98 protein-coding genes, 1 tRNA gene and 7 pseudogenes (2 of these 106 running past the window's edge) are annotated in these 114,137 nt (G+C 67.6%); 44 read left to right on the top strand and 62 right to left on the bottom strand.

The features are described 5' to 3' along the window. On the bottom strand, window positions 1–922 hold the 5' portion of the coding sequence (locus tag ACGFSB_RS21920) for a YhgE/Pip domain-containing protein (protein WP_393402002.1). The gene continues 359 nt to the left of window position 1, outside the view; only the first 922 of its 1,281 coding nucleotides appear in the window; the start codon lies at window positions 920–922; its stop codon lies beyond the left edge, outside the window. A gap of 240 nt (window positions 923–1,162) precedes the next feature. Between ACGFSB_RS21920 and ACGFSB_RS21915 the strand changes: the two genes are divergently transcribed. Continuing rightward, the gene (locus ACGFSB_RS21915; RefSeq protein WP_393401717.1) at window positions 1,163–2,032 is read left to right on the top strand and encodes a 3-hydroxyacyl-CoA dehydrogenase family protein; all 870 of its coding nucleotides are present in this window, start codon (window positions 1,163–1,165) and stop codon (window positions 2,030–2,032) included. Window positions 2,033–2,962: 930 nt separating this feature from the next. Here the strand turns inward: ACGFSB_RS21915 and ACGFSB_RS21910 are convergent. Next, window positions 2,963–3,574, bottom strand: a complete 612-nt coding sequence (locus ACGFSB_RS21910) for a DUF1269 domain-containing protein (RefSeq protein ID WP_393401715.1) — start codon at window positions 3,572–3,574, stop codon at window positions 2,963–2,965. A gap of 505 nt (window positions 3,575–4,079) precedes the next feature. Here ACGFSB_RS21910 and ACGFSB_RS21905 point away from each other — a divergent pair. Together ACGFSB_RS21905 and ACGFSB_RS21900 are read left to right on the top strand one after the other, a co-directional pair. Then, window positions 4,080–4,514: a hypothetical protein gene (locus ACGFSB_RS21905; RefSeq protein WP_393401713.1), complete on the top strand. Its 435-nt coding sequence runs from the start codon at window positions 4,080–4,082 to the stop codon at window positions 4,512–4,514. Window positions 4,515–4,581: 67 nt separating this feature from the next. After that, window positions 4,582–6,351 (top strand): FUSC family protein, encoded by a 1,770-nt coding sequence (locus ACGFSB_RS21900; protein ID WP_393401710.1) that lies wholly within the window; start codon window positions 4,582–4,584, stop codon window positions 6,349–6,351. Window positions 6,352–6,463: 112 nt separating this feature from the next. Here the strand turns inward: ACGFSB_RS21900 and ACGFSB_RS21895 are convergent, their stop codons facing one another. Then, complete coding sequence (locus tag ACGFSB_RS21895; protein ID WP_393402000.1) at window positions 6,464–6,838, bottom strand: thioesterase family protein; 375 nt, start codon at window positions 6,836–6,838, stop codon at window positions 6,464–6,466. A 286-nt stretch (window positions 6,839–7,124) separates the two neighbouring features. Between ACGFSB_RS21895 and ACGFSB_RS21890 the strand changes: the two genes are divergently transcribed. The 3 genes from ACGFSB_RS21890 to ACGFSB_RS21880 all read left to right on the top strand — a co-directional run bounded on the left by ACGFSB_RS21890 (window position 7,125) and on the right by ACGFSB_RS21880 (window position 10,438). Then, entirely contained in the window at window positions 7,125–8,117 is a 993-nt protein-coding gene (locus ACGFSB_RS21890) for a Dyp-type peroxidase (RefSeq protein WP_393401707.1), read from the top strand. 14 nt (window positions 8,118–8,131) lie between these two features. After that, window positions 8,132–8,929 (top strand): family 1 encapsulin nanocompartment shell protein, encoded by a 798-nt coding sequence (locus ACGFSB_RS21885; RefSeq protein ID WP_393401998.1) that lies wholly within the window; start codon window positions 8,132–8,134, stop codon window positions 8,927–8,929. A 78-nt stretch (window positions 8,930–9,007) separates the two neighbouring features. Further along, window positions 9,008–10,438 carry a glutamate decarboxylase gene (locus ACGFSB_RS21880; RefSeq protein WP_393401704.1) on the top strand — a complete coding sequence of 477 codons (1,431 nt, stop codon included), beginning with the start codon at window positions 9,008–9,010 and terminating at the stop codon, window positions 10,436–10,438. Between the two features lie 55 nt (window positions 10,439–10,493). Here ACGFSB_RS21880 and ACGFSB_RS21875 read toward each other — a convergent pair whose 3' ends face one another. After that, the gene (locus ACGFSB_RS21875; protein WP_393401701.1) at window positions 10,494–11,303 is read right to left on the bottom strand and encodes an IS5 family transposase; all 810 of its coding nucleotides are present in this window, start codon (window positions 11,301–11,303) and stop codon (window positions 10,494–10,496) included. Between the two features lie 184 nt (window positions 11,304–11,487). After that, window positions 11,488–11,922, bottom strand: coding sequence for an Rrf2 family transcriptional regulator (locus ACGFSB_RS21870; protein WP_385516905.1), 435 nt, complete (start codon window positions 11,920–11,922; stop codon window positions 11,488–11,490). A gap of 124 nt (window positions 11,923–12,046) precedes the next feature. Between ACGFSB_RS21870 and ACGFSB_RS21865 the strand changes: the two genes are divergently transcribed. The 4 genes from ACGFSB_RS21865 (at window position 12,047) to ACGFSB_RS21850 (ending at window position 14,782) form a co-directional block, all read left to right on the top strand. Beyond that, on the top strand, window positions 12,047–12,802 hold the full coding sequence (locus ACGFSB_RS21865; protein WP_393401697.1) for an SDR family NAD(P)-dependent oxidoreductase: 756 nt from the start codon (window positions 12,047–12,049) through the stop codon (window positions 12,800–12,802). A 588-nt stretch (window positions 12,803–13,390) separates the two neighbouring features. Further along, entirely contained in the window at window positions 13,391–13,693 is a 303-nt protein-coding gene (locus tag ACGFSB_RS21860) for a hypothetical protein (RefSeq protein WP_393401695.1), read from the top strand. A 42-nt stretch (window positions 13,694–13,735) separates the two neighbouring features. Further along, the gene (locus tag ACGFSB_RS21855) at window positions 13,736–14,260 is read left to right on the top strand and encodes an FABP family protein (protein ID WP_393401692.1); all 525 of its coding nucleotides are present in this window, start codon (window positions 13,736–13,738) and stop codon (window positions 14,258–14,260) included. 57 nt (window positions 14,261–14,317) lie between these two features. Beyond that, window positions 14,318–14,782, top strand: coding sequence for a GreA/GreB family elongation factor (locus ACGFSB_RS21850; protein ID WP_393401689.1), 465 nt, complete (start codon window positions 14,318–14,320; stop codon window positions 14,780–14,782). A gap of 138 nt (window positions 14,783–14,920) precedes the next feature. Here ACGFSB_RS21850 and ACGFSB_RS21845 read toward each other — a convergent pair whose 3' ends face one another. Then, window positions 14,921–15,532 carry a DUF1269 domain-containing protein gene (locus ACGFSB_RS21845; protein WP_393401686.1) on the bottom strand — a complete coding sequence of 204 codons (612 nt, stop codon included), beginning with the start codon at window positions 15,530–15,532 and terminating at the stop codon, window positions 14,921–14,923. A gap of 273 nt (window positions 15,533–15,805) precedes the next feature. Between ACGFSB_RS21845 and ACGFSB_RS21840 the strand changes: the two genes are divergently transcribed. Beyond that, complete coding sequence (locus ACGFSB_RS21840) at window positions 15,806–16,054, top strand: hypothetical protein (RefSeq protein WP_393401683.1); 249 nt, start codon at window positions 15,806–15,808, stop codon at window positions 16,052–16,054. Window positions 16,055–16,140: 86 nt separating this feature from the next. Here the strand turns inward: ACGFSB_RS21840 and ACGFSB_RS21835 are convergent, their stop codons facing one another. The 5 genes from ACGFSB_RS21835 to ACGFSB_RS21815 all read right to left on the bottom strand — a co-directional run bounded on the left by ACGFSB_RS21835 (window position 16,141) and on the right by ACGFSB_RS21815 (window position 21,336). Then, window positions 16,141–17,577, bottom strand: a complete 1,437-nt coding sequence (locus ACGFSB_RS21835; protein WP_393401681.1) for a helix-turn-helix domain-containing protein — start codon at window positions 17,575–17,577, stop codon at window positions 16,141–16,143. Between the two features lie 123 nt (window positions 17,578–17,700). Further along, window positions 17,701–18,297 carry a DsbA family protein gene (locus tag ACGFSB_RS21830; RefSeq protein WP_393401679.1) on the bottom strand — a complete coding sequence of 199 codons (597 nt, stop codon included), beginning with the start codon at window positions 18,295–18,297 and terminating at the stop codon, window positions 17,701–17,703. Window positions 18,298–18,560: 263 nt separating this feature from the next. Continuing rightward, on the bottom strand, window positions 18,561–19,490 hold the full coding sequence (locus ACGFSB_RS21825) for a LysR family transcriptional regulator (protein WP_393401677.1): 930 nt from the start codon (window positions 19,488–19,490) through the stop codon (window positions 18,561–18,563). 81 nt (window positions 19,491–19,571) lie between these two features. Then, complete coding sequence (fdhD, locus tag ACGFSB_RS21820; protein ID WP_393401674.1) at window positions 19,572–20,408, bottom strand: formate dehydrogenase accessory sulfurtransferase FdhD; 837 nt, start codon at window positions 20,406–20,408, stop codon at window positions 19,572–19,574. A 73-nt stretch (window positions 20,409–20,481) separates the two neighbouring features. After that, window positions 20,482–21,336 (bottom strand): MFS transporter, encoded by an 855-nt coding sequence (locus tag ACGFSB_RS21815; protein WP_393401996.1) that lies wholly within the window; start codon window positions 21,334–21,336, stop codon window positions 20,482–20,484. A gap of 23 nt (window positions 21,337–21,359) precedes the next feature. On the opposite strand from ACGFSB_RS21815, the gene ACGFSB_RS21810 reads away from it, so the two are divergent. Further along, window positions 21,360–21,824 (top strand): hypothetical protein, encoded by a 465-nt coding sequence (locus ACGFSB_RS21810; protein WP_393401672.1) that lies wholly within the window; start codon window positions 21,360–21,362, stop codon window positions 21,822–21,824. 147 nt (window positions 21,825–21,971) lie between these two features. Here ACGFSB_RS21810 and ACGFSB_RS21805 read toward each other — a convergent pair. Then, window positions 21,972–22,151: pseudogene (locus ACGFSB_RS21805) on the bottom strand (DUF4158 domain-containing protein); the annotation flags it as partial. A gap of 129 nt (window positions 22,152–22,280) precedes the next feature. On the opposite strand from ACGFSB_RS21805, the pseudogene ACGFSB_RS21800 reads away from it, so the two are divergent. Then, a pseudogene (locus ACGFSB_RS21800) lies at window positions 22,281–22,466 on the top strand (molybdenum cofactor biosynthesis protein MoaE); the annotation flags it as partial. Between the two features lie 28 nt (window positions 22,467–22,494). Here the strand turns inward: ACGFSB_RS21800 and cydB are convergent. From cydB to ACGFSB_RS21785, 3 genes are all read right to left on the bottom strand, one after another. Beyond that, complete coding sequence (cydB, locus tag ACGFSB_RS21795) at window positions 22,495–23,496, bottom strand: cytochrome d ubiquinol oxidase subunit II (protein ID WP_393401669.1); 1,002 nt, start codon at window positions 23,494–23,496, stop codon at window positions 22,495–22,497. A 12-nt stretch (window positions 23,497–23,508) separates the two neighbouring features. Then, on the bottom strand, window positions 23,509–25,047 hold the full coding sequence (locus ACGFSB_RS21790; protein ID WP_393401666.1) for a cytochrome ubiquinol oxidase subunit I: 1,539 nt from the start codon (window positions 25,045–25,047) through the stop codon (window positions 23,509–23,511). A 212-nt stretch (window positions 25,048–25,259) separates the two neighbouring features. Next, window positions 25,260–25,436, bottom strand: a complete 177-nt coding sequence (locus ACGFSB_RS21785) for a hypothetical protein (RefSeq protein WP_393401664.1) — start codon at window positions 25,434–25,436, stop codon at window positions 25,260–25,262. A gap of 3 nt (window positions 25,437–25,439) precedes the next feature. Between ACGFSB_RS21785 and ACGFSB_RS21780 the strand changes: the two genes are divergently transcribed. Continuing rightward, window positions 25,440–26,174, top strand: a complete 735-nt coding sequence (locus ACGFSB_RS21780; protein WP_393401661.1) for a DUF389 domain-containing protein — start codon at window positions 25,440–25,442, stop codon at window positions 26,172–26,174. 179 nt (window positions 26,175–26,353) lie between these two features. Next, window positions 26,354–27,112: a L,D-transpeptidase gene (locus ACGFSB_RS21775; RefSeq protein ID WP_393401994.1), complete on the top strand. Its 759-nt coding sequence runs from the start codon at window positions 26,354–26,356 to the stop codon at window positions 27,110–27,112. A 64-nt stretch (window positions 27,113–27,176) separates the two neighbouring features. On the opposite strand, the gene ACGFSB_RS21770 is transcribed toward ACGFSB_RS21775, so the two are convergent. Further along, window positions 27,177–28,157 carry a choice-of-anchor P family protein gene (locus ACGFSB_RS21770; RefSeq protein WP_393401659.1) on the bottom strand — a complete coding sequence of 327 codons (981 nt, stop codon included), beginning with the start codon at window positions 28,155–28,157 and terminating at the stop codon, window positions 27,177–27,179. Between the two features lie 464 nt (window positions 28,158–28,621). Between ACGFSB_RS21770 and ACGFSB_RS21765 the strand changes: the two genes are divergently transcribed. Continuing rightward, complete coding sequence (locus ACGFSB_RS21765; RefSeq protein ID WP_393401656.1) at window positions 28,622–29,251, top strand: HdeD family acid-resistance protein; 630 nt, start codon at window positions 28,622–28,624, stop codon at window positions 29,249–29,251. A 44-nt stretch (window positions 29,252–29,295) separates the two neighbouring features. Here ACGFSB_RS21765 and ACGFSB_RS21760 read toward each other — a convergent pair whose 3' ends face one another. Next, window positions 29,296–30,432, bottom strand: coding sequence for an aromatic acid exporter family protein (locus tag ACGFSB_RS21760; RefSeq protein WP_393401654.1), 1,137 nt, complete (start codon window positions 30,430–30,432; stop codon window positions 29,296–29,298). Between the two features lie 152 nt (window positions 30,433–30,584). Between ACGFSB_RS21760 and ACGFSB_RS21755 the strand changes: the two genes are divergently transcribed. Further along, window positions 30,585–31,508 (top strand): aldose 1-epimerase family protein, encoded by a 924-nt coding sequence (locus ACGFSB_RS21755; RefSeq protein ID WP_393401652.1) that lies wholly within the window; start codon window positions 30,585–30,587, stop codon window positions 31,506–31,508. A gap of 22 nt (window positions 31,509–31,530) precedes the next feature. On the opposite strand, the gene zwf is transcribed toward ACGFSB_RS21755, so the two are convergent. The 5 genes from zwf to ACGFSB_RS21730 all read right to left on the bottom strand — a co-directional run bounded on the left by zwf (window position 31,531) and on the right by ACGFSB_RS21730 (window position 40,151). Further along, window positions 31,531–32,958 (bottom strand): glucose-6-phosphate dehydrogenase, encoded by a 1,428-nt coding sequence (zwf, locus tag ACGFSB_RS21750; protein WP_393401649.1) that lies wholly within the window; start codon window positions 32,956–32,958, stop codon window positions 31,531–31,533. Window positions 32,959–32,981: 23 nt separating this feature from the next. Further along, window positions 32,982–34,439, bottom strand: coding sequence for a sugar porter family MFS transporter (locus ACGFSB_RS21745; RefSeq protein WP_393401646.1), 1,458 nt, complete (start codon window positions 34,437–34,439; stop codon window positions 32,982–32,984). A gap of 113 nt (window positions 34,440–34,552) precedes the next feature. After that, the gene (locus tag ACGFSB_RS21740) at window positions 34,553–36,859 is read right to left on the bottom strand and encodes an ATP-binding protein (RefSeq protein WP_393401644.1); all 2,307 of its coding nucleotides are present in this window, start codon (window positions 36,857–36,859) and stop codon (window positions 34,553–34,555) included. A 168-nt stretch (window positions 36,860–37,027) separates the two neighbouring features. Further along, entirely contained in the window at window positions 37,028–38,461 is a 1,434-nt protein-coding gene (locus ACGFSB_RS21735) for a threonine/serine exporter family protein (RefSeq protein ID WP_393401642.1), read from the bottom strand. 280 nt (window positions 38,462–38,741) lie between these two features. After that, entirely contained in the window at window positions 38,742–40,151 is a 1,410-nt protein-coding gene (locus ACGFSB_RS21730; RefSeq protein ID WP_393401639.1) for an IS701 family transposase, read from the bottom strand. A gap of 900 nt (window positions 40,152–41,051) precedes the next feature. Between ACGFSB_RS21730 and ACGFSB_RS21725 the strand changes: the two genes are divergently transcribed. The 3 genes from ACGFSB_RS21725 to ACGFSB_RS21715 all read left to right on the top strand — a co-directional run bounded on the left by ACGFSB_RS21725 (window position 41,052) and on the right by ACGFSB_RS21715 (window position 43,543). Further along, a complete protein-coding gene (locus tag ACGFSB_RS21725; RefSeq protein ID WP_393401638.1) occupies window positions 41,052–41,843 on the top strand; it encodes a DUF2637 domain-containing protein in 792 nt (263 codons plus the stop codon). Between the two features lie 487 nt (window positions 41,844–42,330). Then, window positions 42,331–43,257, top strand: coding sequence for a hypothetical protein (locus ACGFSB_RS21720; protein WP_393401635.1), 927 nt, complete (start codon window positions 42,331–42,333; stop codon window positions 43,255–43,257). 206 nt (window positions 43,258–43,463) lie between these two features. Then, window positions 43,464–43,543 (top strand) — tRNA-Pro (locus ACGFSB_RS21715). A 439-nt stretch (window positions 43,544–43,982) separates the two neighbouring features. On the opposite strand, the gene ACGFSB_RS21710 is transcribed toward ACGFSB_RS21715, so the two are convergent. From ACGFSB_RS21710 to ACGFSB_RS21695, 4 genes are all read right to left on the bottom strand, one after another. Next, a complete protein-coding gene (locus ACGFSB_RS21710; protein WP_393401632.1) occupies window positions 43,983–44,534 on the bottom strand; it encodes a tyrosine-type recombinase/integrase in 552 nt (183 codons plus the stop codon). A 946-nt stretch (window positions 44,535–45,480) separates the two neighbouring features. Next, entirely contained in the window at window positions 45,481–45,909 is a 429-nt protein-coding gene (locus ACGFSB_RS21705; protein WP_393401629.1) for an integrase core domain-containing protein, read from the bottom strand. A 92-nt stretch (window positions 45,910–46,001) separates the two neighbouring features. After that, window positions 46,002–46,559 (bottom strand): transposase, encoded by a 558-nt coding sequence (locus ACGFSB_RS21700; protein ID WP_393401992.1) that lies wholly within the window; start codon window positions 46,557–46,559, stop codon window positions 46,002–46,004. A gap of 53 nt (window positions 46,560–46,612) precedes the next feature. Further along, on the bottom strand, window positions 46,613–47,095 hold the full coding sequence (locus tag ACGFSB_RS21695) for a winged helix-turn-helix domain-containing protein (protein ID WP_393401627.1): 483 nt from the start codon (window positions 47,093–47,095) through the stop codon (window positions 46,613–46,615). Window positions 47,096–47,302: 207 nt separating this feature from the next. Here ACGFSB_RS21695 and ACGFSB_RS21690 point away from each other — a divergent pair, with 207 nt between their 5' ends. Then, complete coding sequence (locus ACGFSB_RS21690; protein WP_393401624.1) at window positions 47,303–47,608, top strand: putative quinol monooxygenase; 306 nt, start codon at window positions 47,303–47,305, stop codon at window positions 47,606–47,608. A gap of 4 nt (window positions 47,609–47,612) precedes the next feature. Here the strand turns inward: ACGFSB_RS21690 and ACGFSB_RS21685 are convergent. Together ACGFSB_RS21685 and ACGFSB_RS21680 are read right to left on the bottom strand one after the other, a co-directional pair. Then, window positions 47,613–48,103: pseudogene (locus tag ACGFSB_RS21685) on the bottom strand (IS5 family transposase); the annotation flags it as partial. 303 nt (window positions 48,104–48,406) lie between these two features. Then, entirely contained in the window at window positions 48,407–50,005 is a 1,599-nt protein-coding gene (locus ACGFSB_RS21680) for an MFS transporter (protein ID WP_393401622.1), read from the bottom strand. A 673-nt stretch (window positions 50,006–50,678) separates the two neighbouring features. Here ACGFSB_RS21680 and ACGFSB_RS21675 point away from each other — a divergent pair. Beyond that, on the top strand, window positions 50,679–53,945 hold the full coding sequence (locus ACGFSB_RS21675) for a BTAD domain-containing putative transcriptional regulator (RefSeq protein WP_393401619.1): 3,267 nt from the start codon (window positions 50,679–50,681) through the stop codon (window positions 53,943–53,945). A gap of 242 nt (window positions 53,946–54,187) precedes the next feature. Next, window positions 54,188–54,679 (top strand): zinc-binding dehydrogenase, encoded by a 492-nt coding sequence (locus ACGFSB_RS21670; protein WP_393401617.1) that lies wholly within the window; start codon window positions 54,188–54,190, stop codon window positions 54,677–54,679. A gap of 566 nt (window positions 54,680–55,245) precedes the next feature. Here the strand turns inward: ACGFSB_RS21670 and ACGFSB_RS21665 are convergent. From ACGFSB_RS21665 to ACGFSB_RS21655, 3 genes are read right to left on the bottom strand one after another with little or no spacing between them, the layout of a single operon-like run. Further along, window positions 55,246–56,217: an NAD-dependent epimerase/dehydratase family protein gene (locus ACGFSB_RS21665; RefSeq protein WP_393401615.1), complete on the bottom strand. Its 972-nt coding sequence runs from the start codon at window positions 56,215–56,217 to the stop codon at window positions 55,246–55,248. Then, window positions 56,214–56,798, bottom strand: coding sequence for a hypothetical protein (locus tag ACGFSB_RS21660; RefSeq protein WP_393401613.1), 585 nt, complete (start codon window positions 56,796–56,798; stop codon window positions 56,214–56,216). Before ACGFSB_RS21660 ends, ACGFSB_RS21665 begins: the two co-directional genes overlap by 4 nt. A gap of 29 nt (window positions 56,799–56,827) precedes the next feature. Beyond that, a complete protein-coding gene (locus ACGFSB_RS21655; protein ID WP_393401611.1) occupies window positions 56,828–57,154 on the bottom strand; it encodes a hypothetical protein in 327 nt (108 codons plus the stop codon). A gap of 83 nt (window positions 57,155–57,237) precedes the next feature. On the opposite strand from ACGFSB_RS21655, the gene ACGFSB_RS21650 reads away from it, so the two are divergent. Beyond that, the gene (locus ACGFSB_RS21650; RefSeq protein WP_393401609.1) at window positions 57,238–60,306 is read left to right on the top strand and encodes a BTAD domain-containing putative transcriptional regulator; all 3,069 of its coding nucleotides are present in this window, start codon (window positions 57,238–57,240) and stop codon (window positions 60,304–60,306) included. 55 nt (window positions 60,307–60,361) lie between these two features. On the opposite strand, the pseudogene ACGFSB_RS21645 reads toward ACGFSB_RS21650, so the two are convergent. The 3 genes and pseudogenes from ACGFSB_RS21645 to ACGFSB_RS21635 all read right to left on the bottom strand — a co-directional run bounded on the left by ACGFSB_RS21645 (window position 60,362) and on the right by ACGFSB_RS21635 (window position 62,929). Next, a pseudogene (locus tag ACGFSB_RS21645) lies at window positions 60,362–61,454 on the bottom strand (integrase core domain-containing protein). Between the two features lie 82 nt (window positions 61,455–61,536). Continuing rightward, window positions 61,537–61,773 (bottom strand): hypothetical protein, encoded by a 237-nt coding sequence (locus tag ACGFSB_RS21640; RefSeq protein WP_393401606.1) that lies wholly within the window; start codon window positions 61,771–61,773, stop codon window positions 61,537–61,539. 274 nt (window positions 61,774–62,047) lie between these two features. Then, window positions 62,048–62,929 carry an NmrA/HSCARG family protein gene (locus ACGFSB_RS21635; protein ID WP_393401603.1) on the bottom strand — a complete coding sequence of 294 codons (882 nt, stop codon included), beginning with the start codon at window positions 62,927–62,929 and terminating at the stop codon, window positions 62,048–62,050. Between the two features lie 99 nt (window positions 62,930–63,028). Here ACGFSB_RS21635 and ACGFSB_RS21630 point away from each other — a divergent pair, with 99 nt between their 5' ends. Together ACGFSB_RS21630 and ACGFSB_RS21625 are read left to right on the top strand one after the other, a co-directional pair. Beyond that, window positions 63,029–63,214, top strand: coding sequence for a hypothetical protein (locus tag ACGFSB_RS21630; protein WP_393401600.1), 186 nt, complete (start codon window positions 63,029–63,031; stop codon window positions 63,212–63,214). 336 nt (window positions 63,215–63,550) lie between these two features. Continuing rightward, window positions 63,551–63,727 carry a hypothetical protein gene (locus ACGFSB_RS21625; protein ID WP_393401598.1) on the top strand — a complete coding sequence of 59 codons (177 nt, stop codon included), beginning with the start codon at window positions 63,551–63,553 and terminating at the stop codon, window positions 63,725–63,727. Window positions 63,728–64,001: 274 nt separating this feature from the next. Here the strand turns inward: ACGFSB_RS21625 and ACGFSB_RS21620 are convergent, their stop codons facing one another. From ACGFSB_RS21620 to ACGFSB_RS21570, 11 genes are all read right to left on the bottom strand, one after another. Next, complete coding sequence (locus ACGFSB_RS21620) at window positions 64,002–64,499, bottom strand: hypothetical protein (protein WP_393401595.1); 498 nt, start codon at window positions 64,497–64,499, stop codon at window positions 64,002–64,004. 365 nt (window positions 64,500–64,864) lie between these two features. Next, on the bottom strand, window positions 64,865–66,283 hold the full coding sequence (locus ACGFSB_RS21615) for a DUF6177 family protein (RefSeq protein WP_393401593.1): 1,419 nt from the start codon (window positions 66,281–66,283) through the stop codon (window positions 64,865–64,867). Beyond that, entirely contained in the window at window positions 66,280–70,296 is a 4,017-nt protein-coding gene (eccCa, locus tag ACGFSB_RS21610) for a type VII secretion protein EccCa (RefSeq protein ID WP_393401590.1), read from the bottom strand. The genes ACGFSB_RS21615 and eccCa overlap by 4 nt, the downstream gene beginning before the upstream one ends. Further along, a complete protein-coding gene (locus ACGFSB_RS21605) occupies window positions 70,293–71,216 on the bottom strand; it encodes a type VII secretion protein (protein ID WP_393401588.1) in 924 nt (307 codons plus the stop codon). The genes eccCa and ACGFSB_RS21605 overlap by 4 nt, the downstream gene beginning before the upstream one ends. Before the next feature lie 227 nt (window positions 71,217–71,443). Next, the gene (gene eccD, locus ACGFSB_RS21600; RefSeq protein ID WP_393401586.1) at window positions 71,444–72,808 is read right to left on the bottom strand and encodes a type VII secretion integral membrane protein EccD; all 1,365 of its coding nucleotides are present in this window, start codon (window positions 72,806–72,808) and stop codon (window positions 71,444–71,446) included. Window positions 72,809–72,839: 31 nt separating this feature from the next. Then, window positions 72,840–73,130 carry a hypothetical protein gene (locus ACGFSB_RS21595; RefSeq protein WP_393401584.1) on the bottom strand — a complete coding sequence of 97 codons (291 nt, stop codon included), beginning with the start codon at window positions 73,128–73,130 and terminating at the stop codon, window positions 72,840–72,842. A 640-nt stretch (window positions 73,131–73,770) separates the two neighbouring features. Next, window positions 73,771–74,001, bottom strand: a complete 231-nt coding sequence (locus ACGFSB_RS21590) for a hypothetical protein (RefSeq protein WP_393401582.1) — start codon at window positions 73,999–74,001, stop codon at window positions 73,771–73,773. A gap of 3 nt (window positions 74,002–74,004) precedes the next feature. After that, the gene (locus ACGFSB_RS21585; RefSeq protein WP_393401580.1) at window positions 74,005–76,239 is read right to left on the bottom strand and encodes a hypothetical protein; all 2,235 of its coding nucleotides are present in this window, start codon (window positions 76,237–76,239) and stop codon (window positions 74,005–74,007) included. Next, window positions 76,236–76,628: a DUF6507 family protein gene (locus ACGFSB_RS21580; RefSeq protein WP_393401578.1), complete on the bottom strand. Its 393-nt coding sequence runs from the start codon at window positions 76,626–76,628 to the stop codon at window positions 76,236–76,238. Before ACGFSB_RS21580 ends, ACGFSB_RS21585 begins: the two co-directional genes overlap by 4 nt. Before the next feature lie 84 nt (window positions 76,629–76,712). Next, window positions 76,713–77,024, bottom strand: a complete 312-nt coding sequence (locus ACGFSB_RS21575) for a pore-forming ESAT-6 family protein (RefSeq protein WP_393401575.1) — start codon at window positions 77,022–77,024, stop codon at window positions 76,713–76,715. Window positions 77,025–77,068: 44 nt separating this feature from the next. Continuing rightward, a complete protein-coding gene (locus ACGFSB_RS21570) occupies window positions 77,069–77,398 on the bottom strand; it encodes a hypothetical protein (protein WP_393401572.1) in 330 nt (109 codons plus the stop codon). A 735-nt stretch (window positions 77,399–78,133) separates the two neighbouring features. Here ACGFSB_RS21570 and ACGFSB_RS21565 point away from each other — a divergent pair. The 3 genes from ACGFSB_RS21565 to ACGFSB_RS21555 all read left to right on the top strand — a co-directional run bounded on the left by ACGFSB_RS21565 (window position 78,134) and on the right by ACGFSB_RS21555 (window position 79,787). Next, the gene (locus ACGFSB_RS21565; RefSeq protein WP_393401570.1) at window positions 78,134–78,925 is read left to right on the top strand and encodes a hypothetical protein; all 792 of its coding nucleotides are present in this window, start codon (window positions 78,134–78,136) and stop codon (window positions 78,923–78,925) included. 15 nt (window positions 78,926–78,940) lie between these two features. After that, a complete protein-coding gene (locus ACGFSB_RS21560) occupies window positions 78,941–79,078 on the top strand; it encodes a hypothetical protein (RefSeq protein WP_393401567.1) in 138 nt (45 codons plus the stop codon). An 82-nt stretch (window positions 79,079–79,160) separates the two neighbouring features. Next, window positions 79,161–79,787, top strand: a complete 627-nt coding sequence (locus ACGFSB_RS21555) for a DUF6461 domain-containing protein (protein WP_393401564.1) — start codon at window positions 79,161–79,163, stop codon at window positions 79,785–79,787. A gap of 205 nt (window positions 79,788–79,992) precedes the next feature. Here the strand turns inward: ACGFSB_RS21555 and ACGFSB_RS21550 are convergent. Continuing rightward, a pseudogene (locus tag ACGFSB_RS21550) lies at window positions 79,993–80,706 on the bottom strand (aldo/keto reductase); the annotation flags it as partial. Between the two features lie 223 nt (window positions 80,707–80,929). Here ACGFSB_RS21550 and ACGFSB_RS21545 point away from each other — a divergent pair. The 4 genes from ACGFSB_RS21545 to ACGFSB_RS21530 all read left to right on the top strand — a co-directional run bounded on the left by ACGFSB_RS21545 (window position 80,930) and on the right by ACGFSB_RS21530 (window position 84,936). Continuing rightward, the gene (locus ACGFSB_RS21545; RefSeq protein ID WP_393401561.1) at window positions 80,930–81,994 is read left to right on the top strand and encodes a hypothetical protein; all 1,065 of its coding nucleotides are present in this window, start codon (window positions 80,930–80,932) and stop codon (window positions 81,992–81,994) included. A 937-nt stretch (window positions 81,995–82,931) separates the two neighbouring features. Continuing rightward, complete coding sequence (locus tag ACGFSB_RS21540; protein WP_393401558.1) at window positions 82,932–83,264, top strand: type II toxin-antitoxin system PemK/MazF family toxin; 333 nt, start codon at window positions 82,932–82,934, stop codon at window positions 83,262–83,264. Between the two features lie 230 nt (window positions 83,265–83,494). Then, window positions 83,495–84,073, top strand: a complete 579-nt coding sequence (locus ACGFSB_RS21535; RefSeq protein ID WP_393401556.1) for a carboxymuconolactone decarboxylase family protein — start codon at window positions 83,495–83,497, stop codon at window positions 84,071–84,073. Further along, entirely contained in the window at window positions 84,070–84,936 is an 867-nt protein-coding gene (locus ACGFSB_RS21530) for an RNA polymerase sigma-70 factor (RefSeq protein ID WP_393401554.1), read from the top strand. The genes ACGFSB_RS21535 and ACGFSB_RS21530 overlap by 4 nt, the downstream gene beginning before the upstream one ends. A gap of 47 nt (window positions 84,937–84,983) precedes the next feature. Here the strand turns inward: ACGFSB_RS21530 and ACGFSB_RS21525 are convergent. The 3 genes and pseudogenes from ACGFSB_RS21525 to ACGFSB_RS21515 form a co-directional block, all read right to left on the bottom strand. Then, window positions 84,984–85,496: pseudogene (locus ACGFSB_RS21525) on the bottom strand (integrase); the annotation flags it as partial. 139 nt (window positions 85,497–85,635) lie between these two features. After that, window positions 85,636–86,343, bottom strand: a complete 708-nt coding sequence (locus tag ACGFSB_RS21520) for a hypothetical protein (protein WP_393401552.1) — start codon at window positions 86,341–86,343, stop codon at window positions 85,636–85,638. Between the two features lie 36 nt (window positions 86,344–86,379). Beyond that, window positions 86,380–86,739 carry a DUF4190 domain-containing protein gene (locus tag ACGFSB_RS21515; RefSeq protein ID WP_393401549.1) on the bottom strand — a complete coding sequence of 120 codons (360 nt, stop codon included), beginning with the start codon at window positions 86,737–86,739 and terminating at the stop codon, window positions 86,380–86,382. A gap of 596 nt (window positions 86,740–87,335) precedes the next feature. On the opposite strand from ACGFSB_RS21515, the gene ACGFSB_RS21510 reads away from it, so the two are divergent. From ACGFSB_RS21510 to ACGFSB_RS21490, 5 genes are all read left to right on the top strand, one after another. Next, the gene (locus tag ACGFSB_RS21510) at window positions 87,336–88,262 is read left to right on the top strand and encodes a zinc-binding alcohol dehydrogenase (protein ID WP_393401990.1); all 927 of its coding nucleotides are present in this window, start codon (window positions 87,336–87,338) and stop codon (window positions 88,260–88,262) included. Between the two features lie 46 nt (window positions 88,263–88,308). Further along, window positions 88,309–88,707, top strand: a complete 399-nt coding sequence (locus tag ACGFSB_RS21505) for a 6-pyruvoyl tetrahydropterin synthase family protein (protein WP_393401546.1) — start codon at window positions 88,309–88,311, stop codon at window positions 88,705–88,707. An 11-nt stretch (window positions 88,708–88,718) separates the two neighbouring features. Then, window positions 88,719–89,399: a RibD family protein gene (locus ACGFSB_RS21500; protein ID WP_393401544.1), complete on the top strand. Its 681-nt coding sequence runs from the start codon at window positions 88,719–88,721 to the stop codon at window positions 89,397–89,399. A 106-nt stretch (window positions 89,400–89,505) separates the two neighbouring features. Next, window positions 89,506–89,817 (top strand): trypco2 family protein, encoded by a 312-nt coding sequence (locus ACGFSB_RS21495; RefSeq protein WP_393401542.1) that lies wholly within the window; start codon window positions 89,506–89,508, stop codon window positions 89,815–89,817. Beyond that, complete coding sequence (locus tag ACGFSB_RS21490; RefSeq protein WP_393401539.1) at window positions 89,807–92,788, top strand: trypsin-like peptidase domain-containing protein; 2,982 nt, start codon at window positions 89,807–89,809, stop codon at window positions 92,786–92,788. The genes ACGFSB_RS21495 and ACGFSB_RS21490 overlap by 11 nt, the downstream gene beginning before the upstream one ends. 863 nt (window positions 92,789–93,651) lie before the next feature. Here ACGFSB_RS21490 and ACGFSB_RS21485 read toward each other — a convergent pair. Both ACGFSB_RS21485 and ACGFSB_RS21480 read right to left on the bottom strand, forming a co-directional pair. Continuing rightward, window positions 93,652–94,071: an FKBP-type peptidyl-prolyl cis-trans isomerase gene (locus ACGFSB_RS21485; RefSeq protein ID WP_393401536.1), complete on the bottom strand. Its 420-nt coding sequence runs from the start codon at window positions 94,069–94,071 to the stop codon at window positions 93,652–93,654. Between the two features lie 215 nt (window positions 94,072–94,286). After that, window positions 94,287–94,493, bottom strand: a complete 207-nt coding sequence (locus tag ACGFSB_RS21480) for a hypothetical protein (RefSeq protein WP_393401533.1) — start codon at window positions 94,491–94,493, stop codon at window positions 94,287–94,289. A gap of 84 nt (window positions 94,494–94,577) precedes the next feature. Here ACGFSB_RS21480 and ACGFSB_RS21475 point away from each other — a divergent pair, with 84 nt between their 5' ends. Further along, window positions 94,578–95,129: a GNAT family N-acetyltransferase gene (locus ACGFSB_RS21475; RefSeq protein WP_393401530.1), complete on the top strand. Its 552-nt coding sequence runs from the start codon at window positions 94,578–94,580 to the stop codon at window positions 95,127–95,129. A gap of 583 nt (window positions 95,130–95,712) precedes the next feature. On the opposite strand, the gene ACGFSB_RS21470 is transcribed toward ACGFSB_RS21475, so the two are convergent. Further along, window positions 95,713–96,285, bottom strand: coding sequence for a TetR/AcrR family transcriptional regulator (locus ACGFSB_RS21470; protein WP_393401527.1), 573 nt, complete (start codon window positions 96,283–96,285; stop codon window positions 95,713–95,715). A gap of 63 nt (window positions 96,286–96,348) precedes the next feature. On the opposite strand from ACGFSB_RS21470, the gene ACGFSB_RS21465 reads away from it, so the two are divergent. Then, a complete protein-coding gene (locus tag ACGFSB_RS21465; RefSeq protein ID WP_393401525.1) occupies window positions 96,349–97,320 on the top strand; it encodes an SDR family NAD(P)-dependent oxidoreductase in 972 nt (323 codons plus the stop codon). Window positions 97,321–97,770: 450 nt separating this feature from the next. Then, a pseudogene (locus ACGFSB_RS21460) lies at window positions 97,771–98,367 on the top strand (ISAs1 family transposase); the annotation flags it as partial. Window positions 98,368–98,457: 90 nt separating this feature from the next. Here ACGFSB_RS21460 and ACGFSB_RS21455 read toward each other — a convergent pair. Together ACGFSB_RS21455 and ACGFSB_RS21450 are read right to left on the bottom strand one after the other, a co-directional pair. Further along, window positions 98,458–99,723: an APC family permease gene (locus tag ACGFSB_RS21455; RefSeq protein ID WP_393401522.1), complete on the bottom strand. Its 1,266-nt coding sequence runs from the start codon at window positions 99,721–99,723 to the stop codon at window positions 98,458–98,460. 81 nt (window positions 99,724–99,804) lie between these two features. Then, entirely contained in the window at window positions 99,805–100,704 is a 900-nt protein-coding gene (locus ACGFSB_RS21450; protein ID WP_393401519.1) for a hypothetical protein, read from the bottom strand. Window positions 100,705–100,964: 260 nt separating this feature from the next. On the opposite strand from ACGFSB_RS21450, the gene ACGFSB_RS21445 reads away from it, so the two are divergent. Together ACGFSB_RS21445 and ACGFSB_RS21440 are read left to right on the top strand one after the other, a co-directional pair. Continuing rightward, window positions 100,965–102,062, top strand: a complete 1,098-nt coding sequence (locus tag ACGFSB_RS21445; RefSeq protein WP_393401517.1) for a DegT/DnrJ/EryC1/StrS family aminotransferase — start codon at window positions 100,965–100,967, stop codon at window positions 102,060–102,062. Between the two features lie 41 nt (window positions 102,063–102,103). Beyond that, entirely contained in the window at window positions 102,104–103,096 is a 993-nt protein-coding gene (locus ACGFSB_RS21440; protein ID WP_393401988.1) for a Gfo/Idh/MocA family oxidoreductase, read from the top strand. A gap of 93 nt (window positions 103,097–103,189) precedes the next feature. Here the strand turns inward: ACGFSB_RS21440 and ACGFSB_RS21435 are convergent, their stop codons facing one another. After that, complete coding sequence (locus ACGFSB_RS21435) at window positions 103,190–103,636, bottom strand: GtrA family protein (RefSeq protein WP_393401515.1); 447 nt, start codon at window positions 103,634–103,636, stop codon at window positions 103,190–103,192. Between the two features lie 103 nt (window positions 103,637–103,739). Between ACGFSB_RS21435 and ACGFSB_RS21430 the strand changes: the two genes are divergently transcribed. Then, window positions 103,740–104,696: a glycosyltransferase family 2 protein gene (locus tag ACGFSB_RS21430; protein ID WP_393401513.1), complete on the top strand. Its 957-nt coding sequence runs from the start codon at window positions 103,740–103,742 to the stop codon at window positions 104,694–104,696. A gap of 37 nt (window positions 104,697–104,733) precedes the next feature. On the opposite strand, the gene ACGFSB_RS21425 is transcribed toward ACGFSB_RS21430, so the two are convergent. The 7 genes from ACGFSB_RS21425 to ACGFSB_RS21395 form a co-directional block, all read right to left on the bottom strand. Next, on the bottom strand, window positions 104,734–105,357 hold the full coding sequence (locus tag ACGFSB_RS21425; RefSeq protein WP_393401511.1) for an acyltransferase: 624 nt from the start codon (window positions 105,355–105,357) through the stop codon (window positions 104,734–104,736). Window positions 105,358–105,412: 55 nt separating this feature from the next. Then, on the bottom strand, window positions 105,413–105,865 hold the full coding sequence (locus ACGFSB_RS21420; RefSeq protein ID WP_393401508.1) for a hypothetical protein: 453 nt from the start codon (window positions 105,863–105,865) through the stop codon (window positions 105,413–105,415). Between the two features lie 48 nt (window positions 105,866–105,913). After that, window positions 105,914–107,965 (bottom strand): N,N-dimethylformamidase beta subunit family domain-containing protein, encoded by a 2,052-nt coding sequence (locus tag ACGFSB_RS21415; RefSeq protein WP_393401505.1) that lies wholly within the window; start codon window positions 107,963–107,965, stop codon window positions 105,914–105,916. Window positions 107,966–108,043: 78 nt separating this feature from the next. Then, window positions 108,044–109,450 (bottom strand): hypothetical protein, encoded by a 1,407-nt coding sequence (locus tag ACGFSB_RS21410; RefSeq protein ID WP_393401503.1) that lies wholly within the window; start codon window positions 109,448–109,450, stop codon window positions 108,044–108,046. Between the two features lie 131 nt (window positions 109,451–109,581). Then, on the bottom strand, window positions 109,582–111,132 hold the full coding sequence (locus ACGFSB_RS21405; RefSeq protein ID WP_393401500.1) for a hypothetical protein: 1,551 nt from the start codon (window positions 111,130–111,132) through the stop codon (window positions 109,582–109,584). 86 nt (window positions 111,133–111,218) lie between these two features. After that, entirely contained in the window at window positions 111,219–113,462 is a 2,244-nt protein-coding gene (locus ACGFSB_RS21400; protein WP_393401497.1) for a CDP-glycerol glycerophosphotransferase family protein, read from the bottom strand. A gap of 51 nt (window positions 113,463–113,513) precedes the next feature. Next, window positions 113,514–114,137 carry the 3' portion of a CDP-glycerol glycerophosphotransferase family protein gene (locus tag ACGFSB_RS21395; RefSeq protein ID WP_393401495.1) on the bottom strand. The gene runs 1,605 nt beyond the window's last position, so only the last 624 of its 2,229 coding nucleotides appear in the window; its start codon lies off the right edge, out of view; the stop codon is at window positions 113,514–113,516.

The following is a 114,137-nucleotide window of genomic DNA, read 5'->3' as shown; positions in this document are numbered from 1 at the left end:
ACGAGAACAGCGCCAGCGTGAGCAGATGAGACGCGTCCATACCCAGAATGCTGATGCACGCGAGCATTACCAGCGCGGTGACCGGCACGGACAGTGCTGCGGTCATGACCATTTTGAGCAGCAAGGTCTGTGTGCGGCTGATCGGGACAGTGGGTCGGCGCGAGTGCCAGGGGCCGATCTCCGCGTCTGAGTATCCGAGTGCGGTGTCGACGGTGTTGTGGATGATGTTGCCGCCAAGGAAGCCCGCCAGTACGAGCAGCAACACGTAATAGAAAGCGCTGAGCCCCATTCCGCTGTGCTTGCCGATCGGGTGGCCGGGCTCGGTGCTCACGGCGATGGGATCGGCGAACAGGAGGCGGGCGGCGGAGCTCGCGTCGGCGATCTCCGGCGAGGCCGTGAGCTGCTTGCCGATGCCCAACGATGCCTCGTGGGCTGCCTGTTGGCTGATCCGGGCGGCCATGGACGATCCGAGGCTTCCCAGTCCTGGGTTGGTGAGCACGGTCAAGGCCGGCCGATCGGCGCTGGTGCCGTTCAGCGACTCCACCGTGGTGGTGAAGTTGGTGGGAATGACCAGAGCGCCGTAGATCCTCCCAGAGGCCATTTGGTCCTTGGCGGCATCGATGTCGAGGCGGCGCCATTGCACGTCCTTGTCCGGTGTCGAGGAGATGACTTGGGCGCTGACCTGCGCGCCCAAGTTCTGCTGCGTTCCGGGCAGAGGCTTACCGGAGTCTTGGTTCACGAGGGCGATCGGCAGCCGGTGAAGGCTGTTCTCCGGTGTGAGGATTCCGCCCATGTACAGCAGCGAGAGGACTAGAGCGACGAGCCCGCTGAGTGCACTTGGGGCGATCCACAGCCTGCCGTGACGCAGCAGAGACCTGGCACTCGCCGCGGACATCGGGGGCAGTGTGCGGTCGGAAACCATGGAGCTCCATGAGGTGTCGAGGGCGGATGGTCTGCCCCAGGTAGTGGCGATAACCGCTGGTGAGCCTAAGTGCCGGGCCAGCAAGGGAGTGCCCGTGACACCGGCCGGCTTCTCGTATCTGCCCGAATGGGCCACCCAGGTCGTTCGGCGGCGGGATTGACCGGATGGTGAGAGAAGCGATTACGTCTCGCTCCGACGGCTTTGACCGGCCTCACCACCACAGGAAGCACGGGAACTGACATGGCTTTCACCCTCCCAACAGACATTCAGAATCGGCCGGTTGCTGTCATCGGCGCCGGTACCCTCGGTCGACGGATCGCCCTGATGTTCGCCACGCGAGGAGGTCTCGTACGGATCTACGACAAGTCGCGGCAGGCCGACGAGGCGGCGCTGACTTATGTCGAGAAGCACGTGGCTGAGGTCGCGGCACGGATCGAGGGCGGAAGACCAGGTCAGGTAACAGTTACCCATGACTTGACCGAGGCGTTGCTCGACGCCTGGCTGGTCGTGGAGGCGGTCCCGGAGCGACTGGACCTCAAGAAGGAGATCTTCGAGGAACTGGACCAAGCGGCCATGCCGGACGCCATCCTGGGCAGCAACTCCTCCTCGTACGCCTCAAGTGAGTTCATCGGCCAGGTCAAACACCCCGAGCGTGTGCTGAACATGCACTTCTACATGCCACCGCAGCAGAACGCGATCGACCTCATGTCCGACGGGCAAACCGACCCGGGCATTTTTGACCTGCTCACGCGTGAACTGCCACGCTTTGGCATTGTGCCCTTCGTGGCGCACAAGGAGTCGACGGGCTTCATTTTCAACCGCATCTGGGCCGCGATCAAGCGCGAGGCGCTGGAGGTCGTAGCCGAGGGAGTTTCCACGCCCGAGGACGTGGACGAGATGTGGAAGATCAACATGGGGCTCGAGGCCGGGCCTTTCCGGATGATGGATCAGGTGGGCCTCGACGTCGTCCTGGACATCGAGAACCACTACGCACAGGAGCGTCCCTATCTGCCCTCGGGCCCGAGGGAACTGCTGAAGAGGTACGTCGACGCCGGGCACCTGGGTGTGAAGACCGGAGAGGGCTTCTACACGTACGACACGCCGAGCTGACGCGGACGACGAAGTGGGCTGCTCGCGCAGGGCCCTCTGAGGAGGGCGGCCCGAAGGGTTCCGGCCCGGCGCACGGCGCTCGGGGGCGACGTTATGCCCCCATCGAGGAGGAGAAGCGGCCGTAGATGCCGTCGAGCCGTTACGGCACCGGTTGGGCGAGCTGCCCCCGCCCAACCGATCTCCAGGAGGTGTGCATGAGGGTGAGGTTCGATCCGCTCGGCCGGCCGGCATCCCCGAACCTGCATGGTCACGAACGGCGTCCCGGAGAACCGGCACCCTTCATCGGATCCACCACTGCCGTCAACCCAGGCCGTTTGAGGGAACCTTCGGGGCGCCACCCGCTGCTCAGGCAAGGGATCCTGATCCCGGTCGCCTTGGAACAGGAGGGCTGGCACGAGGACCTGGTGCCCCGCACCGAGGCCGTGCCTCGCGCGGCGCGTACCAACGGCGCGCGCGTGGTGCGCGCGGACCTGGTCCTGCCATGCGCCGCCCAGGAGAGCGGGGCGGCCGCGCCGGCGTCGGACGGGGTCCACCCGTCGTCGGCCGGCCATGGTCTGATCGCTGATGCCTGGCTCACCGCAGTCGACATGAAGGCATCTTCTACTCGACCCAGATCGTGTGGCGATGCTTGACGCCAGAGCGCCACGGCGACGATGAGAGCGCCCAGGGCCGAGGCGCAGCCTTCCCCACCGGTCGACAGGGCAGACCGTGAAGTCCCTCCCGGAGCCGATCACGAGCTGAAAGGTCCAGTACGTCGTGAAGGCTTCGGGAGGTAGTCCTGCGGACGACCGCTGAACTTCATAGCGCCGCCTCGGCCCTGTGCATGATGCCGAGAACGGGATCGGAGAACCACGGCGGGCACACCCGTTTCGGGCCGGTTTCAGCCGAGCGTGACTGAACGGCCTCAGCTTCCTTTAGCCTCAGCTTCCTTTACACGTGAAGCTTGTCCTTGATGCGCTCCCAGCGCTCGTGGAACTCCTCATGATGCGTGGGGCGCTTCTCGGCGTGCAGCTTCGACGCTGCGGCGGACTGGGCCGCCTTTGACGCATCGGCGGTTGCCTCAACCTCGTCTAGTACCTCGTGAGTCGGCCGCCGAACCACCGTGCCGCCGTCGGCTGCGACATCATCTTCGATGGCGCCTTCCCGCGTCTCGGTGACGTCGGCTATAAGCGCGCTCTGTCCCGGCGGTACGGTCCGCGTCAACGTGCCGATTGCGGTACTGGCGTCGGAGGCCTTGTGCGCGTCGAGTGCGCCACCGATCAGGGCGCCCGCACCCCAGCCCAGCAGAATGCCGAGTGGCCCGCCCAGGAGACCGACGAGTACTCCGATGAGGCTGCCGTCGATGGCGCCCGATCCGACCTTGTGGTCATCGCCGTCCGCGACATTGAGGGAGCCATCCGCCTTCCGTTCGATTACAGCCGCTGCATGGACGTCGACAAGCTCTTCGGCGTCGGCCCGCTTCAGGCGCGACAGGGCACGGTACGTTTTGGCGCTGTCGTCGAACCGGATCACTACGACATTGCGGGGGTGCGTCGTATGCATGGTTCCCTCTCTGGGATGTTGACTTGGCATGTAGCGAGCAGGCAGCTAAACCACCCGAAGCCCAAAGGACTGAGTCTGCATCGGACAGAGGCGGGGTGCCCAGTGCCGACGTCAACCTTGGGTGGTTCGACAACTTCTTCTGTGTGAGCTGCCAGAACTGATCCGTGCGCCAGGCGTGATGTGGCGCGCGGAAATAGCCTGAGAGGGTGAGCCGGTGGCAAGCGTCCCTTGCAGCGGCGGGTGGTGGGACCCTCGGGAACCGAAGCCGTTCTCTCGGTAGATCCAACCCGCTATAGGTTGCGTAAGTGATGGGCGCCCAGCCAGACGGAATTCGGGACGGATCCGTCTGAGGGCATCAGGTGTGTCGCTTCCAAGACCGACCAGTGTCGGACGGCATTTTGGGAGCAATGCCAAATTTCTATGTCCCCACCCAAGAGTTCGAGACGTGGGCAACGCGATCGCACATTCGATGACGAGAACCAGGGGCTGAGAGAAGGTGCGTGAGATGCGCCGCTGGTTCGCTGGGGCCAAGGACGAACTGGATGCCGAGCCCGATGTCGCCATCGCCGAGCTGCTCGACATGCCACGGAAGGTCGCCCGCCAAGTGACTTGCTCTGCCTCCCCGCTGACGGCAGACAGCCTCGTCGGCGACCGTCGCCAGAGGTTGACGATTCTGCCCATTCGCGCCTACAGCATCCGTTCCTCGCTTCCTCGAACAAGCCGTTTCATGACGCATCTCCCCAGCGCGCACAGCCAGGCCCAAGGCGAGGCCGTGCACCCGATCTGCCTGCTCGGATCGTGTGGCGCCACGCTCCGACTCGACGAAGTGCATGAGACGTCGGGCGACGCCGTAGTCTTCGTCGGCATTGCGTGTGGCCACGATGCTGGAATGGCAGTGGCCCTCTCGGACAGCGGCGAGGGGTGGGTCGGAGCGTGCTGACGACCCACCTGAAACAGAAGAGGGCTGGTCGACACCGCTCATGTCACGTCTGCGCCCACTCGTCCGTATGACGACCAGGAGCGGCCGAAGCCGCCAGGTGGTCCACATGCGGCGGGTGTTCTCACCTCGTGGCGCACTCGCGTTGCACAACGTGGACGGAGCCCTCTCATTCGCGGTGCGCGCGTCGCTGGCCATGGCGTTGCCCGCGGTGCCGATAGCGCTCGCCGGGTGGGCCGACCAGGCCGTATACGCCATGCTGGGTTCCTTCACCACGACGTTCGGCCGCAACCTGCCTTACGCGCGCCGTGCCCGCGTGCTCGCTCTGGTCGCGCTGGCGATGACGGCGTGTGTGGGGTGTGGCTCGGCGCTCTCCGCGTGGGTGCAGCCGCAGAGTGGGGGAGCGGGTGCCGCCGTAGTAGTTGCCGCCACAGCAGTGGTGGCCGGGCTCGCAAAACTCGCCTGCGACGCGGCGCGGTTGAGTGGGCTCGGCGCGGTCCTGCTGCTGTTCTCCTTCGCGGTGTCCGCCAACGGCGCACCGACCCCGGCCGACGTGCTTCCGGAGACCGTACTGGCGGCATCGGGTGCGGTCGTGGCCTGGGTCCTGTCTGTGCTCGGCTGGTTCGTACATCCGGACCGGCCCCAGCGCCTCGCCGTGGCAGCAGCCCTGCGCGAACTCGCAGGGCTGCTCGACGCCACCGTCACCTCGGAGGACATGACCAGGCCCTTGCGCCACCGGGCCACTGCCGCCGTGCTTGAGGCGCACTGGACTCTCGGTCTCCTGCCCGCGGCCGCCGCTGAACGCGGGCGGCGGGGTGGCATCTGCGTGCGCTTGACCGACCTGTCTTGGTCCCTGCTGATCAGTTCCGCCCGTCGTCCACCCGAACTGCCTGCGGACCTCGCGGTACACCTGCGCGACCAGGCGGGCATGCTCGTACGCCGTCGCCGACACGAACCCCGGATCCTGGCGGAGCTGACTCTGACTTGGCCGATGACTGTCACACAGGCCGGTGCGCTCTTCTCCGAGCACACCGAGCTGGCTGGAACCCGCCCCGGCACCGAGCAGCGCGCCGCGGAACTGGTTATCGGGCGGCGCCGCGACGGCTCCGCTCACGCGTCCGGCTCCGTGGTTCCGCTCGTTCCCGCTCTGCGCATGGTCGTCGGCACCGGCCTCGCGGGCGGCGCTGCCCTGCTGCTGGGCCTCGGCCACGGCTACTGGGCGGCGATCTCCGCCGCCGCCGTGCTGCACTCGATCAACGTGCGTACGGCGGCACAGCGCGCCGTCCAGCGCACGTTGGGCACCGCCGCCGGTCTGGGACTAGCTCTTGGCGTGCTCGCCCTGAGTCCCGCCCCCCTCACGCTCGTCCTGGTGATCGTGTTCCTGGAGTTCCTGCTGGAGTACTGCGTGGCCCGCAACTACGGCCTCGGTGTGGTCTTCCTGACGCCCCTGGCCCTGCTGTTGAGCGAACTCGCCGCTCCCATTCCGCCTGAGGACCTCGTCCAGGACCGAGCGCTGAGCAGTATGGTGGGCATCGTCGTCGCCCTGGCTTGTGCGCTCGTGATGATCCACGGCCATGCGGCGGCCCGCGTAGAGCGCGCGCTCGCGGCATGCACGGCCGCCGCTGAGTGCGCGGAACAGGCTCTGGAAGCGAGCGCCGAGGCATCATTCCCGCAGCTGCAGTCACACTTGGCGGCGGCCGTAGTCGAGCTGCGTGAGGCCGATGATGCCGCGACCGGCGAACTCTGGCCCTCGGAGATCGACCCCACCGAACTCGCCGTCGCGGAACAACGTGCCTACCGTCTCCTGGAGCGTCTTGAAGGTGGTCATCCCGGCTGGTGAGGGCTCACGTCTACCCGGACCGTCGGCTGTGACGCCGAACGTGCGCTAGCGGTGCGCGACTACGTTGAGGCGCATAAGCCTGTGTGAGGGGGAGACGGGGAAACGACTCAGGTCACTGCTCGGCGCGCTGCGAGGCGAGGGCCATAGCGAGGAATTGGTTCCGGTCGACGATCGCGCGGTCGATCTCGCCTGTCGCGACCAGTTCGCCCGACCCGTCGATGGCCTTCACGAGGAAGGTGAGCCGCTTGCCGACGGACGAGGCCGGTGGCTCGGCGGTGACATCCACCCGGTCGCCCCGTCGGCTGGGCCTGAGGTACTGGACACGGATCGCGGTACCGACGGTGGTCTGGCCCCCGCTGATGAAGGGCGCAGAGGCCTGCAGCGTTGCGGCTTCCAGCCAGGCGATCAGCCGAGGGGCGGTGAGGACGGGCACATCACCACTACCCACACTCACTGCTGTGTCGGCGTCCGTGACCTCGTAGCGGATGACACCACGCTACGGCGCCTCCGGCACGGCCGCCTGCTGGAAGCCGCACACGGATGCCTGCGATCCGGATCGTTTGTGGGGCGCCACACCGGTTCTTGTCGACGCTGCCAAGGGATGGCAGCACGCGAGTGGATCCCGAGCGAACATCGCCGGAATGCAGCAGGATTGATGGCGACGTACCGCCGGGCGTGCGACCTGGGTAGCTGTTGTCTCGCACCCGTGCAGCGCCCGCCCGTGCGCCCATCCCACTTGCCACCTACACGAAGGACAGGGAGGACTGACTCCTGTGGTCGAGTCTCAGCCCGTGATCGTCCCGCCGGCCAAAGCCACCGTCTTCCTTGTGGCCACCCTCTTGCCTGGTGGCGAGGACACGGTCCGTGGGCTCCTCGAAGACGTCGCGAGTCTGCGGCGTTCCGTTGCGTTCCGTGCCCCGAGCGATGAACTCACCTGCGTCGTAGGCATCGGTTCAGTGGCTTGGGATCAGCTTTTCGACGGCCCGCGGCCTCAAGGCCTGCATCCGTTCGTGGAGTTGAATGGCGAGCGGCACCGCGCCCCCTCCACTCCTGGCGACTTGCTTTTCCACGTGCGGGCCCGTCGTATGGACCTCTGTTTCGAGTTGTCCCGGCTGATTGCGGAGCGACTGCGCGGAGCCGCCACCGTGGTCGACGAAGTACACGCCTTCAAGTACTTCGACGAGCGGGATCTGCTCGGCTTCGTGGACGGCAGTGAGAACCCCGAGGGGCAGACTGCGGCCGACTCTGTCTTCATCGGAGATGAGGACCCCGAGTTCGCGCGGGGCAGTTACGTGACGATCCAGAAGTATCTGCATGACCTGGTGGCCTGGAACGCTCTGTCGACAGACGAACAGGACAAAGCTATCGGGCGGCATAAGCTGGACAATGTTGAGTTGCCCGACGATGTCAAACCTGAGAACTCCCACGTCGCTCTGAACACCATCACCGACGAAGAGGGCAACGAATGCAAGATCGTGCGCGAGAACATGCCTTTCGGTAGCGTGGGGCAGGGGGAGTTCGGCACGTACTTCATCGGATATTCGCGCACCCCCGACGTGACCGAGCAAATGCTGAGGAACATGTTCATCGGCCCCCGCCCGGGATTGCACGACAGGATCCTCGATTTCTCGACCGCCGTAACCGGGTGCCTGTTCTACGTTCCAACTGCCGACTTCCTGGACGACCTGCCTGCCGCACCCGGCGCCGCTGCGGCAACGGGTGACGGTTCGTTGCGGATCGGCAGCCTCAAAGGAGTCCGAGCATGACCACGCCCCATGACATGAGCAACCTGCACCGCGATCTCGCCCCGATCACGTCCGGGGCGTGGGCCGAGGTCGAGGACGAGGCACGCCGCACCTTCCGACGCAACCTCGCGGGCCGACGCGTCGTGGACGTTACCGGCCCCGATGGCCCGGAACTAGCGGCGGTGGGGACGGGACATCAGTCCGGCATCGCAGCCCCCGCGGCGGGCGTTACCGCACAACTGCGTGATGTGCAGCCCCTGGTGGAGCTGCGTGTGCCGTTCAATGTGAGCCGCTCGGCCGTCGACGGTGTCGAGCGCGGCGCGAAGGACTCCGACTGGCAGCCGGTCAAGGACGCGGCACGCGCCATGGCCTTCGCCGAGGACCGGGCCATCTTCGAGGGGTACGCCGCGGCGCGCATCGACGGACTGCGTGGCCGAACCTCCAACCCGGTCGCCACATTGCCAGCCGAGCCCCGCGATACACCGGATGCCATCAGCCGGGCCCTGACAGCACTGCGACTGGCGGGCGTGGCAGGTCCGTACGCGCTGCTGCTCGGTGCCGATGCTTATACGGCGGTCAGCGAGACCTCCGATCACGGCTATCCCATCGCCGCGCACCTCAGCCGCATGCTGGACGGCCATCCGATCTGGGCTCCCGCGCTCGACGGGGGCTTGCTCGTGTCGACCAGAGGCGGAGACTTCGAGCTGAGGCTCGGCGAAGATCTGGCCATCGGCTACATGGCGCACGACGCGACCGAAATCGAGCTGTACTTCCGCCAGACGCTGACGTTCCTCACCTACACGGACGAGGCCGTGGTGGCCCTCAACGCCTGAATTGGCGGCCGCTGCGCCGCTCGCTCGGGAGTGCACGCCGCGCAAGTGTGGCGCGCCAACCCGCAAGGAGGACGGCATATGTCACCTCAGTCGCACGGCAGTTCCAAGAAGCAGGATGGACCTTCGCTGGCCGTCAACCCCTTCTACGGCGCAGCGAATCCCGCGGCCGGGATGAGCGAGGCGCCGCCCCGGTACCGGCTGCCCGAGCGGCCCCTCGCGCCAGAGACGGCATACCAACTCGTCCACGACGAACTCATGCTGGACGGGAACGCGCGGCTGAACCTCGCTACCTTCGTCACCACCTGGATGGAGCCGCAGGCTGGGGCGCTGATGGCGGAGTGCCGGGACAAGAACATGATCGACAAGGACGAGTACCCCATGACTGCCGAGCTGGAGCGGCGCTGCGTGGGCATGCTCGCCGACCTCTGGCACGCGCCCGACCCGCGGTCGGCAGTGGGCTGCTCGACGACCGGGTCCAGCGAGGCGTGCATGCTCGCCGGCATGGCCCTCAAACACCGTTGGGCCAGGCGCAACGCCGACCGTTATCCATCGCGCGAGGCCCGCCCCAACCTCGTGATGGGCGTCAACGTCCAGGTCTGCTGGGAGAAGTTCTGCACCTACTGGGAGGTCGAAGCCCGCCAAGTGCCCATGGAGGGCAACCGATTCCACCTCGACCCGGTGGCCGCGGCCGAGTTGTGTGACGAGAACACCATTGGGGTCGTCGGTATCCTCGGATCGACCTTCGATGGGTCGTACGAGCCCATCGCGGACCTATGTGTCGCCCTCGATAACCTGTGCGAGTGGACCGGCCTAGACATACCCGTCCACGTCGACGGGGCATCGGGCGCGATGGTCGCCCCCTTCCTCGACCCCGACCTGGTCTGGGACTTCCGCCTGCCACGTGTCGCGTCCATCAACACCTCGGGCCACAAATACGGGCTCGTGTATCCGGGTGTCGGGTGGGCTCTGTGGCGCGACCAGGCCGCACTCCCAGAAGAGTTGGTCTTTCGGGTGAACTACCTGGGCGGTGACATGCCGACCTTCGCCCTGAACTTCTCGCGGCCCGGGGCGCAGGTGGCAGCTCAGTACTACACGTTCCTGCGGCTCGGCCGGGAGGGGTACCGGGACGTTCAGCAGGCCACCCGTGATGTGGCTCGTGGCCTCGCGAAAAGGGTCGAGTCGCTGGGCGACTTCCAATTGCTGACGCGAGGTGATGACTTGCCGGTGTTCACCTTCACAACCACACCGGAGGTGACGGCGTACGACGTGTTCGACGTGTCCCGCCGGCTCCGCGAGCGCGGCTGGCTGGTCCCGGCGTACACATTCCCTCCCCACCGTCAGGATCTCGCGGTGTGCCGGGTGGTGTGCCGCAACGGCTTCTCCACGGACCTCGCGGACCTGCTCCACGACGACCTGGTCCGGTTGCTTCCGGAACTGCGGCGCCAGCCCCGTCCCATGGTCGATGACCGACAGGCCGAAACCGCCTTTCACCACTCCGAGCACCGCTGACGACAGCTGGGTCGACGTCACCCGGAATGCGAATCCCGTAGAGCTCGTAACACGATCATGGGCGGGCCTTCTTGGGGCGTCTCCAGCAGATGAAACTGCAGGCCAACGAGACGAAGGCATCGTGGAGTTCGGTTCGGCGTTCCCAACGGACGGCAAGGCGTTTGAACTGGTGGAGCAGGGCGAAGGTCTGCTCCACGACGTAGCGGAGTTTGCCCAGGCCCTTGATGTTCGGGGCGCCCTTGCGGGAAATGACCGACAGGATCCGTCGCTTGCGCAGCTTCCGCCGTTTGGGATGGGAGTCGTAGCCCTTGTCACCGAGGAGTGAGTTGGGGCGACGGCGCGGGCGGCCGGGTCGTCCGGCCACGGGCGGGATGCCATCGACCAGGGCGAGGGTCTGGGTGACGTCGTTGACGTTGGCTGCGGTGGTGACGACCTTGAACGGGGTGCCGCGTCCGTCGCAGATCAGGTGGTGTTTGCTGCCCGTCTTCCGTCGGTCGACCGGCGACGGACCAGTGTCGGCGCCCCCTTTTTTCGCGCGGATGTGGGAGCCGTCCACGCACGCACGGGACCAGTCGAGTTCGCCGGCCGCGTTCAGCTCAGCGAGCAGGATGCGGTGCAGTTGGCCGAAGACCCCAGCCTGCTGCCACCGCTCCAGGCGCCGCCAGCAGGTCTGTCCGGAGCCGAACCCAAGCTCCAGCGGCAGGAGTTGCCAGGCTATGTCGTTGTGCAGGACGTACAGGATGCCCTGCAGACACAGCCGGTCCGCCACCGGCCGCGGACCCGGCGACTTCTCCGGCCAGGGCGGCAGCAGCGGCTCGATCAGCGCCCACAAGTCGTCGTCCACGATCCACGGCCGGGTGCTCACATCCTCCCGAACGGCGGAATCGTCACCTCGGTCACGCCGGACCAGGGCCCTTCACCAAGATCAAGTTACGAGCTCGCAGGGCACGGTCTAATACTGGAACCGTCTTTGGCGTGACTGGTTGCCAGGCTGTTCGCCGACCTGGGCATGGATGGGGATCTTGGTGATGTCAGGGCGTAACAGGGAGCTAGCGAGGTGCCGCGAGTACGTCCCGGAGTACGTTCTCGAGCGTGACGCGGGCCAGCTCGTGTCTCAGGGTCTCCTCGATGCCCTCGTAGATGCCCTGCATCGCCGGCTGGATGCCGTAACCCACCACACATCCCTGGTCCGGGGTGGTGCGGTGCATCGCGAACAGCGGGCCGGGTTCCACTGCCTCGTACACGTCGAGCAGGGTCATCGACCCCAGCTCGCGCGCCAGCGACCAGCCCGCGCCCACACCCCGCCGGGACTCCACGAGCCCGGCCCTGCGCAGCTCGCCGAGCAGCCGCCTGATCACCACGGGGTTGGTGTTCGCGCTGGTCGCGATCTGCTCGGATGTGGCGACCTCGTGGCCCTGGCGCTGGTAGAGACCGATCCAGGCCAGCGCGTGGGCGGCAAGGGTCAGCCTGCTGTTGGCACTCATGAACCCCTCCTCTCGGCCACAACGCTTCATGTTACGGCAGTCGTAACGGTGAAGGTTGCAACAAACTGTCGTAACAATTAACGTTGCGACTGCCGGAAATGGATCAATCAGCGAGGTGAGAAGAATGAGCAAGCCACTCACGGGCAAGGTCGCCCTGGTCACCGGGGGATCGCGCGGACTGGGAGCCGCGACCGTACGGCTGCTGGCCGAGCAGGGCGCCGACGTCGCCTTCACCTACGTCAGCTCCGAGAAGCAGGCGCAGGCCGTCGTCGACGAGGTGCACGGCAAGAGAGCCAAGGCCGTCGCCTTCCAGTCCGACCAGGCGGACACGAGCCGGGCGCCGACGCTGATCGACGACGTGGTCGCGCACTTCGGCGGCCTGGACATCCTCGTCAACAACGCGGCGATCTCGGTGGAGCAGGGCCGCACAGTGGACGACCCGGACGCTGACACCGCCGCACTGGACCGGATGCACGCCACCAACTACCTCGGCGTGATCGCTGTCATCCGGGCCGCCTCCCGAGTGCTGCGCACGGGCGGCCGCATCATCACGGTGAGTTCCGGACTGGGCTCCCGGGTCGGCGTCCCGGGCGTTGCCGACTACTCGGCGACCAAGTCAGGCATCGAGAGGTACACCATGGGGGTCGCACGGGACCTCGGGCCCCGCGACATCACGGCCAACGTGGTGGAAGCCGGTCTGATGGACAGCGACATGCAACCGCCGGACCCCGACACCCTCAAGGCCCTGCTCAGCTCGCTGTCCCTGCAACGCATGGGGCACCCCGACGAAATCGCCGCGGCGATCGCCTTCCTGGCGAGCCCCGCCGCATCGTACGTCACGGGCGCGGTGCTGGACGCCCACGGCGGCTACAACGCCTGAACCCGAACCCCTGCCGCGCGCCCCGAAGGGCATCGCGTCTTCGGGGCGCGCACTGCCAACGATCAGCGTGTGCGTGGACACGCCTCAAGAAGCCCGGATCGTGATCGTGTTACGAGCTCGTAGGAGAAAGATTCCGTGCGTCGATGCGGCGCGGTGTTGTCCGCCGCTTCCTCGATGTAGCCGTGAATGCGCATTTCGCGGCCGTCGCTTCCCTCCGATCGATTGTACAGGTACACGAAAGCTCTTGTGATAAATGCCAGAGTTGGGGTCCGGAATCGCTTTCCAACGTCGCTTTGTGGGGGTGCGGTTGCGGGGGGAGGGGTGTCGCGATTGAGTGGGGGGAAGGCTGCGTTCCAGGAGTTGCCATGTCGATGTCGTCGTTCGGCGCGAACGACACCCTTCACTTCTTCAGGGTGACCAGGGACAACCCGGCACAACCGATGGCGAGAACTCCACAGAGACCATCGAGGTCACGGCAACGCCTTACGCAGGCAGTCGTCTGCACCTACCTCCCTCGGGAGCAAGTGCGCTGCCGGTCAGCGCACCCGGGCGAAACAGCGTCCGGGTGCTCACCTCAAGGAGGAATCGATGGCGCATCACCACAAGTCCAACGAGCGGGTCGAGGAGTCCACGGGACAGGTCGAGAAGGACTCGGACAACCGACATGGCCGAGGCATGCCCCGACGGCCTGACGAAGGAGAACTCGAGCGACGGACTGAGGAAGACCGGCTCGACGTCGGACTGCCCGCGGACGCGCCGGAGGCGCCCGCCAAGCAGGGCGAGGACGTCGAAGCGGAGGTCGACCAGCAGGTAGAGCGAGGCGAGATGCCGACGGGCACCGCCTCGAAGAAGGAGCGGGACCCGTTCCCACCGACCAACTACGAGAGTTGATGCCTGCCGCTCACTCGGCCGCCCCAGCTACAGGAGCTATTCGTGATCGAGATTCCTTCCGACCTCGAGCCCGCACTTGTCCCTCTCGCCTTCCTCCTGGGTGCCTGGGAGGGGGCAGGGGTGCATGAGTTCCCCGGCTCCGAGAAATGCAACTTCGGGCAGGAGATTCACTTCACGCACGACAGCCGTGACGTGCTCCAGTACGTGTCGCGTACGTGGGTTCTCGACGGCGATGGCGCGCTGGTTCGCCCGCTGGAGACGGAGTCCGGCTTCTGGCGCATCGACGAGGACCGCAAGGTGGAAGCCGTGATGGTCCGTGACGACGGTGTCGCAGAGGTCTGGTACGGCGAACTCGCGGACAAGAAGCCCCAGATCGACCTCGTCACCGACACCGTCGCGCGTACCGCGATGTCTGCCCCGTACACGGGCGGAAAGCGGCTGTACGGCCTTGTCGGCGGAGACCTGATGTGGGTCGGCGAGAAGCAGACTCCCGAGGTGGAGTTGAAGCCCTACATGTCAGCGCAGCTGAAACGAGTCGTTGCTGCTCAGGAGCCGGCCACTCCTTGAGTCAGGTACAGGCGACGCTCACGCAAGAGGCCACCGGATCCGATACGGAGGGACCCTATGACGGGTCAGCCCGAGCCAATCAGCGCCACCGCTCGTCGAGCTCTGGAGGAAGAGCTGAACGGGCTGCGCGAAGAACGCGCCAAGGTCGCGTCGACTCTACGGGACGTCGACTACCAGGGTGACCGCGGTGACCAGGCCGACGAGTTGGAGCGTTCCAATGACCTCGGGCACCTGGACGCCCGTATCAGCGAGATCACGCTGAGGCTCCGCCAGGCAGACGGGGCGGGCCCGCCCGCCAGCGATGTGGTGGGCGTGGGCAGTACGGTCACCGTGCGCTTCTCCGACGGCACCACTCAGACCATCCAGATTGGTGAGGTCGCCGAATACCTGGACCGGGCCGAGGTCACGGAGGACAGCCCACTGGGACGTGCGCTGCTCGGCCGTGGTGTCGGCGACTCGGTGACCTACGAAACGCCCGATGGCCAGGCAGGTGTGACCGTCGTGTCTCTCGGGGAGGGCTGATTCAGTTCGGCTGAGCTCGGCCCCATCCAGCCCATCGCTGACAACGGGTTGGATGGGGCCGAGGGGCTGGGCTCTGGGGCGCGGACGTCGCATTTGACCGGGGGAGCGGCGTCCGGCTGAGCCAGCCGATCATGGAGGTTACGGGAGGAACTTGTCCTTGATCCGTTCCCAACGCTCGTGGAATTCCTCGCGGCGGTCGGCCTGCTTTTCGGCGCGAAGCTTCGCGGACGCGACGTCCTGAGCCTCCCTTGCGGCGTCGGCGGCGGCCTCGACCTCGTCCAGCACCTCGTGGGCCGGCCTCCTGACCACCGTCCCGCCGTCGGCTGCGACATCTGTGTCAATGATGCTCTCGCGCGCCTCGGTGACATCGGCGATCAGCGCGTTCTGTCCCGGAAGTACCGTCTTGGCGAACGCTCCGATGGCGGCGTCGGTTTCAGACACCTTGTTCGCGTCGATCGCACCGCCGATCAGTGCACCGGCACCCCAGCCCAGCAGGACCCCGAACGGACCGCCCAGGATGCCGACCATCAGACCGATCAGGCTGCCACTGGTCATCCCCGCCCCGAGCCGGTGCTCCGTCCCGTCCGCGACGTCGAGAGAGCCGTCTGCTTTCCTCTCGAAGATGACAGCCGCGTGTACATCGACAAGCCCGTCAGCGTCGGCCTTCTTCAGCAGTGAAAGGGCGCGGTAGGTCTTGTCGCTGTCGTCGAATTGAACGACAACCACGTTCCGGGATCGCGTCGTGCTCATGGCTGCCTCTCAGGTGCGGACTCGGCATGAAACGCGCGGGAGCAAACTGGAAGCCCGCTGCGCACCCCAGACGCTAGATCAATCCGTGGTCGCTCACGGCCTGGCGGTGCGAGCTTTGGGAGATTCAACAACACGTCTTATGCCGGGCACCAGATCTGATCGCTCCGGCTGCCCACCGTGGTGCCCGACGCTAACGTGGTGACGCAGGCCGAGCGGCGGGCAACTCCGCGCTCATGCGGGCAGCGGACACCGCTCGCGAACGGAGTCCAGATCATGAACAATAAGGACCTCCAAATGCTGGCCGTCGACCCATTCACCTGGGTCTCTGAAACGGGCGCCGGCGGTGGCGTGCAGGAGCCGGCGATAAGGGCTCGCGCCCGACTGCAGGAGTTGGTCGTGCAATTGCGCGACGACCTGCCCTCGGTGGCCGACCCACGCGCGAGGAATCTGTTCGAGACCACCGCGAACCTGCTCGTCGCCCTGGACGAGGCATTCGCCGACGCACAAGCCCGAGCCCGCTGAAGCTCGTACTACGGCTCTCGTGCGACGAGCACGAATCCAGGTGAGCTGCGTGGCATCACTGTCGGATGTGAACGGCCGTTCTGGGGTCAGGACCAATCGCTGGGCCTGAGGCGGACCGCGTCCGCTGCCGTGACCAGTTCAGCCAGGGCCCGCGGATCGCTGAGGGAGCGGCCTGTGAGTTCGCGGAGGCGGTTCAAGCGGTACCGCACCGTGTTGGGGTGGCAGTGGAGGATGCGTCCGGCACGCTCGGCTGATCCGGCGTGGTCGACGAATGCTTGCAGGGTGTGTAGGAGTGCGTCGCGGTCTTCCGGCGATAGGTCGAGCACCGGACCGAGCACATGCTTGGCCAGGCGACGCCCTTCGTCGGGGTCGTAGGCGATCAGCGCGGCGAGCGGGCTGGTGCTGAACACACTGACCGCGGTCTTGCCGGGCGGGATTTCGGCGAGCGCGCTACGAGCGAGGTGCAGGGCACGTGGCGTCTCGGAGAGCGAGGAGTACAGCGGGCTCACGCCCGTGCGGGCGGCAGCCGTGGCGTTCAGTACGGCCAGGATCGCGTCGTGTTGCTCCTCGCGCAGGGCGATCACGCCGGTCTGCAGAGTGGGGGTGAGCTGCCAGGCCGACACGACACCGACCTCTGCGAGGCTGCGCTCCACGCCGGGCAAGCTTTCCTCGGCCAGGCCGGCGGTTTCCGCGGCCACCACCATCAGCTTCGCATCGAGGGGCAGACCGAGCAGTTTCCCCACTTCCCAGGCACCGGACTCGAGCGCCAGTTGCCCCGTGAACAGCGCCTCGACCAAGGCCGACCGCCGTCGCTGCTGAGCGGTCAGTATCTCCGCCGTCGCTGCGCGATACGCCTCGGTGAGGGCAAGCGCGTGCTCATCGGAGAGCCGCCACAGCGTGCTCGATGCGTCGACGAGCGCGTCCATGACCTCCGGCCTGGTCTGGCTGCGGGCGTGGTCGAGCAGCAGGTCCCAGAGCATGGCGCAGGCGACGCGGTAGCAGCGCAACACCTCAGGGAGCGGGGCACGCTGATGTGCGCGGCGTCGTCCGGTCTCGGAGGGCGCTCCCAGATCGGGTGTGTGATCCGGGTCAGCGAGACCGTTGACGATGAACTGCAAGTTGAGCGCGATGGAGCGGCGCAGATCGTCGTACGAAACGACGTTGTCGTCGTGATACAAGCCGATGCGATTGTGCGCGGCCGCGCACACGTCGTCGATCAACGTGGGCAGCTGCCGCTCGACCCACCTGGCAAGTTCGGTGAGCGCGGTGCTCTGTCCTCGTCCGCTTCCATCGTCAGCAATTGGATCAACCATTAGCGCTCCCCGTCCGACCTCGGCAGATGCTACCGGTCCCTGTGGAGCGATATGGCCTTGCGACGCCTCAGCCCACGACGAGTCCCACGACAAGTTGATGGCAGTCGCAAGAACTCCCGTGCCGAAGAGGTAGGACGGCAGGCAGTGCCGCAGCACGATCGCGCTGATCACCGCGCTGGAGACATTGGTGTCGGACACCTGGTAGGTCATGGACCGCTCGATGACCCGTTGAGCCGGCGCACGCGAAAACCGCCCCTGGCCGACCCAACACCCGGGACCAGCTCACCGTTTCTGCCTCTTGCCCTCCCCAACCGAGACGGCCCCGCTCGACGCCTATTTCGGGAGTTGAGCCAGGAACTCCTGGGGTGTGATGGCAGGGCCTCTTTCGAATCCGCCCTCCATCTTCACGATGAGAATCGGCGCGCCGTCGTAACGAACGACCGGCGTCCCCGCCAGGTTGAAGGAGGCGAAAGCGCCGACTGCATCACCGGCCCAGGAACGATACGTGTCGGAAGTGACTTTGCGGTCGAATTCCGGTGATCTCAGCTCGTCGACGTCGCTCGCATGCGTTAGCAGGAACGAGGAATCAGAGAAGCTGTCGATACCGGGAGGGAAGGGCTGCGCGGCGAACAGCGCCGCCAAGTACTCGATGAATTGGCCCTGTCCCACGTCGCTCGCCGCGGCAAGAGCGCTCAGTCCGCGCACCGAACCAATGCCGCCGACCACGTCGTCCATCAGCGCCGCGAAGTGGAACTTGACGACGAACCGGCCTTCGTCGGCGGCCTGGCGCATCGTGCCGAGAAGGCTCTTCGCCATATGACCGCTCGCTTGGTCGCGCAGTTCGAGGAACACATCCAGCGAATGAGCGTTGTCCAAGCTTCCGTAGTAGACCGTGGCGCCGTCGGTACCAGTCGAGTTTCCCGGAGTCATACAGCGAGCCTGACATAGGCGGACGAATGGCACGACCGGAGCCTGTTCTCGCGTGGGTATCCGGTCAGTTCATGGCGGTCGAGCATGCTGGCAAGGCGCGGTGCACACCGTCTACGAGCCGATCGGATATCTCTTCGACGGCTCGTCCGCACTGCGATCGCGGGCCTACGTCCGGTCGGCCGTGGTGTGCCAACTGGTGAGTGCGCAACCTCGGAGACCGAATGAGGTGATGTAGCGCCACGCTCGTTGCTGAAAGCGGGTGCTCACTGAGTGAGTGGATCTCCTGGAATGTGTTCCAAGGCGGCGGCGAGGTCAGTGTGCCTGGCGGATTCCGTGAGGGCTCGGGCCATGACCGACCCCGGTTCCCGTGCGGTGACCACAAGGCCCACCGGCACTGTCTGGGCGGGCTCGACCATCGGCACCGCCCGCATGCCGTGCGGTACACCGAAGACGTGCAGCCAGGTGTACGGCACGATGCTGGCCCACTGCCCCATCCGGACATGGGCGAACAGGGCGGCCACCGAATCGGTCTCGACCTGGGGCTTCGGCTGCAGGCCCGCCTCGGCGAACAACTCGTCGAGCACCTGACGCCCTTGCATTGCCCCGGTCAACAGGCACAGCGGCAGCCGTGAGGGCTCTGCCCAGGTCGCCGTCGTCCTCTGGGTGAGACCCTCGGTGATCTTGGTGAGCAGTACGTACCGTTCTTGATAGAGGGGGACCGATTGGAAGTTCTCTGAAAGGGCCTTGTGCAGAAAGGTGATTCCGGCGTCGATCTCGAAATTCTGAAGCTGTCGCAGAATCTCCTCGGACTGAAGGTCCGCTATCACCTCTACGGTGACCAGCGGGTGTGCCGCACAGAACGGACCGGTCAGCAACGACACGGCGCCGGACGCGGTCGGTACCGAGCCGATCCGCAATCGGCCGCTGAGGCCAGTTCGCAGAGCGCCGACCTCGTCCTTGAGCGCGTCGCGGTCGGCCAGGATCCGTTGCGCCCGCACCACGATGCGCTCACCTTCGGGTGTTAGCCCTTCGTACTTCCGGCCGCGGCGTACCAGCGGTACGTCCAGCTCCTCCTCCAGTTTCCGGATTGCCTCCGACAGGGTGGGCTGCGAGACATAACAGGCCTGGGCGGCACGGGCGAAGTGGTGCTCCCGGGAGAGGGCCACCAGGTATTCGAGTTGGCGAAAGAGCACGTCGAGGCCCTCCGGAACGGGAGTTGGAATGCCGGTTGTTCGGTCGTCACTGGCGGCGCGCCCACCGCATGGCCTCTCGCCTCAGGCGACGGGCAGAGGTTGCAGGCGCTCCGCGCCGGCGTAGACGTTCATCGAGGCGCCGCGAAGGAAGCCGACCAGGGTCAGTCCGTTGTCCTCGGCGAGGTCCACAGCGAGTGAGGAAGGGGCGGAGACGGCCGCCAGCATCGGGATTCCGGCCATCAGTGCTTTCTGTACCAGCTCGAAGGATGCCCGGCCGCTCACCATCAGGACCGTCTCGCGCAGCGGAAGGAGCCCCGACCGGAGGGCGTGTCCGATCACCTTGTCCACGGCGTTGTGCCGGCCGACGTCCTCGCGCAGGCACAGCATTTCACCGTCGGCGCTGAACAGCGCGGCGGCATGCAGGCCACCGGTGCTGTCGAACACCCGCTGGGCAGCCCGCAGCTGGTCGGGGAGGACCGTCAGAGCCTGCGGTTCGATGCGCAGTGGGTCTTCGGCGACGGACCACGCAGTCGAGGTACGCACCGCGTCCAGGCTGGCCTTGCCGCACAGCCCGCAGGAGGAGGTGGTGTAGAAGTTCCGCTCGAGGGACGCGTCGGGGGCGGCGACGCCGGGGGCCAGCGACACGTCCACCACGTTGTAGGTGTTGCCGCCGTCGGCCGTGGCGCCCGCGCAGTAGCGGATGCCCGCTACTTCGTCGGCGGCGTGCAGCACTCCTTCGCTCACCAGGAATCCGGCCGCGAGGTCGAAGTCGTGGCCAGGGGTGCGCATGGTCACGGTGAGCGCACGCCCGCCGACCCGGATCTCCATCGGTTCCTCGACGGCCAGCGTGTCCGGCCGCTCTGTGGATACCCCGTCGCGCATGCGCAGCACCCTTCGCCGTGCGGTCACGCGTCCCATGATGTTTCTCCTCTTCTCGGAGCCCTGCTCCGACGGTATGACTTGGCGCCGCACTCACCGTGTTCCCACGCCATCAGGGCAGATTCCGACGGCTGTAGCGTGCTGTGATCAAGAGACAGAGCAGGCCCACAGCGGCCATGCCCGCCAGCAGGTGGTGGTAGGGAGCGGCACCGGCTGCCAGGGCGAGCAGGAGTGGCGTAAGGAAGCCGCTGTAGGTGGCGCCTTGGTAGAGAAACGCGGTCGAGGGCCGGGCCTTCGCCGGTGTCAGCCGGTCCATTTCCATCAGCCCCGAGGCGAGGGTGAGGCCGTACCCGGCTCCCAGCAGCACCGCCGCGGTCAGCACGAGCCGTGCGGAGTTCCAGTGCACGGCGCAGGCCCCCACTGCCAGTCCTCCGACCACCGTGACCATGGCGGCAAGGGTGGCACGCGCACTGTGAGCATGGTCCAGCCAGGTGGCCAGGGGTTGTACGGCGATGCCCGTCACGAGCGTCAGCGCCGCCACCAGGCCGCTGAAGACAGGTGCGTATCCCGGTACCCGATTGGCGACCAGGGGCGGCAGCACGACGTACGCCACTGTGGCGGCGCCGAAGACCGCCGGAGCGGCCGGAAGCACCACGCACATGAAGCGGGGGTTCTTGAAAGTCGTGCGATGACGAGCCGTCAGAGGTGGCTTCATCGGGGCGGCCTCGCGTGTCGGGGCCCTCTCAGGTGCGGCGGCGGTTGTGCCGAGTACCAGCAGGGCCAGTACAGCGTGGACGAGGCAGGGCAGCACCATCGGTTGCGGCAGCCATTCGGCCAGAGCACCTGCCGCCAGCGCACCGGTGGCGAATCCGCCACCAGTGGCGTACGTCGCGCGGCGAGCGCCTGTGTCCGGACGTCGGGCCCCGGCGGACAGTTCCTGAAGCCACTTGGTTCCGGCGGTAAGGATGACGCCTGCAGGATCACGCCGAGATGCGGTTGAGGCGCAGTCTGGCCGACACCCGGGCCGCCTTTGTGGTGTTCGACTTCCCCAACCGGCAAGGCGGCGTCCTCACCCAAAACGGGCTCACCGCGTGCACGCACATTCTCTACGCGGCCAAGCCTGACGAGGACGGGTTGGACGGGTTGGACGGGTTGGACGGAGCCAAGGACACCGTCCGCAAGTTCCACGCCTACCGCGAGGAGACGGGCTCTCACAAGACTCCGCACGAGCTAGGAATCGTGCTCGGCTCCGCCTACCAAGGAGCCGTCACTACCCGGGACGCCCGGCGGGCTATTGAGGAGTTCGAGAGGACGTCTCCCGGGATGCTGCTAACGCCCTTCATCGAGACGCGGACCATCGTCCGGGAAGCTCGCTCCGCCAAGGTTTGGTACGGCCAGTGCGCCGGCACCGCGGGGGCGACAAGGTCGCCAAGGCCTACCGAGACCTCACCCTGAACAGGATTGCCGTATGAATAACGACCGGCCTACGCCCGAGCCCCGTCCGGCCCCCCGGTGGACGACCCCGCGAGGCCCAGTGGCTCCCAGACGAGCGACACGCCCCGGTCCGAACCGGAGCAAGCACAGCCCGTCAGGAGGCCGCGGGCGGACCGTGCACATCTGGAGGGCGAAGCCCAGCTGATGATGCTTCGTACGCCTCAGCGCGATCAGATCCCGGTCGACATCGTCCAGGAAGAAGAACCGCTCCAGCTCGGGTCTCGTCGGCTCCTCGGCGAACTTCCCGTACGCCTCGGCCTGATCATCAGTTAAGAACTCCACCGGCATGACGCGGACCGTAGCCAGGGCCCACCCGTGATCGACGATCTTTCAGCGAACCCCAGTTCTGGGGATGATCGCTGTGCTAGCCGACCATGATCGTTCTCAGCGCCAACGGCTGTACTGATGTTCCCCAAGGCCGTACACAGAACGGGCCACCTCGCCATCGGCGACATCGCGGTGATCGCCGCCGTCTCCTGCACGCACCGCGCGGAGGCCTTCGCCGCCTGCAGCCGGCTGGTCGAGGACCTCAAGCACCAGGTGCCGATCTGGAAGCGCCAGATCTTTGCGGACGGTGAAGAGGAGTGGGTCGGCGCGTGCTGAACATGGAGTGAACGACAAAGGTGAGGAGTCAGTGGGCCGACGGGATGTGCTGGACGCCGATCCGTTTGCGGAAAACCCAGTACGTCCAGCTCTGGTAGAGCAGCACGATCGGCATGAACACCAACGCGACAACGGTCATGACCTTCAGCGTGTAGTTCGCGGACGAGGCGTTGGCGACCGTCAGCGACCAATGTGCGTCGAGGGTCGACGGCATGACGTCCGGGAACAGAGACACGAACAACATCGCCACCGAGGCCGCGATGGTCGCGCCCGACAGGATGAACGCCCAGCCCTCGCGCCCCAACTGGGTGGCGACCAGAGCGCCGACCAGCGCCACGAACGACACGATCATGACACCCAGGCTCCAGCCGTCGCCGGAGTCCACTTGAGTCCAGACCAGGAAGGCCGCTGCCAGTACGCCCGCCACCGCACCTAGCGTGGTGGCAAGCGCCCGGGCGCGGGCACGGATGTCACCGACCGTCTTCAGTGACGCGAAGACCGCGCCATGGAAGGTGAAGAGCATCAGCGTCGTCAGTCCGCCGAGGACCGGGTACAGGTGGAACAGATCCCAGAAGCCCCCCACGTACGACTGGTTCCTGTCGATGGCGATGCCGTGGACCATGTTGGCGAAGATGACACCCCAGAGGAACGCGGGCAGCAGAGACGTCCAGAAGATGGCATGTTCCCAGCCGCGCTGCCAGAGTTCGCCCGTTCGCTTGGCCCGGTACTCGAAGGCCACGCCCCGCACGATCAGGCAGACCAGAAGGATGAGCAGTGGGATGTAGAAGCTGCTGAACATGGTGGCGTACCAGTCGGGGAAGGCCGCGAAGGTCGCACCGGCGGCGGTGATCAGCCAGACTTCGTTGCCGTCCCACACCGGTCCGATGGTGTTGATCAGGACCCGTCGTTCCATGGTGTCGCGGGCCATGACGCGAGTGAGGATACCGATGCCGAAGTCGAAGCCCTCGAGGAAGAAGTATCCGACCCAGAGGACGGCGATCAGGATGAACCAGAGATCGGGGAGATGCATGACGGTCCGTCCTCAGTACGCGAAGGTGAGGGGTTTGTCGGCGTCCTCGTCGGACGGGCCGCGCAAGGTCGGCTCCTTGGTCGGTGGACGCTCGCTGGTGTCCGGGCCGGCCGCCGCATACTTGGCCAGGAGCCTTACCTCGATCACCGCAAGCACCGCGTAGAGCACGGTGAAGGTGGTCAGGGAGCCGATCTGGGTACCGACGCCGACGTTGGGGGAGACCCCGTCGGCTGTACGCATCAGACGGAAGACGACCCAGGGCTGACGGCCCATCTCGGTGAAGATCCAGCCGAAGCTGTTGGCGATGAGCGGGAAGCCCATGGTGAGAATGCCGATCCGCCAGCTCCACCGGGTGAAGAAGACGTTCATCTCCATGGTCTTGGTGAGCATGAGCCGTGGCGGCTCGTCCTCGCCGGTGCGGTACTTGTGGGCGAGCCAGAATTTCCGTCGTGTTGTCCACAAGCCGATCAGGCCGACCAGGAAGCTGGTCATCCCGAACCCGATCATGAGGCGGAAGCCCCAATACGTCAGGAAGATGTTCGGCAGATAGTCCTCCGGCCGACCGCCGAACTCGGCCGCCTCCTCGCGGGCCCTGTCGTTGATGCCGGGGACCTCGGCGGTGAAGTTGTCCTTGGCGAGAAAAGACAGGAGCCCGGGGATTTCCAGCTCGACGTCGTTGCGCCCCTTGGAGACGTCACCGACGGAAAACACCGAGAAGGGAGCGGGCGCCTCGGTGTCCCAGAGCGCCTCGGCGGCGGCCATCTTCATCGGCTGCTGCTCGAACATGACCTTGGCCAAGCGGTCGCCGCTGATCGCCGTGCCGAGACCTGCGACCGCGACGATGACCAAGCCGAGCCGCAGCGAGGTGCTCATGGCGGTGATCCGTCTGCGGTCGGTCTCCTTGCCGCGTTTGGCCCGCCACAGGTGGTACGAGGCGATGCCGATCACGAAGGCCGCGCCGGTGAGGAAGGCGGCAGTCAGCGTGTGGAAGGCCTGCACAATGGCGGTGTTCTGGAAGAGCACCCGACCGATGTCGGTGAGCTGGGCCTTTCCGGTGACCGGATCAATCTTGTAGCCGACCGGGTGCTGCATAAAGGAGTTGGCCGCCAGGATGAAGTACGCCGAGAGAAGTGTGCCGATGGCGACCAGCCAGATACAGGCGCAGTGCAGCTTCTTCGGCAGCCGGTCCCAGCCGAAGATCCACAGCCCGATGAAGGTCGACTCGAAGAAGAATGCGATCAGCGCCTCCATCGCCAGTGGGCCGCCGAAGACGTCACCCACGAAGCGGGAGTAGGACGACCAGTTCATGCCGAACTGGAACTCCTGCATGATGCCGGTGACGACACCCATCGCGATGTTGATCAGGAAGAGCTTTCCCCAGAACTTCGTGGCGTGAAAGTACTTGTCCTTGCCCGTCCGTACCCAGGCGGTTTCCAGCCCCGCCACGATGGAGGCGAGGCTGATGGTGAGAGGAACAAAGAGGAAGTGGTAGACGGTGGTGACGCCGAACTGCCACCGCGCGATGGTCTCGTGAGCGACTGCTAGCTCCACTGCTCCCTGCTCTCACTCGGTTACACCGCGTTTCGGATAGAAGCTATCTCTAGTGCATGAATCCGGCGATTCGGGTGAAGTGCAAGGGAGTGGCGCCATCATGCAAGAAGTTTCTTATATCTGGCGATCTGGGGCTTTCCATCTGAATACTGGCAGGCATGATGCAGCTCAGAGTGGTGTGCGAGGCGCACCATAGCGCCGCCGTGATGGACCTACTCGACGCCGAGCGAGGAGTTGCTCACCTCACGGTTGCCCATGGCATCGGCATGCGCCCCATTGGTGACGTCATCGAGGCGGTAGTCGCGCGCGAGGTCGCCGAAGACATCCTCGACCGGCTGGCGCAGCACGGTGTACCGCGTCGCGGCGAGGTGAGTCTCCAGCCGATCCACACGATGTTGTCCGACACGGCTGAGGCCGCCGAACGCGCCGCACCAGGGGACAGTTCCAACGCCATCATCTGGGACGAACTGGTCGCCACCACTGGTGAGGAGAGTCGGCTGAACCCTGTCTTCCTTGCGTTCTTGACCATCGCCTGTCTTCTCGCCGCGGTCGGTGTCGTCACCGATTCCGCGATCACCCTCGTGGGCGCGATGGTGGTGAGCCCCGATTTCGGACCCCTGGCCGCTCTCGCGGTCGCCATCGTCGTCAGGAGGCGCGACCTCGCTGCTCGGGCGGGGCTTGCCATCGGCGCCGGGTTCCCTTTGGCGATGCTGGTTACCGCCGCGTTCACGTCCCTTGCCCGGCTCAGCGGCCTGTTCGACCCCAGTGAACTATCCAACCTCCGGCAGGTGTCCTTCATCTACGAGGTGGGCCCGTACTCCATCATCGTTGCCCTGCTCGCCGGTACTGCCGGCATGATCGCGCTCACCTCGGAGAAGCCGGGAGCCCTTGTCGGGGTCTTCATCTCCGTCACCACCGTGCCCGCTGCCGGGTTCGCGGTGCTCGCAGCGGTCGCGGGGGAGTGGCTGCGTTGCGGCGAGGCCGTCCTCCAACTTCTCATCAATCTCGCGGGCGTCACCGTTGCCGGAGTCCTCACCCTGTTCGTGCGGCGACGGCACATCATCCCGGGCGGGGGCGCCGCTCCTCGCCGACAGGCAGCGAACGACCGGCGCATCGCACCGAATTGATGACGTTCTCACCGATGCGTCGGCCATGCGGAGCAGCTGGCGCGCGCGGCCGTTGAAGCCGTCGCATAGGACTGGGGCCGAATGTCCGTCTACCCCCGGGTGATCGGGAGGAAGGATTGGTGCGCGTCGTGACGTCGCGTATTTCCGCCGCGGCAGGTCTTTTGGTCTGTTCCGCGGTCATGGCCGGTCAGTTGATGGGCTCACCCGCTGCCGCGCGGGGGAGTCGCCCGACGGGCCCGGAGAAGCCTTGTACGGCACCCTCCGGGCCCTATCAGTGGCAGTTGGAGAAGAAGCTCAAGCTGCCCGAGGACGGGCTACAGTCCACCGCTGACTGTGTCGCCTTCCGCAGGCTCCAGCAGAGCCTTCGCATCACTCCCGCCGACGGTCGGGCCGACCTCAAGACGTACCGGATGCTCTTGGTCCGCGAGGTCAGGAACAACCCCAACGCACAAGGAAAGTGCCCCGTCCGCTCCTACCGTGTGACCTGCGTCGATCTGTCCCGGCAGATCCTGTGGGTGCAGACCGGCCGGAAGGTGGAGTTCTCGCCCATTCCCGTCCGTAGCGGCAAGGTCGGCTACGAGACCCGGCGCGGCTGGCACAAGGTCTACCTCAAGCGTGCCCGGCACTTCTCCACGCTCTACAACAACGCCCCTATGCCGCACTCGCAGTTCTTCGATGGCGGGCAGGCGCTGCACGGCACCTACTCAGACCTCTTCAAGTCGGGCTCCCACGGGTGCGTGAACATGTACGCCTCCGACGCCAATCGGCTGTTCGCGCTGCTGCGCGTCGGGGACCGGGTGTATGTGTGGGGCACGAAGCCCGGCACTGGCAAGCGGTCCATGCCCGCGGACGGCGTGCTGCCGGACGACGTGCTGATCGCGCAGGGCTTCGGCTCGGATCGCATCGCCGAGGATCCGGAAGCCGCCGCCTCCAAGTAGCTGAGAGCGCACGAAACGCGGGCCCGTCCAGGAGCGGGCCCGCGTTCCTTCGTGTGTAGGGATGCTAGCCCTTCTTGCCGCTCTCCGGCGGGATGCGGAAGCTGACGTTCACGTTCTTGCCGTCGACCTTGATCGGGCCCTTGCACTTCTGCTTGGGCATGCTGTAGCCGTCAGGGACGGCGATCACGCACATGCGGTATGTGCCCGGATTCAGCGCGGGGACGGTGCAGTTGCCCTTGGTGTGGGTCGTGCAGGTCGGGCCGACCGGTCGCCCGGCCTGGTTCCGCACCTGGTAGACCACGCCGCCGACCGGCTCGCCGAACTGGTCGAGCGCGGCGCCGGTGATCGAACCCTTGGCGACCGGCTTCGAGTCCTGCGTTCCGGCATCGCACGTGGCCGATGCCGCCCGGAAGGAGCCGTTCAGACCCGCGGCCGTCACGGTCACCCGCAGGGCGTTCACGGTGAGCGAGCCGTCCGGGTTCTTGACCTGCTCGTTCAGCACCGCCTCGCCGAGGCCGCCGGGCAGCGTCAGCGTGGTGTTGGGCGCGGGCGAGACGGGCAGGTCGAGCGAGGCGAGGGCGGTCTTGACACTGCCGTCCACGATCTTGACGGTGCCGGTCGGTGCGCCTCCCGGCCCCGCCTTGCAACTGGCGGTGACGGCTTCGGTGCTGAACGAGCCGATGCCCAGGTCCAGTTTCGCCTGGGCGATCTTCCCGTTCGCGGCGGTGGTGCCCGCGGCCGCGTTGCCTGACGACCAGCTGGCGATGCCCTTGACCGAACCGAGGGCGCCGACAGTCAACGAGGCGGCCGAGGCGGAGGCCGGGCCGCCGGGATAGGCGGAAAACGCCGTGTGGCCGATGCTGACCGGGCCAAGGCTCGCCTTGAATCCGTACGCCCAGCTGGAGCCAGCGGCAGCGTGTGCCGTACCGGATACCGGGGCCGGCCCGGACGCCTGTGCTGTACCGGACGCCTGTGCGACCAGCGCTGCGGCTATGGCGAACCCGACCGTGCCACGACCCGACACGCCCATCTTGACTGAGGTCATCGTCTTCCTTTCGGATGCCGCGTGGACGTGCCGAGCCCGGGGTCGTGACAACCCTGGTGAATGCTCTGACATATCCCCGCGTATCGGGCTTAGTGCCCAACGTCGGCAACTAGTACCCGCTGGACGATCGCGCTGTAACGCCCGGTTGGGGATTGGTGTGTTGATTCGTTCGTGTGGCGCAGGGGGACGGGGTGTCGACTTGCGATCGATGGTGCGGTGGCCTGCGGGAAGGGCGCGTCATGCATAAGTGACGCCTGAAGCGCAGAAGTTCGCCGTCCTGCTCCGCGGACCGTGAACAACCGCCCTGCTCGCGGACGCAGATGACGAACCTGGGGCCGGCTCTCGATATATGGAGCGTGGCGCTGTGCCAACGGGCCAGGCGTGGGAGAGGACAAGCGAGGGTGCCGTAAGCCGTTCGGGCCAGTGCTGTGGCGGGCGCGGGGGAACCGGGCGGACAGTCGAGCATGACCCAAGCGCCGTACGACCCCCGGACACCGCACCCGACGCCCCAGGGCGGCGACCACGACCGTCCGCCGGGCCCGCTCAGCAGCCTCGCGAAGTCCGCCTGGCAGGTGGTGCTGCTCGCCGGGACCGCATCGCTGGTCCTCGGGGTGCTCGTCCTGGTCTGGCCCGGAGCGTCACTGTGGGCGGCCGGTGTCCTCTTCGGCCTCTATCTCCTGGTGAGCGGCATCTTCCAGCTGGTGGCCGCGTTCGGCACGCATGTGGCGGCGGCGATGCGGGTGATGGCGTTCATCAGCGGCGCGCTCTCCGTCCTGCTCGGCCTGTTCTGCTTCCGTGGGGCGATGCAGTCGATCCTGCTGCTCGCGCTGTGGATCGGCATCGGCTGGCTGTTCCGTGGGATCACCCAGACCGTGGCGGCGGCGTCGGACCCGGGGATGCCGGCCCGCGGCTGGCAGGCCTGCCTGGGTGTGATCAGCGCGCTGGCAGGCATCGTCCTGATCGTGTCGCCCTTCGAGTCGGTGGCGGTGCTGACCCTGGTCGGCGGCTGCTGGCTGCTGGCGGTCGGCGTCGTCGAGATCATCACGGCGTTCCAGGTCCGCGCGAGGGCACGCCGCATCCCGCCGGGCGCGTAGGCGCGTTCACGACGGACCGCCCACGTAGGAGCACCAGGAGTGGATCACCGCATCCTCCTGGATGCCCCACCCAGGCTGGGTGGAACGCCGATCGATACGTCTGCCGCCCGCTCGTTCACCGCCCGGTCGGCGTCGTCTTCAGTAGCGCCGATGAAGATCAGGATGTCGCGGATCACCGACCGCATTTCTGGCCACGGGGCCACCAGCATGGCGGAATGCCCCTCGGGGCTTTCGCGCACGACACCGAGGGAGCTGCGGGCCGTGCTGCGGCGAACGCTCCGGTTGCCCGGGGCCGCGGACAAGGTATGCAGGGTGTTGGAGAGCTGCTGCAGCGGCGCGGTGAGTGCCTGCCCCTGGGTGGTATCCCGGGTATGGGCCGCGCGGATGAGCGTGAGGCAGCTATGGGCCAGGAGATCCAAGTAGGCTGCGGACGTGATCTCTTGGCGGATGGGGTCCTGGCGGCGGCGCCACTGCGGGGTGCGGCGGGCCGCGGTGATGGTGTCGTCGCGTACCTTCGCGAGATCATTGAGCAAGGGGTAGAGGGGGCGCACCGCTTCGCCGAGCTCGCTCTGGGAGACCCGCTCCGGCTGCTGTATACGTTGAGCGGTCAGGGCGAGCAGGGCAGACAGACCGTCGAGCACTGAGCTCTCGGCCCGACGCAGCAGGGCGAGTGGATGCGCTGGGAAGAGGAGCTGGCTGAAGCAGAGCGCGACCCCGCCGCCGAGGAGAGCGTCGAGTGCGCGATCGATGCCGGCCTGCCGGCCGGCGGCGACGGAGATGACCGCACCGACAGCGGCTTGGGCCATGGTGATGCGCTCTCCGTCGAGGGCGAGGGCCACGAGCAGGGCGCACAGGACGGCCACACCCACGGACACTGCATCGGTGCCGAGAAGCATGAAGCCGAGTTGCCCGATGAGGACTCCCACGATGGCGCCGAACACCACCCGCACCGTGTTGGAGCCACGACCTCCGAGTGGCGTGTTGAGGGCGACGAGGGTCGCGATCGGCGCGAAAAGCGGCACATGGTGGTCGAAGGCGATCCTTGCGATCCACCAGGAGAGGGTGGCCGCAGCAGCCTGTTGCAGGACGGGCCACCAGTGTCCGCGCAGGCGCTTGTGAACCTTGCGCATCGCGCCCTTGGCCCCTAGCTGAGTCACAAGCGGATCCTGTCTGGCTGCCATGTCTGCCCGTCCGCGCGCCGGTTCGCGAAGCCTTCCGCGCGAGAGACCCACGCCGCCCAGTCGCTCTCCGGATGGCCTAAGTTGTTCGCCTGCTCCGGTGACGGTCGGCCCGCTGCGGCCTCAGGGAATTTCGGAGCGGCAAGGCATGGTGCATGGTCCATGAGATTACTGGCGAACAATTCAGCATCGCGGCGGGCGAGTACCGCGCGACGGTGACGGAGCTCGGTGCAGGACTGCGAGAGTTGACGCTCGGCGGTGAACCCTTGGTGCTGTCCTACGGCGCGGACGAGCCGGCACCGGCGGCATTCGGGCAACTGCTGATCCCCTGGCCGAACCGCATCGATGGCGGCCGATACACGTTCGACGGCCTGGCGTGCCAGCTTGATCTGTCCGAGCCCGAACTCGGCAACGCCATCCACGGATTGGTCCGCTGGGCAAACTGGACGGTCCTGGAGCAGGGGCCCGACCGGCTGAGCATGGAATACAAGCTCCTGGGGTCGCCCGGCTACCCCTTCCGGCTGAACCTCACGGTCACGTACGTGCTCGATGCCCGCCAGGGTCTTGATGTCGAGGTCACCGCGGTCAACGCCGGCTCGCGCCCGGCGCCCTACGCGCACGGCATGCATCCCTATCTGACGGTCGGTGAACCCATCGATGCCTGCACGGTGAGGGTCCCGGGCAGTGAATTCCTGCCCGTGGACGACCGGATGATCCCGGCGGGGCCGCCCCGGAGCGTCGAGGGGACTCCCTACGACCTGCGCGGTGGCCAACACCTGGGGGAGCGAACCATCGACGTCGCCTACACCGGCCTCGAACGCGACGCGGCGGGACGGGCCTGGGTCCATCTCACCGGCGCCACGCGCGCCACCTCGTTCTGGCTGGACGCGGCCCAGCTGTGGCTGGAGATCTACACCGCCGATCAGGTTCCCGTCGACCAGCGGCGTCGAGGCCTGGGCGTAGAGCCGATGACCTGCCCGCCCAACGCCTTCGTCGGCGGCGCCGACCTCGTACACCTGGAGCCCGGCGCCCAGTACGCCGGTGCCTGGGGCATCACAGGGACGACGGGCGACGCCTGACGCACTGCCTCCCGGGCCGCCTCTAGTCGTCACTGAAGAGACGGCGCCCGGGCTGGTGCCAGGCCTTCAGGCCGGGGAGCCGGTCCGCCGCCTCCGGGCCCCAACTGCCGGGCGCGTAGGGCAGAGGGGGCTCGCCCGGGTCGAGCACAGGCTGCGCGATGCGCCAGCACTCAAGGATGGTGGGGTAGAAGGCGAAGCACCCGGGGTCGCCTTCGAGGGCGCTGCGGAGGATGTTCTCGTACGGGAGCTCCTGGCGCCCCAGCACGTGTGTGAAGTCGACCCCGATGGGCACCTGGACGGGTTTGGTCGCACCCTCCGGCGCGCGCACCATCAAGTCCGCCCTGATACCTGTGTCGCCGTCGAGACGGAAGCGGATGACGTTGGGAGGGACCTCTGTGTCCGCGCCGGCGAACAGCTCCAGCGGCGGTTTGCGCAGCTCGACGACCACCTCCGTGGCGGAGACGGCGAGCGCTTTGCCGCTGCGGACGAAGAAGGGGACACCCGCCCACCGCCAGTTGTCGACGAACAGCCGGGTGGCGAAGTACGTCTCGGTTGTGGAGTCGGGTGCGACACCGGCGACCTGCCGATAACCCTCGTACTGTCCTCGCACCGTGTCAGCGGGATCCATGGCGCGGATCGCGTGCAGAACCCGCCACTTCTCCAGGGCCTGCGCCCGGGAGTTGGTGACGCTGGGAGGCTCCATGGCGAGGAAGGCCAGGACTTGCAGCATGTGGTTCTGGACCACGTCGCGCAGGCATCCCACCGAGTCGTAGAAGGAGCCGCGGTCCGCGACATCGAAGTCCTCGGCGAGGGAGATTTGCACGTTGTCCACGTAGGAGCGGTGCCAGACCGGCGCCAGCAGGGTGTTGGCGAACCGAGTCACCATGAGGTTTTCGACGGCGGTGTTGCCCAGGAAGTGGTCGACCCGCAGCAGGTGATCATCATCGAAGTAGGCGTTGAGTTCGTCCTGGAGGTGCTCGGCCGATGCGAGGTCGTGGCCGAAGGGCTTCTCCACGACCAGCCGGGCGTCGCGGTTCAGTCCGGCCCGTGCCAAGGCGGCGGCCACCGGAGTGAAGAGCGACGGCGGGATGGCCAGGTAGTGCGTGATGAACCCGAGCCCGTCCACCGCTTTGCGGAGCCGGGCGAAGGTGGCGTCGTCGGTGAAGTCCCCAGTGACAATGGTCAACTGGGCGGCGAGGCGGTCGAAGACCGACTCGTCGATCACCGTTCCGTCGGCGGTGATCGCTTCCCGTGTGTGTTTGCGCAGCGTGTCGTTGTCCCAGTCGGTGCGGGCGACGCCGATCACGGGGACGGTCAGCTTCCCGGCCTCGGTCAGGCGGTAGAGCGCCGGCAGCAGCATCTTCTTGGCGAGGTCGCCGGTGATGCCGAAGAGGACCAGGGCGTCGGAGCGTTCGAGTTCGGGGGGCGGGAAGGGGGTGGTGGGGCTCATGGGAGAGGTGTCCTTTCGAGTTGTCAGTGGGTCCTGGCGGCCTGTCGCCGTCGGGTGCGCCCGAAACGCTGTTGCAGGGCCGCTTCGATCTGTTCGGGATCGCGGCCGCGTGTCTCGGGCAGGTAGCGGCTGACGAAGAAGAAGGCCAACGCGCAGATCAGCGCGAAGATCCAGAAGGTCTCGCCCTGGCCGATGGCACCGGCCAGCGGTAGGAAGGCGAGGCTGACGATGAAGTTGGAGACCCAGTTCACGGCGGTGGAGACGCTCGAACCATCGGCCCGCGCGGAAGGCGGGAAGATCTCACCGATCAGCGTCCAGAACACGGGACCCAGGCCGCCCGCGAAGGCGGCGATGTAGATCACCATGAAGAGCAGGGTCAGGACCGAACTCATGCCCACCACGAACGCCAGCCCGAGCATGAACACGGAGACGGCCATCAGGGCGAGCGACACAAGGACCATAGGGCGGCGACCGGCCCGGTCCACCAGGCGGATCGCCACGAGTGTCATGACCAAGTTGATGGCGCCGATGCACACCGAATAGAAGATGGAGTTCGAGGCGCTGAGTCCGGTCTGCTGAATGATGGTCGGCGCGTAATAGATGATCGTGTTGATGCCGCCGAACTGCTGTACAGCGGCGAGCGTGAGGCCGACGATCAGGGCCGGCCTGACGTCGGGAGCCAGCAGCCGCTTGGGTCCTTCGGCGGCTGAACCGGCAGCCTTCCGCGCGGCCTGCTGCGTCCGGTCTTCCTCGATGCGCTGTTGAGCGCGCTTGACGAGTTGATCGGCGGTGACTTCATTGGTGACGGACGCGATGCCGCGGCGCGCCTGCTCGACCCTTCCGCGGGCGATCAGCCATTGCGGGGACTCGGGCAGCAGCCACAGCGTCGCCGCCACCAGGAGTACGGCTGGGATGGCACCCACGGCGAACATCGCTCGCCACATCTCGCTGCTCGCGAAGATGAGGTTGACGAAGTAGGCGATCAGGATTCCCAGGGTGATCATCAACTGGTTCATGGTGAGCAACCGGCCGCGGATCGCCGTGGGGGAGATCTCCGAGAGATAGACGGGCACCGTCGCCGACGCCGCGCCGACCGAAAGGCCGAGTACGATCCGGCCGAGCATCAGGATCGCGTAGCCGTTCGCGGACGTCACGATCACTGTGCCGACGAGAAACACGACGCCGACCAGGCAGAGACTCCGGCGCCGGCCCAGCCGCTCTGCCAGCGCGCCTGCCGAGGTCGAGCCGACGACCGCCCCGATGAGCAGGACGCTGACCACGCTGCCCTGCTCGAACGCGTTGAGATCGAAGTCCTCTCGGATGTAGAGCAGGGCGCCCGAGACCACCCCGGTGTCGAAGCCGAACAAGAACCCGCCCAGGGCGATCGCGACGGCCCAGAGCGTGATCTTGCGGATGCCCTGCGGCGGGACCTCCGTCAGCGGTCCCTGTACACCCGGTTCTCGTGAGAAGCCCTGAACCATGCCACGTCCTCACTGCTCGACAATCCCAGGTCATCGTTGCCATGCCGGGATCTGTGCGGACAGCGAGGTGAGCCGAACGGGTGATGTCGGGCGTGCTGGGACAGCAGGGGGAGCTAGCCCGTTTGATTGGTGTCGCGGCAGTGTTCCGTCGAGACCAATGCTGCGATCTGGGAGCGGGAGGAGAACCCCAGCTTCGCCAGGATGTGCTCCACATGCGCGTCCGCCGTCCGCTTCGAGATCACCAGCTGCTCGGCGATCTCCCGGTTCGTCATGCCTCGGGCGACCAGCGCGGCGACCTCGCGCTCCCGCTGCGTAAGGTCGTTGGTACGGACGGACTTGGGCTGGGCGGGGATGCTGGGCAGCGTGTCGTCGGGTGACACGGCGAACGCCACCAGCTGTTCACGCGGCAGCCGGGCGCCCTGTCGGCGCAGCCGCTCCAGCTCGGCGCCGCCCAGTGCTTCCTCGGCGGCCTTGAGCGCCTGGGTGTGCAGTCGCAGCAGCAGCGGATTGCCCAGCACGCGCCGCCGGTCGAGCAGGTCGAACGGCGCGTCCACGCCACCGAAGATCAAGGCGGCGCGGTGGTGGCGTCCCTGGGCGACGGCCGTCCAGGCGACCGCGTCCAGCGTGATGCCCAGGTTCAGCACACCGTCGCGCAGGTCGTGCAGTTCCACCGCCCGGCGGCCGGTCTGCTCGGCTGCTTCGATGTCCCCTGCGTCCAGGTGGGCGGCTGTCATGTAGCCGTATGCGCACCCCTGGACATAGCTCTCCCGGCTGTTCACGCCCGCCAGCCGCATTACGTCGCGCAGGACGGCGATCTCCGCCGCTGCCCGGCCGCCGAGCGCGTGCACCATGCCCAGACGCATGGTCGCCAGGGCGATGTCCAAGTCGGTGCCGACCCGGCGCAGTTCGTCCAGGGCCACGGTCAGCTCGGCCACCGCCTCCGTGCACTCGCCGAGGAAGCCCGACGCCTGACCGGAGCACAGCAGGGCAAGCGCCGTCCAGCGCGGATCGTCGAGATGCTCGGCCTGCTCCCGCATCTCCAGGGCCAGCCGCTTCGCGGTGTTCTGGTCGCCCTGCAGGGCCGCGAACGTGGAGGCCCATTGCAGGGTGCCGACGCGCTCGGGTGACACCTCTGGCTGCTGGGTCAGCGCCAGGCCCAGCCAGTGGCCGGCCTCGGCGGGCTGTCCGCCGCACAGCCAGTACGGCCACATGGCGGCGGCCATGGGCAGCAGTTCGCCGTCGGCATGGGAATACTCCAGTGCCGCGCGCAGGTTCTCGCGCTCGGGCAGCAGCGCCTTGTACAGGGGCGCTTGGTCCGAGCTGAAGAAGCGCTCCGCGAAGTGGCGCATTCGGCTCTGATAGTAAGCGGTCAGGCGGCGCCTGACCGCGGAGGTCTCCTCGAGCTTGTCCAGCCATTCGGTGCCGAACTCGCGGATGGTGTCTAGGAGTTGGTAGCTGCTGCCGTGCCGGATCACCACCGACTTGTCGACCAGTCCGATCAGAGAGCCCACTACGGCGCCGGTGGGCAGCTGATGGTCTGTGCACACGGCCTCGACTGCGGCGATGTCGAAGCCGTCGGCGAAGGCCGAGAGGCGGGCCCACAGCAGCCGCTCCGTCGGTGAGCACAGTTCGTGACTCCACCCGATGGTCGTACGCAGTGTCTGGTGCCGCGGCAGCGCCGCCTTCCGCCCACTGTCGAGCAGTGCGAAGCTGTCGGTGAGCTGGGCGGCCAGATGTTCCAGGGGCAGTGCCCGAAGGCGTACGGCTGTCAGCTCGATGGCCAGCGGGATGCCGTCCAGGCGGCGGCACAGGGCGGCGGCGATCTCGTGCCCGCCGTCGGTGAGCCGGAGGCCGAGCACGGCCACCGCCGCACGCTGCTCGAAAAGTTCGAGTGCGTCACCGGCCGCTTCCCCCTCGGAGAGGCCCAGGGGTGCCACCGGCAGGACGTACTCGCCGGGGATATCGAGGGCTTGTCGACTGGCGGCCAGGACCTTCAGTCGCGGCGCCTGCGACAGCAGGAGATCCGCCAGCAGGGCACAGGCGTCGACGACGTGCTCGCAGGTGTCCAGGATGAGCAGCAGCTCGCGATCGGCTACGTACTCGACGACCTCGTCGATCCGCGACTTTCCCGCCTGGGTCGGCAGGCCCAGCGCCTCGGCGACCACACCCGGCAGCAGCTCGGGGCCCTTGAGGCCGGACAGCTCGGCAAGCCGTACGCCGTCGGGGAACTCTGCGGAGGCCTCGGTGGCGGCCCGCAGCGCGAGCCGGCTCTTGCCGACCCCGCCCGGACCGACCAGGGTCAGCAGCCGGGCCTGACCAAGGAGCCGGCGAACCTCGGCCAGTTCATCGACCCGCCCGACAAAGCTGGTCAGTTCAGCCGGCAGCTGTCCCGGCCGCCGCCATGAGGTCCCCAACTCCATACACCCCCCCGGATTTCACCCTCTGTGCGTGCACTGTGTCTGAGCGTATTGCCCCGGTGGGGTCGTCTGTGACGCAACGGTGGGCTGCATGCCCAAGCAGACGAATCGCGTCAAAGTCCGGACCGGCTGGCCGTGACGGCAGCGTCTGAGCCCTGGGACGCGCTGACCCTACGCATCGTGGGCGAGGAACGCGGAAGCCCTCGTGTGGGCCGAGCGCCTGCCCCATTTGCGTTCGCTGCCCGCCCCCAGCAGGGAGCCCAGCACGGCGCCGACACCGATGGCCGCTACGGACGCCAAGGTCGTCACCACGTACTGGTGCGCGCCAGGGATGCCGAGGACGAGCTGGAGCATGCTGCGATACAGGTCGGGGCCAGGCAGCACACTGCCTGCGATGCCCGGGATCAGCACGGCTCTCGCGGGGACCCCGGCGCGTGGTCCGATCGCGGCGGACACCGCACCCATGACGGTGGTGGCCAGCCCCGTCGCGAGCGGAACCGACCAGTCCAATTGAGCCATGCCGAACACCTTCACGCCCGCCCCGATCAGCGCCGCCACCATCGCGTAGGGCACCAGGTGCGGGCCGCCGCCCATGAACACGGCATTGCCCAGGGCGCCGATGACGCTGGTGACCAGAGTGAGCCAGACGGGCAGCGAGGCGAGCGTTGTGTTGCGCGCGTCTGTGTCGAGGCCGCGCAGGAGGAAAGTGACGACGAGGATGCCACCCGCCAGCGCGGCGAAGAACATCAGCAGGCTCACCGCACGAGCCGCCGCCATCGGCCGGAAACCGTCGATCGCGTCCTCGGTGAGAGAGACCACGGTCAAGATCGGCAGCATCAGGATCACGTTGGCGGCGACGGTGCTCGCCCCCTCGCGTCCGCTGAGCACTCCCACGTCGATCAACGCCATGGTGCCCGCCATCAGCAGGGCGGTCTGCACGGCCGTGACGTAGAAGGAGGGCAGACCTGTGCGGCTCAGGGCCCACGCGGCGCGGTTGGTGACCAGAAACACCAGGGGCGAAAGCAGCGCCGCGCGCGTTGTGCCGGACGCGAGCACGCACAGCATGGCAGCCAGCACCGCGCCGCCGCTCAGGGTGAACCACCAAGGCCACTGGGTCGGCGCCGACAGCAACCGGTCGAGTGCCGCCGTCGCGTTCGCCGGTGAGAGCCGGGTGCCGACGATGCGCACGGTCAGTCGTTCCAGCGCGGTCAGGCGGCTGAGATCGCGGGTGTCCTCCGACGCCAGGACGACCAGCATCACGACCGGCGCGCGCTCCGGTGGCGCGTACTGCACTTGTAACGAGCGCCCGGAGATGTCCACCTCCAGGTTCTGTATGCCCCACGCGGCCGTCACCGCGACAACGGCCGTCTGGATGTCACGGGTCGACGCGCCGGCCAGGAACAGTTCCCGGCCGAGCCGCAGGACGAAGCGCAGTACCTCGGCCGACTCCCGGTCATCGAAGTCGCGTGACGGCGGAAAGGAGACGCCCTCGTACACGGTCCCGTACAGCCGGTCGAGCAAGGTGCCCTCGTTCTGCCGCAGCCGGTCCAGCCTCGCCTGCCGAGCGTGCGCTCGGGACCGCCACCGGGATAGCGTCCGCCACATCTGCTCTCCACCTGCTCGAAGCGCTACTCTTCGCGCCCCAGCCTCTCCCGGCTCAGCCGTCCGCGCTCCTCGGCCGGCGCGCGGGGACAGCACCGACACAGGAGGCCCCAGAGTCCGGTCGCTCGGTCCTTCCGGTGCGATACGAGGGTCGGAATGGCCGTGTTCGAGCCAATTCATGAGATGCGGGAGTCGACCCCGGAGGTTGAGCAACCTCCGCCTGGCTCGGCCTGATCGTTGTTGCGCGGCTCTACCGGTAGTTCGTTAAATCCGGCGGTAGAGGTCAATACCGTGTCCGGTGGTGACGGCGTCGATCAGGGCTTGGAGCTCGGCGGGTGGGTCCTGGTCCGTCCAGGCTCGCCACCATTGGTTGAGGGCGATGGCGGGAGTCAGCCAGGAACGGATGGCTCGTAAGGCCCTGGGCCAGCAGGGTGGTCGGGGCTGGTGGGGCATGGCCGGCCCCCCTCTCTGGCCCCTCGCTGGGGCACGGGTCCGGCGCGGTGGCATCCGTGGGCCCGGGTGGGGCGAACCACTGGTCCCAGCAGAACGAGAACGCGCAGTTGACCAGGGTTTGGTGGCGACGGATGGCGCGGGCGGAGCGGACCTGGAAGTCGGCCCAGCCGAGTTCGTCCTTGATCTGCTTGTAGCTCTGCTCGATCCACGGCCGCAGTCCATAAAGGCGGACGATCTCAGCGAGGTCGGCCGGCGGGTGCGAACTGGTAGCGGCGCAGGGCGCGTTGGGGTGAGGCAGGTTGGTGGCCAGGTACCAGGTGGCCTTCTCCGGCAAGGTTGCGGGGTCGGTGGTGGCCACGACCAGGCGGCAGGGTGAGTGGGGGCCGTAACCGCTCAGGCGGGCATCGGCGGCCCACCAGGTTTCGGTGTGCCCGTCGCGGAAGTGACGCTCCACCGGTGTCCAGTCGCCAGAGTGTTTGGCATCTTGCCAGGTCAGGGCTTGGGCCGCGTCGATGGGGGTGTGTGGCTGGTCGGCCGGGGCCCAGGTGCCGCGGTGCCGTTTGAGTGCGACCACGTAGGCCAGGCCGGCCTCGCGCAGTGCGAGGTACCAGTCGTCGCTGACGGAGTAGGCGCAGTCGGCGACCACTGCCCGGCAGCCGAAGCCCGCCTCCGTCCCGCGGACTGCGAGAGTGGCGGCCAGCTGGAGTTTCGTGCGGAAGGCAGGATCGCTCCGGCCGCGGGCGAAGTGGTGGGCGGGGGTGTAGGGAGTGGCATGCAGCGGGTAGTGCACGCGGCCGTCGGTCCACACCGTGGTGACCGTGACGATGCCGTTGTCCGTCTTGCCCAGCCGGCCCAGCCACTGCCGGCCCACGTGCGCGGTAGCTGTGCCGTCCTTGCGGTCCCCGGAGTCGTCGATCACAATGACACCCTCGTCGTGCGGAGCCGTCGCCGGCTGCTCGCGCAGCAGCTCAAGGCGCCGGTCGTTGACCAGTTCGGCCTCCCAGGGCGACTCGGACAGGAAGAACTGCAGACGCTGCACCCCCGGCATTGGCGCACCTGCCACAGGTTCCGCTCCTGCCAGGCAAGTGATCGTCTTGTTCCGCTCCCGCGGCGCCAGCAGCCCGGTCAGATACTCGCGAAACCCCCGTCGCTGAGCCAGGCTGAAGAAGAGGTCATCGAACCGGGCCGCGTAGTCCTCCAACGGCCCCGGCGCGGGCGGACACGGACGGCGAGCGGTCATCTTCAGCTCCCAGCAGGGAAGTTGACACCTACCACCGGCCAACGGCCAACCCAGCCCGCCGTCAACCCACACCACCACCGGATTTAACGAACTACCGTTACAGCTGATGCCAGGGCGCTGCCCACTCTGCCCCATTCGACAGCTGGGAGGTTGAGCGGTCGACCGCGCCGGAGCGTGCTTGTTCATGCCGCACATCCACACCGACGCTCCGGCGACGGTGGTCGGGGTCGACGATGAGGCGACGGCACATCCCTTCACCCCCGCGCACGGGACCAGGTGCTGATGTTGTGGCGGCAGGTCTTGGCGGCACCCGATAGCGACCCCCTGAAAGAGGAGCAGCCTCTGACCACGGTGGCCCGCGGAGCCGCACCGATCGCCGCTCATCACCTCCCCTAAGGGCAACGGCCCACATCCGACCAGGTCATGAAAGTGGCTGGAGGAGTTCGCGATCGTGATCGATGCCGCCCAGGCGCGTGCGGCCGTTCGCGAGCAGGGGCGGGGAAGACGGTGACCTGGCGCGATGGAACCGCCGGTGCACGCCGTCGGCCGTCACGATGATCAGCCAAGCGTTCGAGGCCCCGCTCGATGTGACTCATTCGCGTGACGTAGTCACCCGAATGGCGCACATCCTGCCTTCTGACCTGGTTCGTTATGCGGAGCGAAAGGGGCAGACGATTTTGGAGAAACGATTCCTTCGTCGACCGGCGCCGTGCACGGGTTGACCGGTGACGGAAGCATCTCCGAACTGTCGGACGATTCTTTGAACGAGATCAGGACGATGAGAACCGAACCTTGGCGGGCGGCATGCGAGGGGCATGCTGGCAAAGGCCCGCACCGGCGCCACCGGCCGGGTTCCACGTTCCAGCAGAATGCTCCACGCAACGGCACGAAGGAACCCGGATGGACAACTGGTACGGCAACAGCTCTTTTGGCCCAGAATATCTCCGGGGTCCAGAGCCCGGCACACTGGACCCGTACGGCAGCGTCCCCATTCCTGTCCAGCAGTCCTGGGGCGGAGTTGGCCTGGAGGCCACGCTGAGCCGCCGGGGCCTGGAGGAGGAACTGGCTGAGATGCTGGCAGCGGCACCGGCGACCAAGCCATCTCCCCCACCGGCGGAACTGCCGCTGTCCCGAGAGGAACTGACCGAGATGCTGGCCGCAGTAGCAGGGCCCAAGCCCCCGCCGTCTGCCGAGCCCGACGAACAACCTCTGTCCCGGATCGACCGCAGGCGTATGCGGCAGAAACCACCCTTCCTCGTGGCCTGCCAACGCATCAGCCAGGTGACGGTCCTGTTCGCCGCGATCGCGGTGTGCGCGGCGTGCCTGCTGGGCTGGTCCATTGCCTATTCCTACGGCCAACTCCGCACGATCGCCGAGAATATCCTGCCGGTGCAACTGGCGCAGTGGTGGCCGCTTACCGTATACGGCCCATGGTTCGTTGCGGCTCTCTCGATTCTGCGAGCGGCCGTTCAGCACCAGCCCGCGCGCCGCTCCTGGGGCGTGCTCCTGGTGGCCTCCGCCATGGCAGTGGCCTTGTGCGTCAGTCACTCCTCGCACTCGGTTCTGGCGTTCGTGACCCTCGGAATTCCACCCATCACCGCCCTGGTGTGCTTCTGGGAACTCATCGGCCAGGTCTCCTCCAAGCGCCACGCCCGAAGAGCGCCCCATGCAAAGCAGCGCCGCAAGGCATGAGAAACCCTGCAGGACTGCTGGGAGCTGATACCTGGCTGCCGGCCCAGGAGGCAAAAGGATTCTGCGGGCCCTCCGGTTTCTGATCCGACACAGGGGCCGCTCACTAGCGAAACCTGGCGCCGCTCCCGTTGCCGCGAAGCACAGCTAAGTACCTCCAAAGCCTGGCGGGCACGGGGCGCAATATCAGCGTGTAGGTGCTGCTGCACCGCAGCAGCACCTACACGCCGACAATTTTCCCCGCCGCGCGAGGTGCGCAGGGCCGGAGTGACAACCAGACCTGAATCGCCATAGCCATGCGGATCTGGACGCGGAAGACACCCCGCCCGTAGGGCGAATGGTGGTGGGACACGCCTCGCCGGGCCTTGCCCTTACAACGACCTTTATCACGTCCGACGCCGCGCATACAGATCGGACACCTGCATACCACTGGGCCGCGGCCCGGCACGGCTATATGCGCTGCGGGAATCTGACAGAGAGACACGCCATCATGCACCGCCCCCCATCCAATCAACTGGCCGACGCCTGGGCGCCGATGTCCGGGGCGACGCTGGTAAGCGAACGTGCCACCAGCTACCTCGTTATGCCGCTGCCCCCGAAATTCACCCCGCGGTCTGCGGCCAGGGCCCTCGCAGCAGACTGGCCAGCCCTGGCTGCGCAAAAAGCCTTCGACGAGCTCTATATTTCTGCAGCACCCGGCCTCGTCCAACAGGCATATGTGCTGACCGGATGCCGCCGGCTCGCCTTTGAGTCTGCCGAGCAAGCCTTCCATCGGGCCTGGGAACGCTGGCCCGAGGTCGAACGCGATCCCGACCCGGTGGGATGGGTGCGCGCACAGACCCAGGACTATGCGCTCTCGCCCTGGCACCGACTCAGGCGATTCACACACCCCTTCACCGTCCCCGGCGCCCTGCCCACCGACCCCGTCCATCGTGCACTCCTGGCTCTTGCGCCATGGCAGCGCCGAACGGTGCTGCTGTGCGACGGGCTTGGCCTGAGCGTTACCCAAGCTGCCACCGAGACGGAGGCCACCGCCGCTGCCACGGCCAGCAGGCTGCGCCACGCCCGCGCAGTCATCAGCCAACACCTACCCGATGCCGCTGGGGACGCTCTCAGATCATGGATCAAGAACGCGTCAGCCTCCACGATCGCCCAGCCCTGGTCCGTCCGCGCCACCAGCGAACTGCGCGTACGTACCCAAACCCGTGCGGTGTTCGCCGCGACAGCAGCGCTCATCGGCCTCATCACTCTCACCATCGCCACCACCCCCGCTCATGGCGAACCCTTGGACAGATACCGTCCCCACGCCGTGCCCACCGAACCGCCGCTCACCCTTTCCACGGGACAGAGCTCCTGCACCACCTCACCATCCCCGCACTCCGGCCGCCAGATGCCCTCTTGTGAGCGACGGAACTGACACGGCCCTCGCATCCTGAGCGGACGACACGCACCACACCCCGCTAGGGCTGGATTCCTCAAAGCCCAACTGGACCTGGCCAGCGCCGTTCTCACCCGCCAACAGCCCACTCCGCCCGCACATGAGCCTGCTGCTGTGCAGGCCCCGGACAACGTCGTTCCCCTCCGCCCGTCGTACGTCCGCATACGGCGTCGTACGGACGCCAACGGAGCTTCAGAACTCTGAACCAGAATCGTGCACTTGACTGGGGGTCAAGGGGTCGCAGGTTCAAATCCTGTCGTCCCGACGGTTTTGCGGCATGAAGCCGCAGGTCACAAGCCGGTTCGAGGAGATCTCGAACCGGCTTGTTTCATGTGACCGTTGGGAGCGGATCGGGCTCCCTGGGTCGGTTCGATTCGAAAGGCGTGACACTGGAGCGCCTGAAGGCCGGTCGTTTGTGCAGGCTGTCGTGGTGGCGTGGGTAAGTCTGCTGTTCGAGTGACACCTTGTCTGCGGTGTAAGTGCGCAACTGTTGCGATGTGGGGTGCGGGTGACGTCGTTGGGCGTCTGAGACGCCTCGAGGGGCTCGAAGAGCTGCCGCCACCCTGGCGAATTGCCGCTGTTGTGGCAGTTGCCCTTCTTTGGTTGTGTAGTCAAGGGGTCGTTTTGCTCCCTGGCTGCTCCCAGGGCGCTCCCAGTGTTCGATTCTCGTGTCCGAACCGGGTGGGACTGGTGGGGTGTGTGGTTCACCAGTGTGTGGGGATGCCGGGTATGGGGTCGCAGTTGGAGTTGAGGTAGTCGGTGAGGCTCTGTCTGGCGGTCGCGAGGTGGCGGACGCTGGGATGAAGGTAGAGCTGGGTGGTGGTGATGTCGCAGTGTCCTGCGATCTGTTGGAGGACGTGGAGGGGGATGCCGGCGTCGGCCATCCAGGTCAGGGCGGTGTGGCGGAGGTCGTGGCAGCGTAGGTGGTCGTGGCCGAGGCGGCGGGTGACGTCGTCCCAGTGGGTGGCGCGGCGCTGGGTGGCCGTGGTGATGCGTCCGCCGCGGGGGCCGATGAACAGGCGGGCGTCGGGCGCGCTGTGAACTTCGGTCGTGCGGTCGGTGATCAGGGTGCGTAGGGGTTCGATGATCGGGATGAGGCGAACGCGCTTGCCCTTGGTGTGTTTGTCGGTGAGGCCGCCGGGGGCGGGGGTGGTCTGGCGGCGGGCGGTCCAGAGCCAGGTGGAGGGGTCGATGTCGCGGCAGCGGACGCCGGAGATCTCGCCGATGCGGGCTCCGGTGCAGGCGGCGAAGATCACGGCGTGGCCCCAGCCGGGATAGTGGTCGTGGGCGGCACGGGTGAGGGCTTCGGCGAGGCGGAGTAGCGCGGTGTAGTCGGGGAGGGCGAGTCCGCGGGGTTCGGCCGAGGGGTCCTCGCCGGTGTAGTAGAGGCGCTGCCATCCGTTCAGCGGCTGGGGCGGGCGGGCGGGCGAGCCAGCCGTCGCGGGCGGCCTGGCGGGTGATGCGGGCCAGGGCAGCCAGAGCGTTCTTGATGGTGGAGCGCTTGGTTCCGGTGGTTGCCCAGGTCTGGACGGCGCGGTCGATCATCCCGGAGGTAAGGCGGTCGATGGGAACCGTGCCCAAGGCAGGCAGGACGTGCTGACGCCACGCGGAGTGGTAGGCGCCGCGGGTGGTGGTCTCCAGGCCCGCCAGGGCGATGTCTATGACGCGGGCCCCGTAGCCGCCGAGCGTGGGCGCATCAGGGAGGCGGGGTGTCGGGCGGGCGGCGGCCGCGGTGAGGGCGGTCAACAGGGCGGGGGCCAAGTCGGCCACGGTGGCGTCGGATTGCTGGCGGGGAGCGATCAGTGCCTGAGGCGCGGGTGCGGACGCCGTCGAGGAGGGGCCGGGCGATGAATCGACGTGAGGTCATGATCGCAGCGTGGGCGGCGCACCGGGCTCACAGCCTCTCGGATTCCGGCCGATTGTGCGGGCGTACACAAAAGGCGCCACGCGACGGACTGCAGGTCCTCAGCAAGAGGCGTCGTTGCCGGGCGCCTGCCGCCCGAAAGCGAGGCGGGGCCAATGGGCGGATTTGGCGTGGAGGTGGGTGAGGGCCTATGGCTGATACGGGCCAGTGATCGTGTAGGGGGTACGGACGGCTTCGACGATGACGGTGGGGCCGGGGGCGTAGTAGCGGCCCGGTCGTCAAGCGGGATCGTGCTCCTGCCATGGGTGTGCGCCTGCCGGAATCTCCATCCGTGCAGTTCAAGCGGCATGTTGGTACTCGTGGAGGACTCCGCCGAGGCGGTCTCTCCGGCGCACTTTCAGTTGGGTGATCTGTGTGTGGGGGAGCGGTGCGGGAACGGCGCGTAGGGGTGCTGCCTGGTCTATCGCCTGGTGGGGCCGGTGAAGGTTGTAGTGCAGCTCGAACTGGCGAAGAGCGTGGCGTAGATGGCGCTCATTCCAGATGAGGGCGCGGTCCAGAAGTTCGTGGCGGCAGGTCTGGACCCAGCGTCCCATGATCGCGTTCATGCGGGGGATCCGGACGCCCGTGAGCACGACTTGGATTCCGGCGTTGCGCAGGATTTCGTTGAAGAAGGCGGGGTACTTCGCGTCCCTGTCCCGGATCAGGTAAGCGACGGTGGCCTGTGCTCCTGTCAGGTCCATGGCCAGGTTTCGGGCGGCCTGGGCCACCCAGACCGCGGTGGGGTGGGCTGTGGTGCCAAGGATCCGGATGCGCCGGGTGGCGTGTTCGATGGCGGCGAGGATGTACTGACGTTGGCCGGTTACTGATCCTTTCGGGGTGTTGTCGGATGGTGGTTCAGTTGGAGTCCGGTGCCGGTGAGACAGCCGTCGATCAGGTGTGGGCGGTGTTGGATGTGCCGCGGGCCGCGGCGGAGGGTTTGTTCGAGGTGGTCGTCGTCGGTGAAGGCGATGTTGGCCAGCGGGCCGCGCCGCAGCAGCGACCACACGCCCTCCACCGGATTCAGGTCCGGTGCATAGGAAGGCAACTGCACGATGGTGAGCCAGTCATGCTCGTCCGCGTACCAGCGCATCCCGATGGTCCGGTGGGTGTTGAGGTTGTCCCAGATGAGGACGATGGGGGCCTTGAGCTGGATGTGGGCGCGCACGATGAGGTCGCGGTAGTCGGTCCAGGCGAAGCTGTTGCGGCCCGTGCCGCGGTGTTTGTGGTGGCGGCGGGGCCGGTAGATCAGCCGGGAGGGCTCGCCCGGCCGGTAGCAGCACAGGGCGGCGATCGAGTAGCGGCGCCAGGACCGGCCGCGTACCCGCACCACCGGTGTCTGCCCGCGCCGTCCCCAGGTGCGGGCCCGCGACGCAGTCATCCCAAAGCCCGCCTCGTCCTCGAAGACGACGAAGGCTCCCAGCGCCGCCGCAGTCATTCCGCCTGCGGCCACACGTCCTTCTTCCACAACTGGACCGCGTGCTCGTCGCGTTCCACCGGGCGGCGGGCGGGCGACTGCCAGGACCAGCCGTGCCGGTGCAAGAGCCGCCACACCGCCGCCGGTGAAACCTCCAGGCCGAACTTCCAGAGAATGAGTGCCCGGATGCGGGCCAGTGTCCAGCGCTGGTCCTCCCAGCCGTGCACGGCCGGCCCCCGGGCCAGTTCCTCCTCGAGTTCGGCGAAGCACTCATCGCTCAGTCTGGGCAGCTTCGGCGGCCCCGCGGAGGCCAGTGCGGCGGTGCCGCCCTGGCGCCAGGCCCGCCGCCAGCGCTCCACCGACCGCTCACTCACCCGCAGTTCCTTCGCGATCGCCGCGTTCTTCTCACCCCGCGCGAACCCTTTGCCGGCCTCGAACCGGATCTGTTCCCTGAAGCTCCGCCGCTCGGCGGTCAGCCCGCCGCCCTGTGCGTACCGCATACCACCGGCCTACCGCAGGGATCACCACCCGTCACCCATCCCGACAACATCCCGAACAGATCAGTAAGTCGTGTCTGAGGGATTTCCCGGCCTCTGATAGGTCAGTGATGCGTGCGCTCCGGGGTTGCGGCGGGTGCCGGGTGCGTTGCCTGAAGGGTCGGCCATGATGGGGCCGAGTCACAGCAGCTCCGACGAAGGCGGCATGGCATGGCCTATGGCTACATCGGCACGATTAAGACCCAGCCCGGCAAGCGCGACGATGTCGTTGCGATCCTGCTTTCTGGAGCCGAGAGTCTCCGCGAGCTCGGCTGCAAAAGCTACGTTGTCAGCATGGCCGCCGATGACCCGGACACGATCGTGGTCACGGAGGTCTGGCAATCGAAGGACGAACACGACGCATCCCTGAGGTTGCCCGAGGCCAAGGAAGCGATCGCTGCCGCCATGCCCATGCTCACCGGCGAGTTCAGCAGTCGCGAGCTGGTTGTTGCGGGCGGCCTCGGCGCCGGCGATTGATACCTCACGGATTGAGCCAGAGGAAGATGGTCGCGACGTGGAGGGCGGCCTGGTAGTTCGCGGCGAGTTTGTCGGTGCGCAATGGCAATGCCGCGCCATTCTTGAGCCAGTTGATGCAGCGTTCGACAGTGTTTCGGAGGCGGTAAACGTCGCGGTCGAGCGTGACTGGACGGCCGGCGTGTGGGCCGCGGCGCTTCCGTTTGGCCTGCTGGTCGGCGGGTTCGGGGATCACCGCACGGATTCCGCGCCTGCGAAGGTGAGTGCGGATCGCCCGAGATGAGTAGGCGCGGTCGGCGAGTACGGTCTCGGGACGGACACACGAGGTCGGCCAACGCACGCGGGACATGGGTAGCGGCCATGACGCGCTCGAACTGCCGTGCGTCACCTGCTTGTCCGGCGGTGACGACGAAGGCGATCGGGCGGACCGTCGGCGGGCAGGTGGACTTTCGTGCTCATTCCGCCGCGGGATCGGCCGAGTGCGTGGTCGTCCGGCTCGCGGCCGGAGCTCCCTCCTCAGTGACTGTTTGAGAGTCTCTGGTCTTGGGGGGCGCGGTTGGAACATGGCTGTCTACGTCCTGATCGCGACGGAGTGGGTACACCGTGTCGCTGCGGCACTCGGCGGCGCAGTAGTGATGCTGGTCATCGGAGCCACTGAAGAACTCTGCCGAGGGCCTTCGGCCCGGTGCTGGAGGCTCTCGGCGACACCTCCGTCAAGTGACGGCCTCTCCGGCGGCCCGCAGGCCGGTCGAGCGTGCTGTCGGGCACACTTTGGCCCTGTCGTTGTTGTTGCCGCGGCTGTCAGGTGGTGGAGAGGGAATCCTCGGCCGTCGCTTCCCGTTTGCCTTCCTGCCGGGGCGGGATGTCGCCGGAGGGGGTGGTGCCGTGGCGCTTGCGCAGCATGGCGAGTGAGATGGCTGTGCTGATGGCGGTGATGAGGACGCAGGCGATGCCGACTGTGTTGAGGCCGTTGGTGTAGGCGGTCTTGGCGGCGGTCATCAAGGCCTCGGCCGGCTCCGCGGGCAACTGTCGGGCGGCGTTGACGGCGTCCTCCATGCTCGCCCCGGCAGCCTTGTGGACGTTGGCCGGGGTGCCGGCGGGCGGTGCGATCGTGTCGCGGTAGACGGCGGTGCCGAGGCTGCCGAGCGTGGCGACACCGAGCGCGTTGCCCAGGTCACCGCTGATGGAGGAGAGGGCTGCCGCGGAACCTCCCCGCTCGGGCGGCACGGACCCGACGACCATGTTGGTGCCGAGTGCTCCGAAGGTGCCGACACCGATGAAGATGATCACGAAGCCGGCGAGCAGTAGCGGCAGTCCGCCGACCGGATCGACGAAGATGAGCATCGCGTAGCCGACCATGCCGATGAGCAGGGAGACACCGATCACGGTGCCGAGCTGGAAGCGCCTGGCGAAGATCGGTGCCACCTGCGCGGCGAGGATCGACGCGACGGCCGATGGCACCATCCACAGACCGGCCTCCATCGGCGACATGACCTCCACCATCTGCAGGAATCCGGTGATGAACAGGTAGCCGCCGCCGGTGCCGAGCATCGACACCATGAGGATCAGGAGCGAGGCGGTGAACGCGGCCACCCTGAACAGCTTCAGGTCGAGCAGCGGGTGATCCAGCGTGCCCTGCCGCTTCACGAACACTGTGCCGACAGCCAGACCGGCCAGGATCGCGGTGATGGGTAGCGGCTCGAAGCCGTGGCGGGCGAGCTCCTTGAGGCCGTAGATGATCGCCAGGATGGAAACCAGCGACAGCAGGACGCTGATCAGGTCGATCCGGCCCGCGTTCGGGTCCTTGTACTCCGGCAGCACGAGCGGCGCCACGACCAGCAGCAGCACCATGACGGGCACACCGAGCAGGAACACCGAGCCCCACCAGAAGAACTCAAGGAGCGTGCCGCCGACGACCGGGCCGAGCGCCGTACCCCCCATGAAGCAACTGGCCCACACCGCGATGGCGCGGCCCCGCTGGTAGGGGGCCTGGAACATGTTGCTGATCAGCGCGAGCGTGGACGGCATCAGCGTCGCGGCGGCGACACCGAGTAGCGCGCGGGTGACGATCAGCGCCTCCGCGCTGGTGGAGTACGAGGCGGCCACCGAGGTGAGACCGACCGCCACAGCGCCGATCATCAGCAGCCTGCGGCGACCGATCCGGTCACCCAACGTGCCCATCGTGATGAGGAAGCCGGCGATCAGGAACCCGTAGATATCCATGATCCACAGCGTCTGCGTGCCAGTGGGATGCAGGTCCTCGGCGAGGTGGGGCAAGGCCAGGTAGAGCACGCTCTGGTCGAGGGAGATCAACAGGGTGGGCAGGGCCAGTACGGCGAGCCCCAGCCATTCCCGTCTCCCGGCCTTCCGGGCTGGCGCTTCGGGGGCGTTCGGTGACATGGGTTTCCTTCCTCTGGGTCGGCCGTGTCGTTGTGTGCGGGTGCTGTAGCTCGGATACGGGGGGTGGGTGCGGGCGTGGCGCAGCACATGGCCCCACCAGGCGAATTGGGCGAGCATGGTTGTCGCCGCGGCCGTGCAGCCCTCGGGGGCCTCTGGGCGACCGTCGCCCAACTTGTTCCGGCAGTCGGGGAAGCACGGATACCCGGACGGTGATCCAGTGCAGCCCGGCGCAGACGGCGCGCAGGTCTGAGACCTCGCGCAGGCCGCTGGCGATGCCGCTGGGCGTGCCGATCACGAACGCGTCGGCCCTGGTGAACCAGGGGGGGAGCGCACGGTCTGCGGCAGACAACCGTCGAGGCTCTTCGCCAGTACGTCCGGCAGCCACACCGCGGTCGGGGCGGTCACGTCGACGTCGTCACGCCTGGCCGCCTCGGCGGCGAACCACTGGGCGGTGTGGGGCCGAAGCGGTCGGTGCGGGCACTGCCGATGAGCACGGCCACGTTCAGTCTGAGATCCGGCACGGGTTTCCCCTTCTGGGCTGGGCTCCGTCGGACTCGCACGATGCACCCTGCCGCTCGCGGAACTCTCCCGGTCTTCTCCCGGTGCTCTCTCGGCCGGCCGATACCTCTGGGAGGAGCCGGGTCCGCCTGGGGCCGTCGGTTAGCCTGATCACATGCAGTTGGGGGTGTTGGGCTCGCTGGGGGTGTGGACGGCCGACGGGACAGAGGCCAAAGTCCCTGAGCTCAAGGTCCGTGCCCTGCTTGCCCATCTCCTGGCCCACCGCGGCCGCCCGGTCTCCGCCGACCGGCTGATCGAGGACCTGTGGGGCGACAGGCTCCCCAGCAATCCGCAGGGCGTGCTCCAGACCAAGGTGTGGCAGCTGCGGCGAGCCCTGGAGGCCGCCGACCCGGGCGGCCGGTTCCTGGTGGTCTCGCGCACACCGGGGTACGAGCTGCGGGCCGGCCCCGACGCGATCGACGCCGACCGCTTCCAGGACCTGCTCGCCCGCGCGCGCGAGGCCACCGAACCACGAGCGCGGGCTGCCCTGTTGGCGGACGCGCTCGCCCTCTGGCGCGGCCCCGCGTTCGCCGACTTCGCCGACGAGGAGTTTGTCCGCAACGCCGCCGCCCGCCTCGACGATCAGCGCCTGACCGCGCTGGAGGAGCAGGCCCATGTTCGACTGGAGCTCGGCGAACACGCCTTGGTGGCGGATGAGTTGAGCGACCTCGTGGCCGTGCATCCGCTACGCGAGCGCATGCGCGCCGCGCACGTACGCGCGCTGTACCTGGCCGGCCGTCAGGACGAGGCGCTGCGCGGATACACGGAGCTGCGCACCCGGCTGGTCGAGGAGCTGGGAGTGGACCCCGGTCCCGAGTTGACGGCCCTGTACCAGTCGATCCTTGACCAGGAGCCCGCGCTGGTAGCTCCGCCGCCCCCGGCCACCTCCGCAGCCCGCCGGGCGAGCAACGTGCCGGCCGCGCTGACCGAGCTGATCGGCCGGGGCGAGGCGGTCGAAGAACTGGGCGCGCTGCTCGACGCCCACCGCCTGGTGACGCTCACCGGACCTGGCGGAGTGGGCAAGACCAAGCTCGCCCTCGCCGCCGCGGGACAGCTCGACGCGGAGTTCCCCGGCGGCATCCACCTCGCCGAGTTCGCCGCCCTCGATCCGGCCCCCGCCACCCAGGGGGCCGGGTGGACCGAGACGCATGAGGCGCTCGGCGCACTGCTCGGGCTCAGGGACGACACAGCACGCCCCGGGAGCGAGCCGCCGCATTTTGCCGCGCGGGTCGCCCACGCCCTGGGCGACCGGCCGGCCCTGCTGATCTTCGACAACTGCGAGCACGTCGCCGAGTCCGTGGCGGAACTCACCGGGCAACTCCTCAAGGCGGCCCCGGCCCTGCGCATCCTGGCCACCAGCCAGGTGCCGCTCGGCATCACCGGCGAACGCCTCGTAGAGGTGCCACCGCTGCGGCGACCGGACTCCACCACCGGCCTGAGCGTTGCGGAAGTACGGCAGTTCAGCGCGGTCGAACTGTTCGTGGCGCGAACGACGGCCGCTGCACCCAGCTTCGCCCTCGACGAGAGCACGCTCGACGCGGTCGTGTCGATCTGCCTCCGCCTGGACGGCATCCCGCTGGCCCTGGAGATGGCCGCGACCCGTGTACGGGCGCTCGGCGTAAACGAGTTGGCCGCCCGGCTCGACGACCGTTTCCACCTCCTCGCCGTGGGCGCGCGCGACGCCCCGGCCCGTCAACGCACCCTGCGCGCGATGATCGACTGGAGCTGGGAGCTGCTCGGCGACCGGGAGCGGGCGGCGCTGCGGCGCCTGGCCGTGCACGCTGATGGCTGCACCCTGGCCGCGGCGGAGGATCTCTGCGTCGGCGACGGAGTGGACCGCGTGGAGGTGCTCGACCTGCTGGCCCGGCTGGTGGACGGCTCACTGCTCGTCATGACCGACGGCTCGAAAGGCACCGAAGTTCCCCGCTACCGGATGCTGGAGTCGGTCGCCGCGTATGCCACCGAACGGCTCACGGAGTCTGGTGAGTTGACAGCCATGCAACGCGGCCACCGCGTCTACTACGCAGCGCTGGCCGAGCGCGCCGAGTCGCACCTGCGGGGACATGGGCAGCGCCAGTGGCTGCGCCGCCTCGACGCGGAGAACGCGAATCTGCGCTCCGCGCTGGAGAGCGCCCTCGGCGCCGAGGACGGCGAGTGCGCCTTACGCCTGGTGAATGCCATGGCCTGGTACTGGTACCTGAGGGGCCGCAACGGCGAGGCTGAACGCTCCCTCACCCAGGCCCTGTCCGCCGCTGCCGATGGCCCGGCCGCCCTGGTCGCGAAGGCATCGGCCTGGCTCGGCGGCTTCCGGCTGCTGCTAGGAGGCAGCGCCGACCCCGTTAGCGAACGCTGCGTTGCGCTGCAGCCGTACGAGGACATCGACGACCCGTTGGGACAAGCACGCGCCCAGTGGTTCGTGGCCTCCAACTTGTACGGCATCGGCGATCCGGCACCGAGTCAGCGGTTGATCGAGTCCGCGCTCTCCACGTTCCGGTCGCTGGGTGACCGGTGGGGCGCGGCCGCGGCACTCGCGGGACGGTCGTTCCACGCCGAGTTGCGCGGGGATTTCAACGCGCTCCGACGCCACGGCGAGCACAGCCTGGAGCTGTTCCGCGAGCTGGGCGACCAGTGGGGGCAACTGCGGGCGATGGCGCCGCTGCACGCCCTCGCGGAGGTGACTGGCGACTACGAACGGGCTGGTCGGCTGCGCCGCGAGGGGCTGCGCATGGCCGAGGACCTGGAGCTATGGCCAGAGGTGTCCTTCCAGCTCTCGGGCTTGGGCCGAGTCGCCCTGCTCACCCGGGACTTTGCGCGGGCACGTGAGTTCCACGAGCGGGCCAGGCGACTCGCGGTCGCCCAATCGGACAAGTTCGGCGAGCAATACGCCGAGATCGGGCTCGGGATGGGCGCACGCCGTGACGGCGACCTGGACGGCGCCGAGACCCACATGCGACACGTCCTGGAGATCCACCGGCAGATGGGGTACAAGCCGGAGGCGCCCGCGCTGATCCTGGCGGAGCTCGGCTTCATCGCCGAGCTGCGGGGTGAGCCGAGCACCGCCCTGAAACTGCAGCTCGACGGCCTGACCGCGGCCTGCGGTACCGGCCTGCTGCCGCTCGCCCTGGGCCTTGAGGGCCTGGCCGGGGCGCGGGCGCTGGCCGGCGATGCCGAGCACGCCGCGCTGCTCCTCGGCGCCGCGGCTGCGGCGCGCCACTCTGTCGGCGTACCCCTGCCGGAGGGCGAGCGGGACGATGTCGCCCGGATCGAGGCGCGCACCCGCACCATCCTGGACGGCGCCGAGTTCGACGCCGCGTACGAGAGGGGTGCGACGATGAGCGTGGACGAAATCCTCCAGGCCCCGTCCCTCAGGACCCCCTCCTGACCGCCGGTGCCAGAGCGTCGCCACGGCCGAGGACGAGCCGGTGGCCTCCATCGACCTGGATTGCTAGGCCGTTGATGACCGAGGACCTGTCCCGTACCGCGCGGGTGTCCACGGATCGCCCACCGCAGGCGACCTGCGGCAGCGACAACGCACCACGTGCAGTGAGAACAAGGCGAGTCAGAGCGGCCATCGCCTGTTCTCGGCGACGAGCCGCAGCAGCCGTACAGGGCGCGGGTACCACCGTGGGTGAGGCGGTGGTGCGCTTCGCGCTGCACCGGGGTATTCGGGTGATAGCCACCGCCGGGCAGACCCGGGCAGCAGCTCTGGAAGAGATCGGCGCCCAGGTGGTCGCCTACGGCGAGGGCATGGCCGAACGCGTCAGGGCACTGTCCGGAGGCCACATCGATCGTGCCCTCGACGCGGCGCCGACCGGCGGCCGGATCGACCGCGCCGACCAGCCCAGTCCGGCCGGCGGCTCGCTGCCGACCCTGATCGAGCTGACCGGGGATCTCGACCGTGTCCTCACCGTCTCGGACTTCGCCGCCGCGGCCGAGCTGGGCGTCCGGACCACCACCGAGATCCGCTATGACCAGATGGACGAGTTCGCCCGGCTCGCCGGCGAAGGCATCTTGGTCGTACCGGTCGCCCGCACCTACACGCTCGACCAGATCCAGGAAGCGGCCGAGCTCAGCCAGTCCCGCCGGCCCGGCGGCAAGCTCATGCTCGTCCTGTGATCGCCCTGCCAGCCTGACAAAGCTAGACCACCTCGACAAGGAGCGGGGTCAGGCCTCTTTTCCAGGCCGACCTCGAAGCCGCTCCCGCGTGTTCGCCGCGAACCCACGGGTCAACCTCCGAGAAGGGCGTCCCTGGGCCCTCGGGTTCCCGCTGAAGAACCTTCAGTTTCCGCGAACTCGCGGGACCCTCGGACCCGGACTCCCAGCTCTGCCACCAGGGGCAAAGACGGTCCTCCTCCTGCGGTCCCTCCGGCCGCACCTCAGGATCGAAGAGCGGCTCGGCCCCCAAGGCCACCAGGGCCGAATAGACTTGCTCCGCACTCACCGGGTGCTCGCTGCCGATACTCACCGCCCCAGCTTCGCCGCGAGCCGACGCTGTCAGGACTGCGACCACGCCGCGTCGTGGAGGGTTCCGCCCCTCTGCGTCATGGCATGTGGATGCGTCTGCGAGGGATGACGCGTTATCCGCCGATCGACCAGTACGGACCCGACCTGCCGGGCACCGGTGTGACTAGAAGCAACCCGCGCTCAGCGCAGTAGCAACGCCGCCCGGCAGACCACCGAACCTAGACCCGCGCAGCGGCGCGAGGACCGCCAGCTGGGGGGCGCTCGGAGGCATCGCGGTACCACCGGAGGGTGGTGGCAAGCGCGTCGGTCAGGGGGGTGGCGAGGCCGCCGTAGGCCATGCGGAACTTCGAGTCGTCAACGACCCATCGGCCAGTGAACTGGTAGAGGGTGTGAAGGTACTCCCGCATCGTCGGCTTGATCAGTCCGAACAGGTGCAACGTGGTGCGTCCGGCTGCGAGGGTGCGCGGGCGATGGCCGGCGAGTCCGTAGACCTGGTCGATGATCTGTCGGGTCGTGCGAGTGGGGGCGACCGGCAGATGCCAGATCGCCCCGGTGGTGCCCGGCTGGGTGCCGAGGGTGATCAACCCAGCCGCGACATCGGGCGTGTACGAGTAGCTGTGCGGCTGGTCGGGGTTGCCCATCACCTGTGCGGTGCGACCGCTCAGCGCGGTGGCGAACACCATCTCGCCGAGTGCGGAGTGGGTGGTGCCGGGACCGAAGCAGTCCGAGGCGCGACCGATGGCGACCTCGACGCGGCCGGCGTGGTGTGCATCGAGGAGTTCGGTGGTCATAGCGGCGCGGGTCGCTGCCTTGGCGGATGTGGGGCGCGTCTGGAGGGTTTCGACGAGGTCCTGGCCGTGTGGGGGGCCGTAGGCGTAGAGGTTGTCCAAAACGACGAGGCGAGCGTCGGCGGCTTCGGCACCGGCGAGTACCCCGCGTTGCAGGGGCGGGAACTCCTCGGCCCAGCGTGCGTAGTTCGCGGCGTTGAGGCAAAAGTAGGCGACGTCCGCACCGGCGGCGGCCCGGGTGGTGAACGCGGAGTCGGTGGCGTCGCCGCCCACGATGTGTGCGCCGGGCAGGTCGCCCTGGCCGGTGCGATTCACGGCGACCACATCGAAGCCTTGGTGGACGAGCTGTTCGACGACGAGGCAGCCGACCTGGCCGGTGCCGAACACGACGTGGCGGGTCATGACGCGTCCTTGTCGGTCCGGTTGAGGGCGAGAGGGAGTATGACGGTCAGGGCGGTGACGACGAGGGCGCCACTGGCGCCGTAGATGACGAACTGCTGGTCGACATCGACACCGATGGCAGTGCTGGTCGCCCACCCGGCCGCCCAGATCGCTGCGAGGGCGGGGGGCCAGGCGAGGGCCACGACGCCGAGCCGCGGCAGGAGCACCAGGGCTTGGGCGAGTCCGACAGCGAGCCCGGAGATCGCGCCCTGGACGACGAGTGCGGTGAGGTTGGTGTCGTAGTCGACTATCGCCGCACCGATTGCGAGTCCGGCCATCAGCCCGAGCGTGGTCGCTGCGATCCAGGCAGCGGCGGAGGGACGGTTCCGGCCAAGCCCCCAGGCCTGGACGGCTCCGAGGGCCGCGCCGGTGATCAGCGCGCCGAGGAGTGCCGCACCGACGCTGTCGACGGGACCGGATACCAGCCAGCCGGCGTAGCCGGCCAACGGGATTCCGAGGAAGGTCGCCATCCACCAGGTGGCGGCTCGGCGTGAGGGGATCCGGGGGCGGCTGGTCGGCGCGGTGATCTGGAGGTTCTGCATGGTGACTCCTTCTGGTTGGCGCCGGCGGGTCATCCGGCGGACGTGTGTTGGGCGGCGATCCAGGCCGCAAGGATGTTGTCGGGGTGGTCGGTCAGGTGGTCTCGGACGAGTGCGTCGAGCAGGTCCCCGTCGCTACGAACGTGAGCGGCGGCGATGGCAACGAGTTGGCGGTCCCTGGTCGTGGTGGCGTTCCCGGCGGCCCTGGCGAGGAACTCATCGGGCTGGTCCGCAGTCAGCGCTGCGGCCACGAGCAGCAGTGGAGTGCTGTCGGTCTTGGCCCGCTCGAGGATCTCCGGGACAGCGGCGTCGTCGTTGCCGATCAGCCGGCGGACCAGGTCGTGGATGTCATCGGGCATGGGACCACTGTCGGCCGAGCCGCTGACGATGCGCTGACGCCGACCTCTGGCGGCCGTGCGCGCGGCGGGCATACCCTCGAGACGTGCTCACCGTGGCTGTGCTCGGACCCACCGAGGTTCGCCGCGACGGCGAGCGGCTCCCGCTGCCGTCGGGCAAGACCACCGAGGTGCTGGTCCGGCTCGCCGTCGAAGCCGGGCGGCCGGTCCGGGCCGAGCGGATCACCGAGGACCTCTGGGCCTGCGCCGCCACGGGCAAAAACACACTCCAGTCGAAGGTGTCCCAGCTCAGACGGGCGCTGGCCGAGCCCGGTCTGGTCACCAGCGGGAAGGGCGGCTACACCCTCAACGTCGACCCCGACAGCGTCGACGCGTTGCACGTCGTCGCACTGGCCGCATCGGCGACCGCCTCGCGGCGTACTGGCGACGCGGCTGCTGCTCTCGAGGTGTCCACCGACGGGCTGGTGCTGTTCCGCGGCGAGGTGCTGGTCGACGCAGGAGAGGGGGACTGGCTCCAGCCGCACCGCGCGCGCCTGGAGGAGGTGCGCCTCGGTTTGCTGGAGGACCAGCTGGCGGCACGGGTGGACCTGGGTCTCGGGGGCGATGTGATCGGGGAGCTGGAGGGGCTCGTTGCCCAGTACCCGCTCCGCGAGGGGTTGTGGTGCTGCCTGATTACGGCGCTCTATCGGATGGGCCGCCAGGCCGACGCGCTCGCGGCGTACACGCGCGTGCGCGAACTGCTCGTCGACGAGCTGGGCATCGACCCAGGGCCCAATCTGCGCGCCCTGGAAGAGCAGATCCTGCAGCAGAGCCGGGCCCTCGATTCCGCCGGAAGCCGCCCGACCGTGCGTGCCGGACCGGTCGGCAACCTGCCGGGGCTGTCGTCATCGCTGGTGGGGCGGGCGGCCGAGGTTTCCGCCGTCCATGACCTCCTGCGCCACCGGCGCTTGGTGACGGTTGTCGGGCCGGCCGGCGTCGGCAAGACCCGCCTGGCCATCGAGGTGGCCCGCGGACTCACGCCACCTGGGGGAACGTGGCTGGTGCGACTCGACGCCGTCGACACCACCACGTCAATCCCCCGGACAGTCGCGGAGACGCTGCACCTGCCGGGTGGCAAACAGATGCTGGTCGAACGGTTCACCGGCGCCGAGACCGTCCTCGTGCTCGACAACTGCGAACACGTTGTCGACCGCGTGGCCGAGCTGACCAGCGAGCTGCTGGATGCCGCGCCCCAGCTGCGGGTACTGGTGACGGGCCAGGTCCGCCTCGACCTGGACGGCGAGGCGGTCTACCAGCTGGCGCCGCTTCCGATCGCGGACTCTGTGTCCCTGTTCGCGAGCCGGGCGGCCGAGATCCGCAAGCAGTTCGTCCTGGACGTCGAGACCACCGCGTCTGTCGAGGAGGTGTGCCTGTCCCTCGACGGACTGCCGCTGGCCATCGAGCTGGCGGCGGCCAGGGCCAGGTCCCTGTCGGTGCAGGACATCGCCCGACGACTTGATGACCGCTTCGCGCTGCTCCAGGACCCGACCAGCCGTCGCCCTGAGCGGCGCCGTGCGCTGGCCGCGGCGATCGGGTGGAGCTACGAGCTCTTGTTCCCCGACGAGCAGCGAGGGCTGTGGGCGCTCTCCTGTTTCGCGGACGGAGCATCTCTCAACGCGGCGGAGCACGTTCTGGCTGCCCTGGGGGTGCCCGAGGCGTCGGTCGTCGACATCGTCGACCGTCTTGCCGATCGATCATTGGTCAGCGTCGAGGTCACTCCGGAAGGCGCGGTGCGCTACCGGTTGCTCGACAGCATCCGGGACTTCGCGCTCGACCGGCTCCGCGCCTCCGGCCTCGTGGACGACGCGCGTGCGGCGCACGCCGGGTGGCTCGCGGAGGCCGCCGATCGCTGCGACGCGACCGTGCGCGGCAAACGTCAGTCCGATTGCCTTGCCGTCGTCCGGGCAGAGCGGGCCAATATCGACGCCGCCCTCACCTGGTCGGCCGACCACGATCAGCAGCTCGGGGTCCGCCTTGCGACCGGGTTCGGCTGGGCCTGGGTCGTGCACGGCGACGGCGTCGCCGCAGCCACGCGCGTCCGCGGCACGCTCCAGGCGGCTGGGTCGCTCGTCACGACGGGAGAACGGGCGACCGGTCTGCTCCTCGCGGGTTGGCTCGAAACCTCGGCCGGCAACCTCGACCAGGCCGAGGCCGATCTCGACGAAGCACTCGGCTTGGTGAAACAGCTGGCCCTCGGCCACCTCCGAGCCGACGCCCACCGGCACCTGGCCTTCCTACGCATCCAGCAGGGCCGCCCGCAGGATGCGCTCGAACTGGCCACCGCGAGCCTCACCGTCTACCGGCCGCTCCGGCTCAACTGGGAGGTGGCCACGAGCCTGGTCATCGCGTCGTACGCCTCGATCATGCTCGGCGACACCACCAGCGCCACCGAAGCGGCAAACGAAGCGAGGCAACTCCTGACCCCCATCGGTGACTCCTGGGCGCTCGTCCATGCCGACGGGACGCTCGGCGTCATCGCCCAGGCCGACGGCCGCCTCGACGAGGCCGTCGTCATCCTTACCCGCGCAGCCGCAGCCTCCGAACGCCTCGGGTTCCTCGGCCAGGCCGCCCTCCACCTCACCACGCTCGGGCAGGTTGAGCAGCGAGCCGGCAACACGCAGGCGGCCATCGAAACCCTGCAGCGTGCCCTCGTTGCCGCCGGCCACAGTGGCGACCTCCGGATCGCGGCCACAGCCCGAGTAAACCTTGCCCGGCTGGTGCGGGCCTCGGGCCAGCCCGACACCGCCCTCATCCTCCTCGAACAGACCGACAGGTGGTACCGCGCCTCCGGAGGAGGCGATGGCGCTCTACTCACCAGATGCCTGCTGGCCTCACTGTCGTCCGCAACCGGCAGCGCACGCGCCGCCGAACAGCTGGCGTCGGTACTCGAGGAAGCACTAAGGACCGGCGACGCGGAAGTCCAGGTGCTCGCGTCGGATGCGCTCGCCCGCCTGGCTGCCGACCGAGGTGACCTCACAGCCGCGCAACGGCTGCTTGAATCCGCCGACGACCTGAGCTCGGGGATCCCTCATGTTCTCGACGACCTTGACCGCATCGACGCCCGGCTCGCTCGGTTGCGCATCTCCAACGGCTTCGATCAGCCGAGCGGCTGCTGATCGTTGAACCGCGGGTACCGAGCTGTGCGCCTGCCGAAATCCCCATCCGTGCAGGTTAAGCGGCATGTTGGTACTCGTGGAGGACTCCGCCGAGACGGTCTGTCCGGCGTACCTTCAGGTGTGGGATGTGTGCGCGATGGAGTGGTTCGGGGACAGCGCGCAGGGGTGCTGCCTGATGCAACGCTTGGTGGGGCCGGTGGAGGTTGTAGTGCAGTTCAAACTCTCGGAGCACGTGGCGCAGATGCCGTTCATTCCAGATGAGCGTGCGGTCCAGGAGTTCGTGACGGCAGGTCTGGACCCAGCGCTCCATGAGGGCGTTCATGCGTGGTATCCGGACGCCGGTGAGGACGACCCGGATGCCGACGTCGCTCAATCTCGTCGAAGAGGGCGGGGTACTTCGCGTCCCGGTCTCGGATCAGGTAGGCGATGGTGGCTTGTGTGTCCGTGAGGTCCATGGCCAGGTTGCGGGCGGCCTGTGTGACCCAGGCTGCTGTGGGGTGGGCGGTGGTGCCGAGGATCCGGATGCGGCGGGTGGTGTGTTCGATGACGGCGAGGATGTACTGGCGCCGTCCGGTCAGGGTGACGGTCTCGATGAAGTCGCAGGCCAGGAGGGCGTCGGCCTGGGAACGCAGGAAGCCGGCCCAGGTGGTGGCGGCCCGGTCGGGCGCCGGGTCGATGCCCTCGAAGGTGAGGATTTCCCAGACAGTGGAGGCGGCGATCTGGATGCCGAGGGTGGAGAGTTCGCCGTGCACCCTGCGGTAACCCCACGAGGGGTTTCCACGGACCAGGCGCAGGATCAGCATGCGGATCGAGCGGACCGTGGGCGGCCGGCCCGGTCTCTTTGGTCGGCAGGTACGGGCGTGGCGCCGTTTGATCAGGTCGCGGTGCCAGCGCAGCACGGTGTCTGGCCGGGCCAGTAACCGGAGTCGACGCAGGGCCTGGCGTGGCAGGGGGATCAGTAGACCGGCGAGGAACGCCCGGTCCGCGGGAGTGAACTTGATGCGGTCCGTGCCAAGTTGTCGCTCCAGGACGGTGATCTGGTGGTGTAAGGTGAGTATCTCCGCGTCCTTGTCGCGATCGCTCAGCGGCAGCAGTCGCAGTACGGCGAACGTGTTGGTGACGGTCAGGTAGGCGAGACGAAGCAGCACAAGTGCTCATCCTGCCGCACCACCGACTAGGCTCTTGAGCTGCATGGACGATATTTTCGGCAGGCGCAGTCGCGTCAACGAGCTAGGGATGCGTCCGTCGCGTTCTGCTGCGATGCCCGTACCGGCCACGGATCTCCGCGATCCGCGCCTCGGCAGTCGTCACATTCCCGTCCGGCGTGGTCGTCATGTCGCAGAACACCAGCGCGTCGACGAGCAACGGCTCGTCCAGCAGCGGAAACTGATCCTCCAGTTCGCCACGGACACCACGCTGTTCGGCCTCCAGCAGCGCGAAGGAGTGGTTCGTGACAAGCCGCACCACGCGGTCGTCAATGTCACCACGGCCGCGAAGGTAGAGCGGGCACCGTCGAGCCGATGGTGATGAGGATCTTTGAAAACGGCCACTTGTGCTCTTCGTTCCCCACTTCGTTGCCGCGAGCGACTGTGCCCGGGGCCGCCCGCTCTTCGAGTGCTCGGGCCGTGCCGACCCGGCTCCTGGCGCTGCACTACCGGGTCTCCGGGACCCTTCAGCTGAATGCTTTGCCGATGACCGCGGCGCTCCTTCGGGCCGCAGCCATCAGCAGCGCGGCGTGACGTCACACGGCCGGCACCGACTCGGCCGGGACCGTCCACCGCTCGCTCACCCAGGCGTCCAGGCTCGTCAGTCCGGGGTGGCGCTCGCGCAGCGCGGGCAGGTCGGCGCGGAAGCCCACCGTGTTGAACCAGTCGAACATAGCCCCCATCTCCTCGCTGTGGGCCCGTACCTGCTCGACCGGCTGGGCGTCGAAGCGCACCGGACGGCCTGCGGCGCGACCGAAGATCTCGGCCATCTGAGGGCCGGTCACCTCGTCCCCGGCGATCTCGATGGTGCGCCCCAGGTAGTCGGCGGGCGCGTCGAAAGCAGCCGCGGCGATGACCCCGATGTCCCCGGGAGCGATCATCTGCAGCCGGGTCTCCGGCCCCAGTGCCAGTGTGAGCACCAGCTCCCCGTCGGCCCACTGTGGGCCGAGCCCTTCGAAGTTGGTGATGAAGAACGACGGTCGCAGCACCGTGGCCGGCAGCCCGAGCGCCTCGATGTGCCGCTCGACCTCGCCCTTGCTCGCGAAGTGCTGCACCTCACCGGGCCGATCGGCGCCGTCCACGGAGCTGTAGACGAAGTGCTCGACGCCCGCCCGCGCCGCCGCGTCAGCGACTGCCTTGCCCTGGCGCGCCTCGCCGGCGAAGCCGTCGGGCCCGGCGAAGGTCTGCACGCTGAAGACGCCGTACGCCCCCGCCAGCGCCGTATCCAGCGAGGCCGCGTCGTCGAGATCGCCGCGCACCAGCACGGCCCCGGCCTCCTGCAGCGCCAGCGCCTCCGCCTTGCCGGGATCACGCACCAGCGCACGCACGGTCCAGCCGCGGGACAGCAGGGCGCGGGCGGTGGCCCCGCCCTGCTTGCCGGTCGCACCGGTGACCACCACGACACGGTTGTCAGCCATCACAGACTCCTCGATAAGCGCAGGCCCCGGGCGACCGCGAAGCAATCGCCCCGATGACCAGAAGCCTGCGTCCTCAACCACGGTTCAGGTCCACCCGGTGTGACCCAGTTCACCCACCAGGTGTGGTCGACCCCATCACCCGGCACCTCCCTGCTCACCCTGGACAGCTCGCCCCGCCCCTGGACCTGGCCGGCCATCGGGCGGCCCCTCCTCGGTGACATCCCGCCGCAGGCCGGAGCCGGGTGCGTGGGGAATCTCGGTGATCAGGTCTGGCCACCCCCTTAGCGCGGGGTGGGGATTTTCAGGGAGCCTCATCAATGGCAGCCGGTCACGGAAAAAGACGGGGCATACCCCGCGTCATGTAGCCCCGCGGCCAGTCTGAGCGGCTCGTGGTCCTTGCCGATCACGGGCCCGAGTATCTCGGCCCGCATCACGACGCCTTGAGAATAGCCCCAGCAACGCGGGAGCGATTGATGGAGAAGGCTATGCGCGAGCTCGTAGCCTTCCAGGTGGTTCAGCGTGCACACGAACGTACCGAACGTTGCCTCACAGCGATGCGGCCTACAGGCGTCGCATTCTATCCACTCTCATTGAACCGCCGGTGGAGGAAGCACCCGCACCATGCCGCAGCCCGCCTCCGCCCCTGTCGTCGTCAGTAGCGTCGAAGGTTCCTTCCCCTGGGCGGAGAGCTTCTTCTACCGCAAGCTCCTGGCAGCCCTCGGCTACTTCAGCCCGGGGGCCTGGCAGGGCATCGATCGCTTCTCAGTCACCGGTTACCGGCGGTGGCATCCCAGGTGAAGGTTGCAGGTTCGGTCCCCTCGCCGCGGTAGGTGAGTGTGGCCGGCCGATCACCCTTTGGCAGCATGTGGATGGAGCACACTGCGACCGTGTGGTCTGGGGCCACCATCTCGTTCGGGACTGCCTTGGGGCACTGGGTGACACCGTCGCCGCCGAGGTCGAGCAGGGTCAGTTTCGGTGCCGTCTGTTCGCCGGCGGTGGTGAGCATCACGCCGTCTCGCAGCCCCGGGTACAGCCTGTGTTGGCCGGTGTTGCGGTACTCGACCGTGACGTACTAGGGGATTTGCTTCTTCTGGTCCGCGTCCAGCTTGAACCGGCTCAGGTCGGCGACGGTTCCGGCGCGGACGCTCTTGGGGGTGGCGCGCACAGTGACCGGGCGGTCGTCGCTGTCCGTCCATACGGAGTCGACGGGCTTGTGCGCGGGCAGTACTCCGTCGGATTCATCCTTCTTTCTGCCGTCGCCGACCCGCCACAGGATCGTGCCGCTCTCGTCACCCGAGTACGCGACCGTGGTGGGCGACGCCTGCTTCGGCAGCATGAAGACCTGGCAGACCTCTGCGGTGTCGCCCAGCGCCAGCGTGGCCGGGTCGGGCTGGTCGCACTGGGACGGCAGGCCAGAGCCGGTGGCCAGCGTGTCGCTTCGCATGACGGTGAGCCGCTCAGCTGCCTGGCCGTCGGAGCCCGCCACCGAGATGTCGCTGACCGGATCGGAACTGGTGATCGCCGTCTTGCCGGCGTTGGTGTAGGCAACCGTGAGGTAGTGCGGCACCATTCCCGCCAAGTCCTCCCCGAGTTGGACCTGGGATAGGTCGGCTCGTGCGCCGCGCTCCAGGCTCTTGGCTGTGAGCTTGAGACGGAAGGTGCCCTGCTTCGAACCGGTCCCTGTCCAAGTCGTCTGATGTGAGGCGGACTTCAGAGGCAACCGATGCGCAGCTGCCGGGCTAGCTGTGGTTTCGCCGGATGTGTCCTTGCCATTGTCGTCGGTGGAGGTGTTGCCCCCACATCCGGTGATGAGCAGGGCGAGCGCACCAGTTGCGCTCGCGGCGGCGGTCTATCGGCTGCGGGTGTGCGCGGGCATTATGCCTCCAGGGGCAGGACTTGAGGTGGTGGGTGCGGACATCTCTGGGTGCGAGGTGCTTATGCGCTCTTGAGGTGGGTGGTGAGTTGGTCGAGGGTGGTCCAGGCCTGGGCGTCGGTGCCGTCGCCCAAGGGGTAGTGGAGTGCGGGGTTGCTGGTGGTGCCGAGTTGTGTGGGGCGGAGCTTGAGGGGTGGGCGGCGGGCGTGGGTGAGGCCGATGTCGCGTACCTCGGAGGGGCCCAGGGTGAAGGCTGTGGGGATGGGCGGGGCCTCGAACTGCGGGGGGATGGTCAGATCTCGGCGGGCACGGCGAACGGAAGTGAGCATGGTGGTCAGTCCGTGCTCGGCGATGAGGGTTTCCGCGAGTGGCTCGATGGTGCCCAGGGGCGGGGTTTCGCCCTCGCCGTAGCCGAGGGCGAGGGTGGCGTCCTGGACGATGCCGGTTTTGGTGCGGGTGATGCGGAGGGTGGCGATGGCCGGGTGGTCGGGGTCGCCTACGGCAAGGACGTGGGTGGGTTCAGGGGCACGGTCTCGGGCAAGTTCGGTCAACTGGCGGGTGGACCAGGGGAGGTTGATGGGTTCAGCGGGGCCCCAGCCGGTGGGGGGTGTGCCGGTGAGGTGGTGCCAGGCGGTCTGGAGGGGGTGGCCGAGGACGAGGTCGGCGTCCGCTTCGTGGTGGGTGCGGAGGGACACGATGAGCTGGCGTTCGGCGTTCGCTCCGGGCTGGGTGAAGGGTGTGGCCACGGTGGCCTTGCCCTCGGTGGTGAGGGCGGGCGCGAAGGTGCCGTTCTGCCAGCGCAGGATGGCGCCGGAGAGGCCGTCGTAGTAGCCGCAGTCGGGGTGCTGGATGACCCAGCGGTTGGGGGCTCCGGTCAAGGCTGTGCGCAGGGGAAGGCTGAGGCGGGCGTGGTGCGGGGTGACGATGTGCAGGGCGCGTCCGGCTGCCGTGGTCGCGCGAAGGACGTCCGAGAGCCAGGCGGTCAGCGGGATTACGGGGCGGTCGGCGATGACGACGGCGGTGGAGTCGGTCAGTACGTCGACTGCGGGCAGCGCGCCGTCGGGGGTCGGGTGTGCGGTGACGGCCCCGTCGGCGTCGTCGGGGGTGTGGATGACCTGGGTGGTGGCTGCTGACGGGGGCCAGGTGGTGCCGCCCAGGAGCGTGGCAAGGCGGCCGCAGAGTGACCCTGCGAGGGGTTCGGCTTCGGGGACAGCCGTGGAGGCGCGCGCCTCGGTCCACCAGAACGGGGCCTCGGGGACAGGGACGTCGCTGCCGAGGAGCCGCTGGGCCTCGCCGGGAAGGTGGACCAGTAGTGGGGCTTCGACGGAGACGAGGGGGCGGCCAGCGGGGGTGCGGAGCTGGATGACCGCGCCGTCGTGGGCCGTGCCGACGTCGAGGTCGGGGCCGCCGGCGTACAGGGCTGCCAGGAGAGCCCAGGTGTCGGGCATCTGGGGGGTGAGGGCGATGACGTCCTTGGTCACGTGTGTCGTGTCTCTTCCGGTGCTGCGGCATCTTCGGCCAGGGCGGTCTGGATGAGCTGGTGGCGTCGGCCTCGGCGGACGAGGGTGCCGCGGCCCGGCGGTTGGGCTGTGGCGTACAGGCTGGGGAAGAGCTGGCCTTCGGTGCGGTCGCCGGTCATGAGGAGGGCGGTGGTGCCGGTTTCGCGCAGGGTGGTGAGGAAGGGGTCGTACAGGGCGCGGGAGGCTCCGGCGACGCGGCGGGTGACGATGAAGTGCAGGCCGATGTCTGGGGCGGAGGAGATGTAGGGCAGGAAGGGGGCCAGGGGTTGTTGGCCTGCGGTGGTGAGGATGTCGTAGTCGTCGACGAGGATGACGATGCGCGGGCCGCTGAAGGCCGGGGCGTCGGTGAGCGCGTCCGGGTCGGCGGTCTCCGGCAGGCGCTTTTCCAGTTCGCCCGCGATGCCGGTGGCCAGGGCGGTGGCGAGTTTGGCGTTGTGGGCGTAGCCGCCGCGGTAGGGCTCGGGGACGGTGCCGCGCAGGCCGCGGCGGGGGTCGAAGACGCCGAAGACCAGTTCGTCGTCGCTGTGGCGGTCGATGAGCTGGCCGGTGATGAGCTTGAGCAGGTTGGTCTTGCCGCATTCGTTGTCGCCGAGGATCAGCAGGTGCTGGTCCTGCCCGGCCAGGTCCAGGAGCGCGGGGGCGAGGGCGTCCTGGTCGACGCCGAGCGGGATGCGCGAGGGTTCGGCGGTGAGCGAGGGCAGCTTGGCGGCGGGCAGGGCGGTGGGCAATACCCGTACGGGGGCCGCGAGGTCGCCGTGCCAAGTGGCGCGGATCTTGCTGGCGGCGTCCTCCAGGGCGGCACCGAGGCTGCCGGTGGTGGGCTGGCCGTCGATGCGGGGCAGGGCGGCGTGAGCGAAGAGTTTGGCGTCGGTCAGTACGCGGCCGGGGGTGTCGGCGCTCAGCGTCTCGGACAGCTTGCGGTCGACGCTGGAGTCGGAGGGGTCGTTGAGGCGCAGTTCGATGCGCGTGCCGAACATGGACTGGGTGGCGATGCGTACGTCGTTCCAGCGCAGCATGCCCGCCACGATGTGGATGCCGTAGCCGCTGCCCCGCTTGAGGAGGTCGGCAATGGTGTCGTCGAGTTCGGCGAACTCGTCGCGCAGCGCACCGAACCCGTCGATCAGCAGCACGATGTCGGTGGAGCCCAGTTCGGTCAGGCGGCCCTGGGAGCGGAGGTGGCGGAGCTGGTCGACGGAGTCGATGCCGTGCTCGCGGAAGAGCTCCTCGCGGACGGCGAGTTGGGCGCGTACCTCGGCGACGGTACGTGCCGCGCGCTCGTGGTCGGCGCGGCCCGCGATCCCGCCGACGTTCGGCAGACCGGAGAGCGTGGAGAGCCCGCCGCCGACCAGGTCCAGGCCGTACACGGCGACCTGTTGTGGAGTGTGGGTCAGGGCGAGGGAGAGGGCGAGGGTGCGCAGCAGCGTGGTTTTGCCGGACTGCGGGCCGCCGATGACGGCGGCGTGTCCGCCCGCGACGGTCAGGTCCAAGTACCAGGGCTCCTGCCACTGCTGGGCCGGGTCGTCGAGCACTCCGAGAGGGACGCACATCGCGCGCTTGCGGTGGGTGAGCTGCAGGCCGCGTTCGGAGGCCTGGAGAGGGCCTGCGGCCCGGTCGAGGGTGAGTGCGTCGGGAAGGGGCGGCAGCCAGATGCGGCGCACGGGCGGCGCGGCGGTGCATAGCTGGTCGACCATCACCGACATGACGGTCGGGCCGGTCTCGCGCTCGCGCATGGCTGGTTCATCGGACGTCGCAGTCGCCGGTCCCTCCGTGACGTTGAAGGTGGGGTAGGTGAAGGCGAGCGGCTCGTCCGAGTCTGTCTGCTCACGCAGGGCCGGGCCGCGGTGGGCGCCGGAGACGTAGCCCGCCTTGAAGCGTTCGTACGTCGAGGTGTCTACCTTGAGATAGCCGAAACCCGGCAGCGGCGGCAGCTGAAAGGCGTCCACCGTGTCCAGGACAGTGCGCGACTCGTCGGCGGAGAAGGTGCGCAGGCCCAGCCGGTAGGAGAGGTAGGTCTCCAGGCCCTTGAGCTTGCCCGATTCGATGCGCTGGCTGGACAGCAGCAGATGCACGCCGATCGAGCGGCCGATGCGGCCAATCGACAGGAACAGGTTGATGAAGTCCGGCTTGGCGGTGAGGAGTTCACCGAATTCGTCGATGACGACGAACAGATGTGGCAGCGCCTCCAGGTCGGGCCGGGTCTCGCGCAGGGCGGCGTAGTGCCCGATGTCGGCGATGTTCCCGGCGTCCTTGAGGACCTGCTGGCGGCGCTTGACCTCACCGGCCAGGCTGGTGTGGACGCGCTCGACGAGGCCCGCCTGGTTCTCCAGGTTGGTGATGACACCGGCTACGTGCGGGAGCTGAGTGAAGGGGGCGAAGGTAGCGCCGCCCTTGTAGTCGACCAGGACGAGCGCCAGATCCTCCGGTGAGTGTGAGGTGACCAGGGCCAGGACCAAGGTGCGAAGAAGTTCGCTCTTACCCGAACCGGTCGCACCGACGCACAACCCGTGCGGGCCCATACCGAGTTCGGAGGATTCCTTCAGGTCCAATAGAACGGGCTCGTGCCGGTCGTTGATTCCGATGGGCACGCGCAGGAAGTCGCGCTCGCTACGCGGCGCCCACAGCCGGTCGAGGTCGAGTGCGGCGGGGTCGTCGATGCCCAGCAGGCCGGGGAAGTCCACCGGCCCGGACACCGGCGTGCCCGCAGCGGCGGATTCGGCCGACAGCCGCAGCGGGGCGAGCATGCGGGAAAGCCCCTCCGCGCCTGCGATGCTCAGTTCATCCGCCGCCCCGTTCGCGGCCTGGAGATGCGGAACGCGCAGGTCTTCGACGGCGATCTGGTCGCCGTCGACGGTGATCCGCACGCTCACCTCGTCCGGCTCATGCACCTGTTGCTCCAGCAGGTGCAGCACGGTCACACCCATCTCGGCCAGACCGACTGCCGCGTCAGGGCGCGGAAACTCGACGGCATTGTTCCCGTACTCATCGCTGATCACCACGAGCCGGTCGGTGAGCTTCAGCGCGTCTTTGCCGGACAGCCCGCGCCGTACCTCCGCCGCGTACGACGCCCGCCGCCGCAGGTCCCGGCCGAGCAGCCGGGCCAGCTGGGGCAGATCCGGCGCGATGCGCCTGGCGGCCACCGGGGCGGCACCCGTCTCCTCGCCAGTCTGGTCATCAAGGACGTGTGGCAGCCACTTCGCCCACTCCCACCACGCCAGTTGCTCAGCCGGCACACCGAGGGCGATCGCCACATCGTCCGGCGCATGTGTGACGGCGGCCTGGACCAGCAGAGTACGGGCGACACGCAGCACCCCCGCACGCTCCCCGACGATGCTGACGTTCCCGACCCGGTCCAGCGGCACCGTCAGCGGACAGTCCGCCGTCACGGCGAAACGCGCCTGTAGGGCGCGGGCCTCGTTGAGCATGAACGGGTCCGGTGGCGTCAGCACGCCCCCGGCATTGTCCTGCCCGATCGCCAGCTCCTGCACAGGTACGTCACCGGTGCCCACGCGTACGCGCAGGAAGTCCGCATCGCCGCGTCGCCGCTCCCACAGCCTCGCCGGATCACGCACCTGGTCGTACAAGGCCAAGGGCGCCGGAGACAGCAGCCGGGCCATCTCCCGGCGTTCCCGCTCGATAGCGCCCAACTCCTCGCGCTGCTGCTCCACATACTCCAGGTAGCGCTCGCGTTGCGTACGCCGGGTGCGCTGAGCCTTGCCGCGCTGGGACAGGAACAGGGCGACCGCGCCGAGGAGCGCGAAGACGAGGACGATCGCGCCGATGGCGGCGAACTGGCTGTTGCGGATGACCGTCATCATGACGACCGAGCCCATGACCCCGGCCATCGGAAGCAGCGCGGTCGCCGCACTGCCCATCTTGCCCTCCGGCAGATTGGGCGGCGGTTCGATGGTGCGCGGCTCTGTCGAGGTGAGGGGGCGGGTGGAGCGGGCGGGGCGGTGGACGAGGTGCTGGGTCATCGCACTCTTACGGCTTTCTGTATCGCCTCGGCGGCCAGCCGGATGGCGGCATCGCGGGAACTCTGGCCGAGCATGGCGGTGTGGATGGGGCCTCCCTGGGCCAGATGACGGTCATAGGGCAGGGCCACCACGGCCACCCCGGTCTCCCGCAGATGCGCCGTGGCCGCCTTCAGATCGAGCGTCGTATCGGGGGAGTTCGCCGTCAGCGCCACCACCGTGGTCTCCAGCGCCGAGTGGGGCAGCTGCGCCAGCCAGTCCAGCACGACGCGGGTGCCATTCACGCCCTCCGCCGTCATCGGGGCGACCACCACGCGCGCGTGGGCCGTATCCATGGCGGTGCGGGCCACTTCACCCGGCAGCGACTCGCAGTCCACCACCGTCACCGCGAAATACCGGCGCAGCGCCAATGTCACCGTTCGGTAGGTGCCTACGTCCAGCGGGGCACCGACCCGCCCCTGACCGGCGGGCAACAGCCACCCGCCATCGGCCACCGGCACCAGGTAGCCGGTGATATCGGTGAGCTGCATGGACGGAGAGAGGATCTCGGCCAGGTCGGCGCACGCCCATCGCACCGACTCCGCGCCCATCCGCACGGGCAGGGTACCCAGAGCGGTATCGGCCTCCAGCGCGAGCACTGGATCGTGCCGGTAGTGATGGAACGTACGTCCAAGGAGCGCGGAGACGGTGGACTTGCCCACTCCACCGCGGATGGAGGTCACCGCGATGACCCGCCCGGTGGTGACCGGCTGCTGGATCTCACGCGCCAGCCGCGTCAGCTCGGCGACCTCCTGCCCGGCAGAAGCCGCGAGCCTGCGCAGTGTCCGTCCGGTCCGCCGCGCCGCCGAATCCCCGTGCTGCGGGGGGCCCAGAGCACGCGCGAGACGCGGATCGACGGTCGGCACGGACTCCGGCGCCGGCATGGGGACACGCGGATCCCGGGCACTGCGGGGCACGGGCGGCGTGGCCTGCGCCGCAGGTGCGGGCCGTTCCTGAGGCTGTGCTGGTACTGGTGCCTGAGGAGTCGACCGGGGGTCTCCCCGGGATTCCGAAGCGGCAAGACTCAGCGCGGCAGTGGACTCCGCGGTTGCGGTGCCCAACTCTCGTAGTACATCTCGCTGCCAATCCGGCTGAGCCATGGCCCGCATCCCTACGCGAAGGTGGCGAGTAGACGCCCGTACACACCGAACACCCCGATGGTCAGGGGCAGCAAAGCAATTACCCCCACCGACTCCACAAAATCCCCTGCCCGCCGCAGCCGCACCCGCACATGCTCGGCGGGTTTCACCGTCAGGACCACGAGGGGCATGACCGCGAACAGCATGAGCAGGGCCAGCGACCCCACCGCGCCGGACTGTTCCACCCACACCCGCACAAGCCGCACGGTGACGACCGCCGAGGCCGCCAGCAACGCGACTACCTCAGCCGTCAGCGGAAAGGCCCGCGCCCGCAATGCCAGCACCACCGCGACGGCCCCCGCGAGCAGCACCGTCCACACGGACACGACGCGCAACACCAACACCCCGGCCACCGCAGCGGAAACACCCGACACGACCGTGGCGATGGCCAGCCCGCGATGCGTGGCCGCCAGAGCGGAAGACACCTGATACCGGCTCACCGACACCCCACCGGACCGCCGGTCATCCAGCCCCGACAGCCCCGAGGCCATCAATGCAAGCCGTGGCAGCACGCCCAGCACCACCACCGACACGATCGTCAACAACGCCGCGGCATGAGCTGTCTCTGCCTGCGGCCCGCCACTCGGCTGCAGCGCGAGAGCAACCTCCCAACACCCGACGCACCCAGCCAACGCCGCAGCGCCCACAAGACCGCCCCGCCCCAAGGGCGAAAACCACCCCGACAGCATCAACGCCACCACCAAGGCGGCGGCGACACCCGCCAACCGCTGGGCACCGGACCAGTCGTACGCATCGCCCAGCGACCAGGCGCCGAACACGCCCAGAACGCCCGCTGTAACGATCAACGTGGCGGCCAGGCTCTTCTGCGAGACACGCCCGAGCACGGCCCCGCCAAGGGCGGCAAGCACAGCTACGGCCAGCAGCACCGCGCCGACACGCGCAGCGGCGAACTCACCCCGCGCCAACACCCCGGCCGTGAGGGCCCACCCGACTGTGGCTGCTCCGGCCACCACCCGCCGAGCCGCAGGTCGCCACCGCCACGCCCGCACATCCAAGTCATCGGCGGCCTCGTCGGTGACGTCATGCACCACCGGCGCCGACGGCGCGTCCTCCACCCGGACCAGCCGCAACACCGCACCGTCCGGCACCCCCGCCGACTCCAGCGTGCCGTCTTGCGCCAGCACCGAACCGTCCGCCGTCACCAGATGCCGCAGCATCGGCTGCCCACCCACACGATCATCCAACAGCCGCATGAGGTCCGGCAGAAGCCGCCCGATCGGCTCCTGCGACGGCAGAACGAGGTCCACCCGCCGCCGCTCACCAAGGAGTGTGACCCGGCTCAACGCCGTACGACTCGGACCGCTCGTGCGGCTCAAGGGCCCCGCAGATATCACGCGTTCGAACCAATCATCGAGAAGAAGGAGAGACGGAAGGTGAGGAAGCCGGCGTCGACGGCGAAGTGGACGGCACAGAAGACCCGTACGGGCTCTTGCCGATAATTCGGTGCGAAATAAACGACCACCCCACACACCCGGCACACAGCACCGCCGCGATCACGACCCCGGCGAACACTTTCCCCAACCGCTCATCCACCGACCGCCGCTGCCGGTGCCCACCGAACAACAAGGCATCCCGCAGCCGCCGACGCCGCACCGACACCGACTCCAGCAACTGGCTGTCGTAATCCTGGGCTGCCACGCCACTTACTCCTCGCTATATCCCGCACAAGCATTTGGCAGATCTAGGCCATGGCCGGTTCGATACCTGGTGGCCGGCTGATACTCAACGCCAGCCGCCGGGAAGTAGCTCGGATTGGCTGGATCCCACAGGGGGCGATGCCAAGCGACTCACAGTTCCGGAGTCCGCGATCAGAACGTCGGGGATATGTGCCTCAAGGAAGCGGAGATAGCCGATGGTCCCGATAGTGGTCGTCCGGGCAGCCAGCCACGTCAAGAGGGTGTGCAGCTCGCCGAATTGGTCGGGGTGCATCTCTTGGCGAACTGTCAAGACCCAGCCGCGCGGCGCACGCTGGAGTTCCCCGACCAGGGCACCGCCGATGCGTGATGCCGGACCGGTGGAGCACAGTAGTGGACACTCCTCCACCTCTTGCCGGCTCTCGGTTTGGGATACCTCTTGGCTCCCGTCCAAGTGCCAACGAAGCAAGGCCAAGTCGGCGTCGGACACCGAGTCCGGGAGGTTAAGCGCGAGCTGTAGTTCATAGAGGTCACTCATACGAGGAGGCCATGTGCTACTCGTCTTCTCGGGATATTCCTACCCACCCGGGAGTGGGTGCGTTCATTCGGCGACACGCAGTCGCCCAGCCGAGTGCAGAGCAGGCCTACGACTGGACAATCAATCTTTCCGGAGCTTCACCTTCACGAATCCATGTGACGGCAACTTTCCTCGCTACGGCCTGATAGAGAATGTTATTGACGCCATCTTCAGGCCAAGAGCGCTCGGAAGTCTTATCGAGGATCATGAAGCGCTCACTGTTCTCACTGGATGAGAATGAATAGCGAACCTGCTGCTCATTCTCACTCACCTTCTGGACTTCAGCGTAGATTGCCATCGGCTACTCCCAGGGGGCATCGTAGTCTTCGCGACTGGGAGGTGTGATGTCACTCGCCTCCCAATTAGCGACCTCATTGGCTGCGGCATGTGCTTCGGAATATGGCGACCCTGGGTTCTCGACGTAGTGCCGATGCTCCGCGAGCTCATGCTCCAACAGCAGTAGGTCCGAGCTAGTGTATCGGCCAGCCCTGAGTCGTATCCACGCCTCGGCTATGTTTGGGTCAGGGTCGTATCGAGCATGAACGATTCCGCCATCGTACGATGTAAGCGGATGCATTTCGTCGAAGATGTGCTGCTTTATGGCACTGATTTCTTCCCGTGAAAATCCACTAGTGCCGTCCAAGCGCTTGGTGTCACGCAACGATTCTGACATCGCGTCAACATCATCCACTGACCGGAAGGAATCATAGGCGTCAGTTGCCCAAGTCTCTGTCCGATCATAAGCGCGTACGCTGCCATCGTCGCGGGGCCGGAACGACCCTCCCGCCTGGTGCAGCTGATTGTCGCCCACGCCATGCGGCGAGACTCCGCTCTCTGCGTGCGATTCACCCGGCCCCTGACCGTCTGCCTGGTGCCCAGGCTGGTCGTGTCCGCTGGACGCTACTTCGTTGGAGCTGTCCCCTGCCGCGTGACCAGAATCGGCGCCATGGCTAGTGGTACCGCTGTCGCCGGATCTAATCCCTCCTTGGTCTGGTGAGGCGGAGTGGGACGCCCCGGCGGGTGCTTGGTGACTCCCGGAACGGCCCTGCTCAAGGTCACGGGAGCTGCCACCAGACAGGTCGTCGCCGGCCCGGCCGACGGTCCCGGCCTTGCCGTCTCCCGCACGGGCGCCGACCATCGCCCGTTCGCGCGTGGCGGGCGTCTCGGCCTGAGCCCCGACGCGTTCAGAGATCGCACCCTGAATCTTGACCTGGTCGACGTGCTGGACAAGCACCTTGTGGTGTTCGTCCAGGAGTGCGCCATCGCGGGTGAGGTAGCGGGTCTCGCCCTTTTCCGTCACGTACTTGAGGGTGTTGTCCGGGAGGACCTCGACGCGGTCGGGGATCTTGACGACCGTGCCGTCGGGCTGGAGTCTGCCCTGTCCGGACAGGACGTCGTTGTACGCCCCGGTGTTGAGGTTCTTGAGGCTGCCGAAGAGGTCTCCGACTTTGACGACGCCGAGCTTGCCGGCCTTGCCGAGGTAGGTGATGGGGTCGACCAGGCGTCCAGCCTTACCCGCGATCGAGATGGCCTTCGCGGCGGCGCCGCTCTTGGCAGCGGCTCCCGCGCCGCCGGTGGCCACCGTGGTGATGACGTTGAAGGAGACCGCCCCGGCGGCACGCGCGGGGTTCTTGCCCCACTGGTCGTAGGCGATCAGCGCCTTGCCCGTCTCGGTGACCGCCGTGCGCGAATCGCGCAGCCAGGAGGGCAGTTTGTCCTTGGGCGCCATCCAATAGGCGGCTCCGGCAGGGCTGAGGGTGATGGCCAGGCCCGTGGCCAGCTTGGCCAGGCCTGTCCAGGCCTGGCCTGCGGCCGCCCAGCCGTCCGTGCCGACCAGGGTGCCCAGGCCTTTGATGGTGCCGACGACACCGTCAATGATGAAGCCGTCCCACACGAAGCTCTTGATGTTGTGGCCGACGGCCGCCCACCCGGTGTACTCCCGGTCGACCGGCGCACCCCAGGGCGTCGACTCGGCGTGGTTGAGGTCCTCGGCCTTATAACCGTAGGTACCGCAGTTGCTCGCGCCGTCGCTGGCCTTGAGCTGGATGCCGCCGACCAGTGCGGTGATCTTGTTGTGGCAGGCGCGTTCGGCCGCCCAGAACGCGTCCATGGTGGTGTTCACGTCATGCCACAGGTCGTTGTTGTGCTGGACCTTGTCCTTGTCCTCGCGCCAGTCCTGGTCGCCCGCGACGTCGTTGCAGTAGAAACTGCTGGCCTCGGTCTGCAGGCTCTTGAGCCGGGCGGCCAGTGGCCGCACCTCATCCCCGTAGGTGGTGAGGGCTTGCGACACCTTCTCCAGGTCATCGGCGAACGCGTCCGTCTTGGTGGCCACCGGAGCGGTGGTGGCGAACAGTTCCTCCGCCTCCGGGGCTTGGTAGAACGCGGACAGTCCCTGGAAGTTGGAGTGCACCAACGCGCCGTTCACGCGGAACAGGAGCGCCTCCGCGGTCAAGGTCGTCGTATCCAGCTCCAGTTGCTCCAGGTTGCCGGTGAACTGGGGGATGCCCGCGGAGTCGATGAGCTTGACCTCGCTCACTTCCCACCGCCCTGTCCCGTGCCTGCGCCGGGCATATCAATCTTGGGTTCCTTCAGGGCGGCGGCCTGAGCGTCGGCAGCCATGTCCAGGTCGCCCTTGACGTACGCCGTGGTCGCCTCGCCCGCGCCGTTCAACGAGCTACCGGCGCGCTTGGCGATATAGGTCAGGTCCTTCTGCCACTGGGTGAAGAACACGCCCAGCGCGGCTGCCACCGGCCCCTGCGTGCCGTCGCCTTCGCGCCCGCCCTCGACAGCGGTCCCCGCCGACTTCGCTGCGCTCGGCAGCGTCTTCTGCATCTGCCCGCCGACACTGGCGAGCCCTTCGGCGGCCGTGCCCGCCTTTTCCAGAACGCCGCTCACTCCGGCAGGATCAATGTCCCAAGCCGTCACAACAAGCCCCCTTCATCCCCGATCCCCGTCACCCGCACCGCTGTTCACGGCCAGGCGCCTCGCCCCCCCTCCACCGGCGGGCCGTCAGCCGATGTTGTCGACCGCGGCCCGCGCCCTGGACAGCGTCGACTGGGCGGTGCCGTCGTTCTGCTCCAGCGTGGAGCGCACGAGGCGGATGATTTCCCGCACCTCGCCTGCCGCCTTGTTCCAGCGGACTTCCTTGCCGTGGTAGTCATCTGAGACGCCATCAGCCTGGTAGTCGGCCATCGCGGCCTTCACCGCACGGTCACGGTCGCCGAGCACCCGCTCCAGCTGACCGATGATGATTTGCAGCCCGCCCTGCACGTCGGACGAGGCGCCGGTGTCGTAGGAGCGGCGGTCCTGGTTTCCAGCCATGGCGAAGTTCCCCCTGCGTGCGAAGTGTGTGGGTTGCGGCCGGATCAGGCGGAGAAGCGGGCGGCGTCGAAGTTGGCCGCGCCCATGTTCTGGTGGGCGTTGTCGGACTGCTCCTGGTCACCGGAGCCGAACGCGGTGTCCATGCCCGCCTGGCCGCCCAGGATCGAGGACAGTGCCCCGTTCAGATCCGAAGTGATCTCGTCCGCACGCAACTTGAACGAGTCGAAGGTCGCCTTGCCCGCCCCGTTGAACTTGCCCTCCAGCGGCTCGGCCGCCTGGACCAGCAGGCTGATCAGCGTGCCGAGATCGTCGCTGGACCCCACGGTGCTCTTCCCCAGCACCGCGAGTGTCGTGTCTCCCATGTCGAACTTCATGAGTCCACCCCCGTAACTCGCCAAATGTGGTGCGCGCTCCAACCGGTCACAGGATGCGCATGCGTCACTCACGCCACGTAGCGTATCGAACATCCTCTCCCCTGGGACATTGCAGGCGCAACACGGTTGAGGGGCACGTGGCGTGATTCAGCCGACGGCCGAGGGGATGGAGGGCGGGGCAATGGCCAGAAGCCCAGCTGACCTGGACCCGGGCGGGTCGTGGCGCGGAGTGGTGATGAAGCGGTAGGCGTCCCCGGCCCCTGACGTGGCTAGAACCGTGCTCTGTGACCCGACAGTGGGCGCAGTCGGAACGCCCGGTGGCAAACGAACGCGCACCCTGTCCTCAATCGGAGGCGGGGGCCGGTGGCGGAAGCGGGCGGCATGAAGTCCGTGGTTGGCCGTGCGTGCCTCTCTGCTTGTGCTCTCCGTCGCCCTTGAGAGGGCCAGCGCACCGCTGGCCGCTACCTGGCCGAGCGCGTCCGGACCCGCTGCCGGTCAGCGCGCGGGATGGTGGCGCGACGATTCATCGGCTCCAACACTGTGTGCGCGGCACGTCAGCCATTTCAGAGGACGCGTGACGAGCTCGACTTTCGCGGTTTTCGTGTGTCTCCTGTGGGGCTGCAGGCCGGGCGGGGTTGGCCAAGTCGGCGGCAGCCGTGGGTGGATGGGGGAAGCATCGGCGGTGTTATAACCCCTCGATCAGCGACGTTCACCCAGCAGCTCATCCTCGTACCCATGGAGCTCGACGAGAAGTTTGGCTCAGTGACGCTCGACGTCCGGTTCGACTGCATGATGCCCGACAAGTGCTCGAACGGACCGCAGTCATGGGACGGCGCTCTGACGTGGACGGGACTCGATCCGTTCTCGCACACAGCGATCGGGAAGATCGACCACACCTGGAACGCGGCGAATAGCGCCGAATTGCTGGACCTGTCGACGAAGATCAGCGCCTACTCTCCGGTGGCCAACCCGGCAGCGACCCGGTGGGAGTCCGAGGGCGCAGAGATCCGCTGCGACAAGATCTCCTCCAACACTCCGGGCTGCACCTTCCACAAGTACATCCCCACCTGGGTGATGAACTTCGACAAGACACCGCCGGCCGTCGCCCATGCCTGGCTGATCCAGTCCAAGCTGCCCACCCACCCCGGCAGCAAGGCTGCCAACAAGCCGCTGTTCTACCTGCCCGCCAAGGAGAAGAACCAGCACAACCGCGACCCGGACGACAACCGGAAGGTGATCTGCCCTGACAGCTGGGCGGCCACCTACGGTAACCCGGACGCCACCAAGGTCACCGAGATCAGCTCCACCGACAAGGTGTCCTGTGACGAGTTCGCCTATGCCTCCTCCTACAACTCCGGTGGGATGCCCACCGGTATGGGCGGTATGAACGAGGTCGACACCGGCAACGACTGCATGCAGACCTATGCCACCCGGGTCAAGCAGGGCGAATGGCACCTGTACGACGATGTCCGCACGGCAGCTCCGACCTGGAGGGAGAAGTGCGGCCGCTCCGCCATGTCCGGCTGAATCAACTCCACTTCGATGGGTGGAGCGTTCAGCGGAGGCTTCTCAGGCAAGTACCGGCTGCTCGACCAGGACCCGCACTGGGTGGACTTCCCCGAGTTCGCGCACTGCGACGCGTCCAAGGCGACCGTGGCCTGCACGGTTCCCAAGCCGTAGGTTGCTGAAGGCTGGCGGGGGCGCCAGCAGCCTTTGTGGCCGCCCCCGCCGGTCACGCATCCCCGAAAGAGAGAAGGTGGCCGTGCCCGACAGCATTGAGTGGATCGCCGATGCGTGGAACGCCAGCGGTCTGTACATCACCTGCGCCCGGGGCCTCAGTCCGCAGCACCTGGCTGAGCGCATGGCCGATCACGAGCCCGTAGAGGTCCGATCGGCTGCCACTCTCCAGGAAGCAGACGGCCTGGTCGACATGGCGCAGGTCTACTGCGTGGGGCTCATCGGCCAGGCCGGGGACTGGTCTTTCATCGTGGAGAGCGGAGGCAGCGAAGGCTGGGCTCTGGACCCGGCCGTATCCCGTGGCGCCGAGGTACTGATCTTCGACCCGCGGCCGGACGATCCGCCCGCCTTCTTCAGCTACCACGCCAACGGCGAGGTACAGCTGCACTTCGAGCTCGGCGCCGGCTACGACCCCGCCGGGTCCCAGCCCGATCTGCTGCGCCCAGCCCTCGAAGCCGCCGGAGTCATCCCGCCACAAGAGTCCATCGACGACATGCTGGGTGCGGACGAGGAGCTGTCGGCACACACACAACGACGCCAGGTGCTGGCGGTCATCGGCGAGCACTTCGGGCTGTCCCTGCCTCAGCAGACCATCGAGAGCGGGCGCCTACCCGCCGTGGTCACCCGCACCTCACCTCCCTCCTCCTGGTAGCAGTGGCGCTCCGCAAGCAGCCTCGCTCATGCGCTTGCGGGACATCGCACAACCCGCTCCCTCCAGAGCGCCCTGTGCCGACTGCTGCGCTGGGTGGGGGAGTGGTGCGGCTAGGCGTTGTCGGTGTCGGCGGGCTGGGACCGGGCGTGCGCGGGTGGGCTGGTCGCAGTGTGCCCGGGGGTCGGCCCGGCCCGCATGGCTCGAGCTATTCGCGGGCGGTTGTGGTGGAGCTCATGTCCGCGTAGCGAGCGCCGGCCACCTGGGCTGCCAGGGGCTCCAGCGCGGCGAGTTCCCCCTTCGACAGGGTGAGGGTGGCGGCTGCGACGTTCTCGCGGAGCCGGGCGGGGCGGCGGGTGCCGGGAATGGGGATGACGGTCAGACCGTGGGTGCGGGGTTGCTGGTGAACCCAGGCCAGCGCGATCTGTGCGGGGGTCACCTGGTGCTGGGCCGCGATGGTGTTGACGGTCTCGAGTAGCACGGTGTTGGTGCGGGCTCGGTCGCCGGTGAACCGGGGCATCGTCAGCCGGGTGTCGCCTGCGCTCAGTTCGTGGAGGTCGGTGAGTACGCCGGTCAGCAGACCCCGGCCCAGGGGTGAGTAGGCGACGAGCGCCACGCCGAGCTGCGCGGCGGTGGGTACCGCAGAGGTTTCGACGTCGCGGCTGAACAGCGACCACTCGTACTGCAGTGCCGCGATGGGGTGGACGGCGTAGGCCGCGCGGAGTTCGGGGCCGGTCACTTCGCATAGCCCCAGATGGCGCACCTTGCCCTCGCCTATGAGTTCAGCCATGGCACCGACGGTTTCATCTAGGGGAATGTTGGGGTCGCGGCGGTGCGCGTAGTACAGGTCGATCGTGTCGATGCCCAGGCGCCCCAGGCTGGCGTGCACGCAGCCGCGCACATAGGCGCGGTCGCCGTGGACTTGGTCCCGGCTCGGCGAGGAAGCAACGGACGAGGGCCGTGCTCGTCAGCGTCTATCGCGGTGGCATCTGCCAAAAGGAGGGTATGTCGCCTCCCAGGGGTGACCGCGTGCGTAGCGGTGTTGCGGTGTTGCTATGCACAGCGTTTGGGGTCCCGTGACGATCAACTCTTCTCCCTCATTGGACCACTTCTCTCCAGCTGGACCGGTCCTTAGCGTGCGACCGATGCTCGCGGCGCAGACGACCCGTGGCTGGATCGCTGACGTTCGGGCAGCCGAACTCGCGGCGATCGCGGGTATGCCGGACGCCGCGCGCAGGCTCGGGGCGCGTCGAGGGCTCTTGGTATCCAGCCCAGCCAACCAGTCCCTGGCGCGCATGCTGAGAGAACGGCCAGCCGATTTCGGTGGTGTGGGCAGCATTGTGCTGGGAGCCGACGCGGTGGAGCTGCAGGCAGATCCCGGTGGGTTCACGGGCGTGCTTCACGTCATCGGTGCGGAGTGCTTTGATGGCTTCCAGCGTCTCGGAGTCCTTGCGGAGGCGTGGCACAGCCTGGCTGTCGATGCCCTCGCGAGTTGCGTGCTGCGGCTGGAGATCGTCTGCGGTTCGGATCGGGACCGCATCCGTGGTCTTCATGATGTCGCTCACCGTTACGTGAACGAGTCGACCGCCCAAGACCTGTTGATCCGCAGTCCACAAGTCCTCCGGTTGATGCAGAGCGACTGGGAGGGTGGTTTCTTCGATCCGAGGCGAGGCACGGTCTCGGTCTCGGGCGGCCGGGCGTGGACCATGGCGGATGTGACCCGTGGCCTGGCCTGTCTTTCCGCCGAGGCGCGTCCCGACGGAATGCACCAAGTCATGGATCAGAAAGGGCTCGAGGCCCTGTGGAGCGACCACACCTCTGCGCTGCACGGCAGCATCTTCCACGAACGCGTGGAACCTATCGGCGTGATGCGCGCCGTAGAAGCCTGGCACGCCGCTCGACGAGCCCTCGACGCAATCCCCAAGAATCGACGCAAGGGGCATGGCCATCTGATCGAGTACGCGCCGGACCTGATTTGCTGGACGGCCTGCCGAGACCTGCGCCTCGATGAACTGCACAATCCACGGCCAAATTATCCGTGGGCCCAAGCCATCGACCATCAGCTCCCGGCTCTGACGGTGCGCGCGGCTGACTGGCTGGTCCAACGCTACAGCTCTGTGCGAGCGGATCGCATGCGTCCGTACAAGGTTGAGGCGCCTGAACTTGAGCTGTGGCTAAAGCTATTGGGGCTTGACGGGGCCCGGCCCTGATGCGGTCCTGGTTCCGGTGAGCATAGCTTCAACGAACCAATAGGTGGGTTGCTGGCTCGAGCAGCCGCGGGGCGCGAGCGCGTCGTCGTGGCCGAAGGCGAGATGGGTACAGGCGGTCCAGTAGGGGTCGTGCTCCGGGGCAACGGGCGCTCCACCGACGTTGCAGTGGAGATGCGCAGGATCAAGCCGGCGGCTCACGGTGCCCGCACAAGATCATTGACGAGGAAGCGCGCTGATCTCCTCGGAACTTCCCGTTGTGATTCGCTTGCTTTCTGCTCTGGTGGGCATGAGAAAGGCGAAAGCGTGTACCGCGTTGTACGGTGCGCACTTGGGCGCATCGGTCGCATATGGCGTGGTAGTCGCGTAACCGTGATTGTGGGAGCGTCCATAGGTCATCGGTAGGAGTCGCTCTCTGGTCAATTAATGGCCCCGGCGGTTAGAATAGGAGCCGTAGAGCGGCGGTCGGTACTCAATAGCTGCATGTTGCAGCGAGTGGCGCCGAACGGCATTCAGTGGAACGCTATTTGCAGTCAACGTTCCTGAATGGATTATTGACTCGTAAGGGAGCGGCCGCACTTGACTGGGGGCCAAGGGGTCGCAGGTTCAAATCCTGTCGTCCCGACGGAAACGTCGCAGGTAGGGGCCATCTTCGGGTGGCCCCTTCTTGGTGTTTGGGAGCGGGGATGCGATGGAATCCACTCCCTGGGAGCGGGGAGTCTGGGAGCGACGTCAACCGGGGGTCGACCACGGGTCACCCGATCCGGTCGCTCCGCAGGAGTCGCAGAGCGGCGAACGCCCAGCCCGGCGGCGGGGTTCGACCCGGGCGAAGTGGCCCGCTATCCGGCCCATAAGGCCCTCGAACGCCTCCTGCCAACGGGCAGGGTCTACGGTGTTACCTACGGCCACCGCATGATCGTTTGTCTTGTCAGGAGGGCATGTGCAACGGGGCGAAGTCTGGTGGGTCGAGTTCGACGAGCGGCGACTGGTCGTACTGCTGTCGGTGGACGACCCGTCCGGGATCCGGGCGATGCAGGTCGTCGCTCCGGCAGGCGTCGAAATCAGCGGTCTGGGCGTCGAAGTACGAGTGGGCGTCATGGAAGGACTGCCACATGAAGGTGTGCTGCGGCTCGCGTTCGCACGTCCAGGCTTCACCCCTTGCACGTGGCTGACCACCGTATCCCGGGACGACCTGATCGAGCTGGCAGGCGTTCTGCCCTCCCCGAAACTCAACGAGATTGACGATGCCCTCCGCCTCGGCGGACTCGCGTAGACGGAAAGGGGCAGATGCCCCCGACGGTGTGGGCGATCTTGCTGGTGGTCACCGTGGCGCCGTAATCGGCGTCCACAGGTATCGCCACCTTGGCGATCATTTCTCGGTGCTGCTCAGGGCTCATTCCTGGCGCTCGGCGAGGATCGGCGCTGTGCGGTGGCGGTGGTTGTCACATTCGCGGGCCCGGCGGTGTCTCCATGCCAAACAGGCAAACGTAGAGGGAGAACACCATGGCGCTACGCGTTCCGAAGGTGGAGCTGACCGCCGAGCTCAGGGAAGGCATGATCAAACACCTCGGTGCTGTACCCGAAGGTGCCGAGGTACTGGGGCACCACCCCCAGGTCGCCCAGGCGTCCTTGGAGATGGGGAGCAGGGCGGGCGAGTGGGGTGCGGCCGACGAGAGCCTCAAGTCGTTCGCCCACATGGCCGTCGCGGCACAGGTCGGCTGCAGCTGGTGCCTCGACACGGGCTACTTCCAGGCGCAGAACCAGAACCTGGACCTGGCCAAGGCGAGCCAGGTGCCGCGCTGGCGGGAGTCGGAGGTGTTCACGCCGCTGGAGCGGGACGTCCTTGAGTACGCCGAGGCCATGACGAACACGCCGCCGACCGTCACCGACGAGCTGTCCGCGCGCCTGCTCGACCGGCTCGGCCCGGCGGCGATGATCGAGCTCACCGCGTTCATCGCCTTCGCCAACTTCGCGACCAGGAGCAACACAGCGCTCGGGGTCGAGTCGCAGGGCTTCTCCGCTGCGTGCGAGATTCCGCTGGCCGCGCGTCCTGATGCTTCCGGCGCGGCGTCGACGGCATGACCGAGGACCCGTTCGTCACCCATCGCAGCCTGCTGTTCACGGTCGCCTACGAGATGCTCGGGTCGGCGGCCGACGCGGAGGACATGGTGCAGGAGTCCTGGCTGCGATGGGCTGATGTCGATCAGTCGCAGGTGCGTGACCCGCGGGCGTACCTCATCCAAACCGTCACGCGGCAGGCGCTCAACCGCCTGCGGACGGTGTCGCGCCGCCGCGAGGACTACGTCGGCCAGTGGTTGCCGGAACCGCTGCTGACGAGCCCTGACGTTGCCGAGGATGTCGAACTCGCGGAGAGCGTCTCGATCGCGATGCTGACCGTCCTGGAAACGCTCGGGCCGACGGAGCGGGCGGTGTTCGTGCTCCGCGAGGTCTTCGATATGCCGCACGGTGAGATAGCCGGGGCCATCGGGAAGTCCGCGGCCGCGGTGCGGCAGATCGCGCGGCGGGCACGCGAGCATGTGGCGGCTCGGCGGCCGCGGATGCAGGTGAGCCGGTCGGAACAGCAGGCCGTGGTGGGGCGGTTCCTGGTCGCGTTGCGGACCGGGGCGTTGCAGGAGCTGCTGGAGGTCATGGCGCCGGACGTGGTCCTGATCGCCGATGGTGGCGGGGTCGTGGCCGCAGCTCGGGCTCCGATCCACGGGGCCGAAGTAGTGGCGAAGCTGCTCGCGCGTACGAACCAGATGGTGGCCGCGTTCGAGACGACGACCGTATGGCTCAACGGCGCGCCTGCGGGCCGGATCGAGATCGACGGCGAGCCGTCCGCGGTGAGTCTCGTGGTGGAGAACGGGCGGGTCACCCAGATCTTCGTGATGAGCAACCCACGGAAGCTGACGCGGCTGCACGAACCCGCCGAACTCGCCAGGTGAGCCCGCTGCGCGGGGCGGTGTCAGTGGATCACCCCAGCCCTGCTGACCCAGGTGGTGGCGGCCCGTTCGGGCGCCGGGTCGATGCCCTTGGAGGTGAGGATTTCCCAGACGGTGGAGGCGGCGATCTGGATGCCGAGGGTGGTGAGTTCGCCGTGCACCCTGCGGTAGTCCCACGATGGATTCTCGCGATTCAGGCCCAGGACCAGCGTGCGGATTGAGCGGACCGTGGGTGGCCGGCCCGGTCTCTTCGGCCGGCAGGTACGGGCATGGCGCCGTTTGATCAGGTCGCGGTGCCAGCGCAGCACGATGTCGGGCCGGATCAGTAGGCGCAATCGGCGCAGGACCTTGCGGGGGAGTGGCACCAGTAGAGCGGCGAGGAACGCTCGGTCTTCCGGGGCGAGCTTCACCCGGTCCGCGCCGAGTTGGCGTTCAAGGACGGTGAGTTGGTGGCGCAGGGCGAGGATCTCCGCATCCTTGTCCTTGTCGCGGTCGCTCATCGGTAGCAATCGCAGCGCGGCGAACAGTTTGGGGACGGTCAGGTAGGTGAGACGATGCAGCACGAGTGCTCATCCTGCCGCACCACCGACCAGGCTCCTGAGCTGCGTGGACGACATTTTCGGCAGGCGCAATGACGGCGACGAAGCCCACGGCTGACCGTGCGCGGGACGTGAACAGGCCGGACTGCAGGGCAAGTTGGCGCTAGTCCTGCCGCAGAACCGCCAGTGCGAACGCCAGTCGGCGATCCAGCCAACTCGCCTGTGGCACGTACAACTTGATGCCCTGCGTATGCCCAGCCGTCAACGCGACCTCGTCGTCTGCACGCCAGGTGACGGGCTTCGTCGGACGTGCGGGGCTGTGGTTGTCGCTCGCCGCGTCTCCGTAGAGCACGGAGTCGACAACGCTGCCGACCAGGGAGCCTGCGCCCCGCACGGTGGCGTCCGCGCCGCGGGCCGCGATCTCCTTGGTGCTGCCCTTGGCCCAGTGGTAGCGGGCCACGACGTCGGGATGCCCCGGCTGCCGCAGCCACCAGCCGTGCTGCACCGCACGCTTGGCGGCCGGGGTACGGAATACCAGGCCCAGCTCCCGCCCGGCCTGGTCCCGCACCTGATAGTGCTCGCCGCCTCTGCCGCCGCTCGCGGGCTCGACGGTGCACAACAGCGACTTCCCAGCCTCCGTGGCGTCGTGCAGCTCGTACGACCGGACCTCCAGGTCCCGCTGCTCGACGAACGCGGCGGCGGCGAAGTAGCGCTCCCCATCGAGGGTCACCGGCATACGCACCGCCCGTCGGCCGACCAGCCCCTTCTTTCGGAAGGCGGACGGGCGCACCACCTCGCCGACCACGAATCCGCCCGCGGTGTCCCAGCGCACCGGGACGACCGGCGGGTCCACCTTCTTCTTGCCGAACACTCCGCTCTCTTCCCCGACCCCGCACCGGCGGAGCGCTCAGTGCATGGCTCCGAAGAGCAAGGCGAATCCGGCGAACACTCCGACAGCCACCAACATCACAAGACTCGCGTACAGCGTGCACACCCACCCTGCCACGATTGAGGCGAGCGCCCACCACCGGCCGGGCAGTCCTTGGCGCTTGGCCCGTCGGCGGGCCACATGGCCCGTGACGATCGCGGTCAGCGCGGCCAGCTCCACGAACATGAACCAGCCGATCGTCGCTGGCATGTAGAAACTCGCCGCCGAGGCCCACATGCTGCCGCTCGCCACGATGCCCGCCGTCAGGGCGGCGCCCATGCTGATCGCGGCGGCCCGATTCTCCGGCTGAATCCGTACCGCTTCCCCCGTATCGACCATGGCGGGGAGCCTAGCCACCACGACCGCACCCAAACCGCCCACTGCCTCGGTGAGGTTCAAGGAGGGGCTCTGACAACTGGGGACGTTCAAACGTACCGGCCTGTCCGCACCGGAGAGTACGCGGACAGCTCAATAGGCGCGGGCAGGTGGTCTGCTTCAGGGGCCATGCGGGCATGTTGCCTCCACCAAGTCCCGTGGTGGCACGATCACCTTCATGAGGTATGTAGACGACCGGTCTTTTGAATGAGGGGTATGCGCTGGATGAGCTGTGAGGGGAGGCCAGCGACTGGCGTAGATGGCCTGCCACCGCCCCCCAGGAACGTGATGTGATCGTCTAAGATCGCGTGAAATCCCTACACGGGGAAGTGGCGGCGCCGAGTTGGGTGATGAGGGGCATCATCCGGTGGGCTGGGATGTGTGGCGTCGGACATCGTTGACGGGTCCCAAGTCGGGCCGCTCTAGCAGAGGACCGCGCGTGCCGAGCCACATACGCTCCTTTTGGGTCATGTCCCCCGGACGGGGTGAGATCATGACCTCGGCCTGCCCGTCTGCCCGTCTGCCCGTCTGCCCGTCTGCCCGTCTGCCCGTCTGCCCGTCTGCCCGTCTGCCCGTCTGCCCGTAATGGCGAGGCGGCCGTAGTACAGACGTTGTACTCGGCAGTGAGCCGCGGTACGGAGTCGCTGGTCTTCCAGGGCAGGGTCCCCGCCAACCAGTACGAGGCAATGCGTGCCCCCTTCCAGGAGGGGGACTTTCCCGGACCCGTCAAGTTCGGGTATCTCAACGTCGGCCGGGTGGAGGCTGGGCCGGCGGAACTCGTGGGCAGAGCCGTGTTCAGCCTGTTCCCGCACCAGACGCGTTTTCGTGTATCGGCAGGGGCTCTCACGGCGATCCCCGATGGAGTGCCGCCGGATCGGGCCGTACTGGCCGGGACCGTCGAGACCGCGCTCAACGCGCTGTGGGACGCGCCACCGCAGATCGGTGATCGCATCGCAGTGGTGGGCGCCGGCATGGTCGGCTGCTGTGTGGCCGCCCTCCTGGCCAGGTTCCCCGGGCTCCGGGTGCAACTCGTCGATATCGATCCAACCCGTGCGGCGGTCGCCACGGCGCTCGGCGTTTCCTTCGCCGATCCCGCACAGGCAACAGGCGACTGCGATCTCGTCTTTCATGCCAGCGCCACCCAGGCGGGGCTCCGGCGCTCCCTCGAACTGCTCGCTCCCGAGGGCTCCGTGGTCGATCTGAGCTGGTACGGGGACCAGCAGGTGACGCTGCCGCTGGGGGAGTTCTTCCACTCCCGGCGTCTGTCCCTGCGCAGCAGTCAGGTCGGCGCTATACCGCTGGAGCGGCGCGGGCGCCACACGGTCGCCGACCGGCTCGGCCTCGCGCTCGACCTTCTGCGGGACCCGGTCTTCGACGTACTGGTCACCGGCGAGTCCGCTTTCGACGAACTCCCGGAGGTCATGGCCGAGATCGCTTCGGGCAATCTGCCCGGCCTCTGCCAGCGCATCCGCTACGACGCCGACTGAACCGCATCCGCACCCACCGCGCCGTCAACACCCACCCGGAGAGGTCATGTTCACCGTCACAGTCCGCGATCACCTCATGATCGCCCACAGCTTCCGCGGAGAGGTTTTCGGCCCCGCGCAACGTCTGCACGGAGCGACGTACCTGGTCGACGCGACTTTCCAACGCCCGGAGTTGGACGGTGACAACCTCGTTGTCGACATGGGCCTGGCAGCCACAGAGGTGCACAGGATCGTCGCGGCACTCTCATACCAAAATCTCGACGATGATCCGGACTTCGTCGGCATCAACACCACCACGGAATTCCTGGCCAAGATAATCGCGGACCGTCTCGCTGCCCGCATCCACGACGAGGCGCTGGGTCCCGACGCCGACGGCCTGACCGGGCTCACCGTGCGGCTCCATGAATCGCACATCGCCTGGGCCGACTACCACCGGACGCTCTGAACACCCCGGTCATGGCGATACATCCGTATGTGCTGCTGTCGGCAGCCGTGTCCGTGGATGGCCGTCTGGATGACGCCGCCAGTGAACGTCTCGTGCTCTCCAATCACCAGGACCTCGACCGTGTCGATACCGAGCGCGCCGCGGCCGACGCGATCCTGGTCGGCGCCACCACCCTGCGCAGGGACAACCCGCGCCTGCTGGTGAAGAGCGCCGAGCGACGTGCCCAGCGCGCAGCAGCCGGCAGACCGGAGCATCCGCTGAAGGTCACGGTCACCGCGTCAGGCGAGCTGAAACCGGGGCTCGCGGTCTGGCACTGCGGAGGCGAGAAGTTGATCTTCACCGTCGACGGCGCGCTGCCGCGGGCCCGCCGTGCCCTGGGCGCCCTCGCCTCAGTCGTCAGCACCGGCCCCGTTCTCGACTGGCCCCGTCTCTTGGAGGAACTCGGCCGACGGGGAGTGAAGAGGCTCCTGGTGGAAGGAGGCGGCACCGTCCATACTCAACTCCTGGCACAGAACCTGGCCGACGAACTCCACCTGGTCGTCGCTCCCCTCTTGGTGGGCGAGGCGACCGCGCCGACGTTCCTGGCTCCGGCACCGTATCCCGGTGGCCCCACGGCCCGGATGAAGCTCCTTGAAGCTCGCCCCATTGGCGATGTTGTCCTGTTGCGCTACGCCCCGAAGGGCCGGTCCTGACGCAGCTCGCGTCCCGAAGTGGATTGGTCCGACGTGCAGTTGACTGTCCGTAGGTATGCTCAGCGGGGATGCGACCAGTCGGTGTCGTACGAATCGGGGGCTGAGCGTGGACGGCGCGGTCGAGCTGGAAGAAATGATCGCCCAGTTGCGCGGCGCGCTGAGCCGGGCGATGGCGGATGGGGAAGGCGACGGACTCCGGTTCCAGGCGGAGAAGCTCGAACTTGAGCTCACCGTGGGTATGGAGCGTAGTCGGGAGCCGGGAGCCAAGGTGCGGTTCTGGGTGTTCGACGTCCAGCATTCCGCGCGTTCCGCGCAGATGGCCACCCAGCGGATCTCGCTGACTCTCCAGCCGGTGCGCGGTGACGCCCCCGACCGGCCCGCGCTGATCTCGGGTGCCGAAATGCCCGATGAGCGCTGAGCCCGCCGACAGCGCCGTGAGCCTCGGCCTCCCGGCCGATGCTCCCGCCGGGCTCGACCCCCACCGCATCGCCGAGGTCATCACGGAGACCTCCAGAGGGAGTTGGCGCGGCTCCGGCTATCGGATCTCCGCCGACACCGTCCTCACGGCCGCCCACGCGGTCGCGGACGCGACTGGGATAGTCGTACGGTGCGACGCCGACCGGCCCGGAGAGTGGTCGGCTCCGGCGGCCGTGACCTGGGCGCATAAGGGAAGCGACCTCGCCGTGCTGACCGTCGTGCCACCGGCCGCAGCTCCAATGGTGATCGAACCCGCCCGTTTCGGGCGCGTTGCCGACGACCGGCACGCCGTGTTCAGCGTGCACGCTGCGGGCTTCCCGCTGTGGAAGCAGCGGCGCGGCCCCGGCGGTTCCTTCCGTGAACTGCACGTGTCGGACGGCACCGTGACAGCACTCTCCAACCTGCGCACCGGCACGCTGGAGATGACCGTGCCCCCGGCCGGCGCCGATCCCGACCCGGAAGCGTCGCCGTGGGCGGGCATGTCCGGTGCCGCGGTGTGGGCCGGCAGCCGCATCATCGGCGTGGTCGCCGAACACCACCGCTCGGAGGGCATGGGCCGACTCACCGCGGTCCGGCTCGACCATGCGCTACGCAGGCTCGACGGCGCGGATCGCAGGGAGCTCGTGCGGCTCCTCGCGGTTCCCGACGAGGAGGCCCTGCCCCTCGTCGTTCCCGGAGAAGCGCACGACGCGTGGGATCGCGCCGTGCGGGTGGTGGGGGTTCCTGTTGCGTACGGCATCGAGCTGTTCAAGAACAGGACCCGTGAACGCGACGCGGTCGTACGCCACTTGAGTGATCCCGCCATCCGCTTGGTGATGATCACCGGGCGGCGTGGCATCGGCAAGAGCGCGCTCGCCGCGAAGGTCATGGACCTCCTCGACCGTGGCGAAGGGGCCGGTCCCGCCGGCGGTCCGACCCCGCACGGACTGGTCAACCTCTCCACCCGTACGTCCGGGATCTCCTTGGAACGTCTCTACTTCGGCTGTGCCCGCGTGCTTGGCCCGGAGCGGGAAGCGAGCTTGCGCGAGGTCTGGTCCGCCGCCAGGACCATGCAGGAGAGACTGGACGAACTGCGCGCGGCCATGGGCGAACGGCTGATCGTGATCCTCATGGACAACCTGGAGGACCTGCTCCACGACGACGGCAGCATCGCCGACGAGGAGCTGGCGGTCTTCCTCGACTGGCTGTTCCGGGCCCGCGCCACGCCGCGTCTCCTGGTCACCAGCCAGATGCCGGTGCGCCTCACGCCCGAACTGCGGCGCTTCGCCGCTCACGTGGATCTCTCTGAGGGACTGAAACCCGCTGAGGCGGCCGTGCTGCTGCGCGAACTCGACCGGGACGGCAGCCTCGGTATCGCCGACCTCTCGGACGAGGAACTGCTCAACGCCGCGGTGCACGTCCACGGCGTCCCGCGGGCCCTCGAACTCCTCGTCGGCGCGGTCGCCGACGACACGGTGCTGCTGCCAAGACTCCAGGACGTGCTGGAGGACTTCACCCGCCGCCACGACGTCGTCACCGACCTCGCCCAGGACCGCTACCAGCGCCTTGACGAGCAGGCGCGCGGTCTCCTCGGTGTCCTCGCCGCGCTGCGTACCCCCGTGGAGCAGAGCGCGGTCGCAGAGATCATGAACGGACTCGATCCGGATCTGCCCGCGGTCCCTGTCCTGACATCCCTCGTCCGCATCCACCTCGTGTCCGTGGACCGGGCGAGCCGCACTCTCGCCCTGCACCCGATGGACGCGGACCTCGCCTACGCACAGATGCCACCGCACGGACCCTTCGGGAGGCAGACAGTGGAACGACATCTCGCATCCTGGTACGCGAAGCGGGCCCAGCCGCCCGGCACATGGCGGACCCTGGAAGACATCGAGCCACAGCGACGGCAGTTCGACCACCTCGTGCGTGCGGGTGACCGCGACGGTGGCGCCCGGGTGCTGAACGAGATCAGCGCATGGCTCGTCTGGCACGGCTCGGTTCTCACCGCGGTCAAGATGCACCTGGACGTCGACGGACACATCACCGACGAGGGGGTGCGCATCGCCCACACGATCGCCTACGGTCACGCCCGGCTCAGCGCGGGACCGATGGAGCAGGCAGTCGAGCTGTTCACCGAAGCGGCGACCCTCGCCGAGCGCCTTGGTGATCGCCCCGCCCTGCAGAACGCGCTCTTCGGCCTCGGCGACGCCCACCGGCAGCTCGGCGACCAAGGCGCCACTGTCGAACCACTGACCCGTGCCGCCGAGTTGGCGCGCGAACTTGGCGACACCGAACGCGAAATCCACGCACTGCTCTCCCTCAGCCTTGCCCACAGCTACCTCGGTGAGGGCGAGAGCGCGCTGGCCGTCGCCGACCGGCTGGCCACTCTGGCCAGTGTGAGCGGTGACCTGCTGACAACTGCCAGGGCCGGCAATGCGCGCACCATCGCCCTGCTCACGCTGGGCCGCTGGAGCGAGACCAATGACGCGGGTGCCGAGACGGCACGCGCCTACCGGGCCGCCGACAGCCTAGAAGCAATCGCGTACGCACTGAACGCGCAGGGGATCGCCCTCCTGGCCCTCGACGAACCGGTGCAGGCAGCCTCAGCCCTCGAAGAAGCCCGCCACGAGGCCTCGTTGATGGAGAACCCCCGGACTGAGGGGATCTGCCTGTTCAACCTCGCCTGGGCATACTGGCAAGACGACCGCATCGAGGAGGCCGCTGTCACGGCCGAACGTGCGTCGACCGCCTTCCAGATCGCCGGAGCCGCCGAAGAATCAGCTGCCCGCTCCCTGGCCGAGGCCGCCCGCGCCCTCCCCACAGCTCCGCAAGCCGCCGCCGCTGCACTGCTCCGCACGGCAGCCGCCCTCGGCAGCAACGCGGAGCTCATCGTCTCCTCCTGGCTCACCGACCACGCCCGCCGCCTGGCTGACTGACCCGAGGACGCTGAGCTTGCCCTACCGCTCTCCCATGCCGGTCATTCATCGGGTTGGCATCGAGTACGGTGTCCGCGAGTTTGATGGCGGGCTTTGTGGTGAGTCGTGCCCGACGGTTGTCGATCCACCGCAGCGCGTCCTCACAGCTCTGAGCCTTGTAGTTGACACCCTGGATCATGCACTCCAGCTTGTCGGCGTCGCTGTCGATGTACCTAAGGACGAGTACGCATACGACGAGGGGGACGCCGCCCCTGGAGCCCTGACTGTGCGGGAAATGGGCCCAGCCCTGGGCAGAAGCCGAACTGGTGCCGCAGCACGAGCCTTTCCGCGTTCTTGGAAGTCTCCGATCGCGCCGGCAATGATCCACCCGAGGACGTCCAGGAAGGTCGGATACAGCAGTCGCAGAGCCATGCCTCAGAACTTCGCCCTGCCTGGCCTCGATCGCAAGGCCAGGTCAGCAGCGGTAGCCGAGTTTCAGGCACCCATAGGGGCCTAGCTGCGGGAACTGCTGCTGGACGGGGGGAAATCGGTGGAGCCGATAGCCGCATGGCTGGGCAAGGACGGCAACCGGCAGGCTCGGGTCGACTGCATCGCCTCCAGCCCGCGGGACGCGGCGCATACACGCGCCCTGCGTGTGCCGAAAAGACCGGCACGGCGGAGTCCTCCACGAATGCCAATATGCCGCTTGGACTGCACGGATGGAGTCTTCGGCAGGCACGATGGTGTCCCACTCGACCAGGCGCTGCGGGAGGTCGAGTGCGGCAGGATCGGGAACCAACCGGGCTCCTGTGCCGGTGGGAGTGAGACGTTGAGCAAACTCCCTCAACGGCACGGAGCGCCAGGTTCAGGCCGAGCCGGTCAGTTCAGGCCGAGCCGGTCACGCCGGGCTTCGCTCCGGCAGGTCCGCCCACGACCGTGAGCAGGTCCACGACGAAGATCAGCGTTGAGCCCGCCGGGATCAACGGAGAGGGTGACTGCCTGCCGTAACCAAGACGCGGGGGAACGATGATCTCGCGCCGACCGCCGACCTTCATTCCCCTCACTCCCCTGTCCCAGCCCTTGATGACCCTGCCACCGCCCACAACGAACTTGAACAACCGATCCCGCTCCCAGGAGGAGTCGAACTCCCTTCCGGACGCGAACGTGACCCCTACATAGTGAACCTGGACGACCCTGCCCGGCAGCGCCTCGGGTCCGTCCCCAAGCACGAGGTCCCGGATCGTCAACTCGGTGGGTGCGTCACCCTCCGGAACCTCAATTCCAGGCTTCGCCAGTTCGCTCATCACGGTCCCATCGCTCGCCACCGGAATCCCCGCACGGACCGGCCGGCCACATGGACATTCCATGCGGCAGACGATCACGCTACCGGCAATCCCCATGCTCCGAGGTGCGTCCCTGCCACGGAACACGGCTCTCGCATCAGAGGGGTGTACCGGTGCGGGAGCCGACCTCACCCCCGCGGGCGCCGGGAGAGGGTGCCTCGAGCCTCGGAAGCGGGTCAAGGACCGATCGGTGCGCGCCCCGGAGTGACCGCGTAAGCACCTGTCGGCCGGATGCCACAGTCGCCTGACAGGCCCATGCCGCTCTCCTTGTGCAGGACGTACCCCCACTGCATGTCCTGCTGATCGGCGGTCGTATCGGTGACCGACATACGGACCGGCGGGGCCTCATCGAGCCGTCGAAGGCGCGCTTGACGGCTCGACACGATGAGGTTCCGCCAGGTGGTGTCGCCGTCAGGGCCCGGTATAACCGATCGACACCCTGATCTTGATCGGGTTGGCTGGGTTGTATGCCAGAGTTGCGCACCGATCGTCTTCTGCTCCGCCGGTGGCGGGAGTCCGACCTTGAACCGTGGGCGGCTATGAACGCCGATCCCGAAGTCCGAGAACACCTGGGTCAGTTGCTGACGCGGGAGCAGAGCGATGCCGCGGCAGCAGGCATGCAGATCGAGTTCGACGAGCGAGGTTTTGGGTGGTGGGCGCTCGAAGCACGTCAGACCGGTGAGTTCATCGGCCGCGCCGGCCTGGACGAGGTGGGCGAGGACATGCCGTTCGCGGGGGTGGATATTGGCTGGCGTTTGGTGCGTTCGGCGTGGGGTCACGGTTACGCCACTGAGGCCGCCCTGGCCTGCCTGGCCTTTGGCTTCGAGGCCCTCGGGCTGCCGGAAGTGGTTGCGTCGACGACTGTCAACAACCTTCGTTCCCAGGCGGTGATGCATCGGATCGGCATGACCCGGGACCGGGCCGACGACTTTGAGGATCCGAGCGTGCCCGAGGGGCTGCTTCGCCAGTGTGTGCTGTACCGGATCTCCCGCAGAGATGCTCACATCGACGGAGATTGACGCCATCCTGGCGACACTCTTGCAGATACCAGCCTGACCAGCAGCGACGACTGCTCGAGCCCCACAGTCTCCCTGCCCGCGCCCGATAGGCTGAGAAGCCGCTTTCCGGCAAGCCGGTCGTCCCTCGCGCACGAATGCTTCTCTGATCAAGCGGCGCTGCCTCTCGAACGGGACGGCAGGGAGGGCGACTTCCGCTGCCACGCGCTCGGCGCGCTCGGCGCACTCGGACAGGGAAACCAGTTGCTGGTGGGTGGTCTCGGCGGGGTCATAGACCGGGATGGGTAGTTTGAAGATGTACTTGTCGAAGTCGCGCGGATTGTGCATGCCTCGGCCTTGAAGCGGACGAACCATGTGGGTGCAGGGCTGATGCGTTCTCAGTCGGCGAGATGAGCTGATCGCCTGCGTCATCTTCCCTGTTGGGTTGACGTGTTGAAGCAGATCGAACAGGGGTGGACGCGTGCCGGGTTGGCTTACCGTTCTGGGTGCCGGAGGATCGTCGGGTGGCGGGGCGGTGCCAGCTCTGGCCGGGCGGGCGGGCCTGGCTGTTCGGCCGGGCTCTCTCCCGCGGCTTCGGTAAGTATCTTCAGCGCACCAGGAGATCGATGGCGACCTCCAGTCGTTCGAGGTAGAACTCCCGTGATGCTGCCTGATGCTTGAGGCCGATCGATGCGCTGATCATCGTCTGTGCGACAAGGGGGGCCGCGTCGTGTCCTGACTCGACGGCGATCGCTTCTGTGATCAGTTCCTCGAAACGTCGCGGCGTGGTCTCGGCGATCTCTCCGAGGAGGTCGGGGTTGTCCTCGATGACCGCCGCTACGTCGTGCGTCAGCGGGCCGATGTAGCGGCCCGCCCACTGGTCGAACGCTTCGACGAGGCGCTCTGGAAGGGGTCGGCTGGGGTCGGCCAGGACGTGCTCGACCGTTGTGATGTCCCGCTCCAGGGCCTGGGTAACCGCGGCACGGAACAGAATCTCCTTCGAGGAGAAGAGAAAGTAGAGCCCGGGCCGGGAGATGTGCGCCGCCCGCGCCACCTCCTCCATCGAGGTCTTCCGGTAACCGAACCGCGCGAACGTGACCATGGTGGAATCCAGAACCTTGGTCCGACGGTCGGTATCGGCGACTGTCGACAGTGGGTGTCCAGTATCGGGACTGCTCATGGAACGAGCGTACGATCGAGAGTCTAACTATACAAATCAAGTCTAGTACGTATAGTCACCGCCATGGCCACTCGCGAACCCATCTCCACGCCCTTCACCGCCTCGAGTACCGCGGACGCGGTCCTGCGGGGCGTCGACCTCACCGGCGTCCGCGCGATCGTGACGGGCGCTTCCTCCGGAATCGGGATCGAGACGGCTCGTGTGTTGACCGCTGCCGGGGCGGAGGTGACGCTCGCTGTCCGCAACACGACTGCGGGTGACGCCGTCGCTGAGGCGATCGCGAAATCGACCGGAGGGATACGCCCCCGGGTCGTCCGGCTCGACCTTGCCGACAGAACCACTGTCACGCGATTCGTTGACGCGTGGGGCGGCCCGCTTCACCTGCTGATCAACAACGCGGGCGTGGTCACCGGTGGCCTCGAACGCACACGTGAGGGCTGGGAGCTGCAATGCGCGACGAACCATCTTGGCCACTTCGCCCTCGCCACCGGCCTTCATGACGCCCTGGCCCTGGGAGCGGAGGACCGCGACGGAGCACGGATCGTCTCGGTCAGTTCGACGGCGCACATGCGTTCCGGCATCGACTTCGACGACCTCCACTTCGAGCGTCGCAGCTACGACCCGCAGATTGCCTACGCCCAGTCGAAGACGGCGAACTCTCTCTTCACCGTCGAGGCGACCCGCCTCTGGGCATCCGACGGCATCATGGCCAATGCGGTGAACCCCGGCGGTGTCGCGACGGGACTGCAGCGCAACTTCACAACGCAACAGAGGGAGTCGCTCGACGCGGCCGAAGCCGCCGGAGTGTTCACGTACAAAACGGTCGAGCAGGGGGCTGCCACCAGCATCGTCGCGGCCGTCGCCCCGGAATTCGCGCACTCCGGAGGCCACTACCTCGACGATTCCCAAGAGGCCTACACCGTGCCGAACGACGCCGACCTCGCGCAGCACCCGCACGGGGTCAAGGAATGGGCGCTCGATCCCGCCACCGCCACACACCTCTGGACGGTCTCGACCGACCTGCTCCACGCCTGACCTCTCGACGCCACAGCAAGCGGCCCCGCCGCCTTCTCGGTTGGTCACCGCATCGACCCACCAGGCCGATAGCACGTGGCCTGCGAAGACGGTCACGTCCGATGCGCAGAGCCAAAACCCGGGCGGTTCCTCTACGAGAGCCCGGTGCGGGACCCCGCCTTCGGCGCGTCGGAGACGCTGGCCGGCGCGGCTCAACACACTGAACTTGACAGAGAAGTACGCGCAGGCGTGGTCGGTTCTTCACCCGGTTCGGCAGCGAGAGACGCGACCCCTGATGATCAGGGTTGTCGAAGCCTTTGATCACGAACAGAAGTCGCGTTCGCGTGCCGTCCTCTCTGATCCGTTTCCTGCAGTGCCACTGCACGGACACTGATTCCGCCTGCCCGGAACCGGAACCGTCACAGCTCGCCTGCCTGGCGGACGTGTTGGGCCGGCCACCCCATCCCCGCCGTGTCCGGGGCCGCCGCCACTGCCTGGGGCTCCCTGCTCGCGCTGTGCCTGGTCGCCGTCCTCGGCGGAGCCACGTCCCTGGCCGCCACCGCCCGCTTCGCCGCCGATACCGACTCCGACCTGCGCGAACAACTCGGACTGACCTCCAGCACACCCAACGCCTCCACGCTGGGAAGGCTCCTGGCCCGCCTGGACGGCACCACCGCCCTCCTCCTGACCGGCGACCGCACCGAAGGCACCGCTTTCCACCTGCTCGCCGCCGCGCTCCACGTATGCCAGACCGTGATCGCCCAGCGCCAGACTGCCGCGAAGAGCAACGAAATCCCCGCCTTCGCCCCGCTGCTGAACCAGATAGACCTGCGCGGCGTCGTCGTCACCGCCGATGCGATGCACACCCAGCGCGCTCACGCCGAGCACGTCATCACCGCTCGCGGCCACTACCTCCTGGTCGTGAAGGGCAATCAGAAGAAGCTGCGCAAGCAGCTGCGGCGCCTGCCCTGGAAGCAGATTCCGCTGCAGACCCGCACTGCCGGGGGCAGACACGGCCGCCGTGAGATCCGCCGTCTGAAGGTCTGCACCGTCCGGCCAAGTCTGCTCTACCCGCACGCGGTCCAGGCCATCGAGATCAAGCGCCGCCGCACCCACCGCAATTCCGGCAAGGTCGAGACGACCGCTGACCCCGACGGCTTACTGACGGGCGCCGGTGGCCCTGGCCTTGCGTACGCCGTAGAGGCAAGCTCCGAGAAGGAGGACTGCGGTGCCGGAGAGGACAGTGCTCCAAGGCAGGGCGATAGCCAGGGCCGCACAGCCGGCCAGGCCGGTGACGGGGACGAAGCGGCTGGACCGGCCTCCGTGCAGGGTGAAGGCGGAGGCGTTGGCGATGGCGTAGTAGACCAGGACGCCGAAGGAGGAGAAACCGATCGCGCCGCGTACGTCGGTGGTCGCGGCGAGCAGGGCAACGATGGAGCCGACGGCCAGTTCAGCCCGGTGCGGGACGCCGAAGCGGGGGTGGACGACAGCCAGAGCGTGAGGCAGGTGCCGGTCGCGGGCCATGGCCAGGGTGGTGCGGGAGACCCCGAGGATCAGCGCGAGCAGTGAGCCCAGAGCGGCGACAGCACCACCCACGCGGACGGCGGGCACCAACCAGTCAGTGCCCGCGGCCCGTACGGCGTCCGAGAGCGGGGCGGAGGCGTCCGCCAGCCCGCCGGAGCCCAGCACGGCCAGGACGGCGGTGGCGACGAGGGTATAGACGGCGAGGGTGATACCGAGTGCGATAGGGATGGCGCGCGGGATGGTGCGGGCGGGGTCGCGGACTTCCTCGCCCAGGGTGGCGATACGGGCGTACCCGGCGAAGGCGAAGAACAGCAGGCCCGCCGCCTGGAGCACTCCGCAGATCGTGGCGTCCGAGCCGATGTGCAGCCGTGCGGTGTCAGCTTCGGCCGAGGTCAGGGCGGCGACGACTACAGCGATGAGCACGGCTAGGACGACCGCGACGATGACGCGAGTGAGGAGTGCGGACTTCTGTACCCCGGCGTAGTTCACCGCTGTCAGGGCCACCACTGCGGTCACCGCTACGGCGTGCGCCTGGCCGGGCCACACATATGCGCCGACGGTCAGGGCCATGGCCGCGCAGGAGGCGGTCTTGCCGACGACGAACGCCCAGCCGGCCAGGTAGCCCCAGAAGGCGCCCAGGCGTACGCGACCATAGACATAGGTGCCGCCGGACTGGGGATAGAGGGCGGCCAGCCGGGCCGAGGACGTCGCGTTGCAGTAGGCCACGACCGCGGCCAGAGCCAGGGCGAGCAGCAGCCCGGAACCGGCGGCACCGGCCGCTGGGCCGAGCGCCGCGAAGATTCCAGCCCCGATCATCGAGCCCAGGCCGATCACCACCGCGTCGGACATGCCCAGACGACGCTTCATTGCGCCCGCGTCCGTCGGGGCAACCGTGCTCATTCCGAACCCTTTCTCGCGCCGGTCTTCGACGTGGCGCACCGTAGCCCAACAACATGTCGGGCTGGTGCTGTCGCCTACACGTCAATGACTTTTGCCAGAAGGGGAGTCTGTGGCGCGGCTTCGATACTCGACACGCTTCTCTTGACAGAGAACCCCTCCATGACGAGCGCGGTGTGCGCGGCGGTCATCAGCTGGTGGCGGGAGCGCTCGCCCCAGTCCAGGCCTTCTCCGGGCCTTCCAACTCGGCATGTCGAACTGCTTGGCCCACGCGACGGCTGCCTTCTGCTCTGCGGCGCGCTTGGTCGCGAGCCACTCCTCCTTGGACTCGGTGTCGGCGTCGCGCGCCGCCTTCCAGCAGCCGGTGCAGTCCTTCGCCGCGAGCCAGCGGGCAAAGCCCGCCCGCTTGTCGGCAGAGCGATTGGATTGCGCACTGATCAGGGCGTCGTGTGCGGGCCTCGGAGTGGGCGGCGGTGTCGGCCGCGCTGCAAGCCTCCGGCGGGGGAGCGCAGCGCTGGCGAGCGGCTGTTCGGCGAGGCGTCCGGCCAGAGCGGTGCCGGCGGACTGCCCGGCGCCGATCGACAGGATGAGCCATGCGTACGCCTCGCTGGTGCGGCCTGCCGGGGTGAGGGCGTCGGTGGTGACGTAGGCGCAGGCGACCACGATGGTCAGGACCGCACCGGGCACGCCGACCGCGGCGGTGGCCGCATACGGGGCCGGGAGGGCAAGAAGCGGGAGCCACCCGGTCAGGAACGCGACGGTGGCGATGACCAGTCGCCTGGGGGTGGTGCCCGACCAGGTGCGGCGTCCGCAGATGAGGCCGCCGACGAAGCTGCCGGCGGAGAACGCGGCGGGGATGATGCCCGAGAGCATGTCCTGGGGGTGGTGCTCGGCCACGGAGATGGACCACACGTTCATGGCTCCGATCGCGAAACCGATACCGGTCAGGGAGACGAACAACAGCAGCACGGCGGGAGTGGCCAACTGCTTTGCCTGGGGCGCGCCCTGGCTTTCGAACCGTTCGGGTCGCCAGCGCCGCGACGGTGGCGCGAGGGCGACCGCGGCGGTGCCGGCCAGGCCGAGGCGGCGGTGACGGCGAGCGCGACGGCGGGGCCCATGAGGGCAAATCGCCTCATCATACGCATACTGCCTTTCGGGTTGATAGGTAGTGACATCAGAAACTCCTGATACGGAACTGCGGTTAAAGGCAGGCCGACTCCCTCGCTCTCGAACGGAGGCTGCCCGTGTGCGAGTCCAGCCTGTCCATCCCATCCGCCCGGCCCGTGATCGGCGAAGCCGAGATCGCAGCCGCCGTACGCGTCCTGCGTAGCGGCCATGTCATCCAGGGGCCTGAAGTGGCCGCCTTCGAGGAGGAGTTCTCGGAACTGGTCGCCGAACGTACCTGTGTAGCCGTCAACTCCGGCACCTCCGCGCTGCAGCTGAGCCTCATGGCGCTCGGCATCGGGGCGGGCGACGAGGTGGTGGTGCCCTCCTTCTCGTTCGCCGCCACCGCCAACGCGGTACGCCTGGTGGGCGCCGAACCGGTCTTCGCCGACATCACTCCCGGCACCTACTGTCTCGATCCGATCGCCGCGGCGGCGGCGATCGGCCCGCGTACCGCGGCGCTGATGCCGGTGCATTTGTACGGGCACCCCGCCGCCATGGACCGCCTGATGCCGCTCGCAGCCCGCCATGGCCTCGCCGTCGTCGAGGACGCCTGCCAGGCGCACGGTGCCGCGTTGCACGGACAGCCCGTCGGAACGTTCGGACAGGCCGGATGCTTCAGCTTCTATCCGACGAAGAACATGCATGCGCTCGAAGGCGGCATGATCAGCACCGCCGACCCCCAACTGGCCCGCACTCTCAGGCTGCTCAGGAATCAGGGTATGGAACACCGGTACGAGAACGAGATCGTCGGCGCCAACATGCGGATGACCGACGTCGCGGCGGCCGTCGGCCGTGAGCAGCTGAAGCAGCTGCCGGCTTGGACCGAGCAGCGGCGGGCCAATGCCAAGGTGCTCGACTCCGGTATCGAGGGGCTGCCCGTGCCCCAGGTGGCCGATGGCGCCCGGCATGTCTACCACCAGTACACCGTCGCCATCCCCGACGGCCGCAGGGACGCCGTACAGCGGGAACTAGCGCGGCAGGGCATCGGCAGCGCGGTGTACTACCCGACGCCGATCCACCGTCTGAAGCCGTACCACCACCCGGTCGGCCCTCCCTTGCCAGAGACCGACCGCGCTGCCGCCGCGGTGCTCTCGCTGCCGGTCCACCCCACCCTCGGGCAGGGCGAACTGGAGCGCATCGCCCGAGCCGTGAGCATCGCCGGAGGTGCCCGGTGAGCCGGCAGACACTGCGTGCGGGACTGGTCGGTCTGGGCGCGATGGGACGCAACCATGCCCGGGTCCTTTCGTCGCTCGACGGCGTCGAATTCGTAGGCGTCATGGACCCGGCGGGAGACGCCACGGGCGCTGCCCGTGGCGCCCCGGTCGTCGCCACCTTGCCCGAACTGCTCGCGCTCGGCCTCGACTACGCCGTTGTCGCCTGCCCCACAGCGCTGCACGAGGAGATCGGCCTCGCCCTGGCCGCGGACGGCGTCTGCGCGCTGATCGAGAAGCCGCTCGCCCACTCCGCGGCTGCGGCCCGACGACTGGTCGACGCCTTCGACAGGGCCCGTCTGGTCGCCGGGGTCGGGCACATCGAGCGCTTCAACCCGGCGTTGCAGAGCCTGCGTTCGCGCCTGGAGGCGGGCGAGCTGGGTGAGATGTTCCAGGTGGTGACGCGGCGGCAGGGGCCCTTCCCGCAACGCATCGCGGACGTGGGCGTCGTCAAGGACCTGGCGACCCACGACATCGATCTCACCAGCTGGGTGACAGGGTGCCACTACGCTTCCGTGGCGGCCCGTACCCTCTCCAAGAGCGGCCGCCCGCACGAGGACATGGTCGCGGTCGTCGGCGAGCTCACCAACGGAACCATGGTCAGCCATCTCGTGAACTGGCTCAGCCCGTTCAAGGAGCGGTTCACGGCGGTGACCGGCGAGCGCGGCTGCTTCATTGCGGACACTCTCACCGCAGACCTCACCTTCCACGCCAACGGCGCCGTCGCCACGGAGTGGGAAGCGCTGAGCACCTTCCGCGGAGCCGCCGAGGGCGACATGGTCCGGTATGCCATCCCCAAGCGCGAGCCGCTGTTCATCGAGCACGCGCAGTTCCGCGACGCTGTGGAAGGCAAGGGCACGGACATCGTCACCCTCGAGCAGGGACTGAGGACGGTCGAGGTCGCCGAGGCGGTCCTCGACTCGGCACGACGGAAGGCGTACCTGCCGCTGCAGAGTCCGCACTCCCGGGATCTGGCGGCGGTGGCCCAGCGGTCGTGAGGTGCCCGCGACCCTGCGTGATCATTTCTGTTCTCCCTGCACAGCGGTCACTCAGGTGCCAGGCGGGCGTGGTCATCGAAACGCGGCTGCCGGTCACGGCAGTCGGGTCGGCGCGGGCCTGCCCGGACTGCGGGGGCTTCGCGTACCGGGTGACCTGAAGACCCACCACCGAAATGCACCGTAATTCACCACCGCATTGACGATGGTCGACGTCGTCTTCGCCGCTACATACGACAAGCCCAGAGCTGTCAACCCGGTGACCGTCGCCACGGTTGCGCAGTAATTCAGTCCGACGAGCACAAGATATTTGGCAAAGGCAGGACCGGCCAGTGCGCCGCTGCGAAATACGAAGGCTCTATTGAGGCCGAAGTTGACCGCCAGTACGGTCACAAACGCCAGTGAGGTGGCCGCGGCCAACGGCATACGAAGTCCACCGTGCAGCACGACCAGCGTCCCGACATCGAACGTGTAGCACAGCCCCCCGACGAGAAGGAATCTTGTCGTAGGGGCCGAGGAAGAGCGACAAACGATGTTCCACAATTTCCGGACGATTTCTGGTACCTTCCTCCCTGCTCCAGCCCATCGTCGTATTCGTGTTTCAGTCAAAGAACCGTGAGAGGTTTTTTTCTCCGTGTATCAAAATATGAAAGTCGCGGTTGTGGTGCCGGCGTACAACGAGGAAAAGTTGATCGCCCGGACGATCAACACCACGCCCGATTTCGTCGACCATATCGTGGTGATCGACGACGCCAGCAGTGACTCGACGGCCGTCGAGGTGATCGACGCCGGCGACCCGCGTGTGGTGCTCATCCAGCACGAGAGCAACACCGGAGTCGGCGGAGCGGTCTGCGACGGGCACAAGGAGGCATTGCGGCTGGGGTGTGACGTCTCTGTGGTCATGGCAGGTGACGGGCAAATGGACCCGGCCCATCTTCCCGCCCTGCTGGCTCCGATCTGTGACGGGACTGCCCTCTTCGCGAAGGCGAACCGCTTCTACTCGCGCGAGTCCTACCGTGGTATGCCGAAGCACCGGATTCTCGGCAACGTCATCCTCTCCTTCATGACCAAGGTGGCATCCGGGTATTGGCACCTGTTCGACCCCCAGAACGGGTACACCGCGATCCACCGGGCAGCGCTGGAACGGTTGAACCTTGACCGTGTGGCCAAGGACTACTCATTCGAAAACGACCTTCTGATCAATTTGAATATCCTTCGGATCCCGGCCTGTGACGTCCCGATTCCCGCGGTCTATGGGAACGAGGTATCAACCATGCGGATGCACAGGGTCGTTCCGGCATTGATTGGCCAGCTGGTTCGCGGGTCCGGGCGACGCATCGTCCTGAAGTACGTCGTCTTCTCCTTTTCGCCGATCGCTCTCCTGCTGCTGGCGGGATTGTTCCTGATCGCCTTCGGCAGCGCGGCGAGCACCTGGGTATTGATCCACACGCTCGGGCCTGCGACTGCCAGCGCGGGGAGTGTCCTGCTGGCGACCATGCCGATCCTCACCGGGATTCACTTTCTCATCGGCGCCCTCATGCTCGATATCCAGGAGAGCCCGGACCGCCGAGCCGCCACCGCCGGGATCGGAGGCTCCGGATGAAGTCCGCCGCAGCCGCACCCTGTGGCGGCCTTTCGCATCAGACCTCCGTGAGAACGCCGTCATTCTCGGCGTACAGGGTGCTGGTGTCCGGGCATTCCCACATCCCGGCCGAGCCGGGGACTTCGCGGAGTCGACGGCCCGACCGGCCCACCCAGCCGATGCGACGGGCCGGGACGCCGGCGACCAGGGCGAAGTCCGGCACGTCCCGTGTGACCACGGCACCGGCGGCGACCATCGCCCAGCGGCCGACGCGGACCGGAGCCACACAGACCGATCGCGCGCCGAGCGATGCGCCCTCGGCGACCGTGACCCCGACGGGTTCCCAGTCGCCACGTCGCTTGGGGCGCCCTTCCGGGTCGACCGAGCGCGGGTTGTGGTCGTTGGTCAGCACGACCGCGGGACCGACGAAGACGCCGTTGCCCAGCTCTGCCGGCTCGTAGACCAGGGCGTGGTTCTGAATCTTGACCCCGTCGCCGATCCGGACACCGGGGCCGACATAGGCGCACCGCCCCACCACGCAGTTGCCGCCCAGCACGGCCTGCTCACGAATCTGGGCGAGCTCCCACACAGCGGTGCCGGGACCCAGCGCGGCCGACTCGTCGACCTGGGCCCCGGCTGCGATCCGGACCGGAACGAGCGGCGCTTCACTGTTCTGCTTCATGTGCTGTGGAACGACCCAATGGGTATCTGGGTGCGGGAACTTGGACCGTTCGCTTCTATTCCCAGCCTGACGGACCTTCGCCGCAAACGGGTCCCAGAGTGATGCATGCGGTCCCAGCTTCTTCGCACACATGTAGCGTAAAACAGTGGTGGACAGCGCCATAGAGGTAGCCGGTAGCGGTCTCCCCTGCCTGCACCGTTTCCGTGACCCTGCCTGATTCGGGACCCCCGGTCGTATCCACGTACCACACGGTGTACGTCATCGGCTGGGCACCGCCGTTGGTGATGACGTACTGGAGGCCGGTTACATCCTGGACTTCTCGTGCCGTGACGCAGACCTCCGTGCTGCCCAGCTTTCCGCAGGTGCCGGTTGCCGAACGTTCTTCTTTCGCGGTAGTCGGCGGTTCCTCTTGCGTGGGCTTTGCATCAGCAGTCGAGGCGGGAAGGCCCAGCGTAATCATCGCGGCCGCGGCGCCGATCAATACGGTGCGACGCGAGTTCTCCCTCATACTCTCTCCTCTCCCTGTCGGCGGTACCTGATCTTGGGTGTCAAGACGCTAGGCCACCGCTTTCGCGAAAACGTTCAGCAGGATTTTCCGGATCGCGTTGTCGAACGGAATGCTGCCGGTGAAGGACAGGGAGCCGACCGAGAACCCCCAACCCCTGGGGCCAATGGGCGGCATGTAGAGCATTTCGGCCCCGCCTGAATTGTTGAGCCCTTCCGCGATAAGTACGGATCCGGGCACGGCGACCTGTCGACGGTCGACTTCCCAGCCGCTGGCAGCGATGTCATAGGAGACGCTGCCGAAGGTGTCTCCCACGCTCAGGCCGGTTCCCGGCGTAAAGGGATTGTTACCGGTGTCGCGCACCTGGTACGGGGCGAAGGACATATACGTCGGCGGGAAGTGCGATACGCCCAGGATTTGCGATTCGGACTGTCCGGAATCTGCGAAAACATCTCGTGAGCCGTCGGGTCGCCGAAAAATGACTGCGTGACCGTCCGGTGTGTACTGCATCCGTTCGTAGATGCCGTTCCCACCCAAGTAGATGATGTGGCCGCCGTTGTCCTGGAAGGCCGCGATGTTGTCACGCGCGGTTTGCGTGAAATACTCGGGATGGGTGGTAAGCACCAGCGCCTTGTAATTCCCGCCCTGCGCAGGTGTCCGCAGCCAGCCGGCACCCGTCGTATGCAGGTCGCTGTCCGCGTAGCAATCGTATTGGATGTTCTGTGAGCTCATCCATCGAAACAGTAGAAGGTCACTGTAGAGCAGGTGGTCGATGATTCCGGTCGCTGTCACATAAGAGTTGTCCCACGAGGTTCCCATATTGGGACGCTGTAGGCTGACGGTCCGCCGGGCCCCGGCTTGACCGGTCGTATATTGGTTGTGCCCGCCCCAGAAATTGTAGGCGTTATAGGTATTGGTCGGCACCAGGGCGGCGATCTGTCGCTGTGGTGATGAAGGCCGCACGACGAACATCACATGGTGTTCTTTGCTCTGGGGTGATTTCAATTGTGATGCATATACGCCCGAAGGCCAGCTTGTCCCGGTCCCCACGGATACCGAGAAGGACGGATTCCACCCGCACCCTGCGCTGTGATATCCGCTCTTCAGCAGCTGGAACTGCCCGGTACGAGTGGTGGGCGGAGTGACCGTGACGGGAGCACCGGAGGCAGGAGCAAGGCGGACAGTGGACGACGTGTACGAAGGGAAAGTCGTGGACACGTGGATGCCGAGACTCGTGCCCTGTTGAGTGGACAGTGACGTCGGATAGCCTTGCAACGCTGCCGAATTCTCACGGGTAAAACCCGAGCCGACCACAGCGCCGGACCCGCTGGCCCATTGAACGCCGCTGGTATTGACGGTCTCGGAGTTGAGCAGGCGATACCACTGGAGTTGGTTGTCGGAGCCTGGCGGGTTGGTGGTGCTCGTCCTGATCTTGTAAACGGCACCAGAACCATTGGAGAAGAGCCCTCTCTCGAACGGTCCCAGAATGGTGGTGTCAACAGGCGCGCCACCGTTCGCCCAGTTGAATGATCCAGTTGAGCTGAGATAGCGGAACCAGCTGAGCGCGCTACCATGCCGTGTTCCAAAAATTACGCCGTTCGGGTCGGCGAACAGTTGGGTGTAGGTCTGCCATTGCGAGCCGATCTTGGCGCCCGAATTTGCCGCCCAACTGAAGGAGCCATTGGTGCCGGTATATTTGTACCAATGCAGATCTCCGTTGCCGTCCTGCGCGTAGAAGACGTTGTTCCACCCGCCCACGACACGTGGGAAGTTCCACTGGGTACCGATGCGACTGCCACTTGCTGAGTGCCAGCTCCCGGCGCCGGTGCTGAGGTTGGACAGGATGTATCGGTACCAAAGAAGGTCCCCGTTCGGCAGGAACGCGAACATCTGTCCGTCGGCGGCGGCCAGGACGAAACGAAATTTCTGCCATCCGGTGCCGATGAGTCGAGGAGCGCCAGAGTTTGCCCAGGTGGCCGGGGTGCCCGTCGTCCAGTTGATATGCCGATACCAATACAGATTTCCATCGGCCTGAATCGCGTACATAATTCCGTTGCCGCCGGGCACCAAACTCAAGAACCGCTGTTGAGGGTCGTAGGTCATGTCTTTGGATGCCCTTCCGGATAAAACATCGTGGGCATAATTGTGTGTTACTCGTCCACGCGCAAGATTCGACACGATCTAATCGAGTCGATGTTCATTCGAATGGCACAAACCGGCCCGTAGGGCGGGGATCAGTGACAGGCAGAGCACGCCGATGAACAGGGGCGCTGCCATGTAGCGGAAGCACGGCGCGGGATTCGCCGCGACCACGGTGAGCTGCACGCCGAGGGTGATGCCCGCCAGGGCGAGCAAGGGGCGGCAGCGGCGGGCCCGGGTGAGCAGGGCGACGAGCACATAGGTGGCGTAGCACCAGGTGGCGCCACGCCAGAAGAGCCACTCGAGCTGTGGGACGCGGAAGGCGGAGCGGCCGAAGGCGGCGGCGTGGTTGAGGGCCTGGGACAGCGGTCGGGCCTTGAGCACCGGCCGGTACGGGCTGTCCTGGATCCAGCGGAAACCCCACAGGCCGGCAGGGATCGAGGTGCCGTACGTCCATGTCCTGGCGCTCTTGTCCTGTGGTCCGGGGAAGACGGCCCAGGCAATGTGCGCTCGGCACAGCCGTGCGCCGAAGATCTGCTGGGGGGACGTGCGCAGGACGCGCCACCACAACCGCACCAGCGGTTCGGTGAGCCGGTCGGCCGCAGTCCGGTTCACCGAGCGGTTGTAGTAGAGCACGTCGGACACGTAGCAGTTGGTGCCGGCACCGTGCCAGGTCGAGAGCGGCGCCACGCTGGCCATCAACCGCAGGTCATCCGGGGTGAACAGGCCCGGTGCGCGCGCGTAGGCCACCGCGAGGTCGGCGTAGTGCAGGTTGTAGACGAACGCCTTGCTCGGCTGCTCGACGCCGGCCGCCGGATAGACCGCGAGCATGAGCAGCAGCGTCAGGGCTGTGGTGGCGGCTGCCAGCCCGGCGATCAGGCGCCGGGCTCCGGGCAGTGCGAGGAGCAGGGCCAGCGATGCGACCACGGACATCGGGAAGCCGTTGTTGCGGAAGAGGTCAACGCCCAGGAAGCCGGTACACAGCAGCAAGAGCTCCGAGCCCCGCAGACGGCCGTTCCACGTGCCGTGCGAACGCCGGCCGAGGAGACGTACCGATACTGCGAATACCAGCACAGCGCAGATCGTGAACGGCACGTCCTTCCACACGAAGACGGTGAAAGACCCGAGGGGTGGTGCCGCCGCGCAGGCCACCGCGGCTGGTGCGCTCCACCGCCCCCGTACACCCAGAGTCCGCAGGCTTGCGCACGTGTAGCCGAGCACAGCGGACATCGCGATCGTCTGTAGCAGCGTCAGCGCCGAGATATCCCCCGTGATGTTGAGGGTCAGCCAGACCAGCGAGCTGTAGAGCACCGAGTGGTCCGAGCGCCAGTGGCCGGTGGTGACCTGCCACGTGTAGACCACCGAATCCACGGTCATCAGACCCGGGTAGAAGGCCGCCCACCACAGCAGGTGGCAGGCCTGGCAGGAGAGGAAGACGGCCAGCGGCAACCGAAGTTCAGGAGGTACACGCGACCAGAGGGCCTGGGCCTTCGTGGCCGTCTTCCTACCGGACCCACTGGAACGGACTTGCTGTGGGGGATGAACGGAGATCTCCTGGGCGTTCGGACACCGGGCGGTTTTCAGCTGCTCCGCGTGCTTTTCACGGGACGTACTCCACGTTCGTCGGTGAGGTGGCGTGACGCCGGGGGCGGGACGACGGGGCGTACGGCACCGCGCAGCGCGGGAATGAGCGACAGGCAGAGCACGCCGATGAACATGGGGGCCGCCATGTAGCGGAAGCACGGCGAGGGGGTCGCGACGAATACGGTGAGCTGAATGCCGAAGGTGACGCCTGCCAGGGCGAACAGGGGGCGGCAGCCGCGGGCCCGGGTGAGCCGGCCGACGAGCACGTAGGTGGCGTAGCACCAGATCGCGCCGCGCCAGAGGACCCACTCCAGCTGGGGAACGTGGGCGGCGTCGTACGCGAAGTTGCCGACGTGGCTGAGGGCTTGGGACAAGGGCTGGGGCTCGGCCGCCTTCCGGTAGGGGCTCGTCTTCATCTCCGGGTGCCACTTGAGGAACGTCGGGGGCACCTTGTTGAGGGAGTTGTACGTCCGGCCGCCTTGATCCTGCGGCCCGGGGAAGACGGCCCAGGCGATGTGCCCGCGGCAGATCCGTGCGCCCATCACTTCTTGGGGGGCCTTGCGCAGTGTGCGCCACCACAACTGCACGATCGGTTCGGTGAGTGGGTCGGTGACGTGTGTGTTCAGCTTCTGGTACATCGGGTCGGAGGCAAAGCAACTGGCGCCGGCCGTACGCCAGTCCGAGAGGGGCGCTGCCCGGGTCATCAACCGCAGATCATCCTGGGTGAACAGGCTTGGCGCCTGCGCATAGGTCACCGCCAGGTCGGCGTAGTGGAGGTTGTAGACAAGCGTCTTGGGCGGCTTCTGGATGCCGACCGCCGAATAGACCACGAGCATCAGCGTCAATGTCACGGCAGTGGTGACGGTGATCAGGGCGGCGATCAGGCGCCGGGCCCCGGGCAGCGTCAGAATAAGGCTCAGCGCGGCGATCACGGCAACGGGGAAGCCGTTGTTGCGGAAGAGGCCGATTCCGAGGAACGCGACGCTCAGCAGCAGGAGTTCGGAGCGTCGCAGCTGGCCGTTCCAGCTCCCGTGCAGCCGCCTGCCCACCAGTCGTACCGTTACGGCGAAAGCGAGCACCGCGCAGATCGTGAACGGCACATCCTTCCCTACGTAGACGGTGAACACACCGAGCGGGGGAGCCGCCGCGCAGGCCACTGCGGCTGGTGCGCTCCACCGTCCGCGTACGCCGAGTGTGCGCAGGCTCGCGCACGTGTAGCCGAGAACCGCGGACATCGCGATCGTCTGCAGCAGCGTCAACGCCGCGAAGCCCCCTGTGGTGTTGAGGGACAGCCAGAGCAGGGAGTTGTAGAGGACCGAGTGATTGGAGATCCAGTGGTCGGTGGTGACCTGCCAGGTGTAGGCGAGTGCGTCGTAGTCGATCAGGCCTGGGTAGAACGCCATCCACCACAGCAGGTAGCAGGCCTGGCAGGAAAGGTAGACGACAAGCGGCAACCGCAGCGCCGGCGGTACGCGCGACAACAGGTCCTCGGCCTTCGCAGCCGCCGTTGAGGAATGGGGCCGGGAACTGGTCGGGGTGTCTGACATGGCGGAGATCTCCGGGGCGTTCGGACGGGAGCAGCGAGCGGGAGGTGAGAAGAAGGACAGGGCGGTGGCCCAGGCCGCGACGAGGGTCACCGTGTGCCGTCCGGGAGAGCGGGGTGCGCGGCGTCGCGGAGCTGCCGTGCGTGCTGCTGAGGAATGGCCGACGGGGGGTACTCCCGACCGAGCATGATCAGGGAGACCACCCGGGCGGCCGCGTGCCCGTCGTCGTACGCGCAGAACCGTTGGCGGAAGGCGGCGCGAAGAGCGGCGGAGCGCGCGTCCTGCCACGCCCCGGAGGCGAACAGTTCTGCCAACTCGTCGGTGCTGGTGGAGACGTGGCCCGGCGGCTCGGCCGGCAGATCGAAGTAGGCGCCGCGGGCCGCCCGGTACGCCGCCCAGTCGTCGCCATGGACGATGATCGGGAGGTCCGTGTTGGCGTAGTCGAACATCAGGGACGAGTAGTCGGTCACCAGGGCGTCGGAGACAAGCATCATGTCCTGTACCGAGGGCTCGTCGGTGACGTCGAGCAGCTGCCCGCGCCGTTGGAGGTCGCGCAGCTGCAGATCACGGATCTCGGCCTTGGCGTCCCTCGGGTGCAATCGGACGAGCAGGGTGACCGTCGGCCCGAGCTCCCGCACCAGATGCTCGAAGTCGAGCCGCGGCACGTACGACTTGCGGTGGTCGCGCCGAGTCGGGGCGTAGAGCACCACGGTGTTGCCGTCCGGGACACCGAGCCGCTCGCGCAGGGCGATCGTCCGCAACGCGTCCCCCCTCACCAGCACGTCGTTGCGCGGGGCGCCGGTCGGCAGAGACGTGAAGTGACAGGGATAGGCACGGTCCCAGATCTGCTGCGTGTACGGACTGGAGACCAGGCTGTAGTCCCAGCGGTCCGCGCGCCGGAGCATCGCACGGACATCGACGTGATACTTCGCTGCCGGGTGGCCGAGCAGGTCGACGCCCATGTGCCCCAGAGGTGTCCCCTGGTGGGTGTGCACATGGATCTGCCCCGGGTGCTTCACCAGGCCGTGTGTCCAGTCGGCGTTGTTGATGAAGTACGTGGCGCGGCTCATCACCCGGTGGTAGCGCGGTGTGTCCGGGGCGACGTGGTCGATGCCGCTCGGCAGTCGCTCCACGTCGTCCGGCCGCACCACCCACACCGGGTGGATGTGCGGGGCCAGCATCCTGGCCGCGTCATGGATGGCCGCCGGATCGCCGAGCACACCGCGGTGCCAGAAGGCCGAGTAGACGGCGAGGTTCGGATCGAGCGGGCGCCGGCGCTGGGTCCGGACGATGGTCCGCTTGAGCTGCCGGGTGGTCGCCTCGCGCAGCTCGCGCTTCTTGCGGAGGGATGTGTTCCGCAGCCGCTCAGCCAGCACGCAGGCCTGGAACACCTGGTAGGGGCTGCTGGGGAGCAGGCGCCACTGGGTGCGGTACGCATCGTCCGGCGCGGTGAAACCATCCGGCTTGTAGCGCCGGTAGAACGCCACTGTCTCTCGGTAGAAGGCGGCCCGGTCCTCGGGCAGTACTCGCTCGCTGAGCGGCATCGTCGCCAGGAAGTGGTTGATCATCCGCTCGAAGAGGGGCGGCCTCGTCCCGTCCAGCTCCGGGTGTTCGTCGAGAAACGCAAACAATCCCGCGTACTGCGCGAAGATGTCGAAGTGCCTGCGTCCCGGCGTGCGGGTGATCGCACCACGCCTGCGCTGCAGATACTCGACGCACACCCGGTCGAGACACGCGATGCGGCGGGCGCACATCAACGCCTGATAGGTGACGGGGGCGTCCTCGTAGAGACCCTGCTGGTAGGTGAATCCGTGGCCGGTGAAGAAGTCGCGACGGTACGCCTTGTTCCAGGCGACCAGGAACAGATGCAGATACTGAGGACTGCTCACGATGTCGAAGGTGTCCGTGCCCGCGGAGGCGAGCAGATCAGCCGTCATGCTCCTGCCGCCACGACCCCACCAATGCGTGCGCACATGGTCGAAGACGAGAACGTCCGGGTCGTCGGTGACGGTGAGCCGATCGTCGATGGCTCGCAGTGCTCCGGGGGTATAGCTGTCGTCGCTGTCGAGGAAGAGCAGATAGTCGCCGGTGGCGTGGCCGACGCCTGCGTTGCGTGCCCGGCCGAGGCCGACGTTCTCCGGGAGGTGGACCGCTGTGATCCGTGCGTCCAGCGCCGCGTACTCGTCGATGATGTTGCCGCAGTTGTCGGGTGAGCAGTCGTCGACCGCGATGACCTCGATGTCGGTGCAGGACTGCGTCAGGATGGAGTCGAGGCACTCGCGCAAGTAGCCCTGGACCTTGTAGACGGGGACGATGACGCTGAAACGAGGCACGGGCTCTTCCACGGTCGTGAGGGATGGGGGCGGGCGTGCGGTTCGGACGAGTCAGTGGTGCGGGATGCGGGCGGCGGCCGGGGCCGGAACGCGCTCGCGCAGCGGAACGACCGGCGGCAGGGCCTCGGCCGGCTCACCGAGCAGCACCCGGCGCACCACCCGCTCCGCGGCAAGACCGTCGTCGAATTCGCAGAACCGCTCACGAAACTCGCCGCGCAGCCGGGCCGCGGCCTCGCCGTCCCACTCACCGCTGCGGAAGATCCGAGCCAGTTCGTCCTGGGTACGGGCCACCGGACCCGGTGGCGCGGCGAGCAGGTCGAAGTAGACGCCCCGTGTCTCCTGGTAGACGTCCCAGTCGTCGGCGTACACGACGATAGGGCGGTCGAGGTTGGCGTAGTCGAACATGATCGACGAGTAGTCCGTGATCAGCACGTCCGCGGCGAGGCACACCTCCTCGGGCGAACGGTGCTCCGTCACGTCGATCAACGCACCGGAGCACAGCATCCCTTCGAGACCTGCGGACCCTTCGTAGGAGTGGTGGGCCCGCAGCAGCACCACGAACTCCTTGCCGAGCGTCTCGCAGAACGCGACGAGGTCCAGCTGGGGGAGGAAGTCCGTGCGGTAGTCGCGGTAGGTCGGCGCGTACAGCACCGCGATCCGGTCCTCGGGAACGCC

Origin of the sequence: Streptomyces sp. NPDC048441 (genome assembly GCF_043200235.1) — a bacterium.
Taxonomy (GTDB): domain Bacteria; phylum Actinomycetota; class Actinomycetes; order Streptomycetales; family Streptomycetaceae; genus Streptomyces.
This window is presented reverse-complemented; position numbering and strand designations above follow the sequence as displayed.

Bases quoted from the DNA above. Each gene is read 5' to 3' on its own strand.
- ACGFSB_RS21915 (WP_393401717.1), top strand. From the start codon at position 1,163: ATGGCTTTCACCCTCCCAACAGACATTCAGAATCGGCCGGTTGCTGTC.
- ACGFSB_RS21910 (WP_393401715.1), bottom strand. From the start codon at position 3,574: ATGCATACGACGCACCCCCGCAATGTCGTAGTGATCCGGTTCGACGAC.
- ACGFSB_RS21905 (WP_393401713.1), top strand. From the start codon at position 4,080: ATGCGCCGCTGGTTCGCTGGGGCCAAGGACGAACTGGATGCCGAGCCC.
- ACGFSB_RS21900 (WP_393401710.1), top strand. From the start codon at position 4,582: ATGACGACCAGGAGCGGCCGAAGCCGCCAGGTGGTCCACATGCGGCGG.
- ACGFSB_RS21885 (WP_393401998.1), top strand. From the start codon at position 8,132: ATGAGCAACCTGCACCGCGATCTCGCCCCGATCACGTCCGGGGCGTGG.
- ACGFSB_RS21880 (WP_393401704.1), top strand. From the start codon at position 9,008: ATGTCACCTCAGTCGCACGGCAGTTCCAAGAAGCAGGATGGACCTTCG.
- ACGFSB_RS21870 (WP_385516905.1), bottom strand. From the start codon at position 11,922: ATGAGTGCCAACAGCAGGCTGACCCTTGCCGCCCACGCGCTGGCCTGG.
- ACGFSB_RS21865 (WP_393401697.1), top strand. From the start codon at position 12,047: ATGAGCAAGCCACTCACGGGCAAGGTCGCCCTGGTCACCGGGGGATCG.
- ACGFSB_RS21860 (WP_393401695.1), top strand. From the start codon at position 13,391: ATGGCGCATCACCACAAGTCCAACGAGCGGGTCGAGGAGTCCACGGGA.
- ACGFSB_RS21850 (WP_393401689.1), top strand. From the start codon at position 14,318: ATGACGGGTCAGCCCGAGCCAATCAGCGCCACCGCTCGTCGAGCTCTG.
- ACGFSB_RS21845 (WP_393401686.1), bottom strand. From the start codon at position 15,532: ATGAGCACGACGCGATCCCGGAACGTGGTTGTCGTTCAATTCGACGAC.
- ACGFSB_RS21840 (WP_393401683.1), top strand. From the start codon at position 15,806: ATGAACAATAAGGACCTCCAAATGCTGGCCGTCGACCCATTCACCTGG.
- ACGFSB_RS21835 (WP_393401681.1), bottom strand. From the start codon at position 17,577: ATGACCTACCAGGTGTCCGACACCAATGTCTCCAGCGCGGTGATCAGC.
- ACGFSB_RS21830 (WP_393401679.1), bottom strand. From the start codon at position 18,297: ATGACTCCGGGAAACTCGACTGGTACCGACGGCGCCACGGTCTACTAC.
- fdhD (WP_393401674.1), bottom strand. From the start codon at position 20,408: ATGGGACGCGTGACCGCACGGCGAAGGGTGCTGCGCATGCGCGACGGG.
- ACGFSB_RS21810 (WP_393401672.1), top strand. From the start codon at position 21,360: ATGCGGTTGAGGCGCAGTCTGGCCGACACCCGGGCCGCCTTTGTGGTG.
- cydB (WP_393401669.1), bottom strand. From the start codon at position 23,496: ATGCATCTCCCCGATCTCTGGTTCATCCTGATCGCCGTCCTCTGGGTC.
- ACGFSB_RS21780 (WP_393401661.1), top strand. From the start codon at position 25,440: ATGTTGTCCGACACGGCTGAGGCCGCCGAACGCGCCGCACCAGGGGAC.
- ACGFSB_RS21775 (WP_393401994.1), top strand. From the start codon at position 26,354: ATGGCCGGTCAGTTGATGGGCTCACCCGCTGCCGCGCGGGGGAGTCGC.
- ACGFSB_RS21770 (WP_393401659.1), bottom strand. From the start codon at position 28,157: ATGACCTCAGTCAAGATGGGCGTGTCGGGTCGTGGCACGGTCGGGTTC.
- ACGFSB_RS21765 (WP_393401656.1), top strand. From the start codon at position 28,622: ATGACCCAAGCGCCGTACGACCCCCGGACACCGCACCCGACGCCCCAG.
- ACGFSB_RS21760 (WP_393401654.1), bottom strand. From the start codon at position 30,432: ATGGCAGCCAGACAGGATCCGCTTGTGACTCAGCTAGGGGCCAAGGGC.
- ACGFSB_RS21755 (WP_393401652.1), top strand. From the start codon at position 30,585: ATGGTCCATGAGATTACTGGCGAACAATTCAGCATCGCGGCGGGCGAG.
- zwf (WP_393401649.1), bottom strand. From the start codon at position 32,958: ATGAGCCCCACCACCCCCTTCCCGCCCCCCGAACTCGAACGCTCCGAC.
- ACGFSB_RS21745 (WP_393401646.1), bottom strand. From the start codon at position 34,439: ATGGTTCAGGGCTTCTCACGAGAACCGGGTGTACAGGGACCGCTGACG.
- ACGFSB_RS21740 (WP_393401644.1), bottom strand. From the start codon at position 36,859: ATGGAGTTGGGGACCTCATGGCGGCGGCCGGGACAGCTGCCGGCTGAA.
- ACGFSB_RS21735 (WP_393401642.1), bottom strand. From the start codon at position 38,461: ATGTGGCGGACGCTATCCCGGTGGCGGTCCCGAGCGCACGCTCGGCAG.
- ACGFSB_RS21730 (WP_393401639.1), bottom strand. From the start codon at position 40,151: ATGACCGCTCGCCGTCCGTGTCCGCCCGCGCCGGGGCCGTTGGAGGAC.
- ACGFSB_RS21725 (WP_393401638.1), top strand. From the start codon at position 41,052: ATGGACAACTGGTACGGCAACAGCTCTTTTGGCCCAGAATATCTCCGG.
- ACGFSB_RS21720 (WP_393401635.1), top strand. From the start codon at position 42,331: ATGCACCGCCCCCCATCCAATCAACTGGCCGACGCCTGGGCGCCGATG.
- ACGFSB_RS21700 (WP_393401992.1), bottom strand. From the start codon at position 46,559: ATGACTGCGTCGCGGGCCCGCACCTGGGGACGGCGCGGGCAGACACCG.
- ACGFSB_RS21695 (WP_393401627.1), bottom strand. From the start codon at position 47,095: ATGCGGTACGCACAGGGCGGCGGGCTGACCGCCGAGCGGCGGAGCTTC.
- ACGFSB_RS21690 (WP_393401624.1), top strand. From the start codon at position 47,303: ATGGCCTATGGCTACATCGGCACGATTAAGACCCAGCCCGGCAAGCGC.
- ACGFSB_RS21680 (WP_393401622.1), bottom strand. From the start codon at position 50,005: ATGTCACCGAACGCCCCCGAAGCGCCAGCCCGGAAGGCCGGGAGACGG.
- ACGFSB_RS21675 (WP_393401619.1), top strand. From the start codon at position 50,679: ATGCAGTTGGGGGTGTTGGGCTCGCTGGGGGTGTGGACGGCCGACGGG.
- ACGFSB_RS21665 (WP_393401615.1), bottom strand. From the start codon at position 56,217: ATGACCCGCCACGTCGTGTTCGGCACCGGCCAGGTCGGCTGCCTCGTC.
- ACGFSB_RS21660 (WP_393401613.1), bottom strand. From the start codon at position 56,798: ATGCAGAACCTCCAGATCACCGCGCCGACCAGCCGCCCCCGGATCCCC.
- ACGFSB_RS21655 (WP_393401611.1), bottom strand. From the start codon at position 57,154: ATGCCCGATGACATCCACGACCTGGTCCGCCGGCTGATCGGCAACGAC.
- ACGFSB_RS21635 (WP_393401603.1), bottom strand. From the start codon at position 62,929: ATGGCTGACAACCGTGTCGTGGTGGTCACCGGTGCGACCGGCAAGCAG.
- ACGFSB_RS21625 (WP_393401598.1), top strand. From the start codon at position 63,551: ATGCCGCAGCCCGCCTCCGCCCCTGTCGTCGTCAGTAGCGTCGAAGGT.
- ACGFSB_RS21620 (WP_393401595.1), bottom strand. From the start codon at position 64,499: ATGGTGCCGCACTACCTCACGGTTGCCTACACCAACGCCGGCAAGACG.
- eccCa (WP_393401590.1), bottom strand. From the start codon at position 70,296: ATGACCCAGCACCTCGTCCACCGCCCCGCCCGCTCCACCCGCCCCCTC.
- ACGFSB_RS21605 (WP_393401588.1), bottom strand. From the start codon at position 71,216: ATGCCGGCGCCGGAGTCCGTGCCGACCGTCGATCCGCGTCTCGCGCGT.
- ACGFSB_RS21590 (WP_393401582.1), bottom strand. From the start codon at position 74,001: ATGGCAATCTACGCTGAAGTCCAGAAGGTGAGTGAGAATGAGCAGCAG.
- ACGFSB_RS21575 (WP_393401575.1), bottom strand. From the start codon at position 77,024: ATGGCTGGAAACCAGGACCGCCGCTCCTACGACACCGGCGCCTCGTCC.
- ACGFSB_RS21570 (WP_393401572.1), bottom strand. From the start codon at position 77,398: ATGAAGTTCGACATGGGAGACACGACACTCGCGGTGCTGGGGAAGAGC.
- ACGFSB_RS21565 (WP_393401570.1), top strand. From the start codon at position 78,134: ATGGAGCTCGACGAGAAGTTTGGCTCAGTGACGCTCGACGTCCGGTTC.
- ACGFSB_RS21560 (WP_393401567.1), top strand. From the start codon at position 78,941: ATGGGTGGAGCGTTCAGCGGAGGCTTCTCAGGCAAGTACCGGCTGCTC.
- ACGFSB_RS21545 (WP_393401561.1), top strand. From the start codon at position 80,930: ATGCTCGCGGCGCAGACGACCCGTGGCTGGATCGCTGACGTTCGGGCA.
- ACGFSB_RS21535 (WP_393401556.1), top strand. From the start codon at position 83,495: ATGGCGCTACGCGTTCCGAAGGTGGAGCTGACCGCCGAGCTCAGGGAA.
- ACGFSB_RS21530 (WP_393401554.1), top strand. From the start codon at position 84,070: ATGACCGAGGACCCGTTCGTCACCCATCGCAGCCTGCTGTTCACGGTC.
- ACGFSB_RS21515 (WP_393401549.1), bottom strand. From the start codon at position 86,739: ATGGTCGATACGGGGGAAGCGGTACGGATTCAGCCGGAGAATCGGGCC.
- ACGFSB_RS21505 (WP_393401546.1), top strand. From the start codon at position 88,309: ATGTTCACCGTCACAGTCCGCGATCACCTCATGATCGCCCACAGCTTC.
- ACGFSB_RS21500 (WP_393401544.1), top strand. From the start codon at position 88,719: ATGGCGATACATCCGTATGTGCTGCTGTCGGCAGCCGTGTCCGTGGAT.
- ACGFSB_RS21490 (WP_393401539.1), top strand. From the start codon at position 89,807: ATGAGCGCTGAGCCCGCCGACAGCGCCGTGAGCCTCGGCCTCCCGGCC.
- ACGFSB_RS21485 (WP_393401536.1), bottom strand. From the start codon at position 94,071: ATGAGCGAACTGGCGAAGCCTGGAATTGAGGTTCCGGAGGGTGACGCA.
- ACGFSB_RS21475 (WP_393401530.1), top strand. From the start codon at position 94,578: ATGCCAGAGTTGCGCACCGATCGTCTTCTGCTCCGCCGGTGGCGGGAG.
- ACGFSB_RS21470 (WP_393401527.1), bottom strand. From the start codon at position 96,285: ATGAGCAGTCCCGATACTGGACACCCACTGTCGACAGTCGCCGATACC.
- ACGFSB_RS21465 (WP_393401525.1), top strand. From the start codon at position 96,349: ATGGCCACTCGCGAACCCATCTCCACGCCCTTCACCGCCTCGAGTACC.
- ACGFSB_RS21455 (WP_393401522.1), bottom strand. From the start codon at position 99,723: ATGAGCACGGTTGCCCCGACGGACGCGGGCGCAATGAAGCGTCGTCTG.
- ACGFSB_RS21440 (WP_393401988.1), top strand. From the start codon at position 102,104: ATGGGACGCAACCATGCCCGGGTCCTTTCGTCGCTCGACGGCGTCGAA.
- ACGFSB_RS21430 (WP_393401513.1), top strand. From the start codon at position 103,740: ATGAAAGTCGCGGTTGTGGTGCCGGCGTACAACGAGGAAAAGTTGATC.
- ACGFSB_RS21425 (WP_393401511.1), bottom strand. From the start codon at position 105,357: ATGAAGCAGAACAGTGAAGCGCCGCTCGTTCCGGTCCGGATCGCAGCC.
- ACGFSB_RS21420 (WP_393401508.1), bottom strand. From the start codon at position 105,865: ATGAGGGAGAACTCGCGTCGCACCGTATTGATCGGCGCCGCGGCCGCG.
- ACGFSB_RS21415 (WP_393401505.1), bottom strand. From the start codon at position 107,965: ATGACCTACGACCCTCAACAGCGGTTCTTGAGTTTGGTGCCCGGCGGC.
- ACGFSB_RS21405 (WP_393401500.1), bottom strand. From the start codon at position 111,132: ATGTCAGACACCCCGACCAGTTCCCGGCCCCATTCCTCAACGGCGGCT.